General features: G+C 65.1%; 115 protein-coding genes, 5 tRNA genes and 2 pseudogenes (2 of these 122 cut by a window edge). 41 read left to right on the plus strand and 81 right to left on the minus strand.

The annotated features are described in order from the left end of the window. The 3 genes from FHT09_RS08570 to FHT09_RS08580 all read left to right on the plus strand — a co-directional run. Positions 1–338: the 3' end of an NADPH-dependent 2,4-dienoyl-CoA reductase gene (locus tag FHT09_RS08570; protein WP_104604308.1), read on the plus strand. Its footprint begins 1702 nt before the window's first position; the window shows 338 of its 2040 coding nt (coding positions 1703–2040); the start codon falls outside the window, past its left edge; its stop codon occupies positions 336–338. A gap of 1258 nt (positions 339–1596) precedes the next feature. Then, the gene (locus FHT09_RS08575) at positions 1597–2058 is read left to right on the plus strand and encodes a cell wall hydrolase (RefSeq protein ID WP_104538406.1); all 462 of its coding nucleotides are present in this window, start codon (positions 1597–1599) and stop codon (positions 2056–2058) included. A 63-nt stretch (positions 2059–2121) separates the two neighbouring features. Further along, the gene (locus FHT09_RS08580) at positions 2122–2736 is read left to right on the plus strand and encodes a glutathione binding-like protein (RefSeq protein ID WP_104604306.1); all 615 of its coding nucleotides are present in this window, start codon (positions 2122–2124) and stop codon (positions 2734–2736) included. Positions 2737–2920: 184 nt separating this feature from the next. Here the strand turns inward: FHT09_RS08580 and FHT09_RS08585 are convergent, their stop codons facing one another. After that, the gene (locus FHT09_RS08585) at positions 2921–3907 is read right to left on the minus strand and encodes a malate dehydrogenase (protein WP_104604304.1); all 987 of its coding nucleotides are present in this window, start codon (positions 3905–3907) and stop codon (positions 2921–2923) included. Between the two features lie 116 nt (positions 3908–4023). Beyond that, positions 4024–4518 (minus strand): peptidylprolyl isomerase, encoded by a 495-nt coding sequence (locus FHT09_RS08590; protein ID WP_104538409.1) that lies wholly within the window; start codon positions 4516–4518, stop codon positions 4024–4026. 218 nt (positions 4519–4736) lie between these two features. Here FHT09_RS08590 and typA point away from each other — a divergent pair, with 218 nt between their 5' ends. The 3 genes from typA (at position 4737) to FHT09_RS08605 (ending at position 8755) form a co-directional block, all read left to right on the plus strand. Further along, positions 4737–6566 (plus strand): translational GTPase TypA, encoded by a 1830-nt coding sequence (typA, locus tag FHT09_RS08595; protein WP_104538410.1) that lies wholly within the window; start codon positions 4737–4739, stop codon positions 6564–6566. 70 nt (positions 6567–6636) lie between these two features. Next, positions 6637–7056, plus strand: a complete 420-nt coding sequence (locus FHT09_RS08600; protein WP_181126412.1) for a DUF2127 domain-containing protein — start codon at positions 6637–6639, stop codon at positions 7054–7056. A 106-nt stretch (positions 7057–7162) separates the two neighbouring features. Further along, on the plus strand, positions 7163–8755 hold the full coding sequence (locus tag FHT09_RS08605; RefSeq protein WP_184416963.1) for an amidase: 1593 nt from the start codon (positions 7163–7165) through the stop codon (positions 8753–8755). Here FHT09_RS08605 and FHT09_RS08610 read toward each other — a convergent pair. The 55 genes from FHT09_RS08610 to FHT09_RS08880 all read right to left on the minus strand — a co-directional run bounded on the left by FHT09_RS08610 (position 8745) and on the right by FHT09_RS08880 (position 52981). Then, a complete protein-coding gene (locus tag FHT09_RS08610; protein WP_166774923.1) occupies positions 8745–9872 on the minus strand; it encodes a mechanosensitive ion channel family protein in 1128 nt (375 codons plus the stop codon). The genes FHT09_RS08605 and FHT09_RS08610 overlap by 11 nt on opposite strands. An 85-nt stretch (positions 9873–9957) precedes the next feature. Further along, a complete protein-coding gene (locus FHT09_RS08615; protein WP_104604302.1) occupies positions 9958–11349 on the minus strand; it encodes a 3-deoxy-7-phosphoheptulonate synthase class II in 1392 nt (463 codons plus the stop codon). A gap of 48 nt (positions 11350–11397) precedes the next feature. Continuing rightward, complete coding sequence (locus FHT09_RS08620) at positions 11398–11916, minus strand: disulfide bond formation protein B (protein ID WP_039523787.1); 519 nt, start codon at positions 11914–11916, stop codon at positions 11398–11400. 324 nt (positions 11917–12240) lie between these two features. Next, the gene (gene rplQ / locus FHT09_RS08625; protein WP_003486665.1) at positions 12241–12624 is read right to left on the minus strand and encodes a 50S ribosomal protein L17; all 384 of its coding nucleotides are present in this window, start codon (positions 12622–12624) and stop codon (positions 12241–12243) included. 180 nt (positions 12625–12804) lie between these two features. Then, a complete protein-coding gene (rpoA, locus tag FHT09_RS08630) occupies positions 12805–13803 on the minus strand; it encodes a DNA-directed RNA polymerase subunit alpha (protein ID WP_002811635.1) in 999 nt (332 codons plus the stop codon). A 53-nt stretch (positions 13804–13856) separates the two neighbouring features. Next, positions 13857–14483 carry a 30S ribosomal protein S4 gene (gene rpsD / locus FHT09_RS08635; RefSeq protein WP_002811641.1) on the minus strand — a complete coding sequence of 209 codons (627 nt, stop codon included), beginning with the start codon at positions 14481–14483 and terminating at the stop codon, positions 13857–13859. Positions 14484–14498: 15 nt separating this feature from the next. Further along, positions 14499–14891 carry a 30S ribosomal protein S11 gene (rpsK, locus tag FHT09_RS08640; protein WP_003486671.1) on the minus strand — a complete coding sequence of 131 codons (393 nt, stop codon included), beginning with the start codon at positions 14889–14891 and terminating at the stop codon, positions 14499–14501. 10 nt (positions 14892–14901) lie between these two features. Further along, a complete protein-coding gene (gene rpsM, locus FHT09_RS08645; RefSeq protein WP_003486672.1) occupies positions 14902–15258 on the minus strand; it encodes a 30S ribosomal protein S13 in 357 nt (118 codons plus the stop codon). A 332-nt stretch (positions 15259–15590) separates the two neighbouring features. Next, complete coding sequence (secY, locus tag FHT09_RS08650; RefSeq protein ID WP_016900648.1) at positions 15591–16958, minus strand: preprotein translocase subunit SecY; 1368 nt, start codon at positions 16956–16958, stop codon at positions 15591–15593. A gap of 7 nt (positions 16959–16965) precedes the next feature. Beyond that, positions 16966–17409: a 50S ribosomal protein L15 gene (rplO, locus tag FHT09_RS08655; protein WP_016900650.1), complete on the minus strand. Its 444-nt coding sequence runs from the start codon at positions 17407–17409 to the stop codon at positions 16966–16968. A 4-nt stretch (positions 17410–17413) separates the two neighbouring features. Continuing rightward, positions 17414–17605 (minus strand): 50S ribosomal protein L30, encoded by a 192-nt coding sequence (gene rpmD, locus FHT09_RS08660; protein WP_024938563.1) that lies wholly within the window; start codon positions 17603–17605, stop codon positions 17414–17416. Next, entirely contained in the window at positions 17598–18140 is a 543-nt protein-coding gene (gene rpsE / locus FHT09_RS08665) for a 30S ribosomal protein S5 (RefSeq protein ID WP_003486682.1), read from the minus strand. The genes rpmD and rpsE overlap by 8 nt, the downstream gene beginning before the upstream one ends. Before the next feature lie 159 nt (positions 18141–18299). Next, positions 18300–18659, minus strand: coding sequence for a 50S ribosomal protein L18 (rplR, locus tag FHT09_RS08670; protein WP_016900655.1), 360 nt, complete (start codon positions 18657–18659; stop codon positions 18300–18302). Between the two features lie 90 nt (positions 18660–18749). Beyond that, on the minus strand, positions 18750–19277 hold the full coding sequence (gene rplF, locus FHT09_RS08675; protein WP_104532919.1) for a 50S ribosomal protein L6: 528 nt from the start codon (positions 19275–19277) through the stop codon (positions 18750–18752). A 15-nt stretch (positions 19278–19292) separates the two neighbouring features. Continuing rightward, positions 19293–19691 (minus strand): 30S ribosomal protein S8, encoded by a 399-nt coding sequence (gene rpsH, locus FHT09_RS08680; RefSeq protein WP_006450641.1) that lies wholly within the window; start codon positions 19689–19691, stop codon positions 19293–19295. A 205-nt stretch (positions 19692–19896) separates the two neighbouring features. Beyond that, entirely contained in the window at positions 19897–20202 is a 306-nt protein-coding gene (gene rpsN, locus FHT09_RS08685) for a 30S ribosomal protein S14 (protein ID WP_005917137.1), read from the minus strand. 18 nt (positions 20203–20220) lie between these two features. Next, the gene (rplE, locus tag FHT09_RS08690) at positions 20221–20763 is read right to left on the minus strand and encodes a 50S ribosomal protein L5 (RefSeq protein WP_010371090.1); all 543 of its coding nucleotides are present in this window, start codon (positions 20761–20763) and stop codon (positions 20221–20223) included. Between the two features lie 11 nt (positions 20764–20774). Next, positions 20775–21092, minus strand: a complete 318-nt coding sequence (rplX, locus tag FHT09_RS08695; RefSeq protein ID WP_003486696.1) for a 50S ribosomal protein L24 — start codon at positions 21090–21092, stop codon at positions 20775–20777. A 15-nt stretch (positions 21093–21107) separates the two neighbouring features. Further along, the gene (gene rplN / locus FHT09_RS08700) at positions 21108–21476 is read right to left on the minus strand and encodes a 50S ribosomal protein L14 (protein ID WP_003486699.1); all 369 of its coding nucleotides are present in this window, start codon (positions 21474–21476) and stop codon (positions 21108–21110) included. 14 nt (positions 21477–21490) lie between these two features. Next, positions 21491–21760: a 30S ribosomal protein S17 gene (gene rpsQ, locus FHT09_RS08705; protein WP_016900663.1), complete on the minus strand. Its 270-nt coding sequence runs from the start codon at positions 21758–21760 to the stop codon at positions 21491–21493. Between the two features lie 11 nt (positions 21761–21771). Then, positions 21772–21957, minus strand: coding sequence for a 50S ribosomal protein L29 (rpmC, locus tag FHT09_RS08710; protein ID WP_006450638.1), 186 nt, complete (start codon positions 21955–21957; stop codon positions 21772–21774). Then, positions 21957–22370 (minus strand): 50S ribosomal protein L16, encoded by a 414-nt coding sequence (gene rplP, locus FHT09_RS08715; RefSeq protein ID WP_011036127.1) that lies wholly within the window; start codon positions 22368–22370, stop codon positions 21957–21959. The genes rpmC and rplP overlap by 1 nt, the downstream gene beginning before the upstream one ends. 5 nt (positions 22371–22375) lie before the next feature. Then, a complete protein-coding gene (gene rpsC, locus FHT09_RS08720; RefSeq protein WP_024938565.1) occupies positions 22376–23110 on the minus strand; it encodes a 30S ribosomal protein S3 in 735 nt (244 codons plus the stop codon). Positions 23111–23127: 17 nt separating this feature from the next. Continuing rightward, positions 23128–23463, minus strand: coding sequence for a 50S ribosomal protein L22 (gene rplV, locus FHT09_RS08725; protein WP_002811686.1), 336 nt, complete (start codon positions 23461–23463; stop codon positions 23128–23130). A gap of 12 nt (positions 23464–23475) precedes the next feature. Further along, positions 23476–23745 carry a 30S ribosomal protein S19 gene (gene rpsS, locus FHT09_RS08730; protein WP_005993369.1) on the minus strand — a complete coding sequence of 90 codons (270 nt, stop codon included), beginning with the start codon at positions 23743–23745 and terminating at the stop codon, positions 23476–23478. 6 nt (positions 23746–23751) lie between these two features. After that, a complete protein-coding gene (rplB, locus tag FHT09_RS08735) occupies positions 23752–24579 on the minus strand; it encodes a 50S ribosomal protein L2 (RefSeq protein ID WP_003486715.1) in 828 nt (275 codons plus the stop codon). A 10-nt stretch (positions 24580–24589) separates the two neighbouring features. Further along, positions 24590–24889, minus strand: coding sequence for a 50S ribosomal protein L23 (gene rplW / locus FHT09_RS08740; protein ID WP_002811694.1), 300 nt, complete (start codon positions 24887–24889; stop codon positions 24590–24592). Next, positions 24886–25491: a 50S ribosomal protein L4 gene (gene rplD / locus FHT09_RS08745; protein WP_016900669.1), complete on the minus strand. Its 606-nt coding sequence runs from the start codon at positions 25489–25491 to the stop codon at positions 24886–24888. Before rplD ends, rplW begins: the two co-directional genes overlap by 4 nt. A 12-nt stretch (positions 25492–25503) precedes the next feature. Then, positions 25504–26154: a 50S ribosomal protein L3 gene (gene rplC, locus FHT09_RS08750; protein WP_006450633.1), complete on the minus strand. Its 651-nt coding sequence runs from the start codon at positions 26152–26154 to the stop codon at positions 25504–25506. An 11-nt stretch (positions 26155–26165) separates the two neighbouring features. Then, positions 26166–26477, minus strand: coding sequence for a 30S ribosomal protein S10 (gene rpsJ, locus FHT09_RS08755; RefSeq protein ID WP_003486723.1), 312 nt, complete (start codon positions 26475–26477; stop codon positions 26166–26168). A 460-nt stretch (positions 26478–26937) separates the two neighbouring features. Next, entirely contained in the window at positions 26938–28128 is a 1191-nt protein-coding gene (gene tuf / locus FHT09_RS08760) for an elongation factor Tu (RefSeq protein WP_104538414.1), read from the minus strand. Positions 28129–28176: 48 nt separating this feature from the next. Continuing rightward, entirely contained in the window at positions 28177–30294 is a 2118-nt protein-coding gene (gene fusA, locus FHT09_RS08765) for an elongation factor G (RefSeq protein ID WP_053045361.1), read from the minus strand. Positions 30295–30431: 137 nt separating this feature from the next. Beyond that, complete coding sequence (rpsG, locus tag FHT09_RS08770) at positions 30432–30899, minus strand: 30S ribosomal protein S7 (protein ID WP_005993356.1); 468 nt, start codon at positions 30897–30899, stop codon at positions 30432–30434. A gap of 12 nt (positions 30900–30911) precedes the next feature. Then, the gene (gene rpsL / locus FHT09_RS08775; protein ID WP_002811712.1) at positions 30912–31286 is read right to left on the minus strand and encodes a 30S ribosomal protein S12; all 375 of its coding nucleotides are present in this window, start codon (positions 31284–31286) and stop codon (positions 30912–30914) included. Between the two features lie 221 nt (positions 31287–31507). After that, positions 31508–35722, minus strand: a complete 4215-nt coding sequence (gene rpoC, locus FHT09_RS08780; RefSeq protein WP_039524480.1) for a DNA-directed RNA polymerase subunit beta' — start codon at positions 35720–35722, stop codon at positions 31508–31510. Positions 35723–35822: 100 nt separating this feature from the next. After that, positions 35823–39974, minus strand: coding sequence for a DNA-directed RNA polymerase subunit beta (rpoB, locus tag FHT09_RS08785; protein ID WP_016900677.1), 4152 nt, complete (start codon positions 39972–39974; stop codon positions 35823–35825). Between the two features lie 299 nt (positions 39975–40273). Beyond that, on the minus strand, positions 40274–40639 hold the full coding sequence (rplL, locus tag FHT09_RS08790; RefSeq protein ID WP_008574194.1) for a 50S ribosomal protein L7/L12: 366 nt from the start codon (positions 40637–40639) through the stop codon (positions 40274–40276). Positions 40640–40693: 54 nt separating this feature from the next. Next, complete coding sequence (gene rplJ, locus FHT09_RS08795) at positions 40694–41227, minus strand: 50S ribosomal protein L10 (RefSeq protein WP_016900680.1); 534 nt, start codon at positions 41225–41227, stop codon at positions 40694–40696. A gap of 546 nt (positions 41228–41773) precedes the next feature. Continuing rightward, positions 41774–42472, minus strand: coding sequence for a 50S ribosomal protein L1 (gene rplA / locus FHT09_RS08800; protein ID WP_016900681.1), 699 nt, complete (start codon positions 42470–42472; stop codon positions 41774–41776). Positions 42473–42475: 3 nt separating this feature from the next. Then, positions 42476–42904 carry a 50S ribosomal protein L11 gene (gene rplK / locus FHT09_RS08805; protein ID WP_016900682.1) on the minus strand — a complete coding sequence of 143 codons (429 nt, stop codon included), beginning with the start codon at positions 42902–42904 and terminating at the stop codon, positions 42476–42478. A gap of 199 nt (positions 42905–43103) precedes the next feature. After that, the gene (gene nusG, locus FHT09_RS08810) at positions 43104–43661 is read right to left on the minus strand and encodes a transcription termination/antitermination protein NusG (RefSeq protein WP_016900683.1); all 558 of its coding nucleotides are present in this window, start codon (positions 43659–43661) and stop codon (positions 43104–43106) included. A gap of 13 nt (positions 43662–43674) precedes the next feature. Further along, positions 43675–44085, minus strand: a complete 411-nt coding sequence (secE, locus tag FHT09_RS08815; protein WP_104607505.1) for a preprotein translocase subunit SecE — start codon at positions 44083–44085, stop codon at positions 43675–43677. Between the two features lie 49 nt (positions 44086–44134). Continuing rightward, positions 44135–44210 (minus strand) — tRNA-Trp (locus FHT09_RS08820). A gap of 106 nt (positions 44211–44316) precedes the next feature. Continuing rightward, complete coding sequence (gene tuf / locus FHT09_RS08825) at positions 44317–45507, minus strand: elongation factor Tu (RefSeq protein ID WP_104538414.1); 1191 nt, start codon at positions 45505–45507, stop codon at positions 44317–44319. 46 nt (positions 45508–45553) lie between these two features. Next, positions 45554–45629: transfer RNA gene (locus FHT09_RS08830), tRNA-Thr, on the minus strand. 33 nt (positions 45630–45662) lie between these two features. Next, positions 45663–45736: transfer RNA gene (locus tag FHT09_RS08835), tRNA-Gly, on the minus strand. Between the two features lie 29 nt (positions 45737–45765). Continuing rightward, a tRNA-Tyr gene (locus tag FHT09_RS08840) sits at positions 45766–45851 on the minus strand. A gap of 154 nt (positions 45852–46005) precedes the next feature. After that, positions 46006–47097, minus strand: coding sequence for a redox-regulated ATPase YchF (ychF, locus tag FHT09_RS08845; RefSeq protein WP_104538415.1), 1092 nt, complete (start codon positions 47095–47097; stop codon positions 46006–46008). Between the two features lie 77 nt (positions 47098–47174). Next, entirely contained in the window at positions 47175–47753 is a 579-nt protein-coding gene (gene pth / locus FHT09_RS08850; protein ID WP_104604300.1) for an aminoacyl-tRNA hydrolase, read from the minus strand. Between the two features lie 49 nt (positions 47754–47802). Continuing rightward, positions 47803–48438, minus strand: coding sequence for a 50S ribosomal protein L25/general stress protein Ctc (locus tag FHT09_RS08855; RefSeq protein ID WP_016900688.1), 636 nt, complete (start codon positions 48436–48438; stop codon positions 47803–47805). A 109-nt stretch (positions 48439–48547) separates the two neighbouring features. Further along, positions 48548–49507 carry a ribose-phosphate diphosphokinase gene (locus tag FHT09_RS08860; RefSeq protein WP_002811729.1) on the minus strand — a complete coding sequence of 320 codons (960 nt, stop codon included), beginning with the start codon at positions 49505–49507 and terminating at the stop codon, positions 48548–48550. A 186-nt stretch (positions 49508–49693) separates the two neighbouring features. Further along, positions 49694–49770, minus strand: a tRNA-Gln gene (locus FHT09_RS08865). A gap of 3 nt (positions 49771–49773) precedes the next feature. Next, on the minus strand, positions 49774–50661 hold the full coding sequence (ispE, locus tag FHT09_RS08870) for a 4-(cytidine 5'-diphospho)-2-C-methyl-D-erythritol kinase (RefSeq protein WP_104604298.1): 888 nt from the start codon (positions 50659–50661) through the stop codon (positions 49774–49776). Next, positions 50643–51296 carry a lipoprotein insertase outer membrane protein LolB gene (gene lolB, locus FHT09_RS08875; protein ID WP_104604296.1) on the minus strand — a complete coding sequence of 218 codons (654 nt, stop codon included), beginning with the start codon at positions 51294–51296 and terminating at the stop codon, positions 50643–50645. The genes ispE and lolB overlap by 19 nt, the downstream gene beginning before the upstream one ends. Further along, complete coding sequence (locus FHT09_RS08880; RefSeq protein ID WP_104604294.1) at positions 51293–52981, minus strand: tetratricopeptide repeat protein; 1689 nt, start codon at positions 52979–52981, stop codon at positions 51293–51295. Before FHT09_RS08880 ends, lolB begins: the two co-directional genes overlap by 4 nt. Positions 52982–53046: 65 nt before the next feature. Here FHT09_RS08880 and hemA point away from each other — a divergent pair, with 65 nt between their 5' ends. From hemA to ppk2, 5 genes are all read left to right on the plus strand, one after another. Further along, positions 53047–54345 carry a glutamyl-tRNA reductase gene (hemA, locus tag FHT09_RS08885; protein ID WP_104604292.1) on the plus strand — a complete coding sequence of 433 codons (1299 nt, stop codon included), beginning with the start codon at positions 53047–53049 and terminating at the stop codon, positions 54343–54345. Further along, on the plus strand, positions 54323–55408 hold the full coding sequence (gene prfA / locus FHT09_RS08890) for a peptide chain release factor 1 (RefSeq protein WP_104604290.1): 1086 nt from the start codon (positions 54323–54325) through the stop codon (positions 55406–55408). Before hemA ends, prfA begins: the two co-directional genes overlap by 23 nt. After that, positions 55405–57111 carry a tetratricopeptide repeat protein gene (locus FHT09_RS08895; protein ID WP_104604288.1) on the plus strand — a complete coding sequence of 569 codons (1707 nt, stop codon included), beginning with the start codon at positions 55405–55407 and terminating at the stop codon, positions 57109–57111. The genes prfA and FHT09_RS08895 overlap by 4 nt, the downstream gene beginning before the upstream one ends. Positions 57112–57272: 161 nt before the next feature. Beyond that, positions 57273–57791, plus strand: a complete 519-nt coding sequence (gene moaB, locus FHT09_RS08900) for a molybdenum cofactor biosynthesis protein B (protein WP_104538423.1) — start codon at positions 57273–57275, stop codon at positions 57789–57791. Between the two features lie 32 nt (positions 57792–57823). Then, positions 57824–58606, plus strand: coding sequence for a polyphosphate kinase 2 (ppk2, locus tag FHT09_RS08905; protein WP_104538424.1), 783 nt, complete (start codon positions 57824–57826; stop codon positions 58604–58606). Here the strand turns inward: ppk2 and FHT09_RS08910 are convergent. The 4 genes from FHT09_RS08910 to FHT09_RS08925 all read right to left on the minus strand — a co-directional run bounded on the left by FHT09_RS08910 (position 58588) and on the right by FHT09_RS08925 (position 62047). Continuing rightward, positions 58588–59814 (minus strand): hypothetical protein, encoded by a 1227-nt coding sequence (locus tag FHT09_RS08910; RefSeq protein WP_104604286.1) that lies wholly within the window; start codon positions 59812–59814, stop codon positions 58588–58590. The two genes, ppk2 and FHT09_RS08910, sit on opposite strands and share 19 nt — an antisense overlap. 84 nt (positions 59815–59898) lie before the next feature. Then, positions 59899–60165 carry an acylphosphatase gene (locus FHT09_RS08915; protein WP_104604284.1) on the minus strand — a complete coding sequence of 89 codons (267 nt, stop codon included), beginning with the start codon at positions 60163–60165 and terminating at the stop codon, positions 59899–59901. Further along, positions 60165–60773, minus strand: coding sequence for a TlpA disulfide reductase family protein (locus FHT09_RS08920; protein WP_104604281.1), 609 nt, complete (start codon positions 60771–60773; stop codon positions 60165–60167). Before FHT09_RS08920 ends, FHT09_RS08915 begins: the two co-directional genes overlap by 1 nt. Further along, positions 60770–62047, minus strand: coding sequence for a YihY family inner membrane protein (locus FHT09_RS08925; RefSeq protein ID WP_104604279.1), 1278 nt, complete (start codon positions 62045–62047; stop codon positions 60770–60772). Before FHT09_RS08925 ends, FHT09_RS08920 begins: the two co-directional genes overlap by 4 nt. A gap of 16 nt (positions 62048–62063) precedes the next feature. Between FHT09_RS08925 and wrbA the strand changes: the two genes are divergently transcribed. The 4 genes from wrbA to ybaK all read left to right on the plus strand — a co-directional run bounded on the left by wrbA (position 62064) and on the right by ybaK (position 64146). Next, positions 62064–62756 (plus strand): NAD(P)H:quinone oxidoreductase, encoded by a 693-nt coding sequence (gene wrbA, locus FHT09_RS08930; RefSeq protein ID WP_181141193.1) that lies wholly within the window; start codon positions 62064–62066, stop codon positions 62754–62756. Then, a complete protein-coding gene (locus FHT09_RS08935) occupies positions 62753–63097 on the plus strand; it encodes a DUF2069 domain-containing protein (protein ID WP_104604277.1) in 345 nt (114 codons plus the stop codon). The genes wrbA and FHT09_RS08935 overlap by 4 nt, the downstream gene beginning before the upstream one ends. A gap of 85 nt (positions 63098–63182) precedes the next feature. After that, positions 63183–63668 carry an asparaginase domain-containing protein gene (locus FHT09_RS08940; RefSeq protein ID WP_104538430.1) on the plus strand — a complete coding sequence of 162 codons (486 nt, stop codon included), beginning with the start codon at positions 63183–63185 and terminating at the stop codon, positions 63666–63668. Positions 63669–63672: 4 nt separating this feature from the next. Beyond that, complete coding sequence (ybaK, locus tag FHT09_RS08945; RefSeq protein ID WP_104604275.1) at positions 63673–64146, plus strand: Cys-tRNA(Pro) deacylase; 474 nt, start codon at positions 63673–63675, stop codon at positions 64144–64146. Here ybaK and FHT09_RS08950 read toward each other — a convergent pair. The 5 genes from FHT09_RS08950 to sufT all read right to left on the minus strand — a co-directional run bounded on the left by FHT09_RS08950 (position 64143) and on the right by sufT (position 70312). Then, on the minus strand, positions 64143–64790 hold the full coding sequence (locus tag FHT09_RS08950; protein WP_166774937.1) for a S8 family serine peptidase: 648 nt from the start codon (positions 64788–64790) through the stop codon (positions 64143–64145). The genes ybaK and FHT09_RS08950 overlap by 4 nt on opposite strands. Positions 64791–64877: 87 nt before the next feature. Continuing rightward, entirely contained in the window at positions 64878–66287 is a 1410-nt protein-coding gene (locus FHT09_RS08955; RefSeq protein WP_104604271.1) for a S8 family peptidase, read from the minus strand. Between the two features lie 260 nt (positions 66288–66547). Then, complete coding sequence (locus FHT09_RS08960; RefSeq protein WP_104604269.1) at positions 66548–68293, minus strand: S8 family peptidase; 1746 nt, start codon at positions 68291–68293, stop codon at positions 66548–66550. Between the two features lie 314 nt (positions 68294–68607). After that, positions 68608–69693, minus strand: a complete 1086-nt coding sequence (locus FHT09_RS08965; RefSeq protein WP_104604267.1) for a branched-chain amino acid aminotransferase — start codon at positions 69691–69693, stop codon at positions 68608–68610. A 64-nt stretch (positions 69694–69757) separates the two neighbouring features. After that, a complete protein-coding gene (sufT, locus tag FHT09_RS08970) occupies positions 69758–70312 on the minus strand; it encodes a putative Fe-S cluster assembly protein SufT (protein ID WP_017156958.1) in 555 nt (184 codons plus the stop codon). A 171-nt stretch (positions 70313–70483) separates the two neighbouring features. On the opposite strand from sufT, the gene FHT09_RS08975 reads away from it, so the two are divergent. Further along, positions 70484–70903, plus strand: a complete 420-nt coding sequence (locus FHT09_RS08975) for a hypothetical protein (protein ID WP_024940819.1) — start codon at positions 70484–70486, stop codon at positions 70901–70903. A gap of 472 nt (positions 70904–71375) precedes the next feature. On the opposite strand, the gene FHT09_RS08980 is transcribed toward FHT09_RS08975, so the two are convergent. Continuing rightward, the gene (locus FHT09_RS08980; protein WP_104604265.1) at positions 71376–72833 is read right to left on the minus strand and encodes an NAD(P)(+) transhydrogenase (Re/Si-specific) subunit beta; all 1458 of its coding nucleotides are present in this window, start codon (positions 72831–72833) and stop codon (positions 71376–71378) included. Continuing rightward, positions 72830–73135: an NAD(P) transhydrogenase subunit alpha gene (locus FHT09_RS08985; protein WP_104604584.1), complete on the minus strand. Its 306-nt coding sequence runs from the start codon at positions 73133–73135 to the stop codon at positions 72830–72832. Before FHT09_RS08985 ends, FHT09_RS08980 begins: the two co-directional genes overlap by 4 nt. A 123-nt stretch (positions 73136–73258) precedes the next feature. Between FHT09_RS08985 and FHT09_RS08990 the strand changes: the two genes are divergently transcribed. From FHT09_RS08990 to FHT09_RS09000, 3 genes are read left to right on the plus strand one after another with little or no spacing between them, the layout of a single operon-like run. Continuing rightward, the gene (locus tag FHT09_RS08990; RefSeq protein WP_104604263.1) at positions 73259–73822 is read left to right on the plus strand and encodes an RNA polymerase sigma factor; all 564 of its coding nucleotides are present in this window, start codon (positions 73259–73261) and stop codon (positions 73820–73822) included. Then, positions 73819–74163, plus strand: coding sequence for a hypothetical protein (locus tag FHT09_RS08995; RefSeq protein WP_104604261.1), 345 nt, complete (start codon positions 73819–73821; stop codon positions 74161–74163). The genes FHT09_RS08990 and FHT09_RS08995 overlap by 4 nt, the downstream gene beginning before the upstream one ends. A gap of 5 nt (positions 74164–74168) precedes the next feature. Beyond that, a complete protein-coding gene (locus tag FHT09_RS09000) occupies positions 74169–74657 on the plus strand; it encodes a DUF3106 domain-containing protein (protein WP_104604259.1) in 489 nt (162 codons plus the stop codon). A gap of 175 nt (positions 74658–74832) precedes the next feature. Here the strand turns inward: FHT09_RS09000 and FHT09_RS09005 are convergent, their stop codons facing one another. The 3 genes from FHT09_RS09005 to FHT09_RS09015 form a co-directional block, all read right to left on the minus strand. After that, entirely contained in the window at positions 74833–75924 is a 1092-nt protein-coding gene (locus FHT09_RS09005) for an NAD(P) transhydrogenase subunit alpha (RefSeq protein WP_104604257.1), read from the minus strand. A gap of 346 nt (positions 75925–76270) precedes the next feature. Continuing rightward, positions 76271–78625 carry a DUF1631 domain-containing protein gene (locus FHT09_RS09010; protein ID WP_104604255.1) on the minus strand — a complete coding sequence of 785 codons (2355 nt, stop codon included), beginning with the start codon at positions 78623–78625 and terminating at the stop codon, positions 76271–76273. Between the two features lie 220 nt (positions 78626–78845). Further along, a complete protein-coding gene (locus FHT09_RS09015; RefSeq protein WP_104604253.1) occupies positions 78846–81092 on the minus strand; it encodes a DUF1631 domain-containing protein in 2247 nt (748 codons plus the stop codon). Between the two features lie 130 nt (positions 81093–81222). On the opposite strand from FHT09_RS09015, the gene FHT09_RS09020 reads away from it, so the two are divergent. The 4 genes from FHT09_RS09020 to FHT09_RS09035 are packed head-to-tail and all read left to right on the plus strand — an operon-like array spanning position 81223 to position 84107. Then, the gene (locus tag FHT09_RS09020; protein WP_104604251.1) at positions 81223–81798 is read left to right on the plus strand and encodes a nitroreductase; all 576 of its coding nucleotides are present in this window, start codon (positions 81223–81225) and stop codon (positions 81796–81798) included. Beyond that, on the plus strand, positions 81795–82781 hold the full coding sequence (locus FHT09_RS09025; protein WP_104604249.1) for a 5'-3' exonuclease H3TH domain-containing protein: 987 nt from the start codon (positions 81795–81797) through the stop codon (positions 82779–82781). Before FHT09_RS09020 ends, FHT09_RS09025 begins: the two co-directional genes overlap by 4 nt. Beyond that, positions 82778–83329 (plus strand): NUDIX hydrolase, encoded by a 552-nt coding sequence (locus FHT09_RS09030; protein ID WP_181141192.1) that lies wholly within the window; start codon positions 82778–82780, stop codon positions 83327–83329. The genes FHT09_RS09025 and FHT09_RS09030 overlap by 4 nt, the downstream gene beginning before the upstream one ends. Then, entirely contained in the window at positions 83322–84107 is a 786-nt protein-coding gene (locus FHT09_RS09035; protein ID WP_104538444.1) for an N-formylglutamate amidohydrolase, read from the plus strand. Before FHT09_RS09030 ends, FHT09_RS09035 begins: the two co-directional genes overlap by 8 nt. A gap of 127 nt (positions 84108–84234) precedes the next feature. Here FHT09_RS09035 and pip read toward each other — a convergent pair whose 3' ends face one another. Both pip and prmC read right to left on the minus strand, forming a co-directional pair. Next, positions 84235–85176, minus strand: a complete 942-nt coding sequence (gene pip, locus FHT09_RS09040) for a prolyl aminopeptidase (protein WP_104604245.1) — start codon at positions 85174–85176, stop codon at positions 84235–84237. Between the two features lie 235 nt (positions 85177–85411). Beyond that, positions 85412–86263, minus strand: coding sequence for a peptide chain release factor N(5)-glutamine methyltransferase (prmC, locus tag FHT09_RS09045; protein WP_104604243.1), 852 nt, complete (start codon positions 86261–86263; stop codon positions 85412–85414). A gap of 200 nt (positions 86264–86463) precedes the next feature. Here prmC and ahpC point away from each other — a divergent pair, with 200 nt between their 5' ends. From ahpC to FHT09_RS09075, 6 genes are all read left to right on the plus strand, one after another. Further along, positions 86464–87027: an alkyl hydroperoxide reductase subunit C gene (gene ahpC / locus FHT09_RS09050; protein ID WP_016900725.1), complete on the plus strand. Its 564-nt coding sequence runs from the start codon at positions 86464–86466 to the stop codon at positions 87025–87027. 215 nt (positions 87028–87242) lie between these two features. Next, the gene (gene ahpF / locus FHT09_RS09055; protein WP_104604241.1) at positions 87243–88835 is read left to right on the plus strand and encodes an alkyl hydroperoxide reductase subunit F; all 1593 of its coding nucleotides are present in this window, start codon (positions 87243–87245) and stop codon (positions 88833–88835) included. 80 nt (positions 88836–88915) lie between these two features. Beyond that, the gene (locus tag FHT09_RS09060; RefSeq protein ID WP_104604239.1) at positions 88916–89857 is read left to right on the plus strand and encodes a LysR substrate-binding domain-containing protein; all 942 of its coding nucleotides are present in this window, start codon (positions 88916–88918) and stop codon (positions 89855–89857) included. 432 nt (positions 89858–90289) lie between these two features. Next, positions 90290–90712 (plus strand): nucleoside diphosphate kinase regulator, encoded by a 423-nt coding sequence (gene rnk / locus FHT09_RS09065; protein WP_104538449.1) that lies wholly within the window; start codon positions 90290–90292, stop codon positions 90710–90712. Positions 90713–90787: 75 nt separating this feature from the next. Continuing rightward, on the plus strand, positions 90788–91756 hold the full coding sequence (gene tal / locus FHT09_RS09070) for a transaldolase (RefSeq protein WP_104604237.1): 969 nt from the start codon (positions 90788–90790) through the stop codon (positions 91754–91756). 341 nt (positions 91757–92097) lie between these two features. Further along, complete coding sequence (locus FHT09_RS09075) at positions 92098–92667, plus strand: type 1 glutamine amidotransferase family protein (RefSeq protein ID WP_016900730.1); 570 nt, start codon at positions 92098–92100, stop codon at positions 92665–92667. A 329-nt stretch (positions 92668–92996) separates the two neighbouring features. On the opposite strand, the gene msrA is transcribed toward FHT09_RS09075, so the two are convergent. Beyond that, positions 92997–93647 carry a peptide-methionine (S)-S-oxide reductase MsrA gene (gene msrA / locus FHT09_RS09080; RefSeq protein ID WP_104604235.1) on the minus strand — a complete coding sequence of 217 codons (651 nt, stop codon included), beginning with the start codon at positions 93645–93647 and terminating at the stop codon, positions 92997–92999. Positions 93648–93827: 180 nt separating this feature from the next. Between msrA and FHT09_RS09085 the strand changes: the two genes are divergently transcribed. After that, on the plus strand, positions 93828–94535 hold the full coding sequence (locus FHT09_RS09085; RefSeq protein WP_104604233.1) for a response regulator transcription factor: 708 nt from the start codon (positions 93828–93830) through the stop codon (positions 94533–94535). A 290-nt stretch (positions 94536–94825) separates the two neighbouring features. Here the strand turns inward: FHT09_RS09085 and FHT09_RS09090 are convergent, their stop codons facing one another. Together FHT09_RS09090 and FHT09_RS09095 are read right to left on the minus strand one after the other, a co-directional pair. Further along, on the minus strand, positions 94826–95056 hold the full coding sequence (locus FHT09_RS09090) for a DUF2007 domain-containing protein (RefSeq protein ID WP_039409981.1): 231 nt from the start codon (positions 95054–95056) through the stop codon (positions 94826–94828). A gap of 1 nt (position 95057) precedes the next feature. Further along, on the minus strand, positions 95058–95699 hold the full coding sequence (locus FHT09_RS09095) for a glutathione S-transferase family protein (RefSeq protein WP_104604231.1): 642 nt from the start codon (positions 95697–95699) through the stop codon (positions 95058–95060). A 243-nt stretch (positions 95700–95942) separates the two neighbouring features. On the opposite strand from FHT09_RS09095, the gene FHT09_RS09100 reads away from it, so the two are divergent. From FHT09_RS09100 to rlmM, 5 genes are all read left to right on the plus strand, one after another. After that, a complete protein-coding gene (locus tag FHT09_RS09100; RefSeq protein ID WP_104604229.1) occupies positions 95943–97682 on the plus strand; it encodes a glutamine--tRNA ligase/YqeY domain fusion protein in 1740 nt (579 codons plus the stop codon). Positions 97683–97906: 224 nt separating this feature from the next. Further along, positions 97907–98836, plus strand: coding sequence for a DMT family transporter (locus tag FHT09_RS09105; protein WP_104604227.1), 930 nt, complete (start codon positions 97907–97909; stop codon positions 98834–98836). 232 nt (positions 98837–99068) lie between these two features. After that, positions 99069–99485 carry a hypothetical protein gene (locus FHT09_RS09110; RefSeq protein WP_104538455.1) on the plus strand — a complete coding sequence of 139 codons (417 nt, stop codon included), beginning with the start codon at positions 99069–99071 and terminating at the stop codon, positions 99483–99485. Beyond that, complete coding sequence (locus tag FHT09_RS09115; RefSeq protein WP_104604225.1) at positions 99485–100045, plus strand: nucleoside deaminase; 561 nt, start codon at positions 99485–99487, stop codon at positions 100043–100045. Before FHT09_RS09110 ends, FHT09_RS09115 begins: the two co-directional genes overlap by 1 nt. Before the next feature lie 36 nt (positions 100046–100081). After that, entirely contained in the window at positions 100082–101125 is a 1044-nt protein-coding gene (gene rlmM, locus FHT09_RS09120; RefSeq protein ID WP_104604222.1) for a 23S rRNA (cytidine(2498)-2'-O)-methyltransferase RlmM, read from the plus strand. A gap of 333 nt (positions 101126–101458) precedes the next feature. On the opposite strand, the gene FHT09_RS09125 is transcribed toward rlmM, so the two are convergent. Continuing rightward, complete coding sequence (locus FHT09_RS09125; protein ID WP_104604220.1) at positions 101459–102568, minus strand: Gfo/Idh/MocA family oxidoreductase; 1110 nt, start codon at positions 102566–102568, stop codon at positions 101459–101461. Between the two features lie 265 nt (positions 102569–102833). On the opposite strand from FHT09_RS09125, the gene FHT09_RS09130 reads away from it, so the two are divergent. The 6 genes from FHT09_RS09130 to FHT09_RS09155 all read left to right on the plus strand — a co-directional run bounded on the left by FHT09_RS09130 (position 102834) and on the right by FHT09_RS09155 (position 108540). Beyond that, positions 102834–103736, plus strand: a complete 903-nt coding sequence (locus FHT09_RS09130) for an SMP-30/gluconolactonase/LRE family protein (protein ID WP_104604218.1) — start codon at positions 102834–102836, stop codon at positions 103734–103736. Positions 103737–103817: 81 nt separating this feature from the next. Further along, the gene (locus tag FHT09_RS09135; RefSeq protein WP_104538459.1) at positions 103818–104540 is read left to right on the plus strand and encodes a hypothetical protein; all 723 of its coding nucleotides are present in this window, start codon (positions 103818–103820) and stop codon (positions 104538–104540) included. Between the two features lie 212 nt (positions 104541–104752). Further along, on the plus strand, positions 104753–105148 hold the full coding sequence (locus FHT09_RS09140; RefSeq protein WP_104604216.1) for a hypothetical protein: 396 nt from the start codon (positions 104753–104755) through the stop codon (positions 105146–105148). A gap of 142 nt (positions 105149–105290) precedes the next feature. After that, positions 105291–105764, plus strand: a complete 474-nt coding sequence (locus tag FHT09_RS09145; protein WP_104538840.1) for a MarR family winged helix-turn-helix transcriptional regulator — start codon at positions 105291–105293, stop codon at positions 105762–105764. Positions 105765–105798: 34 nt separating this feature from the next. Next, the gene (locus FHT09_RS09150; RefSeq protein WP_104604214.1) at positions 105799–106626 is read left to right on the plus strand and encodes a p-hydroxycinnamoyl CoA hydratase/lyase; all 828 of its coding nucleotides are present in this window, start codon (positions 105799–105801) and stop codon (positions 106624–106626) included. A 435-nt stretch (positions 106627–107061) separates the two neighbouring features. Continuing rightward, positions 107062–108540, plus strand: coding sequence for an AMP-binding protein (locus FHT09_RS09155; protein ID WP_104604212.1), 1479 nt, complete (start codon positions 107062–107064; stop codon positions 108538–108540). 191 nt (positions 108541–108731) lie between these two features. Here FHT09_RS09155 and FHT09_RS09160 read toward each other — a convergent pair whose 3' ends face one another. The 4 genes and pseudogenes from FHT09_RS09160 to FHT09_RS09175 all read right to left on the minus strand — a co-directional run. Beyond that, positions 108732–109733 carry a LysR substrate-binding domain-containing protein gene (locus tag FHT09_RS09160; RefSeq protein ID WP_104538463.1) on the minus strand — a complete coding sequence of 334 codons (1002 nt, stop codon included), beginning with the start codon at positions 109731–109733 and terminating at the stop codon, positions 108732–108734. A 65-nt stretch (positions 109734–109798) separates the two neighbouring features. Continuing rightward, positions 109799–110136 (minus strand): annotated as a pseudogene (locus FHT09_RS09165) (protocatechuate 3,4-dioxygenase). A 61-nt stretch (positions 110137–110197) separates the two neighbouring features. Next, positions 110198–110710 (minus strand): annotated as a pseudogene (locus tag FHT09_RS09170) (protocatechuate 3,4-dioxygenase); the annotation flags it as partial. A gap of 539 nt (positions 110711–111249) precedes the next feature. Further along, positions 111250–111336, minus strand: the final stretch of a protein-coding gene (locus FHT09_RS09175) for a UbiH/UbiF family hydroxylase (RefSeq protein ID WP_104604210.1). It continues 1095 nt past the right edge of the window; only the last 87 of its 1182 coding nucleotides appear in the window; the start codon falls outside the window, past its right edge — the gene reads right to left on this strand; its stop codon occupies positions 111250–111252.

Consider the following 111336-nt stretch of genomic DNA (forward strand, 5'->3'; position numbering starts at 1 on the left):
TGCAGCGCAGCCCCGGCAAACCCGGCGCGCGCCTGGGCAAGACCACCGGCTGGATCCACCGCGCCACGCTCAAGGCCAAGGGCGTCAAGATGCTTGGCGGTGTGGAATATCTGGGCGTGGACGACGCCGGGCTGCGGATCCGCGTGGAAGGTACGGAACAGCTGCTCGATGTCGGCACGGTGGTGATCTGCGCCGGCCAGGAACCGCGCCGCGACTTGCTTGCCGCGCTGCAGGCGGCCGGCCAACAACCGCATCTGATCGGCGGTGCGGATGTCGCTGCCGAACTGGATGCCAAGCGTGCGATCAATCAGGCGTGCCGATTGGCGGCTAGGTTGTGACGCGCGTTGCCGCGAAGCGCTGAAAGCCACAGCAGCCTGCTCGCGATACCGGCACGAACCCGTGTGCGAGTGTCGTGGCGCCTGACTCACTCAACGTCAACGCTGGTAATGGCGTTAGTGAGCGATGACCGATCCGTCCATCCGATGCCAGCGCGAGTTTGTAGGCCGAGATCCGAGTGGCCAGATCGGTGCGAATCCCGACGCTGCCATCGATCGCGCCGGTGACAATGCGAATGCCGCTGGCCTGCATGTCTGCATGTCTGCATGTCTGCATGTCTGCATGTCTGCATGTCTGCATGTCTGCATGAAATCATCTCGCACCGTGTCGAACTTGATGCGTGTGATTCAACACGCCTGATACGTTCGAACATGCACAGCGTAAATGAGCAAAAGTGCAGCAAGCGTGCGATGCAGTCGCCACTCGGTCAACGCAGATGCGCCACTGATACCGTCGAAAAAATCGTGCCGATAGTTCTGGCGACTTCGGCTGCATATCTTCGTGCGGACATTACAGCCCATCTGAAACGCCATTGAGTCATTGCTGCGGGGTGTGCACGCAGGCGTTGGCGAGCGACTTGATGATGCAGTGCGAGAGCAAACAACCTTGTGGCGCTTTTTGCCTACCTCCATCAATTTTGCGTCGGGCAATTCGGCGGCCTCCTTTAGTGCGTGCAACCCCGGATTCTGCGATGCGCAAGCAAGCGCGCAATGCGCGATCCTATCAGCAGCAGACATCGGGCACTGACAGTGCCTTCATGCACCTGCGTGTGCATCTCGATGTGTAGCCACTACTGCAAGACACCATCGCACAAGCACATTCATCGGTGACGATGACGTGTAATGTAGACTTGAGATGGTGCCGCATCTGTAGCCCAGCGCAACGCATGACGTCTCGCTGACAACTACGCAAACGCATACCGTTGCATGCACCCTGCGCCAAGATGTCTTGCGACATCCGCTGTCGCCACCGCGATGCGACGCATTCAACGAAGGGGCGCGTTGTGTAAGCGAGCAAAGCCGTAGATGCCCCAAGCGATCACACACGTCAACCTGCCTATTCAGCCGCGATTCTGTGATCGACGCCTACCTTGCGCCAACTTTTTGACCCGCCGCATCTGGTGGGCACCTCCGGTAGATCTTCTTTCGCCGGAGACCGGGCGACCCGTGGCAGGTCGCCTCCCCATGACGCCAAGCCCTCTGCACTGGTGCATCCACATTGGATGCCCTGCGGATCGGCCCATACGGAGCAAGGAGTTATATGAAACTGGTTTGGATACTTTGGCTGTCGCAGTTGTTGCCGCAGCCGGCTGCAGATTCGTTGTGCTTGAGCACCACCGTGTACCTGGAAGCGCGTGATCAGACCTTGCGCGGCCAGCAAGCCGTCGCCGAAGTTGCGTTGCGTCGGCTGGATAGCGGTTTGTGGGGCGATTCGATGTGCCAGGTAGTCACCGCGCGCAAGCAGTTCGCGCCCACCATCGTGGCTCCGGGAACGCAACTGAAAAACGACGATGCCTGGAACAAGGCGCTGGATGTGGCGATGGCTGCAGAGCGCAACTGGGCGCTGCCGGTGGGTCAACGCAAGGAAATCGTGCCGGGCGCCAGTCACTTTGCCGCAAGCGCGATCGCAAGCCCAAGCTGGCGCAACGCGTACCAGGTGGCCACCATCGGCGACCACACGTTCTATCGCGTACAGAAGCTGCGCCCGCGCACCGCATCCTGACGCTGCCCACGCACTCACGCGTTGCCGCTAAGCTTGCGTCTTCGTTCCTGTGCGGAAATTCTCATGAAGCTGTACACCAAGCCGGGCGCGTGTTCGCTGGCGGATCACATCGTGCTGCGCTGGTCGGGGCTGCCCTTCGATCTGCAGGTGGTCGACGCCGCCACGATGAAGTCCCCCGAGTATCTGCGCCTCAACCCGGCCGGCGCCGTGCCGCTGCTGGTTGTCGACGACTGGGCACTGACCCAGAACGCCGCCATCCTCAACTACATCGCCGACATCGCACCGCTCACCGGCCTGTCCGGCGATGGCACCGCGCGCAGCCGCGCGGAGATCAATCGCTGGATCGCCTTCGCCAACGCCGATGTGCATCCGGCCTTCAAGCCGATCTTCGGCAGCACCGCCTATCTGCAGGACGACGCACTGATCGCGCGCAGCCATGACGACGCACGCAGCAAGTTGCGCACCTTTTACGAACGTGTCGACACGCATCTGCAGGGGCGCAACTGGCTGGCAAGCGATACCCACACCGGCGCCGATGCGTATCTGTTCGTGACGCTGCGATGGGCGCAGAAGGTGGGCGTGGACCTGAGCGGCCTGAGCGCGGTGGATGCGTTCGTGCAGCGCATGCTGGACGATGCGGATGTGCAGGCCGCATTGAAGGCCGAAGGTCTGGCCTGAGTGCATCGCACCAGCCAATCGGTGCGGCGGCCATACGTCTCGCACCGGTTTTGCAACACCGATGGACATGCTTGTGTCCTTTCCGCGCCGCAGCCACCGCGTCTCGCGCACTGCATCGCATAAGCGCACATAAAAAACGCCGGGCACTGCCCGGCGTTTTTGCTACAGCAGCAAGGCAAAAAACTCAGCCCAGCAGATGCGATACGCCGCTGCGCTCTTCTTCCAGCTCGGCCAGGGTCTTGTCGATGTACTTCTGGCTGAAGTCGTCGATCGGCAGATCCTTGACCAGGGTGTACTCGCCGTTGGCGGTGGTCACCGGGAAGCCGAAGATCACGCCTTCCGGAATGCCGTAGGAGCCGTCGGACGGCACGCCCATCGTCACCCACCTGCCGTTGCTGCCCAGCACCCAGTCACGCACGTGATCGATGGCGGCATTGGCGGCCGACGCAGCCGAGGACAGGCCGCGCGCTTCGATGATCGCCGCGCCGCGCTTGCCCACGGTCGGGATGAAGGTGGACGCGTTCCATTCCTGGTCATTGATCGCATCGCCGATGGACGCACCATCGGCGGTGGCGAAACGGTAGTCCGGGTACATGGTCGGGCTGTGGTTGCCCCACACCACCAGCTTCTCGATGCCGCCGACCGGCTTGCCGAGCTTCTGCGACAGCTGGCTGAGCGCGCGGTTGTGGTCCAGACGCAGCATGGCGGTGAAGTTCTTCGGGCTCAGATCCGGCGCCGACTTCATCGCAATGTAGGCATTGGTGTTGGCCGGGTTGCCGACCACCAGCACCTTGACGTCACGCTTGGCGACCTTGTTCAGCGCCGCGCCCTGCGCGGTGAAGATCTTGGCGTTCTCCAGCAGCAGGTCCTTGCGCTCCATGCCCGGGCCGCGCGGACGCGCACCGACCAGCAGGGCGACGTCGATGTCCTTGAACGCCACTTCGGCGTCGTCGGTGCCGACCACGCCGGCCAACAACGGGAATGCGCAGTCTTCCAGCTCCATGATCACGCCCTTGAGCGCGGCCTGGGCCTTTTCATTGGACAGTTCCAGCAATTGCAGGATCACCGGCTGATCCTTGCCCAGCATTTCGCCGGAGGCGATGCGGAACAGCAGGGCATAGCCGATCTGGCCGGCAGCGCCGGTCACGGCAACACGAACAGGTGCTTTCATGGGGAGTTTCCTCTGCTAAAAAACGTGGGTGGAGGTGAACGCTGGCGTGGCGCAGGGCCTGGCGGCGCGCAGTGACAGACGAACGGCCGCACAGGGCGGCCGTTCGGGGAACGACATCAGGCGGCGAGGATCTTGTTCCACTCCGCGACGCGGTCGGCCTTGGCGGCCAGCACGGCGTCGGTATCGCCTTCGATCGTCACCTTGTTGATCACATCGCCCTGGGCGACGGCGTCGACCACGTCCAGGCCCTGGGTGACCTTGCCGAACACGGTGTGCTTGCCGTCCAGCCACGGGGTGGCGGTGTGGGTGATGAAGAACTGGCTGCCGTTGGTGTTGGGGCCGGCATTGGCCATGGACAGCACGCCGCGGTCGTGACCGACGCCGTTGTTGGCTTCATCCTCGAAACGGTAGCCGGGGCCGCCGCGGCCGGAGCCTTCCGGGCAACCGCCCTGGATCATGAAGTCGGCGATGACGCGGTGGAAGCTCAGGCCATCGTAGAAGCCGCGCTGGACCAGGTTGACGAAGTTGGCGACGGTCAGCGGGGCCTTGTCGGCGAACAGCTCGACCGCGATCGGGCCGCGGGTGGTGTCGAAATGGGCAATCAGGGACATGGAAATCCTTGCAGGTTTCAGGGTGTATGACAGCCCATTAGGATACACCCGGCCGTGCAGGCGACCGTGCAGGCTGGACCATCGTCGGGGGTGCCGGATCAAGCTGAATGGGCGTTTTGGACCGCCCGGCGGCCGAACGCAACGGCACGGCAACGAAACCGCTATAATGTCGGGCTTACCTCATCTCAAGACTGGCGCCAGACAGGGGCCCTTTCCGCATGTCTATCGAAAAACTCCGCAATATCGCCATCGTCGCGCACGTCGACCATGGCAAGACCACCCTCGTCGACTGCCTGCTGAAGCAGTCCGGCACCCTGTCCGAGCGCACCGTGCTGGCTGAGCGCGTGATGGACAGCAACGACCAGGAAAAGGAGCGTGGCATCACGATCCTGGCCAAGAACACGGCCATCACCTGGAACGGCAACCGCATCAACATCGTCGACACCCCCGGACACGCCGACTTCGGTGGCGAAGTCGAGCGCGTGCTGTCGATGGTGGACTCGGTGCTGATCCTGGTCGACGCGATGGACGGCCCGATGCCGCAGACCCGCTTCGTGACCCAGAAGGCGTTCGCGATGGGCTTCAAGCCGATCGTGGTGGTCAACAAGATCGACCGTCCCGGCGCACGCCCGGACTGGGTCATCGACCAGGTGTTCGACCTGTTCGACAAGCTCGGCGCCACCGACGAGCAGCTGGACTTCCCGATCGTCTACACCTCCGCCCTGAACGGCTACGCCAGCCTGGATTCGAGCGTGCGCGACGGCGACATGACCGCGCTGTACGAAGCGATCATGCAGCACGTGTCGGCACCGGACGTGGATCCGGACGGCCCGTTCCAGATGCGCATCAGCCAGCTGGACTACAACAACTTCGTCGGCGTGATCGGCATCGGCCGCATCCAGCGCGGCGTGCTGAAGAAGAACATGCCGGTCAGCGTGATCGACCGCGAAGGCAAGAAGCGCCAGGGCAAGGTGCTGCAGGTGCTGGGCTTTTTGGGCCTGGAGCGCATCGAGCAGGACACCGCCGAGGCCGGCGACATCGTGGCCATCTCCGGCGTGGCCGAGCTGACCATTTCCGACACCGTGTGCGCGCTCGACGCCCCGGAAGCGCTGCCGGCGCTCACCGTGGACGAGCCCACCATCTCGATGACCTTCCAGGTCAACAACTCGCCGTTCGCCGGCAACAAGGACCTGTCCGGCGGCAAGTTCCTGACCAGCCGCCAGCTGCGCGACCGTCTGGACCGCGAGAAGGTGCACAACGTGGCACTGAAGGTCGAGGAAGGCTCCGATGCCGACAAGTTCCTGGTCTCCGGCCGTGGCGAACTGCATCTGTCGGTGCTGATCGAGAACATGCGTCGTGAAGGCTACGAGCTGGCCGTGTCGCGTCCGGAAGTGATCATCAAGGAGATCGACGGCAAGCAGATGGAGCCGATCGAACAGCTTGTGGTGGACATCGAAGAACAGCACCAGGGCGGCGTGATGGAAAAGCTGGGCACCCGCAAGGGCCAGCTGAAGAACATGGAGCCGGACGGCAAGGGCCGCGTGCGCCTTGACTACATGATCCCGGCGCGTGGCCTGATTGGCTTCCAGAACGAGTTCCGCACCCTGACCCAGGGATCGGGTCTGCTGTTCCACGTGTTCGACCATTACGGCCCGAAGGAACAGGGCGCCATCGCCAAGCGCCAGAACGGCGTGATGATCGCCAATGCGCCAGGCGCCACCCCGGCCTATGCGCTGGGGCCGCTGGAAGAGCGTGGCCGCCTGTTCGCTGCCGAAGGCGACAACGTGTACGAAGGTCAGCTGGTCGGCATCCACTCCAAGGACAACGACCTGACCGTCAATGCGATCAAGACCAAGCCGCTGACCAATATGCGCGCCTCGGGCAAGGACGATGCGATCAAGCTGACGCCGGCGATCAAGTACACCCTGGAGCAGGCACTGGACTTCATCGAAGACGACGAGCTGGTGGAAGTCACCCCGAAGGAAATCCGCCTGCGCAAGAAGTTCCTCACCGAAAGCGACCGCAAACGCGCTGGCCGTTCCGGCTAAGCACGGGCAGTTCATCTCCGTGAGCAACACGCCCTACAGCCCGGATCCGCGTGCGCATCCGGGTCTGCATGTGATCGCATTGCTAGAGGCGGTCAAGGGGACGCTTGCGCTGTTGGCGGCAACGGGCCTGGAAATTCTGGGCCCGCTCCCGCTGCAGAACGCGGTCAGCACGCTGATCCGCCGCTTCAATCTGGACCCCGAGCACGGCGCCCTGCCGTCGTTGCTCAAGACTATCAGTCCCGACGCCGTCCATCTGGCCGCTGCCGCAATGCTGGCGTATGGCCTGTTGCACGTGGTGGAAGCCTGGGGTCTGTGGCGTGCCAAGGCCTGGGCGTCGCTGTTGGGCTGCCTGTCGGCGGCCATCTACCTGCCTTTCGATATCTACGCCATCGTCCGCCATCCCGGCTGGACCGCCTGGGGCGTGCTGGCGATCAATCTGATCGTGGTCGGCGTGCTGGCACGCGATCTGATCAGGCGCCGGCATCGCTGACGCATCCTGCCCGCCTGCGGGCAGCTCATACACGTTGTCACCCCGACGCAGCGCCGTTAGCCTGCCAACAGTCCTCCGGGGAACACCGCCAATGCGATCCACCACCTTGTCCTTCGCGCTGCTGCTTGCGCTGTGCGGCTGTGCGCATGCCGATAGCCTGACCCCGGCCAGTGCCACCGCAGCCACTGCCAGGCAAGACGATCTGATCGATGCCGACATCATCGGCCTGCAGGCACGCATGGCTGCCGGCAAGACCAGTAGTTTGGATCTGACCCGCGCGTACCTGCAGCGCGTCGCGATCATCGATCGCGCCGGCCCCACCCTCAATTCAGTGATCGAACTCAACCCGCAAGCCGAAGCCGACGCGCGTGCATTGGACGCCGAACGCCTCGCCGGCCACGTGCGCGGGCCCCTGCATGGCATTCCGGTGTTGCTCAAGGACAATATCGATGCGCTGCCGATGGCCAACAGCGCCGGCTCGCTGGCCCTGGCCGATTTCAGGCCCGGCCGCGACGCGTTCTTGGTGCAGCGCTTGCGCGCCGCCGGCGCGGTGATCCTGGGCAAGACCAACCTGAGCGAATGGGCCAACTTCCGTTCCACCAAATCCAGCTCCGGCTGGAGCGCACGCGGCGGGCTGACCCGCAATCCGTACGCGCTGGATCGCAATCCCTGCGGCTCCAGTGCCGGCACTGGCGCGGCGATCGCCGCCAGCCTGGCCACGGTCGGCATCGGCACCGAAACCGACGGCAGCATCACCTGCCCGGCCTCGGTGAACGGTCTGGTCGGGCTCAAGCCGACCGTGGGCCTGGTCAGCCGCGACGGCATCATTCCAATCTCTGCCAGCCAGGACACCGCCGGCCCGATGACGCGCAGCGTCGCCGATGCGGCCGCCGTGCTGCAGGCGATTGCCGCGCCCGACCCGCAGGATCCGGCTGCGCGCACTGCGCCAGCGTCCCCACCAAACTACTTGCCCGACGGCCTGCGTAGGGCGCGCCTGGGCCTGCTGCGCAATCCCTTGCGCGAAGATCCAGCCATCGCCGCCACGCTGGAGCGCGCCGTGCAGACCCTGCGCGCCGCCGGCGCCACCGTCATCGAAACCAGCCTGACAACCGATGGCAAGTGGGATGCCGCCGAGCAAACGGTCTTGTTGGTCGAGTTCAAGGCCGGCCTGAACGCGTATCTGCGCAGCCACACCGCTCCGGTGTCGAGTCTGGAGCAGTTGATCGCCTTCAATCGCAGCCACGCGCAACGCGAGATGCCCTACTTCGGGCAGGAGCTGTTCGAGCAGGCGCAGGCCGCGCCGGGACTGGACGACGTCGCGTATCTCACGGCCCGGGCCACTGCCAAACGGCTGGCGGGGCCGGAAGGCATCGACGCCGCGCTGCAGGCCAATCGCCTGGACGCGCTGATCGTGCCGACCACAGGCGCTGCCTGGGTCACCGACCTGGTCAGGGGCGATACCTTTCCCGGAGCCGGCTACGGTGCGGCTGCGGTGGCCGGTTATCCCAGCCTGAGCGTGCCGATGGGACAGACCCAGGGCCTGCCGCTGGGCTTGTTGTTCATGGGCAGCGCCTGGAGCGAGCCGCGCCTGATCGAGCTGGCCTACGCCTACGAACAACGCAGCAAGGCGCGTGTTGCGCCCGGCTATGCGCCGACTGCGCCAGGCGCGTCGGCGGCCATGCCGGCGCTTACACCGTAGTCGCAGGCTCGCCGTCTTCGGCACCGGGCGAGCGCACGCTCTCCTGGGCGATCGGCGCGGCGGCGCGCAGGGGTGGCTTTTCCTGCGCGGCGATTTCGGCGCGGATCCTGGGCAATGCGTAAGGGTGCTCTCGGGTCAGGAAGTCGATCATGCGCTCGCGGCTGATGCAACGCAGATCGAACGCATCGCCGGAATTGCGCGCACTCACCAGCAGGCGCACCTGGATCGTACTCTCGCTGGTCTCTGTCACCTGGGTCACGCATACCCGTCCGTCCCAGAGCGGCTCGCTCTTGCAGATGCGCTCCAGCTCGGCGCGCACCGCCGCGATCGGGGTACGGTAATCCAGCCACAAAAACGCGGTACCGAGCAGATCGGCGCTGCTGCGTGTCCAGTTCTGGAACGGGTGCTCGATCCACCAGGTCAACGGCACCACCATGCGCCGCTCGTCCCAGATCCGCACCACCACATACGAGCTGCCGATCTCCTCGATGCGGCCCCATTCGCCCTCCACGATCACCACATCATCCAGCCGGATCGGCTGGGTCAGGGCAATCTGCAGACCGGCAATCAGGTTGCCGAACACCGGCTTGGCCGCGATACCGGCCACCAGGCCGATGATGCCGGCCGATGCCAGCAGCGTCTTGCCGATCTGGCGCACCTGCGGGAAGGTCAGCAGCACCACCGAGATGCCGAGCAGGATCACCGCGCCCATCACCACCCGGCTCAGCACGCGTGTCTGGGTCTGGATGCGCCTTGCGGTGAGGTTGTCGGAGACTTCGATGGGGTTGCTGCGCAGGATCGCCATCTCGCCGGCGGACACTGCACGTACCAACAGCCAGGTCACGCAGCCGACGATGCCGACGTGCAGCAGATGCTGCACCGCTACCAGCCCGTTGCCGGAGAGCGGGGTCGCCTCGGTGGCGATGCCCAGAAACAGCAGCGGCAGGATGAAGGCGGCCGGCAGCGTGACCACGCGGATGATGCGAGCACGGCGATAGTCGCGGCCCTGCATGCGGCGAAACAGCCACAGCATCAACGACCAGGTGACGATGCCCGCCAGCAGCGCGGCACCAAGCGGGATTGCGTATTCGCGGATGACGTTCCAATCGGCAGTCAAACCGTTCCTCCTGTGGGGGGAAAGAGGGATGGCTGCAGCATCATGCCGCACGCGGCATGAGCATCACGTCATGCGCACGGTGACATCACGCGCCCAGCGGCTGCGACGCCACCTGCTGTTGCTTGCGCACGATCGCCATTGCGATTTCCAGCGACTGCTCGTAGTTCAAACGCGGATCCACGCTGGAACGGTAGGCTCGCTCCAGATCGCGCTCGGTCAGCTCGCGCGCACCACCGGTACATTCGGTGACGTCTTCGCCGGTCAGTTCCAGATGTACCCCGCCCAGCCGCGTCCCGGCTGCGGCATGCAGATCGAACGACAACTCGACCTCGCTGCGGATATTGTCGAAACGCCGTGTTTTATAGCCATTTCCTGTGCTTTCGGTATTGCCGTGCATCGCATCGCATACCCATAACACCCGACGCCCATCGCGCTTGACCGCCTCCAGCAGCGGCGGCAACCTCTCGGCGATCTGCGCCGCACCCATGCGATGGATGAAGCTCAGGCGGCCGGGTTCGTCTTCCGGGTTGAGCACGTCGATCAGACGCAACAGCTGATCCGGCTGCACCGATGGCCCCACCTTGATCGCGATCGGGTTACGCACGCCACGCAGGTATTCCACATGCGCGCCATCCAGCGCGGCAGTACGCATGCCGATCCACGGGTAATGCGTGCTCAGGTTGAACCAACCCCACTGGCGCGGCACCTGCCGGGTCAGGCCTTCCTCGTACGGCAGCAACAGCGCCTCGTGCGAAGTGTAGAAGTCGATGCGGTTGAGGTTGTAGACCTCCGCGCCGGACAGGGTCTCCATGAAGCGCACCGCATCGCCGATCGATGCCACCATCTTCTGGTAGTCCGCCGCCAGCGGCGAATACCCTACCCAGTCCAGATTCCAGTATTCGGGATGGTGCAGGTCGGCAAAGCCGCCGTCGATCAGGGCGCGTACGAAATTCATCGTCATCGCCGAGCGCGAGTGCGCGGTGATCATGCGCTGCGGATCCGGCACGCGCGCCGCTTCGGTGAAGGCCGGCGCGTTGATCACATCGCCGCGGTAGCTCGGCAAGGTCACCCCGTCGCGGGTTTCGGTGTCGGCCGAACGTGGCTTGGCGTACTGCCCGGCAAAGCGCCCTACCCGCACTACCGGCAGGTGCAGGCCGTGCACCAGCACCAGGCTCATTTGCAGCAGCACTTTCAGGCGATTGGAGATCGTGCCCGATTCGCAATCGCTGAAATTCTCGGCGCAGTCGCCGCCCTGCAGCAGGAAGCGCTTGCCTTCCTGCGCCTCTGCCAGCTGGCGCTTGAGCGCGAAGATTTCCCAGGAGGTCACCAGCGGTGGCAACTGCCGCAACTCGCCCAGCGTGTGTTCCAGCGCAACGGCGTCCGGGTAGACCGGCATCTGCAACGCCGGACGCTGCCGCCAGCTCTGCGGCGACCAGTGGTCTGCCTGGTTGACGGACGAATGAGGGGAAGCGGACATCGTGAACTCCAGAAATCTCGGGCGCCGGCCAGCGCCGGAACGAAACGATCAGAACAATTTACGCGGACCACGCTGCTTGAAGCCGGCATACAGCGCCCATAGCGCCAGGCCCACGAACCACAGCATGCTCCACATCGGCATGCTCAGGCCCAGAAAGCGCCAATCGATATTGCCGCAGTCGCCGGTGCCGGTCAGCACGGTGCGGAACACTTCGAACGGCCCCATCGTCTCGCTCAAAAAGCTCAACGGCGGTCCGCACGAAGACATCATGTCCTTGGGCCGGATCTGCACCCAGACATGCCGCGCCGCGATGCCCATGCCGACGCCGGCAGCAATGAAGCTCAGCACGCCATAGAGCTTGCGCGTGCCCGCTGCGCGCGGCCCATGCAACGCGCCCAGCAGAAACAACACCGCCAGTGCCGCAAAGGCGATCCGCTGGAAGATGCATAGCGGGCAAGGCTCAAGCCCAAGATGCAGCTGCACGTAGATCGCATAGGCAAGCAGTCCTGCGCATGCAAGAAAGCCCAGCAGAAACTGCGCCCGGAAACCCCAACGAAATGGATTCATCGCTACCGCTTGCCTAGGATCGAATGCCCGATTATCAGCCATCGCTGCCGTGGTGACCACGGAGGCCTGCATCGGGCAGGTCGCACGTCACCACGTCCTGTACAGCCATGCATGCCGAAAGTCACGCGTCACCTTGTAAATGGGCGGACGCCGCCCGGTCGCGACCATCCTTGCGGCGACTTTTCGACCTTCCTCGGTTCCTGCACGTCCGTGCACTGTACTTCTGCAAGCGCGAGCCGAGATCGACCGGCACTGTTCCGGACCGCAATGAAAAAGCCCGGCGCTAGCCGGGCTTTTTGAGAATCTTTGCGAAGAGCGAACCGATTACTCGGCCACTTCCTCGGCGACGACCGGACGGTCGACCAGCTCGACATACGCCATCGGCGCATTGTCACCGGCACGGAAGCCGGCCTTCAGGATGCGCAGGTAGCCGCCGGGACGGGTCGCGTAACGCGGGCCCAGCTCGACGAACAGCTTGCCCACTGCTTCCTTGTCGCGCAGACGCGCGAACGCCAGACGACGATTGGCAACGCCATCGACCTTGCCGATGGTGATCAGCGGCTCGGCGACGCGACGCAGTTCCTTGGCCTTCGGCAAGGTGGTCTTGATCAGCTCGTGCTTGAACAGCGACGCGGCCATATTGCGGAACATGGCTTCGCGGTGCGCGCTGGTGCGGTTGAATTTACGACCGGATTTCTGGTGACGCATGAGTGTGATTTCCTAAGGAATGTTGAGACTGCTTCAGAGACGTTGTCGCCATCCTGGCGCTGTTGAATGGACTGCGGTTGGTCCGAGCCGGCCGTCCTTTGACCGGATGTCACCGCGGGCTTTGGCCCGTCGATGTAAAAAAGCAGCATGGGCGCCCGAAGACGCCCATGCGGTGATGCATCAACCAAGCATGCCGTGCTGGGCGACACCGGCCGGCGGCCAGTTCTCCAGCTTCATGCCCAGTGCAAGGCCGCGCTGTGCCAGCACTTCCTTGATTTCGGTCAGCGACTTCTTGCCAAGATTCGGGGTCTTGAGCAGCTCCACTTCGGTCTTCTGGATCAGATCGCCGATGTAGTAGATGCTCTCGGCCTTCAGGCAGTTGGCCGAACGCACGGTCAGCTCAAGGTCGTCGATCGGGCGCAGCAGCACCGGATCCACGCCGCTGGCAGCCGGCTTGGCTGCACCGCGATCGCGGTGGGTGAAATCGCCGAACACCGACAGCTGATCGCTGAGGATGTCGGCGGCGGTGCGCACGGCTTCCTCGGCATCGATCGTGCCGTTGGTTTCGATATCGATCACCAGCTTGTCGAGGTCGGTGCGCTGTTCAACGCGCGCAGCTTCCACGGCATAGGCAACGCGACGCACCGGCGAGAACGACGCATCCAGCATCAGACGACCGATGGTGCGGGTCTCTTCGTCCGGACGACGACGCGCGGCAGCCGGCTGATAGCCGAAACCACGCTCGATCTTCAGGCGCATGTTCAGCGCCGTGTCCTTGGTCAGGTGGCAGATCACGTGGTCGCCGTTGATGATCTCGACGTTGTGATCGGTCCTGATGTCGGCCGCAGTGACCGTGCCCGGACCCTGCTTGGACAACGACAGCGTCGCGCTGTCGCCACTATGCATACGAATCGCCACGTCTTTCAGGTTGAGCAGGACGTCAAGCACGTCTTCCTGCAGCCCTTCGACCGTGGTGTACTCGTGCAGCACGCCGTCGATCTCGACCTCGGTGATCGCAAAACCCGGGATCGACGACAACAGCACACGACGCAGGGCATTGCCCAGCGTGTGCCCGTAACCGCGCTCCAAGGGCTCGATCACGACCTTTGCGCGATTGTCGGTAAGACGTTCGATCTGCGGACCACGGGGGCGCAGAACCTGGTTGGCGGTAACCGTCATGTTGCGGGGTCTCCTGCGAACCTCCGGCGGTGCCGGAGGCTCTCCAATGTGAATTACTTCGAATACAACTCGACGATCAGCGCTTCGTTGATATCCGAAGGCAGGTCAGCGCGATCCGGCACGGCCTTGAACACGCCGCTGAACTTCTTCGAATCGACTTCGACCCACGACGGCGTCATGTCGTGCTGCTCAGCCACGGTCAGGGCTTCCTGCACGCGGAGCTGCTTCTGTGCCTTTTCCGACAGCGTGATCGCATCGCCAGCCTTGATCTGGTACGAAGCCAGATTCACCGACTTGCCATTGACCAACACGCCACGGTGCGACACCAGCTGGCGCGCGGCCGGACGGGTGACGGCAAAGCCCATGCGGTAGCAAACGTTGTCCAGACGGGTTTCCAGCAACTGCAGCAGGTTCTCGCCGGTGTTGCCCTTCTTGGTCGAGGCCTTCTTGTAGTAGTTGCGGAACTGGCGTTCCAGCAGACCGTAGATGCGCTTGACCTTCTGCTTTTCACGCAGCTGGGTAGCGTAGTCGGAGAGCTTGCCTTTGCGAGCCGCGCCGTGTTGGCCGGGCTTCTGCTCAAGCTTGCACTTGGAGTCCAGCGCGCGCGCCGGGCTCTTGAGGGAAAGGTCGGCGCCTTCGCGGCGGGCGAGCTTACAGGTAGGACCGATATAACGAGCCATTTCTTATCGCTCCCTTTAGACGCGACGCTTCTTCGGCGGACGGCACCCGTTGTGCGGGATTGGCGTCACGTCGATGATGTTGGTGATCTTGTAGCCCACGTTGTTCAACGAACGCACGGCCGACTCACGGCCCGGACCCGGACCCTTGATACGCACTTCCAGCGACTTCACGCCGTAGTCGAGCGCAGCGCGGCCAGCCTTTTCGGCGGCAACCTGAGCAGCGAACGGGGTCGACTTGCGCGAACCACGGAAACCGGCGCCGCCGGACGTGGCCCACGACAGCGCATTGCCCTGGCGATCGGTGATGGTGACGATGGTGTTGTTGAACGAAGCGTGGACGTGAGCGACGCCGTCAGTGATGACGCGCTTGATCTTCTTCTTCGTTTTCTTTTCTGCTGGCTTTGCCATGATCTATCCCTTACTTCCTGATCGCCTTGCGCGGACCCTTACGGGTGCGGGCGTTGGTACGGGTGCGCTGACCACGCAGCGGGAGACCACGGCGATGACGCAGACCGCGATAGCAGCCCAGGTCCATCAGTCGCTTGATCGCGATACCGATTTCGCGGCGCAGGTCGCCTTCGACGACATACTTGCCGACCTCGGCGCGCAGGCGCTCGATTTCGGGTTCGGACAGATCACGAATCTTCGTGGTCGAGGTAACGCCTGCGGATTCGCAGAGCTTCTTCGAACGGGTACGGCCGATGCCGTAGATGCTTTGCAACCCGACCCAGACGTGCTTCTGGGCTGGCAGGTTGACGCCTGCAATACGCGCCATGACGCGATTCTCCAACTGAGTGATGGCCCGACAGCGCGCAGGCGCCATCCGGCAGGATGGATCAAAAGTGAACTCGGAATTGTAGCAAGGCCTCGGATTGCTTTGAAGCCCGTGGAACCGAAAGTTCCATGGACCCGGCGTGGGGAGTGTGCCCTCGCTCCGGCGCCGGACGATGTTGACCCAGAAAACCTCTCCGAATCGCCTGTACTACTCCCGCACAGGACCACCTCGTCACACCCGCGCGCGAGACGTCGCGCGAGCCGCCCTTCTGATCGGAAGATCTTGGCCCGGGAACCAGGCCGTCTTCACGCAATGAAGATCTAGTGTACCACTTAACTGCGCGCCAGACCGCCGCGCGAGCCGCCCTTGAGGTTGGCTTTCTTCAGCAGGCTCTCATACTGATGCGACATCAGATGGGCCTGGATCTGCGCGATGAAGTCCATCACCACCACCACGGCGATCAGCAACGACGTACCACCGAAGTGGAACGAGGTGCCCAGCTGCGTGCGCATGATTTCCGGCAGCAGGCAGACGATCACCAGATACAACGAACCCGCTGCGGTCAGACGTGTCAGCACGCCGTCCACGTAATCGGCCGTCGCCTTGCCCGGACGGATACCCGGAATCAACGCACCCGACTTCTTGAGGTTGTCCGCGGTTTCCTGCGAGTTGAACACCAGCGCGGTATAGAAGAACGCAAAGCCGATGATCAGTGCGGCGAACACCAGCATGTGCACCGGCTCGCCGGGCCCGAGTGCATTGGCGATCTTCTGCAGCCACGAACCCACGCCGCTGCCGGAAGCCGCCTGACCGGACCACATCGACAGCGTCGCCGGGAAAGCCAGGATGCTGGACGCGAAGATCGGCGGAATCACGCCTGCCATGTTGAGCTTCAGCGGCAGGAACGAGGTCTGGTTCATGTACGCATTGCGACCGCCCTGGCGGCGCGCGTAATTGACCGTGATACGTCGCTGCCCGCGTTCGACAAACACCACAAACAGCGTAAACGCCAGAATGGTGATGACGATCAGCAGCAGCGAGATGAAGCTCAGATTGCCTTCGCGGAAGGCCTCGACAGTCTGGATCGCCGCGGACGGAAGGCCTGCAACGATGCCGGCAAAGATGATCAGCGACACACCATTACCGATGCCACGCTCGGTGACCTGCTCGCCCACCCACATCAAAAAGATGGTGCCGGCGGTCAGTGCAATCACTGCGGTGAGCACAAAGCCCATGCCCGGCGCGTATACCACCGGAGCGCCACCAGGCGCGGTCTGGTTCTGCAGTGCCAGCGCGATACTGCCGCCCTGCACCACCGCCAGCAACACCGCACCGATGCGCGAATACTGGGTGATCTTGCGTCGGCCGGATTCGCCTTCCTTCTGCATCGCCTTGAGGGCGGGAAAGATGTGCGTGGCCAACTGGATCACGATCGATGCCGAGATGTACGGCATCACGTTCAACGCAAAAATACTGAACCGGTGCAGGGCGCCGCCCGAGAACATGTTGAACATGTCCACGATGCCGCCGCCCTGCGCCTGCATCAACGAAAGCATGGCATCGGGATTCACGCCCGGCACCGGCACATAGCAGCCGATGCGATAGACGATCAATGCCCCGAGGACGAACAGTAGCCGCTGGCGAAGTTCCGTGAACTTGCCGAGCCCGCCACCGAGGTTACCAATGCCAGCCTGCGCCATCTGCCGATTACTCCTCTACGCTGCCGCCGGCAGCTTCGATTGCCGCCTTGGCGCCCGCACTTGCGGCGACACCCTTCAGCACGAACTTCTTGCTCAGCTCGCCCTTCAGCACGATCTTCGCCTTCTTGGCGCGGCTTGGGACCAGATTGGCCGCACGCAGCGCTGCAAAGTCGATCTCACCTGCTTCCAGCTTGTCCAGCTGGTAGGACAACACTTCGGCACTGTCACGCGCCATCTTGGAGCGGAAGCCGATCTTCGGCAGACGGCGCTGCATCGGCGTCTGGCCGCCTTCGAAGCCGGCCTTGATCTTGCCGCCGCCCTTACGCGCGAACGAACCCTTGTGGCCGCGGCCGCAGGTCTTGCCAAGGCCGGAGCCGATGCCACGACCGACGCGGGTGCGCTCGGTACGGGCGCCGTCGGCGGGCTTGAGGTCATTGAGATGCAAAGTCATGGGATTAGTCCTCAACCTTGACGAGGTAGTGAACGGTATTGATCAGACCGCGAACCTGCGGGCTGTCCTTCAGTTCACGCACATCGTTGAGCTTATTCAGGCCCAACGCACGCACCGACAGGCGGTGACGCGACTGGGTTCCACGCAGGCCACGCACCAGGCGCACCTTCACGGTCTTGTTGGTGTCCTTAGCCATGGTTGAGCTCCTCCACCTTCTTGCCGCGCTTGGCCGCAACACGGGCCGGCGACTGCACTTCCGACAGACCCTTCAGGGTTGCACGGACCAGGTTGATCGGATTACGCGACCCAACCGCCTTGGCCAGCACGTTCTTGACGCCGACCGCTTCCAGCACGGCGCGCATCGCGCCGCCGGCGATGACGCCCGTACCTTCCGAAGCCGGCTGCATGTAGACGCGCGCTGCGCCATGGCCGGACTTGACGGCATGCCACAAGGTACCGTTGTTCAGATCGACAGTGGCCAGGTTCTTGCGCGCCTGCTCCATCGACTTCTGAATGGCGACCGGCACTTCGCGCGCCTTGCCATACCCGAAACCGACCTTGCCCAGACCATCGCCAACCACCGTCAGCGCGGTGAAGGTGAACTGGCGACCGCCCTTGACCGTCTTGCTGACGCGATTGACCGCGACCAGCTTTTCGATCATGCCATCGTCGACTTTCTCTTCGCGGTTACGGTCGCGATCACGACCCCGCGGTGCACGTTCTTCTGCCATCTTGATTCCTTGATTGATTGAGTATGTACGGCTCGGGGCCGCTTATGGTTGTGGAGTCACGCTGTGTTCCCGGCTCCGTTGCAAAAGAACGGGACGGTCCGGCATCTCCCCTGCCGGCGGTAACGCGGATGTGGCCGATGGCCACATCCGCAGCAGTGCTTAGAACTGCAGGCCGCCTTCGCGAGCTGCGTCGGCCAGCGCCTTGATACGGCCATGGTAGCGGTAGCCCGAGCGGTCGAATGCGACCTTCTCGATGCCGGCAGCCTTGGCGCGCTCGGCGATCAGCTTGCCGACCTTGACGGCCGCATCGCTGTTCTTGCCGTTCTTCAGGCCTTCCTTGACGTCGGCCTGCAGGGTGTTCGCCGCAGCGATCACCTTGGAGCCGTCGGCGGTGAAGACCTGCGCATACAGATGCTGGCCGGTGCGCAGCACCGACAGGCGAGCGACGCCCAGTTCACGGATGTGCGAACGGGTGGACTTGGCGCGACGCAGACGGGCGATGTTCTTGTTGATGCTCATGATATTTATCCTACGGAAGCTGAAGGAAGCAGGCTTTTGCATCGAAACGTCCGGCCATGGATGGACGGGCTCCTAGCAGAGGGACCTGCGTTACGCCTTCTTGGCTTCCTTGCGAATGATGACTTCACCGGCGTACTTCACACCCTTGCCCTTATAGGGCTCCGGCGGACGGAAACCGCGAATCTTGGCGGCGACTTCGCCGACGCGCTGCTTGTCGGCGCCCTGGACCAAGATTTCGGTCTGGGTCGGGGTCGACAGCGTGATGCCTTCCGGCGCCACGAACACCAGCGGATGCGAGAAGCCGAGCGCCAGGCTCAGATCCTTGCCCTGCATGGCGGCACGGTAACCGACGCCGACCAGCTCGAGCTTGCGCTCGAAGCCTTCGGACACGCCCTTGACCATGTTGGCCAGGATGGCGCGCACGGTGCCAGTAATGGCGATCTGCGACGGGTCGTTGGCCGACAGCGTGGCGACGTCGCCGTCGATGGCGATTTCCACGCCAACCGGCTTCGGCAGGGTCAGGGTGCCCTTCGGGCCCTTGACGCTGACCAGCTCGGGCTGGACGTTGAGTTCAACACCCTTCGGAAGGGAAACAGGCTTCTTGGCTACACGGGACATGATCGATTCCTTCCCTTAGGCCACGAAGCACAGGACTTCACCACCAACGCCGGCTTCGCGAGCCTGCGCATCGGTCATGATGCCCTTCGACGTGGAGATGATGGCGACACCCAGGCCACCCAGGACCTTGGGCAGCTCGGTCTTGCCGCGGTACTGGCGCAGACCCGAGCGCGAAAAACGCTTCAGGGTCTCGATGACCGGGCGGCCTTCGAAATACTTCAGCACGATTTCCAGCTCCGACTTGTTGTTCTCGGTCGCTGTCACGCGCAGGTCCGTGATGTAACCCTCGTCCTTCAGGACCTGGGCGATCGCGACCTTGATCTTGGACGACGGCAATTTCACCGTCTGCTTACCAACCGCGGCCGCATTCTTGATGCGTACCAGCAGGTCGGCGATGGGATCAGTCATGCTCATATGAGTACCTTTGAGTGCACCGATATCCGCTTTCGCGAAAATCTTGTGTTTTCCTGGGGATGGGCCAGGACCCTTTACGCCATGCCAGGCCCATGCGGGCAAGACAGAAGCGGAAGTATACGACAAAAGAGCCCGACTTGCGTCGGACTCCCTTGTTGAACAGAACCATCCTGTTCAAGCCGGCCGCGAACGGCCGGCAATGCTGTTACCAGCTTGCCTTGCGCAGGCCCGGAACGTCGCCGTTCATCGTGGCCTTGCGCAGCATGTTGCGACCCAGACCGAACTTGCGGTAGACACCGCGCGGACGGCCGGACAACTCGCAACGGTTGCGGTGGCGGCTCGGCGACGAATCGCGCGGCAGCTTCTGCAACTTGGTCGACGCATCGATCTTCTCTTCGTAGGACGCATCCTGACTGGAGAGGATCTTCTTCAGCGCATCACGCTTGCCGGCGAATTTCTTCGCCAGCTTTGCACGCTTGATATCGCGGTGGATCATGGAGGTCTTTGCCATTTCGGATGTCCTCGACGGTCAGTTACGGAACGGGAACTTGAACGCTGCCAGCAGCGCCTTCGCTTCCGCATCCGTCTTGGCGGTGGTGGTGATGGCGATATCCATACCGCGGATCGCGTCGACGGCGTCGAAGTCGATTTCCGGGAAGATGATCTGTTCCTTCACACCCATGTTGAAGTTGCCACGACCGTCAAAGGAACGACCGGAAACACCACGAAAGTCGCGCACGCGCGGCAGCGAGATGTTGATCAGACGATCCAGAAACTCGTACATCTTGGCGCGACGCAACGTGGTCTTGCAGCCGATCGGCCAACCGTCACGAATCTTGAACGATGCGACCGAAACGCGCGACTTGGTGACCACCGGCTTCTGACCGGAGATCTTGGACATGTCGGCGACCGCATTTTCCAGAATCTTCTTGTTGGTAGCCGCCTCGCCCACGCCCATGTTGAGCGTGACCTTGACCAGCTTCGGCACTTCCATCGGATTGGTGTAGCCGAATTCCTTCATCAGGGCCGGCACCACGTTTTCCTTGTAAAACTTTTCGAGACGAGTGTTCATGATCGCATTCCTCAGGCGTCGAGCGCCTCACCGCTGGAGCGGAACACACGCAATTTGCGTCCATCCTCCAGCACCTTGAAGCCAACGCGCTCGCCCTTGCCCGTCGCCGGGTTGACGATATTGACGTTGGAGATATGGATCGACGCTTCACGCTCGACCACGCCGCCGGCGACACCCGCCTGCGGGTTCGGCTTGGTGTGGCGCTTGATGACGTTGGCATTGGAGACGATCACGCGATCGCCGTCCACACGCACAACTTCACCCTGCTTACCCTTGTCCTTGCCGGTGTTGATGACGACCTGGTCGCCCTTCTTGATACGGTTAGCCATGTATATGTCCTCCGCTCACAGCACTTCGGGAGCGAGCGAGACGATCTTCATGAACTTCTCGGAACGCAGCTCGCGCGTCACCGGCCCGAAGATGCGGGTCCCGATCGGCTCCTGCTTATTGTTCAACAGCACAGCGGCGTTGCCATCGAAGCGGATCAGCGAACCGTCGGGACGGCGCACACCCTTGCGGGTACGCACCACGACGGCGTCGTAGACTTCGCCCTTCTTGACCTTGCCACGCGGAATGGCGTCCTTGACGGTCACCTTGATGATGTCGCCAATGTGTGCATAGCGGCGCTTGGAGCCGCCCAGCACCTTGATGCACATCACTTCCTTGGCACCCGAATTGTCGGCGACATCGAGGTAGCTCTGCATCTGGATCATGATTCAGATCTCCCTTATTCGGCCGAACGGGTGACGATTTCGACCACCCGCCAGTTCTTGGTCTTGGACATTGGAGCAATCTCGGTCACACGCACGACGTCGCCTTCGTTGCAGGCATTGTCGGCGTCGTGTGCGTGAAGCTTGGACGAGCGCTTGATGTACTTACCGTACAACGGGTGCTTGACCTGGCGCTCCACCAACACGGTGACCGTCTTGTCCATCTTGTTGCTGACGACACGGCCTTCGACCGTGCGCAGCGCTTGCTTTTCGTTGTTGTCGCTCATCGCGGCCGTCCTTACTTGGTGCTGCCGAGCAGGTACTTGACGCGAGCAATCTCGCGGCGCACCCGGCGGGTATCGTGGGTCTTCGGCAGCTGGCCGGTGACCTGCTGCATACGGAGCGAGAACTGCTCCTTACGCAGATCGGTCAGGTGGGCCTTCAGTTCGTCAGCCGACTTCTCGCGGAGTTGTTTGATATCCATCAGCGCACCGTCCGGGTCACGAAAGTGGTGGTCACCGACAATTTCGCGGCGGCAAGGCGGAACGCCTCACGTGCGATATCTTCGGGAATACCCTCGATTTCATAGATCATGCGGCCCGGTTGAATCTGCGCGACCCAGTACTCCACGTTGCCCTTACCGGAGCCCATGCGGACTTCGATCGGCTTCTTGGTGATCGGCTTGTCGGGGAACACACGGATCCACATCTTGCCGCCCTTCTTGACGTGGCGGCTGATCGTACGACGTGCTGCTTCAATCTGACGCGCGGTCAGCTGACCGTGCGCGGTTGCCTTGAGGCCGTACTCGCCGAAGCTGACGGCGTTTCCGCTCCATGCCAGGCCGTCGTTACGGCCCTTGTGCATCTTGCGATATTTGGTTCGCTTGGGTTGCAACATTGCCGTTACCTCGCTTCACGAGCCGGGCGCGAAGGACGGTCACCACGGTCGCCGCGATCGTTACGATCGTTGCGCGGGCTGTCGTCCTGCTTCTCCTGGCCAACCTGGGAGAAGTCGAAGACCTCACCCTTATAGATCCAGACCTTGATGCCGATGATGCCGTACGTCGTGGACGCCTCGGCAAAACCGTAATCGATGTCGGCACGTAGCGTGTGCAGCGGCACGCGGCCTTCGCGGTACCACTCCGAACGGGCGATTTCTGCACCGTTGAGGCGGCCAGCCACATTGACCTTGATGCCCAGGGCACCCAAGCGCATCGCGTTGCCGACCGAGCGCTTCATTGCGCGGCGGAACATGATGCGACGCTCAAGCTGCTGCGCGATCGACTCGGCGACCAGCTGCGCATCCAGCTCCGGCTTGCGCACTTCGGTGACGTTGATGTGGGCAGGAACACCCATCATCGCGCTCACTTCCTTACGCAGCTTTTCGATGTCCTCGCCACGCTTGCCGATCACCACACCCGGACGGGCGGTATGAATCGTCACGCGGGCGGTTTTGGCAGGGCGCTCGATCAAGATCTTGCTGATACCTGCCTGCGCGAGCTTCTTGCGCAGCATTTCACGCACTTTCAGGTCGGCTGCCAGGTAGGCGGCGAAGTCGGCCTTGCTTGCGTACCACTTGGAATTCCAATCCTTGGCGATGCCAAGGCGAATTCCAGTCGGATGAACTTTATGACCCATGGTCTTTTCCTTTCCGCTTACTTGGCGGCGCCGACAATCACAGTGATGTGACTGGTGCGCTTGAGGATGCGGGTACCGCGGCCTTTCGCCCGCGCCATGAAACGCTTCAGGGAGGGACCTTCATCAACCATGATGGTCTTGACCTTCAGCTCGTCGACATCCGCGCCCTGATTGTTCTCGGCATTGGCAATAGCCGACTCCACAACCTTCTTGATCAGGTGCGCAGCCTTCTTGTCCGAGAACTTCAGCAGATTGACCGCACGTTCGGCGGACAGTCCACGCACCTGGTCAGCGACCAGGCGGGCCTTCTGCGGGGAGATGCGCGCGGTGCGCAGGATTGCTTTCGCTTCCATCGTCATCTCTCCTTACCTGCTCGACTTCTTGTCGCCACCGTGACCCTTGAAGGTCCGGGTGACGGCAAATTCGCCGAGCTTGTGGCCGACCATATTCTCGTTGACGAGCACCGGAATGTGGTTCTTGCCGTTATGCACGGCGATGGTGATGCCTACCATTTCCGGCAGGATCATCGAACGGCGCGACCAGGTCTTGATCGGCTTCTTGCTACCCGCAGCGGACTCCACCTTCTTTGCAAGGTGGTGATCGACGAACGGGCCCTTCTTGAGTGAACGTGCCATGGTCGATTAGCCCCTACGATCGCGGACGATGAATTGCTGGGTGCGCTTGTTCTTGCGCGTCTTGTAACCCTTGGTCGGAACACCCCACGGGGTGACCGGATGCGGATTACCCTGGCCAGCCTTGGCCTCACCACCACCGTGCGGGTGATCGACCGGGTTCATGGCCGCACCGCGAACGGTCGGGCGAACACCGCGCCAGCGCTTGGCGCCAGCCTTGCCCAGCTTCTCGAGGTTGTGCTCGTCGTTACCGACTTCGCCGATGGTGGCGCGGCACTCGACCGGCACCTTGCGCATTTCGCCCGAGCGCAGACGCAGCGTGGCATAGATGCCTTCGCGAGCGACCAGCTGGACGGCTGCACCGGCAGCACGTGCGATCTGAGCGCCCTTACCCGGCTTCAGCTCGATACCGTGGACCGTCGTACCGACCGGGATGTTGCGCAGCGGCAGCGTGTTGCCGGTCTTGATCGGTGCGTTGGCACCGGCAATGACCTGATCGCCAGCCTTCAAGCCCTTGGGGGCGATGATGTAGCGACGCTCGCCGTCGACATAGCACAGCAGGGCGATATGAGCGGTACGGTTCGGATCGTATTCGATCCGCTCCACACGCGCCGGAATGCCTTCCTTGTTGCGCTTGAAGTCGATGATGCGGTAGTGCTGCTTATGACCACCACCGACGTGACGCACGGTGATGCGGCCATGGTGGTTACGACCACCGGACTTGCTCTGCGAGTCGAGCAGCGCCGCGTGCGGTGCGCCCTTGTGCAGATCGGGAGTAACCACGCGCACGGCGGAACGACGGCCGGGAGAGGTGGGTTTGAACTTCATCAATGGCATGGGATGGACCTCAGGCCTTGGCCGTTACGTCGATGGACTGACCATCAACCAGGCGGACGTACGCCTTGCGCCAATTGCCACGGCTGCCAGCACGGTTACGGAAGGACTTGCTCTTGCCCTTGACGTTGACCACGTTGACCGCTTTGACCTTGACGTCGAACAGCTGCTCAACCGCGGCCTTTACATCGGCCTTGGTGGCTTCGTTCGAAACTTCGAAGACATACTGGTTGGAAATTTCCTGCAGGCGCGCGGTCTTTTCGGAGACTCGCGGAGCACGCAGCACGCTGAAGATTTTTTCGTTGCTGCTCATGCCAGCCACTCCTCGACCTTCTTGACCGCATCGGCGGTGATCACGACCGTATCGGCCCCGACCAGAGCGACCGGATCCAGACCCTGCACATCACGCACCTGCACATACGGCAGATTGCGGGCGGACAGATACAGGTGCTCGGAGGCTTCCTCGGTGACGATCAGCGGGCGCTTGCCCACATCCAGCCCCTTCAGCTTCTCGATCAGACCCTGGGTCTTGGTGGTTTCGACGTCGAACGCATCGACGATCATCAGGCGACCCTGGCGATTAAGCTCAGAGAAGATCGCGCAGATGGCCGCACGGTACATCTTGCGGTTGACTTTCTGTTCGAAGCTGCGCGGCTTGGCCGCAAAGGTCACGCCGCCGCCGACGAAGATCGGAGCCGTCAATGCGCCATGACGCGCACCGCCGCCCTTCTGCTTCTTCGACTTCTTGGTCGTGCCCGCAACTTCCGAACGCGTCTTCTGTGCCTTGGTACCAGCGCGACCGGCATTGCGATAAGCGACGACGACCTGATGAACCAGATCTTCGCTGAATTCGCGACCGAACACGGCATCGGAGACCGAGACCTTGTTGTTGCTACCCGTGATAACGAGTTCCATCGTCATCTCTCCTTATGCCTTGCTCGCCGGACGGACGATCACGTCGCCACCAGCTGCGCCAGGCACGGCGCCGCGGATAGCAATCAGACCACGCTCGACGTCGACCTTGACCACTTCCAGGTTCTGCGTGCTTTGCTGCACGGCGCCCATGTGGCCCGACATCTTCTTGCCCGGGAAAACGCGACCCGGGGTCTGGCGCTGACCCAACGAACCCGGCGCGCGATGCGACAGCGAGTTACCGTGAGTTGCATCGCCCATACGGAAGTTGTAGCGCTTGATGGTGCCCTGGAAACCCTTACCCTTGGTGACGCCCTGGACGTCGACCTTCTGGCCGACCTCGAAGATGTCCGCCTTGATTTCGCCGCCGACGGCGAAATCGCCGAGCTGCGCATCTTCAACGCGGAATTCCCACAGGCCGCGACCCGCTTCCACCTTCGCCTTGGCGAAGTGACCAGCAGCCGGCTTGTTGACCAGCGCGGCACGACGGGCACCGACGGTAATCTGCACGGCGCTGTAGCCGTCAGCTTCGACGGTCTTGATCTGCGCGATGCGGTTTGGAGTTGCTTCGATCAGCGTGACCGGTACCGAGCGACCGTCTTCAGTGAAGACGCGGCTCATACCAGCCTTGCGGCCTACGAAGCCCAACGAATATTTCTTCGTCATGGTCGTAGTCCTCAGGTCAACTTGATCTGTACGTCGACGCCAGCCGCGAGTTCGAGCTTCATCAGCGCGTCCACGGTCTTGTCGTTCGGGTCGACGATATCGAGCACACGCTTGTGCGTGCGGGTTTCGTACTGGTCACGCGCATCCTTGTCGGCATGCGGGGATACGAGGATGGTGTAACGTTCGATCTTGGTCGGCAACGGGATCGGGCCACGCACTTGCGCACCGGTCCGCTTAGCCGTTTCGACGATCTCGCTGGCCGAACGGTCGATCAAACGATGATCGAACGCCTTCAACCGAATCCGGATCTTTTGTTCCGACATGACGGAAGCTTCCTTCGTTAAAAGAGCGACGGGCAAGGCCTCTGGGATACCTGCCCCAATATTCCTGACGTAGATGAATTCGCCGCGCATCCTGCTGGCGAGGGCATTTCCTCCGCCCAAAAACTGAGGCAGACCGGTAAACCGGCCTGCCCAGACGGAAAAGTATAGTGCGCAACAAGAGCACGGTCAACAACATGTGAGTTGTTGAGTGCTCCATGCGACGCGACCTTCCCGGTCTGGCGAACACGAGCGGCATCCTGCCGTTCTTTTCGCTGTAACTTGGCGCCCTACCCAGGGACACCGAGCCGCGCATTATAGCGGCGCAATTGTACTGGCGCAAGCGTCCTTCCCCATAAGGACGTCGGCGTGCCCACCCGACATGGCCCACAAAAAAAGGGCCGGCTTGCGCCGACCCTCTCTTTTGCAGATCCAGCGACCAAAGCCACCGGGCTGCAGGGACTTACTTGACGATCTTGGCAACCACGCCGGCGCCGACGGTACGACCGCCTTCACGGATGGCGAAGCGCAGACCTTCGTCCATCGCGACCGGGTTGATCAGGGTCACGACCATCTTCACGTTGTCGCCCGGCATCACCATCTCCACGCCTTCCGGCAGCTGGCAAGCGCCAGTGATGTCGGTGGTGCGGAAGTAGAACTGCGGACGGTAGCCCTTGAAGAACGGGGTATGACGGCCACCCTCATCCTTGGACAGCACGTACACTTCGGCCTCGAACTCGGTATGCGGCTTGATCGAACCCGGCTTGCACAGCACTTGGCCGCGCTCGACGTCGTCACGCTTGGTGCCGCGCAGCAGCAGACCGGCGTTGTCGCCTGCCTGACCCTGGTCCAGCAGCTTGCGGAACATTTCCACGCCGGTGACGGTGGTCTTCTGGGTGTCACGGATACCGACGATTTCGATTTCGTCGCCGACCTTGATGATGCCGCGCTCGATACGACCGGTCACCACGGTGCCGCGGCCGGAGATCGAGAACACGTCTTCGACCGGCATCAGGAACGGACGATCGACGTCACGGGTCGGCTCCGGAATAAACGAATCCAGCGCCTCGACCAGCTTCAGGATCGCCGGCACGCCGATCTCGCTCTGGTCGCCGTCCAGCGCCAGACGCGCCGAACCGTGGATGATCGGGGTGTCATCGCCCGGGAAGTCGTACTTGCTCAGCAGCTCGCGCACTTCCATCTCGACCAGCTCGAGCAGCTCGGCATCGTCGACCATGTCGGCCTTGTTCAGGAACACGACGATGTGCGGCACACCGACCTGACGCGAGAGCAGGATGTGCTCGCGGGTCTGCGGCATCGGGCCGTCGGCAGCCGAACACACCAGGATCGCGCCGTCCATCTGCGCCGCACCGGTGATCATGTTCTTGACATAGTCGGCGTGGCCGGGGCAATCGACGTGCGCGTAGTGACGGCTCGGGGATTCGTATTCGACGTGGGCGGTCGAAATCGTGATGCCGCGCGCCTTCTCTTCCGGCGCCGCATCGATCGCGTCATACGCCTTGAACTCGCCACCGAAACGCTCAGCACCGATCTTGGTCAGCGCGGCTGTCAACGTGGTCTTGCCATGGTCGACGTGACCGATGGTGCCGACGTTCACGTGCGGCTTGGTGCGCTCAAATTTAGCTTTTGCCATGACTAACTACCTCTAATTGAAAAATTTGTGAGAAGTGGCTGAGCGAACTCAGCCCTTCTTGGTGACGGCGTCGGCGATGTTGGCCGGTGCCTCTTCGTAGTGGTCGAATTCCATCGAGAACGTCGCACGGCCCTGGCTCATCGAGCGCAGCGAGGTCGCGTAGCCGAACATCTCACCCAGCGGAATCATCGCGTTGATGATCTTGCCCGACGGGCTGTCGTCCTGACCCTGCAACACGCCACGACGGCGGCTCACGTCGCCCATCACGTCACCCAGGTAATCCTCCGGGCTGACGATTTCGACCTTCATGATCGGCTCCAGCAACACCGGGCTGGCTTTCGCAAAGCCCTGCTTGAACGCCATCGACGCGGCCAGCTTGAACGCCATTTCCGAAGAGTCGACGTCATGGTACGAGCCGAATACCAGCTTGACCTTCACGCCCACCACCGGGAAGCCGGCGATCGGACCACTGGTGATCGTCTCGCGCAGACCCTTCTCAACCGAGGGGATGAATTCCTTCGGGATGATGCCGCCGGTGATGTCGTTGATGAAGAGGAAATCGTCCTTGACGTTGTCGCTCTTGCGGTCATCCTCGGTCATCGGCGACAGCTCGATCACCACGTGACCGTACTGACCCTTACCACCGGACTGCTTGGCATGCTTGTAGTCGGACTTGACGTCGGACTTGCGGATCGTTTCGCGGTAGGCCACCTGCGGCTTGCCGACGTTGGCCTCGACATTGAACTCGCGACGCATACGGTCGACGATGATGTCCAGGTGCAACTCGCCCATGCCCGAGATGATGGTCTGGCCGGATTCTTCGTCGGTCTTGACGCGGAACGAGGGATCTTCCTGTGCCAGACGGCCCAGGGCCATGCCCATCTTTTCCTGATCCGACTTGGTCTTGGGCTCCACCGCCATCGAGATCACCGGCTCCGGGAACACCATGCGCTCCAGGGTGATGACCTTGTCCTGCGCACACAGCGTGTCGCCGGTGGTGACGTCCTTCAGACCCACGGCAGCGGCGATGTCACCAGCGCGCACTTCCTTGATCTCTTCGCGATTGTTGGAGTGCATCTGCAGGATGCGGCCCACACGCTCTTTCTTCGACTTGACCGGGTTGTAGACCTGGTCGCCCGAGTTCAACGTGCCCGAGTAGACACGGAAGAACGTCAGCGAGCCCACGAACGGGTCGGTCATGATCTTGAACGCCAACGCCGAGAACGGCGCGGTATCGGTGGCAGGACGGGTGTCTTCCTTCTCGTCCTCGTCGATACCCGCAACCGGCGGACGGTCGGCCGGCGACGGCAACAGGTGCACGACGCCGTCGAGCATGGCCTGCACGCCCTTGTTCTTGAACGCCGAGCCGCAGAACACCGGCACGATTTCGACCTTCAGGGTGCGCTCGCGCAGACCCACCAGGATCTCTTCTTCGCTCAGGTCGCCCTCGTTGAGGTACTTGTCCATCAGGTCTTCGCTGGCTTCTGCAGCCGCCTCGACCATGAACGAACGCGCCTCGGTCGCGATCTCGACCAGATCGGCCGGGATGTCGCGGTATTCGAAGGTGGTGCCCTGCGATGCGGTATCCCAATGGATCGCCTTCATCTTGAGCAGGTCGACCACGCCCTCGAAGCCGTCTTCGGCACCGATCGGCACCTGCATCGGCACGGCATAGGCGCCCAGACGGGCCTTCAGCTGCTCGACGACCTTGTCGAAGTTGGCACCGGTACGGTCCATCTTGTTGACGAAGGCCATGCGCGGCACGGCGTACTTGTTGGCCTGGCGCCACACGGTCTCGGACTGCGGCTGCACGCCACCGACGGCGCACAGCACGAACACCGCGCCATCGAGCACGCGCAAGGAGCGCTCCACTTCGATGGTGAAGTCGACGTGCCCGGGGGTGTCGATGATGTTGAAGCGGTGCTGCGGCATGGACTTGTCCATACCCGACCAGAACGCAGTGGTCGCAGCGGAGGTGATGGTGATACCACGCTCCTGCTCCTGCTCCATCCAGTCCATCACTGCAGCGCCGTCATGGACTTCGCCGATCTTGTGACTGACACCGGTGTAGAACAGGATGCGCTCGGAAGTGGTGGTCTTGCCGGCATCGATGTGGGCCATGATGCCGAAGTTGCGGTAACGCTCGATAGGGGTGGTGCGGGCCACGGGGAGCCTCTCAATTTCTTGGATTTCGGATGGCCGAACGCCGCCTTTCGGCGGCCTTCGGATTGGATGCGACGCAAAACGCGTCGCAAACAGCACTCAGATGGTGCTGAAGGGCCCCGTTACCAAGGCCCACGAGGTCACCAGCGGTAATGTGCGAACGCCTTGTTCGCCTCCGCCATACGGTGCGTCTCTTCGCGCTTCTTGATCGCGCCGCCACGGCTTTCCGAGGCGTCCAACAGTTCTGCAGCCAGCTTGCGCGGCATGGTGTTCTCGCCACGCTTGCGCGCGGAATCGATCAACCAGCGCATTGCCAGCGCCATGCGACGGGAGGAACGCACTTCGACGGGCACTTGATAGGTAGCACCACCGACGCGACGCGATTTAACTTCGACAGCCGGGGCCACGTTGTCCAGTGCTTTTTGCACCAGCTCGACGGCATTCGGATTCTTTTCGCCAATGACGTCCATCGCGCCATAGACAATTTTCTCAGCAACCGACTTCTTGCCACTTTGCATCACCATATTGATGAAGCGGGCAATGGTTTCGCTGCCATGCTTTGGATCAGGCAGGACGGTGCGCTGCGGAGTAGAACCTTTACGGGACATTGGAGTGTTTCCTTAGCTCTTCGGGCGCTTGGCGCCGTACTTGGAACGACCTTGACGGCGCTTTGCGACGCCGGCGGCGTCCAGCGAACCACGGACGGTGTGATAACGCACACCGGGAAGATCCTTGACGCGGCCACCACGGATCAGGACCACGGAGTGCTCCTGCAGGTTGTGGCCTTCACCACCGATGTAGCTGATGACCTCTTCCTGGTTCGTCAGGCGCACTTTGGCAACCTTACGCAGGGCCGAGTTCGGCTTCTTCGGGGTAGTGGTATAGACGCGTGTGCAGACGCCACGGCGCTGCGGACACTTGTCCAGTGCCGGGGAGGCACTCTTGTAGGTGGTCGCTTGCCGAGGCTTGCGGACCAGCTGATTGATCGTCGTCATCAGTTGATTCTTCTGATTGAGAGGCCGAGACGGCCTTGCACGAAAACAAAGGCAGGCCGAAAAACGGCCCGCCGAGACAGGGAAGTATAGCTGGCAGGACGAAACTCCGTCAACTTCACGGAATTCTAACCCTGCTGGCCCATCCAAGGCCGGAAAACGGAGGGCCTCCTGCCCTCCTTTTCGCTTGGCTTACGGCGGTCTTGCGACCGCCGTCGGAGCGCTTACTCCTCGTCCGCGCCAGCGTCGGCCACGGCTGCGACCGGTTCGGCCACCGTCGGCTTGCCCGACAGCGTTTCCATTTCCGAGTCGGTCAGACCCGACGACTTGCGACGTCCGGCGTGATACGCCAGGCCGGTACCGGCCGGGATCAGACGACCCACGATCACGTTTTCCTTCAGACCGCGCAGGTTGTCGCGGGTGCCGCGCACGGCAGCCTCGGTCAGCACGCGGGTGGTCTCCTGGAACGAGGCCGCCGAGATGAACGACTCGGTGGCCAGCGAAGCCTTGGTGATACCCAGCAGCACCGGATCGTACTTGGCCGGCAGTTCGTTGCGCTTGACCAGGCGGGCATTTTCCTCGATGACGCGCTGGCGCTCGACCTGCTCGCCGTTGAGGAACTTGCTGGTGCCCTGGTCGGTGATCTCGACCTTACGCAGCATCTGGCGAGTGATCACCTCGATGTGCTTGTCGTTGATCTTCACGCCCTGCAGGCGGTACACGTCCTGGATTTCCTTGACCAGATACGCGGCCAGCGGCTCGACACCCAGCAGACGCAGGATGTCCTGCGGGCTCGGCTCGCCGTCCACCACGGTTTCGCCCTTGGTCACATGCTCGCCTTCGAACACGATGATCTGGCGGTACTTCGGGATCAGCTCTTCGTGTTCCGACCCATCGGTGTCCTTGATGATCAGGCGCTGCTTGCCCTTGGTGTCCTTACCGAAGCTGATGATGCCCGAACGCTCGGCCAGGATCGCAGGATCCTTCGGCTTGCGTGCTTCGAACAGGTCGGCAACGCGTGGCAGACCACCGGTGATGTCGCGGGTCTTGGACGCTTCCTGCGGGATCTTGGCAACCACGTCGCCCACGCCGACGGCGGCGCCGTCCTGCAGGTTGACAATGGAGCGCGGCGGCAACAGGTACTGGGCCGGCAGATCCGTATTCGGGATCGTCAGGTCGTTGCCCTTGCCATCGACGATGCGCACGATCGGGCGCAGTTCCTTGGCATGTGCACCGCGACGCTTCGGGTCGGTGATCTCGCGCGAGGCCAGACCGGTCAGTTCGTCGGTCTTCTCGATGACGGTGACGCCGTCGACGAAGTCGATGAAGCGGATGAAACCGGCCACTTCCGACACGATCGGGTGGTTATGCGGATCCCAGTTCGCCACGCCCTGCCCGGCCTTGACCGCATCCCCGTCCTTGGCGGTGATGGTGGCGCCGTAGGGCAGCTTGTAACGCTCGCGCTCGCGGCCATGGCCGTCGAGCACGGACAGTTCGCCCGAACGCGAGACCGCAACCAGCGCGCCGCTGGCGTGCGCCACCGACTTGAGGTTGTTGAACTTCACCGAACCGGTGGTCTTGACGGTGATGTTGTCCACCGCCGCCGCACGCGATGCCGCACCACCGATGTGGAACGTACGCATGGTCAGCTGGGTACCCGGCTCACCGATCGACTGGGCGGCGATGACACCGACCGCTTCACCGATGTTGACCTGGTGACCGCGTGCGAGGTCGCGGCCGTAGCAACGTGCGCACACGCCGAACGAGGACTCGCAGCTGATGGTCGAACGCACCTTCACCGACTGCACGCTGGCGTCTTCCAGCTTGGCAACCCAGGCTTCGTCCAGCAGCGTGTTGCGGGTGACGATCGGCTCTTCGTCGTTGCCCGGCAGGTAGACGTCCTCGGCCACCACACGGCCCAGCACGCGCTCCTTCAACGGCTCCACCACGTCGCCGCCTTCCACGATCGGGGTCATGATCAACCCTTCGGTGGTGCCGCAATCGACTTCGGTGATCACCACGTCCTGCGCCACGTCGACCAGGCGACGGGTCAGATAACCCGAGTTCGCGGTCTTGAGCGCGGTATCGGCCAGACCCTTACGGGCACCGTGGGTGGAGTTGAAGTACTCCTGCACGTTCAGGCCTTCGCGGAAGTTCGCCTTGATCGGCGTCTCGATGATCGAGCCATCCGGACGCGCCATCAGGCCGCGCATGCCGGCCAGCTGACGGATCTGCGCCTGCGAACCACGCGCACCGGAGTCGGCCATGATGTACAGCGAGTTCATCGACTTCTGGTCGATGGTCTCGCCCTTGGCATTTTCGACCTTTTCGGTACCGATGGTGTCCATCATCGCCTTGGCGATGCGCTCACTGGTACGCGACCAGATGTCCACGACCTTGTTGTAGCGCTCGCCGGCGGTGACCAGACCGGACTGGTACTGCTCCTGGATTTCCAGCACTTCGGCTTCGGCCTCGGTGAGGATGCCCTTCTTCTCGTCCGGGATCAGCATGTCGTCGATGCCGATCGACACGCCTGCGCGGGTCGCGTAGGCATAGCCGGTGTACATCAGCTTGTCGGCGAACACGACGGTGTCCTTCAAGCCCAGCAGACGGTAGCTGGAGTTGATCAGACGCGAGATGTTCTTCTTGGTCATCTCGGTGTTGGCCAACTGGAACGGCAGGCCTTCGGGCAGGATCTCGCTCAACAGCGCACGACCGACCGTGGTGTCCACGATCGAGGTGCCGCTGCTGCGCTTGCCGTCGGCTTCCACGTCCACCTGGGTGATGCGGACCTTGACCTTGGCGTGCAGTTCCACCACGCGGTTGTCGTAGGCGCGCTTCACTTCGCTGGTGTTGGCGAACACCATGCCTTCGCCCTTCTTGTTCTCCAGGGCGCGGCTCATGTAGTACAGGCCCAACACCACGTCCTGCGACGGCACGATGATCGGCTCGCCGTTGGCCGGCGACAGGATGTTGTTGGTGGACATCATCAACGCACGCGCTTCCAGCTGGGCTTCCAGCGAGAGCGGCACGTGGACGGCCATCTGGTCACCGTCGAAGTCGGCGTTGAACGCAGTACACACCAGCGGATGCAGCTGGATGGCCTTGCCTTCGATCAACACCGGCTCGAACGCCTGGATGCCCAGACGGTGCAGGGTCGGCGCACGGTTCAGCAGCACCGGATGCTCGCGGATCACTTCTTCCAGGATGTCCCAGACTTCGGCTTCTTCGCGCTCGACCAGCTTCTTGGCCGCCTTGATGGTGGTGGCCAGGCCGCGACGCTGCAGCTTGGCGAACACGAACGGCTTGAACAGCTCCAGCGCCATCTTCTTCGGCAGGCCGCACTGGTGCAGCTTGAGGTACGGACCGACGGTGATGACCGAACGACCGGAGTAGTCCACGCGCTTGCCGAGCAGGTTCTGGCGGAACCGGCCCTGCTTGCCCTTGATCATGTCGGCCAGCGACTTCAGCGGACGCTTGTTGGTGCCGGTGATGGCACGGCCGCGACGGCCATTGTCCAGCAGCGCATCGACCGACTCCTGCAGCATGCGCTTCTCGTTGCGCACGATGATGTCCGGCGCATTGAGCTCGAGCAGACGACGCAGACGATTGTTGCGGTTGATCACGCGGCGGTACAGATCGTTCAGATCCGAAGTCGCGAAGCGGCCGCCATCCAGCGGCACCAGCGGACGCAGATCCGGCGGCAGCACCGGCAGCACGGTCATGACCATCCACTCCGGACGGTTGCCCGATTCCAGGAAGGCTTCGATCAGCTTGATGCGCTTGGTGAGGCGCTTGAGCTTGGTTTCCGAACCGGTGCTGGCGATCTCCTCGCGCAGGCGGGTCATTTCCGACTGCAGGTCGATCGTGCGCAGCAGCTCGTACACGGCCTCGGCGCCCATGGCGGCGTCGAAGTCGTCGTTGTACTCCTGGCGTGCAGTCAGGTACTGCTCTTCGGTCAGCAGCTGGCGGCGCTCGAGCGGGGTCAGGCCCGGCTCGGTGACCACATAGGCTTCGAAGTACAGCACGCGCTCGATGTCACGCAGGGTCATGTCCAGCATCAGGCCGATGCGCGAGGGCAGCGACTTGAGGAACCAGATGTGCGCGACCGGCGAGGCCAGGTCGATGTGACCCATGCGCTCGCGACGGACCTTGGCCAGGGTGACTTCAGTGCCGCACTTTTCGCAGACAACGCCGCGGTGCTTCATGCGCTTGTACTTGCCGCACAGGCACTCGTAATCCTTGATCGGTCCGAAGATGGCGGCGCAGAACAGGCCGTCACGCTCGGGCTTGAAGGTACGGTAGTTGATGGTTTCGGGCTTCTTCACTTCGCCGTAGGACCACGAACGGATCAGGTCCGGCGATGCCAGCGCGATCTTGATCGCGTCGAAATCCAGCGTCTGGCGCTGTTGATTGAAGAGGTTGAGCAGGTCTTTCATTTGATATCTCCGGGTCGGAGGAATTTCGTAGCTGAGATGAAACCGAGGGCCTTACGTTCCGGATCCCGGCACCGCAGCGCGGCGCAGGGATCCGTCTCGATCACTCTTCCAGTTCCATGTTGATCGCCAGCGAGCGGATTTCCTTCACCAACACGTTGAAGGATTCCGGCATGCCCGCGACCATCTCGTGCTCACCATCGACGATGTTCTTGTACATCTGGTTGCGGCCCTGCACGTCGTCGGACTTCACCGTCAGCATTTCCTGCAGGGTGTAGGCCGCACCGTAGGCTTCCAGCGCCCAGACTTCCATCTCACCGAAGCGCTGACCACCGAACTGCGCCTTGCCGCCCAGCGGCTGCTGGGTGACGAGCGAGTACGGACCGGTCGAGCGCGCATGCATCTTGTCGTCGACCAGGTGGTTCAACTTCAGGTAGTGCATGTAGCCGACCGTGGTCTTGCGATCGAACGCTTCGCCGGTACGACCGTCGTACAACTGGGTCTGGCCGCTCTGCGGCAATTCAGCCAGTTCCAGCATGCGCTTGATTTCCGCTTCGCTGGCGCCGTCGAACACCGGGGTGGCCATCGGCACGCCATCGATCAGGTTCTTGCCCAGGTTGAGCAATTCCTCATCGCTGAACTGCGACAGGTCCACGCGCTGTGCATTGATCGCGCTGTCGTGGTTGTAGATGTCGTCCAGGAACTTGCGCAGCTCGCTGACCGCCGCCTGGGCTTCCAGCATGCGCTGGATCTTGCGACCCAGGCCCTTGGCAGCCCAGCCCAGGTGCACTTCCAGAATCTGGCCGATGTTCATACGCGACGGCACGCCGAGCGGGTTCAGCACGATGTCGACCGGCTCGCCGGTGGCCATGTACGGCATGTCCTCGACCGGCACGACGTTGGAGACCACACCCTTGTTGCCGTGGCGGCCTGCCATCTTGTCGCCCGGCTGGATGCGGCGCTTCACTGCCAGGAACACCTTGACCATCTTCAGCACGCCCGGTGCGAGGTCGTCGCCCTGGGTGATCTTGCCGCGCTTGTCGGCGAAGCGTGCTTCGAATTCCTTCTCGTGCGCCTGGATCTGCTTCTGCGCGCGCTCGATGGCGTCGGCTGCGTCTTCGTCCTTCATGCGCAGCTGGAACCAATCGGACTTCTTCAGCCCGTCCAGATACGCGTCGGTGACGTTGTCGCCCTTCTTCAGGTTCGGACCACCGTTGGCGACCTTGCCCACGATCTGCGAGCGCAGACGTGCGTAGATGGCCGCTTCCAGGATGCGGAACTGGTCGTCGAAGTCCTTCTTGACGCGCTTGATCTCGGACTCTTCGATCTGACGCGCACGCTTGTCCTTCTCGATGCCGTCGCGGGTGAAGACCTGCACGTCGATGACGGTGCCGTCCATGCCCGGGGGCACGCGCAGCGAGCTGTCCTTCACGTCGGACGCCTTCTCACCGAAGATCGCACGCAGCAGCTTTTCTTCCGGAGTCAGCTGGCTCTCGCCCTTCGGCGTGACCTTGCCCACCATGATGTCGCCGGCACGCACTTCCGCACCGATGTACACCACGCCGCTCTCGTCCAGGCGGTTCAGCGCCTGCTCGGACACGTTCGGGATGTCGGCGGAAATTTCCTCCGGCCCCAGCTTGGTGTCGCGCGCAACGCAGGTCAGTTCTTCGATGTGGATCGTGGTGTAACGATCTTCTTCCACCACGCGCTCGGAGAGCAGGATGGAGTCTTCGAAGTTGTAGCCGTTCCACGGCATGAACGCGATCAGCATGTTCTGACCCAGCGCCAGCTCACCGATGTCGGTGGACGGGCCGTCGGCCAGCACGTCGCCGCGCGCGATCACGTCGCCCACGTTCACCAGCGGACGCTGGTTGATGCAGGTGTTCTGGTTGGAGCGGGTGTACTTGATCAGGTTGTAGATATCCACGCCGGCATCGGTGCCGCCGCCGATTTCTGCCTCGTTGACCTTGACCACGATGCGGGCCGCGTCGATCTGCTCGATCACGCCGCCACGCAAGGCGTTCACGGTCACGCCCGAGTCGCGCGCAACCGCGCGCTCGATGCCGGTTCCGACCAGCGGCTTCTGCGAACGCAGCGTCGGCACGGCCTGGCGCTGCATGTTGGCGCCCATCAGTGCGCGGTTGGCGTCGTCGTGCTCCAGGAACGGCACCAGCGCCGCGGCGACCGACACGGTCTGCATCGGCGAGACGTCCATGAAGTGCACTTCGGCCGGCGGCTTGAGCAGCGACTCGCCCTGGAACCGGCACGGCACGAACTGCTCGGTGAGCATGTTCTTGGCATCGGTCAGCGCGTTCGCCTGGGCGATCACGTACTCGTTTTCCTCGATCGCCGACAGGTACTCGACGTCGTCGGAGACCTTGCCGTCCAGCACCTTGCGGTACGGCGTCTCGAGGAAGCCGTACTGGTTGGTGCGGGCGAACACGGCCAGCGAGTTAATCAGGCCGATGTTCGGGCCTTCCGGCGTTTCGATGGTGCAGACGCGGCCGTAATGGGTCGGATGCACGTCGCGCACTTCGAAGCCGGCGCGCTCGCGGGTCAGACCGCCCGGGCCCAGTGCGGAGACGCGACGCTTGTGCGTCACTTCCGACAGCGGGTTGTTCTGATCCATGAACTGCGACAGCTGCGAGGAGCCGAAGAACTCCTTGATCGCCGCAGCCACCGGCTTGGCGTTGATCAGTTCCTGCGGGGTCAGACCCTCGGACTCGGCCATCGACAGGCGCTCCTTGACCGCGCGCTCGACGCGGACCAGGCCCACGCGGAACACGTTCTCGGCCATTTCGCCGACCGAACGCACGCGACGGTTGCCCAGGTGATCGATGTCATCGACCACGCCGCGACCGTTGCGGATCTCGGTGAGCACCTTGATCACTTCCAGGATGTCGGAGGTGTCGGTGTGCTCGGCGACCAGGCGCTTGGATTCCTCGTCGTTGCGCTCGGCAAAGTACTTCTTGTCGTACAGCACCGACTCGCCCAGCACGTCCTTGCGGCCGACGCGACGGTTGAACTTCATGCGGCCGACCGTGGACAGGTCGTAGCGCTCGAAGGTGAAGAACAGGTTGTGGAACAGGTTCTGCGCGGCTTCCTTGGTCGGCGGCTCGCCCGGACGCATCATCCGGTAGATCTCGACCAGCGCTTCGAGCTGGGTCTTGGTCGGATCGATCCGCAGGGTGTTGGACAAATACGGACCGCGATCCAGATCGTTCACCCACAGGGTGCCGACCGCATCGACGCCGGCCTTGCGGAACGCCGCCAGCTGGTCTTCGGTGATCTCGTCGTTGGCATTGGCCAGCAATTCGCCGGTCGAGCCATCGACCACGTCGTGCGACAGGATGCGGGTGAGCAGGTAGTCGTCCGGCACGGCCAGCGCGGCGACGCCGGCAGCTTCGAGCTGCTTGACGTGACGGGCGGTAATGCGCTTGCCCGCCTCCACGATGACCTTGTCGCCATCGGCCAGGTCGAAGTTCAGCGTTTCGCCACGCAGACGCTCCGGCACCAGCTCCAGCTGCACGCCTTCGTCCGGGTTGATGTGGAAGGTGTTGATCTCGAAGAACTCGGCCAGCATCTCTTCGTTGCTGTAACCGAGCGCGCGCAGCAGGATCGACACCGGCAGCTTGCGGCGGCGGTCGATACGGGTGAACAGCGCGTCCTTCGGGTCGAACTCGAAGTCCAGCCAGGAACCGCGATACGGAATGATGCGGGCGCTGTACAGCAGCTTGCCCGAGCTGTGGGTCTTGCCACGGTCGTGGTCGAAGAACACACCCGGCGAACGGTGCAGCTGCGAGACGATGACGCGCTCGGTGCCGTTGACGATGAAGGTGCCGTTGTCGGTCATCAGCGGAATTTCGCCGAGATAGACCTCCTGCTCCTTCACGTACTTGATGGCCTTGGTCGACGACTCGCGGTCGTAGATCACCAGGCGCACGGTCACGCGCAGCGGCGCGCCATAGCTCATGCCGCGCTGACGGCATTCACGCTCGTCAAACACCGGCTGACCCAACTTGTAGCCCACGTATTCCAGCGCGGCATTGCCGCTGTAGCTGGAAATCGGGAACACCGACTTCAGGGCCGCGTGCAGACCGAGGTCCTTACGCTTGTTCGGCTCCACGTCTTCCTGCAGGAATTCGCGATAGGAATCGACCTGGATGGCAAGCAGGAACGGCACTTCGAGAATCGAGCGCTGCTTGCCGAAGTCCTTGCGGATACGCTTTTTTTCGGTGAACGAATAAGACGTCATGAGTCTTCACCCTAGGCTGCGGGGGCCGCGTCGCGGCGGCCCTGAAATAACAAAATTGTCAGTTGGAAGTCGCTGGTATTGCCGGCACCAGCACGCCTTCTCCCGCTACTTCCAACTACCAACTCGGTGAGGCCGGGAATCGGGAATGGAAAAATGGGAATCGGATGAGCACGCGATGTTGCATTTGCGATTCCCCAATCCCGATTCCCGATTTCCGCCCGAAACGGCCAAAGGCCGGGAGCTTTACGCTCCCAGCCTTCAGTGCATCACCATGAAACGCTGGCGATGCAAGGTATTGCTTACTTGATTTCGACCGTCGCGCCGGCTTCGGTCAGTTCCTTCTTGATCTTCTCGGCTTCGTCCTTCGAAGCGCCTTCCTTCAGCATGCCACCGGCTTCGGTCAGATCCTTGGCTTCCTTCAGGCCCAGGCCGGTCACGGCGCGGACAGCCTTGATGACGCCGACCTTGTTGGCGCCGCAGTTGGTCAGCACCACGTTGAACTCGGTCTGCTCTTCAACCACAGCAGCCGGGCCAGCTGCAGCAGCAGCGACCGGAGCGGCAGCGGAGACGCCGAACTTTTCTTCGATGGCCTTGACCAGCTCCATCACTTCCATCAGGGACTTCTCGGCGATGGCGTCGACGATCTGTTCGTTGGTAAGGGACATTGTGATTACCTTTAAATGATTTTCTGGATTGGGGTTCTAGCGAACGCTAGGACATCAAGCTTCGGCAGTCTCGGCGACCGGCGCGGCGGCTTCGTCGCCACCACCCTGCTTGTCGCCCACGGCCTTGACGGCACGGGCAAACATGGCAGCCGGCTCGGACAGCACGCGGGCCAGCATGGCCAGGGCCTGGTCGCGGGTCGGCAGCGAAGCCAACACGTCGACGTGGCCGGCCGGGAACAGTTCCCCGCCGATGGACACGACCTTGGCCTGCAACTTGTCGTTGCCCTTGGCGAATTCCTTGATCAGGCGACCGGCAGCGCCGGGCTCCTCCATCGAAAACGCATACAGCAAAGGACCGACCAGCTTGTCAGCGACGACAGCGAAATCAGTACCTTCAACGGCGCGCGCAGCCAGGGTGTTCTTGACAACTTTCAAGAACACGCCGGTTTCGCGTGCCTGCTTGCGCATCGCGGTCATCTGGGAGACCGTGATGCCAGCGTATTCGGCGGCGATCAAGGAGTGAGCCTTGGCGGCGATGTCTGCCAGCTCGGCGACTACTTCTTGCTTCTGAGACAGATTGAGAGCCATTGCACTCCTCCGTTAAAGCTGGGATTCGGAATTGGTGATTGGGGATTCGCCAGAGCCGTGAAGCAGCTTGCAAATCCTCAATGCCGAATCCCTCATCCCCGCTTCAAACTACTCCGCTCGCGGCTCCTGCCGGTTGCGGTCCAGGGCAGCCTCCTTCCTGGAAGCCGGGAACATCGACCGATGTTCCTTTGGTGGCCGTTCTAGACCTGGAGTGGGCTCGATCCGGGATGTCCCAGACGCGCGTAAACCAGAAAGCTCCAGAAGGGCGACACCATCTACGCCGGCCGGCTCTTGCGAACCTGATTAAGCGATCCCGCTGCATCGACGGCGACTCCCTGCCAGTGCGAGCATCCATGCCCGTCGTCGATCTGCGCTGACCGCGCCTGCGGTCTTTGACGGCTACCGCCGGACATGCCGGCGATCGCCTTCAAAATGTCCGTTACCCCAAAGGAGGGAACGGACTCCCAGCACACGGTGACCCGGGCCGGAAAAACAATGCTGTACTACATCGACGGGTCAGGCCCATGACAGGCCCGACCCCTCAACTCACTTCAGCGCAAGGCTGGACTGGTCGACGGTCACACCAGGACCCATCGTCGAGCTGACCGACACCTTCTGCAGGTAGGTCCCCTTCGAGGTGGCCGGCTTGGCCTTGATCAGGTCCAGCAGCAGCGCCTGCAGGTTCGACTTCAGCGCTTCGTCATCGAAGCTGGCCTTGCCGATGGTGCAGTGGATGATACCGGCCTTGTCGGTGCGGTAACGCACCTGACCCGACTTGGCATTCTTGACCGCTTCGCCCGGGTTGGCCGACACGGTGCCGACCTTCGGGTTCGGCATCAGGCCGCGCGGGCCCAGCAGCGTGCCGAGCTTACCGACGACGCGCATCGCGTCCGGGGTGGCGATGACCACGTCGTAGCTCAGATCGCCAGCCTGCATCTTCTCGGCCAGGTCATCCATGCCCACCGCCTCGGCACCAGCGGCCAGGGCTTCGTCGGCCTTGGCACCGGCCGGTGCGAACACGGCAACGCGAACGCTCTTGCCGGTACCGGCCGGCAGCACGGTCGAACCGCGCACCTGCTGGTCGGACTTCTTGGCGTCCACACCCAGGCGCACGGCAACGTCGATCGACTCGACGAACTTGGCCTTGGTCACGGTCTTCAGGATCTTGATTGCGTCTTCGAAGGCATAGGTCTTGCCCGGAACGACAGCGGCCGCAATGGCCTTAACGCGCTTGCTCTGTGCCATGTCTTAGCCCTCCACCGTCAAACCCATGCTGCGGGCAGAACCCGCAATCGTGCGCACTGCCGCTTCCAGCTCGGCCGCCGTCAAATCGGCTTCCTTGACCTTGGCGATCTCTTCCAGTTGCTTGCGCGTCACCTTGCCCACCTTGTCGGTGTTGGGGCGCTTGGAACCGGACGTCACGCCTGCAGCCTTCTTGAGCAGCACGCTGGCCGGGGTGCTCTTGGTGATGAAAGTGAAGGTACGGTCGGAATACGCAGTGATGACCACCGGCGTCGGCAGACCCGGCTCCAGCTTGGACGTGGCCGCGTTGAACGCCTTGCAGAATTCCATGATGTTCAGACCGCGCTGACCCAGTGCAGGGCCGACCGGCGGCGCAGGATTGGCCTGACCGGCCTTGACCTGCAACTTGATGTAAGCAGTTATCTTCTTTGCCATTTCGATACTCTCCGGGTGCTAGCGCCTAATCTGCAGGCTCCCCATCGGACCGGGAAATCACGTGTCCCGGCTTCACGCTTTTGACCACACGCAGATGGCTGCCATGCGGCAGCCATTGGTTCCCGGCGATTCGCCAAGTCAGCGAGCCGCGCACTATAGCAGCATTCAAGGCGGGCGCCTAGACAGCGCCCGGCCGGCGTCAGCCCTTCTCGACCTGACCGAACTCGAGCTCGACCGGCGTGGAGCGACCGAAGATGAGCACGGCAACCCGCAACCTGCTCTTCTCGTAATTGACTTCTTCCACCACGCCATTGAAGTCGTTGAACGGACCATCGGTGACGCGCACCATCTGACCCGGCTCAAACAATACCTTCGGACGCGGCTTCTCGACGCCGTCCTGCACACGCTGCAGGATCGCATCGGCTTCTTCGTCGCGAATCGGCAACGGACGGTCGGCGGTGCCACCAATGAAACCCATCACCTTGGAAGTCTCCTTCACCAGGTGCCAGCTTTCATTGTCGATGCGCGGAATACCGGCTTCTTCGTGGGTCTCGATCTGCACCAGCACATAGCCGGGGAAGAACTTGCGCTCGGACCGGCGCTTTTGGCCGGCACGCATTTCGATGACCTCTTCGGTCGGCACCAGCACGTCGCCGAAACGGTCTTCCATTTCGGTACGGGCGATACGGTCGCGCAATGCCTGCGCAACGGATTTTTCGAAGCCTGAATAGGCGTGAACGACATACCAACGCTTCACTGCTTGATTCTCCTCAACGAGCCAGGAACCACTGCGTGAGCTTCTGGATGACAAAGTCGAAGCCGCCCAACAGCAAACTCAGAATGATCACAACAACAATTACGACCCAGGTCGTACGAATGGCTTCCTGGCGCGTCGGCCAGACTACCTTGCGCAACTCGAACCTGGATTCGGACATGAATTCGCGGGTGTCCCGGCCTTTGCCGGTTCCCAAAAACACAAACGCACCCGCCACCAGACCCACGATCACGGCCAGCGCACGCAATTGCGGCGTCCAGGCTCCAAACTGCGTGGCACGCTCGGGCGCAGAAAACCAGAACCACACAAACAACCCCGCGATCACCAGGAGCGCGGAGATGACGTATTTCACGATATCAGCGCTGGCAGCAGACGCGCTTTTGGAAGGCTCGATTTTGCTATTCATCCGGCTCTAGTTACCGATCTGACCCGAGTCGCTGGGCCGGAAAGAGGAGTGGCACGCCAGGAGGGACTCGAACCCCCAACCTGCGGTTTTGGAGACCGCTGCTCTGCCAATTGAGCTACTGGCGTATGTACTCGTTTACCGCCAACCCTAAGACAACGAAGGCGGACCGCGGTTCAGCCGGCCCGCCATTCGTTTGAATCCAGCCGCCACAAGGCGGCTGGACGCAGGCACTTACTTGACGATCTTGGCAACCACGCCGGCGCCGACGGTACGACCGCCTTCACGGATGGCGAAGCGCAGACCTTCGTCCATCGCGACCGGGTTGATCAGGGTCACGACCATCTTCACGTTGTCGCCCGGCATCACCATCTCCACGCCTTCCGGCAGCTGGCAAGCGCCAGTGATGTCGGTGGTGCGGAAGTAGAACTGCGGACGGTAGCCCTTGAAGAACGGGGTATGACGGCCACCCTCATCCTTGGACAGCACGTACACTTCGGCCTCGAACTCGGTATGCGGCTTGATCGAACCCGGCTTGCACAGCACTTGGCCGCGCTCGACGTCGTCACGCTTGGTGCCGCGCAGCAGCAGACCGGCGTTGTCGCCTGCCTGACCCTGGTCCAGCAGCTTGCGGAACATTTCCACGCCGGTGACGGTGGTCTTCTGGGTGTCACGGATACCGACGATTTCGATTTCGTCGCCGACCTTGATGATGCCGCGCTCGATACGACCGGTCACCACGGTGCCGCGGCCGGAGATCGAGAACACGTCTTCGACCGGCATCAGGAACGGACGATCGACGTCACGGGTCGGCTCCGGAATAAACGAATCCAGCGCCTCGACCAGCTTCAGGATCGCCGGCACGCCGATCTCGCTCTGGTCGCCGTCCAGCGCCAGACGCGCCGAACCGTGGATGATCGGGGTGTCATCGCCCGGGAAGTCGTACTTGCTCAGCAGCTCGCGCACTTCCATCTCGACCAGCTCGAGCAGCTCGGCATCGTCGACCATGTCGGCCTTGTTCAGGAACACGACGATGTGCGGCACACCGACCTGACGCGAGAGCAGGATGTGCTCGCGGGTCTGCGGCATCGGGCCGTCGGCAGCCGAACACACCAGGATCGCGCCGTCCATCTGCGCCGCACCGGTGATCATGTTCTTGACATAGTCGGCGTGGCCGGGGCAATCGACGTGCGCGTAGTGACGGCTCGGGGATTCGTATTCGACGTGGGCGGTCGAAATCGTGATGCCGCGCGCCTTCTCTTCCGGCGCCGCATCGATCGCGTCATACGCCTTGAACTCGCCACCGAAACGCTCAGCACCGATCTTGGTCAGCGCGGCTGTCAACGTGGTCTTGCCATGGTCGACGTGACCGATGGTGCCGACGTTCACGTGCGGCTTGGTGCGCTCAAATTTAGCTTTTGCCATGGGTGCGTGTCTCGGTAATCGTTTGGAGTTGAAGACGATTGAGTAGTGGTGCTCACGAAAGGAATCGAACCTTCGACCTCCTCCTTACCAAGGAGGTGCTCTACCGACTGAGCTACGTGAGCGAGTTTTGCATTATGCCATGCATTTGCGTTCAATGGAGCGGGAGACGGGAATCGAACCCGCACCATCAGCTTGGAAGGCTGAGGTTCTACCGTTGAACTACTCCCGCGCCGGGAACTGCATGCCACAACGTGAAACTGGTGGAGGGAGGTGGATTCGAACCACCGAAGGCGTAAGCCAGCAGATTTACAGTCTGCCCCCGTTGGCCGCTTGGGTATCCCTCCAGCTTTTACGACCGGACCGATGCGCGATGAGGCGAATTCGGTTCGGGGTGAAGCAGCCCGTTATTTTGTTGTGGGACGCATGCAGTGTCAACAAAAATTTTGAGCAAATCGTCAGTGCCGAATCTGCGCGACCATCGGGGTCGCGCGCAACCGGTCAGACGTTGAAGCGGAAGTGCAGCACGTCGCCTTCCTGCACGCGGTATTCCTTGCCTTCCAGACGCAGACGCCCCGCATCGCGCGCACCGGCTTCGCCGCGGTGCTTGATGAAGTCGTCGAAGCCGATCGTCTCGGCGCGGATGAAGCCCTTCTCGAAGTCGGTATGGATCACCGCTGCCGCCTGCGGCGCGGTCGAGCCAGCCCTGACCGTCCACGCACGCACTTCCTTGACGCCGGCAGTGAAGTAGGTCTGCAGGCCAAGCAGCTTGTAGGCGGCGCGGATGACGCGATTCAGACCCGGCTCGTCCAGGCCCAGATCGGCCAGGAAGGTGTCGCGATCGGCGTCGTCGAGCTGCGACAGCTCTTCTTCGATCGCTGCCGAGACCGGCACCACTTCCGCGCCTTCGGCCAACGCATGCTCACGCACCGCGTCCAGGTGCGGATTGTTCTCGAAGCCGTCCTCAAGCACGTTGGCGATGTACATCACCGGCTTGAGCGTCAACAGGAACAGGTCGCGCACCAGCGCCTTTTCATCGTCGTCCAGACCGGCTGCGCGCCCTGCCTTGCCGTCGGCCAGCGCAGCCTGCAGCTTGGCCAGCACCGGCTTGCGCGCCGCTGCGTCCTTGTCGCCGCCCTTGGCACTGCGCTCGGCCCGGTTGAGCGCCTTTTCCACGCTGTCCAGATCGGCCAATGCCAGCTCGGTGTCGATGGTCGCGATATCGCTGATCGGGTCGACCTTGTTGTTCACATGGATGACGTCGTCGTTTTCGAAGCAACGCACCACGTGGGTGATCGCATCGACCTCGCGGATATGCGCCAGGAACTTGTTGCCCAGCCCTTCGCCGCTTGCCGCACCCGCTACCAGGCCGGCGATATCGACGAACTCGACCGCCGTCGGAATCAGCTTCTGCGGCTTGACGATCTCAGCCAGCTGATTGAGACGCGGATCCGGCACCGGCACGATGCCGACATTCGGCTCGATGGTGCAGAACGGAAAATTGGCCGCAGCGATGCCCGCCTTGGTCAGCGCATTGAACAGGGTCGACTTGCCGACGTTGGGCAGGCCGACGATGCCGCATTTGATACCCATGGGTTTTCCAGTGAATGGAGAATCGGGAATCGAGAATGGCAAGAGCAACGCTCCTCCCATTCCCGATTCCCCATTCTCTATTTTTCCGTATGCAGGCGCTTCATCGCCTCGTTGAAATTATCTTCCATTGCCAGCGGCAGCACATCGATGGCTGCGTCCACCGCATTACCGATTGCCGCGTCGTCGTCGCGCCCTGCCCGTCCCAGCACCCATGGCACCACGCGGTCCTTGTGGCCGGGATGGCCGATACCGATCCGCAGGCGATGAAATTTGCCGTGCCCCAGCAGGCCGATGGTATCGCGCAGGCCGTTCTGGCCGCCGTGGCCGCCATCGAACTTGAGCCGCGCGGTACCCGGCGCCAGATCCAGTTCGTCGTGTGCAACGAGCAACTGCTCCGGCTCGATCTTCCAGAACCGCAGCGCGGCGGTGATCGATTTGCCACTGAGATTCATGAAGGTGGCCGGCTTGAGCAGCCAGACCGGCTGCCCGGCGATCTCGACCTTGGCGGTCTCGCCGAACAACTTGGCATCCAGCCCCCAACGCGCGCCATGGCGTTCAACGAGGGCATCGACGAAACGAAACCCGGCGTTGTGCCGGGTTTGCGCGTGTTCCGGACCGGGATTCCCGAGTCCGACAATCAGGCGGAGTGCAGACATGCCAGTGACCGCAGCCGATCCCGCGCAGCGCGAGGGATCGGCCGACGGCTTACTTGGTCTCGGCGCCTTCGCTGCCTTCTTCACCGGCAGCGTCTTCTTCCTCGATCCGCACGTGCTTGGCAGCAACCACCGCCACGTCGTGCTCCTTGCCCAGCTTCAGCTCCGGAATTTCCACACCGGCCGGCAGCTTGATCTCGGACAAGTGGATCACGTTGCCCACTTCCAGGGCGCCCAGATCCACTTCGATGAACTCCGGCAGATCCTTCGGCAGGCAGACCACCTGAACTTCGTTGAGTTCATGGGTGACGACCACTTCGCTGGACTTACCGGCCGGCGAGGCCGCTTCGTTGATGAAGTGCAGCGGCACGGCGGCGCTGAGCTTCTCGTTGGCGCTGACGCGCTGGAAGTCGATATGGATGATCAGCTGCTTGAACGGATGGCGCTGCATGTCGCGCAGCAGCACCTGCTGCACGTCGCCATTGAGGTTCAGGTCGAGGATCGACGAGTAGAACCACTCGTTCTGCTGGGCGAGCCAGATCTGCTCGTGGTTGAGCTGGATGCTGACCGGCTCGAGTTCGCCGCCGTAAACGATGGCCGGAATGACGCCAGCGTGACGTAGGCGGCGGCTCGCACCCTTCCCCTCGTTCGCGCGGCGCTCGACCTTGATTTCATGTGTCTTTGCCATTGGATTTCACTACCTGGTTTGGAATATCGCCTCGCGGCGATGAAGCGTCTCACCCGCGACCAGGCGAGACGGATTGCGGCGCCCGGAACCCCGGGCGCCGAATGCGGAATCAGTCGACGTAGAGCGAACTCACCGACTCGCCGAAGGCGATGCGGCGGATGGTCTCGGCCAGTAGCTCGGCCACGCTGAGCTGACGAATCTTGGCGCAGGTGCGCGCAGCTTCGTTCAACGGAATCGTGTCGGTGACCACCAGCTCGTCGAGCTGCGAATTGTTGATGTTGTCCACCGCCGGGCCGGACAGCACCGGGTGGGTGATATAGGCCACCACCTTGAGCGCGCCGCGCTGCTTCAGCGCTGCGGCCGCCGCGCACAGGGTACCGGCGGTATCGACCAGATCGTCGACCAGCACGCAGGTCTTGCCCTGCACGTCGCCGATGATGTTCATCACCGTGGCGACATTGGCGCGCGGGCGGCGCTTGTCGATGATGGCCAGATCCGCATCGTCCAGACGCTTGGCGACGGCGCGCGCGCGCACCACGCCGCCCACGTCCGGCGATACCACGATCAGGTTGTCGGTGCCGTAGGCGCGCCAGATGTCGGCCAGCAGCAGCGGCGAGGCATAGACGTTGTCGACCGGCACGTCGAAGAAGCCCTGGATCTGGTCGGCATGCAGATCGACCGTCAACACGCGGTCGGCCTCCATGGCGCAGATCATCTTGGCGGCGACCTTGGCGGTGATCGGCACGCGCGAGGAGCGCATCCGGCGGTCCTGGCGCGAGTAGCCGAAATAAGGGATCACCGCGGTCACCGACGCGGCGCTGGCGCGCTTGAGCGCGTCGATCAGCACCAGCAGCTCCATCAGGTTCTCTGCGCTTGGCGCGCAGGTTGGCTGGATCACGAACACTTCCTGCCGGCGCACGCTTTCTTCGATCTCGACCTGCACCTCGCCATCGGAAAAGCGCGTGACCAGCGCCTTGCCCATGCGAACGCCGAGCTCCTTGCAGATGCTCAGGGCAAGCGGCTTGTTGGCATTGCCGGAGAACACCAGCAGATTACGTTGGTCTTGCATGAGATCTCTCGGGCGGCGGCAAAGAGCGTGCGGGCGATGGTGGAGCTGGACAAAGCCGACCAAGTGCCGGGCTTTTATGTGAATCCCCGCACATGGATGTGCGGGCTGTTGCAGGGGACCTGCATATGCGGCTGTTGCAGAGGGACCTGCATGTACGACTGGTGCAGGGGGACCTGCATCAACAACTGGCAGGGGCGGTAGGATTCGAACCTACGAATGCCAGGATCAAAACCTGGTGCCTTGGGCCTCTTGGCGACGCCCCTGCATCAAACCTGTCTCGCGTCCAGCGCGTCGAGCAGTGGCGAGTGCGGCGCACCTTCCACGACCCACGCCCTCAGATGGCCCGGCAACTGCGCCACGGCCTGCTCTGCAGCAGCGCGCGTGGCGAATTCGACGAAACACCCGCCCCCTGACCCGGTCAAACGCGGCGTCCCGATCCTGGACAGCGCCTGGAACACTGCCTCGATGGCGGGTTCACGGCGCCGCAGGACCGGCTCGAACGCATTGTCGAGCAGAGAACCCGAAGCGAAGTCCGCTATTTTCACGGGCGCAGCATCCCGCGTCAATTCCTGTGATTGAAATAAGACCGGGGTGGGCACGTGAATTCCGGGATCGACCAGCACGTAGGATGCTGCCGGGAGACCGATCGGGGCCAGTTGCTCGCCCACGCCTTCGGCCCAGGCGTTGCGCCCGCGCACGAACACCGGCACGTCGGCACCCAGCCGCAGCCCCAGCTCGGCCAGGGTGTCGACCGGCAATCCCAGGCCCCACAAGGTATTCAGCGCGACCAGCACGGTGGCGGCATCCGACGAGCCGCCGCCGAAGCCGCCGCCAGCGGGGATGCGCTTGTCGACCCGGATGTCGACGCCGGCCTGTGTGCCCGCGCTGGATTGCAGCAGGCGTGCGGCCTGGATCACCAGGTCTTGGGCTTCCGTCACGCCGGGCAGGCTGTCGCCGATACGCCGGATCAGGCCGTCGTTGCGCAGACGAAGATGAATGGTGTCCCCCCAGTCCAGCAGGCGGAACACGGTCTGCAGCAGGTGGTAGCCATCGGCGCGGCGCCCGACGATCTGCAGGAACAGGTTGAGCTTGGCCGGCGCAGGCCACGCCGACCAGCCCGTCTCCACCGCGGACATCAGGGCGATACCGTCCATTGATCGACCAAAAGGCGCACCTTGGCCTCGCCGTTGCGGGCTTCGATGCGCTGCGGCAGCTCGGGTTGGCCGGCGTCGGCCGGCGCCCAGGCGAGAAAGTCGATCGTCCAGCCATCCTGCTGCACGGTACGCGGCCGCCCGGCCGCATCCAGAGCCACGCGCTCGGCGCCCGCGTCGGCGATGCGCAACGCGCGGACCCAGTCCGGCATCTGGTTGACCGGAATGGTCCAGCCGGTCGCTTCCAGCAGCACCTGCTCGGCATCCGGACCGCTGCGCGGACCGCCTTCCAGCCCTTCCAGGCGTCCGGCGCCGCTGGCGGTGTCGCCGGTGAGCACCCAGCTCTGCCGGGTCACCGGCGCGCTGAGCTGCACGCGGTACCGCGCACCGTCCTGCTGCCAGTCGATGCGGCCGCTACCGCCGTTGCTGCCCTTGCTGATCGCCACCCGACCCTGGAACGACCAGGTCGGATGCGCCTGCAGCCAGGCCTGACGTGCGGCTTCGGCCTGACGCGCACCCTCGGAGACCTGCTCGACCACCGCGGCGCCACTGCCCTGCCCGCGCGGCACGCTGACGCAGGCCGACAGCCCGACCAGCACCAGCCCGCTCAGGGCCAGTGTTCGGATCGCCCTGCTCATAGCCCGAATTTTTCCACCGCGCGTTGCAGCGCACGGTTGTCCGGATCCAGACGCCGCGCCTCATCGAAGTAGCGCCGCGCTTCATCCTGCTTGCCGCTGACCCATAGCACTTCGCCCACATGCGCTGCGATTTCCGGATCCTTGACCAGCGCCCAGGCGCGGCGCAGCTGTACCAGGGCTTCCTTGGTGCGGCCCATGCGATACAGCACCCAGCCGTAACTGTCGACGATGGCCGGGTTGTCCGGGTCGGCGGTGCGGGCGCGGTCGATCAGCGCCAGCGCTTCCTTGTAGCGGGTGGTGCGGTCGGCCAGGGTATAGCCCAGTGCATTCAGCGCCGCCACGTTTTCCGGTTCGGCCACCAGGATCTTGCGCAGATCGGCCTCGGCACGCGCGACATCGTCGCGGCGCTCCCAGGCCAGACCACGGGCGTACAACAGCGCGCCGTCGTCCGGATAGGCGGCCAGGCCGCGCTCGAAGGCATCCAGTTCGCCCGCTGCGTCGTCGGCGCGCTGGTGCAACTCGGCTTCGAGCACGTAGGCGTCGCGACGCGCGTCGTCGTCGGCGCTGGCATCGCTCTGCAATGCGCGCGCTTCGGCGAGCGCCTCGGGCTTGCGGCCCAGCTCGTACAGGGCGCTGGCGGCGCGCAGGCGCGCTTCGCTCAGCTGCGGCCCCCCGGGCACGCCGCGATACCACTCCACCGCCTCGTCGTAGCGCTTGAGGAATTCGGCGATCTTGCCGAGCAGCAGGCGGCGGTCCGGGTCGGGCTTGGCGGCATTGCTCCTGAGCTCGCCGTACAGCGCCTCCAGCGCGGTGCGATCCTTTTCCTTGGCCAGCATGGAGGCACGCAGCCCGTAGGTCTGGGTGTCCTGCGGTCCGGTCGACAACACCCGTGCGGCGGCCTCGGTCTGCCCCATGGCGTCGTAGGCAAAGGCCAGCGCGCCTCGCAGTTCGGAATCCTTGACCGCCTGTGGCTCGACGTTCTTCAGCAGTGCCAGCGCTTCGTCGTTCTTGCCTTCCTGTTGCAGCTGGGTGGCGTGCAACAAGGCCACGCGCGGCTCTTCGGGGAAGCGGCGCACCACCTCGTCGACGATGCGCTTGGCCAGCGCCGGGCGCTCCATGCGCAGGGCGAGCCGGCCGAATTCCTGCCAGGCTTCGATCTGATTGGGAATGGCGCCGGCTTTGACCAGATCTTCGAGTACGTCGGCCGAGGCTTCCGGCTCGCGCCCGCCATTGGCCAGGGCGATCAGGGCAAAGCGCCAGCCGCGCGGGTCGGGTTCCTTGAGCAGGCCGAGCAGATCACGGCGGGCGGTACGCAAGTCGTTGCGGCGCAAGGCCAGCGAGGCTTCGGTACTGCGCATGGACATCGACGAGGGTGCGCGGGCGCGCCACAGCGCCAGGGCCTCGATCGCGCGCGGGTCGTCATTGGCCAGCATGGCGATGCGGGCGGCGCGTTCGGCCAGCCCGGCGTCGCCGGCCTCGGCCTTGGCGGCGTCCAGGTAGGCGCGGGCGGCATCGTCCAACTGCCCGGCCTGCAAGGCGAATTCGCCGGCGAGCACCGGCTCCAGCGAGGTGGTGCCGGCGCGAGCGGACGGCGGCGCGGGCGGTGCCTTCTTGGGTGCTGCGGTGGCACTGGCGGAGACTGCGACCAGCAAAAGAACACACAGGATGCGAATCGGTACAGGCATCGGGGGCAACCGGGCCGTAAAATGGGGCCCTGAATGGCCGCCAGCTTATCGCAAGCAACTGAACAATGACGTTGTGGGTGCTCGGACTGAATCACCAGACCGCACCTGTGGACCTGCGCGAACGCGCGGCGTTCGCAGGTGACGCGCTGCCGCGCGCGCTCGAGTCCCTGTGCGCGCTGCCGCAGGTGCGCGAAGCCGCGCTGCTGTCCACCTGCAACCGCACCGAGCTGTATGCGATGTCCGACGACCCGCACAGCCTGGTGACCTGGCTGGAGACCCACGCGCCAGGCTTGAGCAGCTATCTGTACCAGCATCAGGAAGAAGCGGCGGTGCGCCACCTGTTCCGCGTCGCCACCGGGCTGGACTCGATGGTGCTGGGCGAGCCGCAGATCCTGGGCCAGGTGAAGGACGCCTGGGCAGTGGCGCGTGCCCACGGCGCATTGGGCAGTGGGCTGGACCGCCTGTTCCAGCAGACCTTCTCGGTGGCCAAGCGCGCGCGTACCGATACCCGCGTTGGTGCCAATCCGGTGTCGGTGGCCTCCACCGCGGTGCGGCTGGCGCAGGAATCCTTCGCGCGGCTCAACGAATCCACCGTGCTGCTGATCGGCGCGGGCGAAACCATCGAGCTGGCCGCCAAGCACCTGAGCGAAGGCCGCGTGCGCCGCTTGTTGATCGCCAATCGCACGCTTGCGCATGCGCAGACGCTGGCCAGCCAGCACGGCGGTTACGCCCTGCCCCTGACCGATCTGGACCGTCACCTGGCCGAGGCCGACGTGGTGTTCTCGGCCACCGCCGCGCGCGAGCCGATCGTGACGCGCGCGCAGGTGGAGCTGGCGCTGCGCGCACGCAAACGCAAGCCCATGCTGCTGTTCGACCTGGCGGTGCCGCGCGATATCGAAGCCTCGGTGGCCGAGCTCGGCGACGCCTACCTGTACACCGTGGACGATCTGGAACGCGCGGTGGAAGACAACCGCCGCGGCCGCCGTGAAGCTGCCGACCAGGCCGAAGCCATCATCGACCTGCAGGTGGCACGCTATGTCGAGGCCTTGCAGGCCAATGCGCGCCAGGCGCCGCTCAAGCGCTTGCGCGCGTTCGGCGACAGCACCCGCGACGAACTGCTGGCCAAGGCACGCCAGCAGTTGCACCACGGCAGGCCGGCCGACGAAGTGCTGGAACAGCTGGCGCACGCGCTGACCAATCGCCTGCTGCATCCGCCCACCGCCGCGCTGCGCGAGGCCGCGCTCAACAACGACCTGGAATTGACCAGCGCGGCCGACCGGCTGTTCCCGGAAAAGCCGGGTTACCAACATCCCCCTGTAGCCACCCCGATCGTGAGGACCGATGACGCCGACCCTGCGCCGTAAGCTCGAAGCGCTGGCCGAGCGCCGCGAAGAACTGCAGCACCTGCTCTCCGACCCCGAGGTGGTCAGCAACAACGACAGGTTCCGCACGCTGTCGCGCGAACTGTCGCAGCTGGAGCCGGTGGCCGTGGCCCTGGAAGACGAAGCGCGCGCCAAGGCCGACCTGAGCGCAGCCGAAGCGATGCGCAACGATCCGGAAATGCGCGAGCTGGCCGAAGAGGAGATCGCCGCCGCACAGGCGCGCCTGGAAGAACTGGATGCGCAACTGGCGTTGCTGCTGGTGCCGCGCGACCCGCGCGACGACGGCAACCTGTTCCTGGAGGTGCGCGCCGGCACCGGCGGCGACGAGGCGGCGATCTTTGCCGGCGACCTGTTCCGCATGTACGCGCGCTATGCCGAGCGCCAGGGCTGGAAGGTGGAAATCGAATCCGACAGTCCCGGCGAGCACGGTGGCTACAAGGAGGTGGTGGCGCGGGTGGTCGGACGCGGCGCGTATTCGCGGTTGAAGTTCGAATCCGGCACCCATCGGGTACAGCGCGTGCCGGCGACCGAATCACAGGGCCGCGTCCACACCTCGGCGGCGACGGTGGCGATCATTCCCGAAGCCGACGATGTGGAAGAGATCGTGATCAACCCGGCCGACCTGAAGGTGGACACGTTCCGCTCGTCCGGTGCCGGCGGCCAGCACGTCAACAAGACCGAATCAGCGATCCGCATCACCCATGTGCCCAGTGGCGTGGTGGTGGAATGCCAGACCGAGCGCAGCCAGCACGCCAACCGCGACAAGGCGATGAAGCGGCTGAAGGCGCAATTGGTGGAAGCCGAACGCAGCAAGGCGGCCGCCGCCGAAGCGCAGACGCGCAAGTTGCAGGTCGGCAGCGGCGACCGCAGCCAGCGCATCCGCACCTATAGTTTTCCGCAGGGCCGCATCACCGATCATCGCGTGGAAGGCCTGACGTTGTACGACCTGCCCAACATCATCGAAGGCGATCTGGATGCACTGATCGCACGACTGCTGCACGAGCATCAGGCCGACGAACTGGCACGGTTGAGCGACAGCCCGTGAGTGCGCAGGTCCCGCGCGAGCTGCTGCAGCTGCGCGAGGCGGTGCGACGCCAGCCGGGCGATTTCATCGCCTGGTTGATGCTGGCCGACGCCGAACTCGGCATGGGCGCCATCGCTGCAGGCGAGGCCGCGGTGCAACGCGCGCTCGCACTGCAGCCGGGCCACCCGGAAGCGCTGGCGCGGCTTGGCCGGGTGCGCTGGACGCAGCAACGGCATGCCGACGCGGCAGCGTTGCTGCAGCAGGCATCGGACCTGGTGCCGCAGCATCCGGGCATCGCGTTGTGGCTTGGGCATGCATTGGAAGATGCAGGCCAGGCCGAAGCTGCCGCGGCCGCGTATACGCGTGCGCACCAGTTGCTGCCCGACGAGCCGTACATCACTGCGCAACTGCTCAACTGGCGACGCCGCCTGTGCGATTGGCGCGAGCTGGATGCGCTCGCTGCGCAGGTGCGCAGCGCCGTGGCGCAGGGCGCTGCTGCGGTGGAACCGTTCGCCTTTCTCAGCGAGGACGCCAGCGCTGCCGAACAGCTGGCGTGTGCACGGACGCGCGCGCAGGCAGTGGCCGCGATGTTGCGCCCGCTACCGCCAACTGCCGTGCGCAGCCAGGGCGCGTTACGGCTCGGCTTCGTTTCCAACGGGTTTGGTGCGCATCCCACCGGCGTGCTGACAGTCGCGTTGTTCGAAGCGCTAAAGCGCCGGCAGCCTGCGCTGCAACTGCATCTGTTCGCCACCAGCCACGACGACCGCAGCGAAATTCGCGCGCGCCTGACGCAAGCCACCACGCTGCACGATGTCACCGAGTTCGGGCACCTGGCCAGCGCGCAGCACATCCGCGACCAGGGCATCGATCTGCTGTTCGACCTGCGCGGCTGGGGCGGCGGCGGGCGCCCGGAAGTGTTCGCACTGCGACCGGCGCCGCTGCAGCTCAACTGGCTGGCCTATCCGGGAACGTCGGGCGCGCCGTGGATGGACTATGTGCTGGGCGATGCGTTTGCGCTGCCGCCGTCGCTGGAGCCGTTCTACCGCGAGCGCGTGCTGCGCTTGAACGGTGCGTTTCAGCCGTCGGACACCTCGCGCGTGGTCGCCGAACCGCCGTCGCGGACGCAGTGCGGCTTGCCCGAACACGGCGTGGTGCTGTGTTGCTTCAACAACAGCTACAAGCTCAATCCACGCAGCATGGCGCGCATGTTGGCGGTGTTGCGTGCGGTGCCGGGCAGCGTGCTGTGGCTGTTGTCCGGGCCGGGCGAGGCCGACGCGCGTCTGCGTGCGGTGGCGCAGGCACAAGGCGTGGATGCACAGCGCCTGGTCTTCATGCCGAAGCTGCCGCACGCGCAGTATCTGGCGCACTACCGGCATGCGGACCTGTTCCTGGATACGCATCCGTACAACGCGCATACCACCGCATCGGATGCGTTATGGGCGGGTTGCCCGGTGCTGACGACGCCCGGCGAGACATTTGCCGCGCGCGTGGCCGGCAGCCTGAACCATCATCTGGGGCTGGATGAGATGAATGTGGCCGACGACGCTGCGTTCGTGGCCAAGGCGGTGGCGTTGGCGGGTGATCCAGCGGTGTTGCGTGCGCTGCGGGAGCGGGCGGCGGAGCGTCGGCGCGAGTCGGGCGTGTTCGACATGGATGGGTTTGCCGACGGGTTCGCGGAACTGATGCACGCACTCGCGCGCCAACATGGTTGGTCAGGTAACTAGCGGGCTGCTTGCCTTTTTCAAGGTAAATGGCTGTCCGTCTTCCGCTGTACCCTCACCCCAACCTCTTTCCCAGGGGTGAGGAGCTCGAGAGCGACTCGTCCGTTGTGCGGCTTCACGCCGTGGTGCTGTACCCGGTCGTCCCGGCTCGCTAGGCTTGGGGCATGCCTTCCACTCCCGACTTCATTCCCTTGCACCTGTGCGTGCTGACGGTGTCCGACAGCCGCACACTGGCCGACGATCGCTCCGGCGACTATCTGGCCGATGCCCTCACCCACGACGGTCACGTGCTGCACGAGCGCGCCTTGTGTCCGGACGATCGCTACCGCATGCGCGCGATCGTCTCTGCGTGGATCGCCGATGCGCAGGTCGACGGCATCCTGATCACTGGCGGCACCGGCTTCACCGGCCGTGACAGCACGCCGGAGGCGATCACGCCGTTGCTGGACAAGACCATGCCCGGTTTCGGCGAGTTGTTCCGCGCGGTCAGTGTCGACGAAATCGGCACCTCGTCGCTGCAGTCGCGCGCATTTGCGGGGCTGGCCAATCACAGCTTCGTGTTCTGCCTGCCCGGCTCCACCTCGGCCTGCCGCACCGCCTGGGAAAAGATCGTGCGTGCGCAACTGGATGCGCGTACCACACCGTGCAATCTGGCGACATTGCGTCCACGTCTGGGCGAATAGCCTGCGCGCTCTCCACACGTGTCGGAACGCGCATGTCGCACCTGAAACGCAAGGCCTACAAGAAGCTGCTGGCACCGCTGCAGCTGGAACTGGTCACCATGGCGCGCTGGCTGCGCCATACCAACCAGCGCGCGCTGGTGCTGGTGGAAGGCCGCGACACCGCCGGCAAGGGCGGTGTGATCCAGGCCATCGCCAGCCATCTCAACCCGCGCCAGTGCCGGGTGGTGGCGTTGCCGACACCCAACGACCGCGAAAGCACGCAATGGTATTTCCAGCGCTATGTGGCGCATCTGCCGGCGGCCGGCGAGCTGGTGCTGATGGATCGCAGCTGGTACAACCGCGCCGGCGTGGAACGGGTGATGGGCTATTGCACCGACGCACAGTACGACGCGTTTCTGGAACAGGCGCCGCGCTTCGAGCAACTGCTGGTCGACGACGGCATCCTGCTGTTCAAGTACTGGTTGTGCGTGGATCAGGCCGAGCAGGAACGGCGCTTTGCCGAACGCCAGGAAGATCCGCTCAAGGGCTGGAAGCTGTCGCCGGTGGATCTGCAGTCACGCAGCAAGTACGAGGACTACACCGCCGCGCGCGAGCGCATGCTCGCGGTGACGCATACGCCGGACGCGCCATGGACGCTGGTGGATTTCCACGACCAGAAGCGCGGCCGGTTGAGCCTGATCCGCAATCTGCTGGATCGGCTCCCCGACACCGCGGTGCCCGATGACACGCTGCAGTTGCCGCCGTTGCACGGCAAACCGCACAAGGAACGTTATGGCGTGCTGGAACCGATCGACGGTTACGCCGGCCAGTCCTGAGAGATCTCGTCGCTGGCGGCGGTGGCGCGTAGCAAGGGATACAGGCCGGCCTGACGCTCGGCCTGCTCGGCCTGCAGCACCAGCTGACTCAGGCGCTGACTGAACAACTGGATGAAACCGCGGTGCAGCGGGCGCATCGCTTCGATGTAATCCACATCGTCGGCCTGCGGGCGGAGCGGGCTGCAGGACGACAGCAGCACTTCGTCCAGGCGTAGCGTGCTGTCGGGCAGATGCACCAGCGCGGCGCGGCGCAGCCAGTCGCGCAGACCCTGGCGGTACTCGGCGGCCAGGATGTAGGCCACCTCGACCTGATCCAGGTCCACATCCGGATTCCACGCCAGCACCTGGATGACCTGCGAGCGCTCGTCCAGCATGCGGCTTTCGGCCACCAGGCCCTGCAATTGCTGCAGCAGGCGCCACTGGACGTCGGCGGCCTCGCGCTGCGGGGCCGGCATGGCCTCGATCGCCAGCGCCAGGCGGCGTGCGAACAGCGCCGGCACCTCGGCCAGGACGATCGGGCCGGCATCGGCGCCGAGCAGGAAACGCTCGGTACGCAGCGTGGCGGTGTCGGGCAGGTAGCCGTCCTGCAGCGGGCGCATCACGCCGTGGTCGAGCAGCGACAGCACCACATCCAGCCAGTAGCGACGCTCCTGTTGCAGCGCGCGGTTGGCGGTGGCGTTCTGCCAGGCCGGACGGACATCGTCCAGGCGCGCGATGCAGGCCTGGGCGTCCAGGTGATCCCAGGGCGCGCGGGTGGCGTCGTCGGGATCGAAATTCTCCACGCTGAGCATGCCGCCGCCGAAGCGATGCCAGGCGGCACCGCGCTGGGTGCCGGCAGGATCGGGCCTGGCCGATAGCGGCACAGCGGTGGCCGGACGCAACAGCGCAGCGTAGGCGTCGGCCCAGCAATCGGGCAGACGCGCCGACAACGGATATCTGGCTGCGGACGACCCCAGGCCGTGATGTGCGAGCTTCAGGCTCCACAGCACCGCACCGATCACGATGCCGCCGAAAATCCAGGCCAGCAGCCAGCTGGTGGACGCCTGTCCAGGCTGCAGCACACGGGTCTGCGGCTGCAAAAACAGCAACCAGCCGCTGCCCGCCACGATGCCCAGATACAACCATGGCACGAGCCGGGCCAGGTGACGGTTGCGGTGGTGGGCAGGCAGTTCGTGCCCGTCGGTGTGATCTTGAGATGGAGCAGCCATACATTCCCCCTGCACGCCTGATCGCGCTGACAAGGTTATCGGCGACGCATCGCAAGTCTGTTGCCCTGCTCCGGTGGCAGCGACTCAGCCAGTTACAAATTCTTCAGTCGGCGGCGGCGCGCACGGCGTGCGTGTCACCGCCGCGACCCTGGCCGCCGGCGGGCCTTGCCATAACCAGGTCTCCAGCGCGCCCAGCGCGGCGTCGGGCCCGGCAGCGACCACTTCCACGCTGCCGTCGGGCTGGTTGCGCGCATGCCCACGCAGGCCCAGCGCAACCGCGCGCTCGCGGGTGGAGGCGCGGAACCACACTCCCTGCACCACGCCGGTGACGATAAAGCGCGCCGCCTGCATCAGCCGGTCTTGCCGGTGATGCCCACAGCCGTTTCGATGTCGCGTGCGGTCACCGGGCCGAGGAACTGCTTGGCCACCTTGCCGTCCGGCCCGATCAGATACGTCATCGGCAACCCGCGCGGCGTGGCGAAGTCCTGCGGCGGCTGGTAGGGGTCGAGGATGGCGATCGGGTACGACACCGGGTGGTCCTTCAGGAACGCCTGCATGTCGGCGCTGCTGATGTCTTCATAGGACAGGCCCACCACTTCGATGGTGTCGCGCATGGTGTGCAGCGCCGACAGCTCGGGCATTTCCTTCAGGCATGGCGCGCACCATGTGGCCCAGAAATTGACCACCACCCACTTGCCGCGATGCGCGGCCAGGTCATAGGCCTCGCCGGTCACGGTCGGCAGCGACAGCTTGGGCATCTCGGCGGTCTGCTGCACCACCGAGGTGTCGGTTGGGCTGGCCGGGTCGGCGGGGGCGGCCGGCGTTTGCGGTGTCTGTGCGGTGGTCGCCGGCGCTGCACCGCCGGCGGCGGGCGTGCCCTCGCCGGTGGGTTTGCAGGCGGTCAGCAACACCAGCGGCAACAGCAGCGCACAGGCGCCGCGCACAAGGCGCACGGTCATGGAAGGTCTCCGGGAAGGTGGGTGTAAAGGTCGCCGACCGGTTGCGCCAGCACACTGCGCAAGGGTTGGCGCAGTTGTTCCAGCGCAGCGGACGCGGCCTGGCCATAGGCATCGTCGCGGCACGGCAGGGGGCGGTCTTCGATCGGCACGCGCAGCTGGCAGCTTTCGTAGAGTTCGGCCAGCGGCACCACATCCAGATCGCGTGCCAGCAGCCATTGACCGCGCTCGTCGCGCCGCAGCAGGCGGATGCGCTTGAGTTCGCACAGCAACTCCTGCATCAACGTGTCGGTGAGCATCGGCTCCAGTGCCAGGATGCGGTCTTCGTCCAGGCCGTTGCCGTGGATGCGCGCCTGGCGGAAACGGCCGAGCAGGCGCAGCAAGCCATAGATCTCAAAGCCTGGCGGCAGCCGCATCGCTTCGGGCTGGTAGCGGAATGCCGCCATCGAGGACGCCAGCGAGGCGCCCAGCAGCACCGAGACCCAGCTCAGGTAGATCCACAGCAGCAGGATCGGCAGCGCCGACAGCGCACCGTAAATGCGCTGATAGGTCTGGAAATTGCCCAGATAGAAACCGAAGCCCCACTTGACGATTTCCATCAGGATCACCGCCAGCAATGCGCCCGGCAGCGCATGCCGCAGGCGCACCGCATGCTGCGGCACCACGCGGTAGATCAGCACGATGCAGACGAATTCCACCGCCATCGGCGCCAGCCGCCAGGCGAATTCGGCCAGCCACTGGCCTTCGGTGGTGCGGAACAGCGGCAACGCGAACACGTAGGCGGCCATCGCCATCGAGGCAGCGGCCAGCATCGTGCCCAGGGTGAGCACCGTCCAATAGATCAAAAAGCGCGTCACCTTCGGGCGTGCGGCGGCCACCCGCCAGATGCTGTTGAAGGTCTGCTCGATGCTGTGCAGGGTGATCAACAGCGAGGCCACCAGCGCGACCATACCGGCCACGGTGAACTTGCCCAGATCCTCCAGCGAACGATTGAGGTAGTTCTGCACCGAGCGCGCCGCGCCGGGCACGAAGTTGTTGAAGATGAAGTCGGTCAGCGCGTCCTTCCATTCGTTGAAGGCCGGGAATGCCGACAGCACCCCGAACACCACGATCGCCAGCGGCACCAGCGCGAATACCGTGGTGTAGGCGAGCGAGGCGGCCGCCTGTAACAGGCGGTCATCGAGAAAGCGGCGCCACAGGAAGCGCCCGAAGCTGACCGTGCGCGCGCGGTCGCGCAGCCGTTCTTTCCATTGGTGGATTTTGTTCACACGCGACATCGCGCAAGGGTACCCGATGCGCCGTCGTCGCGGCCTTGCCGCAACTGCGGCGTGCAGGCGGGCGGTGGCTTGGCCGATACTGCGTCGAACTCACACAGGCGGTGGATGCGCGATGGCGGAGATTCTGGTGCTGTATTACAGCCGTGGCGGTTCGGTGGCGCGGCTGGCGCGGCAGATCGCGCGCGGCATCGGCGAAGTGCCCGGCATGGGCGCGCGGCTGCGCACGGTACCGCCGGTGGCGGCGGTCACCCAGACCAGCGCCCCGCCGGTACCTGACGAGGGCGCGCCGTATGTGGACAAGGCCGATCTGGCCGAATGCAGCGGTTTGCTGCTGGGCAGCCCGACCCGCTTCGGCAACATGGCCGCGCCGATGAAGCATTTCCTCGACGGCCTGGGCGCCGAGTGGGCCAGCGGCACCCTGGCCGGCAAGCCGGCAGGCGTGTTCACTTCCACCGCCTCGATGCACGGCGGCCAGGAATCCACCTTGCTGTCGATGCACCTGCCGCTGCTGCACCACGGCTGCCTGATCGTCGGCATCCCGTTCACCGAGCCGGCGCTCAGCCATACCACCAGCGGCGGCACGCCCTACGGCGCCAGCCATGTCTCCGGCGCCGGCGGCGACCCGCAACCGAGCGAGGACGAAGCGCTGCTGGCGCGTGCGCTGGGCCGCCGGGTGGCCGATATCGCCCGGCGCCTGGCCAGCCCATGAGCTTGCGCGCCACGCATTGGCTGCTGACTGCCGCGCTGATCGCGCTGACGGTGCTGTTCGTGAGCTGGTTTCACGACGACCGCCACCGCACCGCGGCGCTGCTGGTGTTCGCGCTGCCGCCGGCGCTGCTGGCCGCGCTGGTGTTGCGCAGCGCACGTGCGCGTTTCTGGGCCGGCGTGTTCGCGCTGGGCTGGTTCAGTCACGGCGTGATGGCCGCCTGGAGTCAGCCGCAGGCGCGTGGGCTGGCCTGGCTGGAAGTACTGCTGGCGCTTGCGGTTGTGGCATTGGTGGGTGGCCCCGGCATGGCGGCACGCTTGGGCCGCCCGCGCCCTCCACGTTGACCCGCTTGGGCAGCACCCGCGCCGGGGTCGTATCATGACGGCCCTCGCGCGGCCTGCACCGCGCCCGTTTGAAGGACCCGCAGCAATGGAAGACCTCCTGATCGTCACCACCGGTGGCACGATCGACAAGATCTACTTCGACGACAAATCGGACTACCAGATCGGCGACCCGCAGATCGGCCAGATCCTCAAGGAGCTGGGTGTGACCTTCCGCTTCTCGGTGATTCCGATCATCCGCAAGGATTCGCTGCATATCACCGCTGCCGACCGCGAACTGGTGCGCGCCACCATCGCCGCCCAGCCGACGCGCCACGTGCTGATCACCCACGGCACCGACTCGATGGTGGAAACCGGCAAGGTGCTGCAGTCGATCGCCGACAAGACCATCGTGATGACCGGCGCGCTCAATCCGGCGCGCTTTCGCGGCTCCGATGCCGAGTTCAACATCGGCTGCGCGGTCGGCGCGGTGCAGTCGCTGCCGGCTGGCGTGTACATCGCCATGAACGGGCGCATCTGGAATCCGGACAAGGTGCGCAAGAACGTCGCCGCCAACCGCTTCGAATCGCTCTGATGCCATGAGCAAGGCCACCCGCGCGACCAGGGCATTGGACGCCGCCGGCGTGGCCTATGTATTGCACCCCTACGCTTATCAGGCCGATGCGGACGCGAAGGGCGTGCAGGCGGCAAACGCCTTGGGACTGGCGCCGCACACGGTGCTGAAAACACTGATGGCCTGGGTCGACGACCAGGCGGTGTGCGTGGTGATCCCGTGCGATCGCCGGGTGTCGCTGAAGAAGCTGGCCAGTGCCTGCAACGGCAAGTCGGCGCGCATGATGGAGGTGGCCGATGCCGAGCGCCGCACCGGCTACAAGGTCGGCGGCATCAGCCCGCTCGGGCAACAACGCCAGGCGCCGGTCCTGATCGAAGCCAGCGCACTGGATGTCCCGTCGCTGTGGATCAACGCCGGGCAACGCGGCCTGCTGCTGGAGTTGCCGGGCGATGGCATCGTTGCCGCATTGCAGGCGCGGCCCTGCGGTGTCTGCGACTAGACGCGGCGGTACATCGCGCCGCGTGCGTGTGCGCTGGCGCCAGCCGGCACTCGGAAATCCGCAAAGTACCTAGTGCTTGCGGCTGCGATCACCCGCAGGCTGCGCGTGCCCGAGGGCACAGTGACCTGGTAATACAGCGAGCCACCGGTCGCTGTGGCCAGGCCGTTGCGCGCCGCATTGCTGGTCAGGGTGGTCGAGGCAATCACTGCAGCCACTGCACCATCGGCGTTGACCAGCCCTGCCCCGCAGCCCTGCGGACAGGCTACCGGCAATGCACGCGCAGTGCTCTTGAGCATCGCGTCGACGCCGGCCGCACTGAGCGGATCGAGCGCCACCGACTGCATCAGCGCCACCACGCCGGCCACGTGCGGCGCCGCCATCGAGGTGCCGCTGTAGACCGCATAACCGGGGCTACCCGCCGCCGTGCTGCCGCTGTTGAGCGTGGACAGAATGGCCTGCCCGGGCGCGGCGATATCCACGCCCGGGCCGAAGTTGGAAAAGCCGGCCCTGGCCCCGACCGAGGTGGTCGCCGCCACCGCGATCACGTTCGGGCAATTGGCCGGCACGCTCTGGGCGACGTCGACATCGCTGTTGCCGGCGGCCGCCTGCCTCCAGAACGCCGTTGCCCCGCGTGGGCGGGGCAACGGGGGTGTCGAGCGTGCGCTGCAGCCGCACTGCATCACGCACGCCGACGCGGTGCCAACGGCTCGGCCACTGGCACCGTGCGGTCCTTACGGGGTCTGACTGACCGCACCGGCCGCGTTGACGATGCCGGCGCCGCAGCCGCCCGAGCAGGCGCCGGGTAGCGGACGCGCGGTGTTCTTCAACAGTGTTTCCACCGCCGCCGGGGTCAGCGGACGGCTGGCGGCCGACTGCACCAGCGCCACCACGCCGGCCACGTGCGGGGCTGCCATCGACGTACCGTTATAGGAGGCGTAGCTGGCGCTGCCCGGGGTGGTGGTACCGCTGTTGAGCGTGGACAGGATCGCAGAGCCCGGCCCGGAGATGTCGATGGTGCTGCCGAAATTGGAGAAGCTCGAACGCGCACCGGCCGAGGTGATCGACGCCACCGAGATCACGTTGGCGCAGCTGGCCGGGGTGAAGTTGGCCACGTTGGCATTGCTGTTGCCGGCCGCCACCACCACCGTGGTGCCGCGCGACACCGCGCCGTTGATGGCGTTCTGGTAAGTGCTCGAGCAGGTGCCGCTGCCGCCCAGCGACATGTTGATCACTTCGGCCGGATTGGCGTTGGCCGGCACGCCGGAGACGGTGCCGCCCGATGCCCAGACGATCGCGTCGGCAATGTCGGAGGTGGTGCCGCCGCACAGACCCAGCGCACGCACCGGTACGATGCGCGCGTTGAACGCGGTGCCGGCCACGCCGATGCTGTTGTTGGTGACCGCAGCGATGGTGCCGGCCACATGGGTGCCGTGCCAGCTGGAGTTGGCCGCTGGCACACCGGAGCCGCATTGGTCGGCAGCGCGCCAGTCGCCCTGGTCGGCCGGATTGTTGTCGCGACCATTGTTGTCACGCGCCCGCGCCGCGTCGCTGATGAAGTCGTAACCCGGCAGCACATTGGCGTTGAGATCCGGGTGGCTGGTAATGCCGGTGTCGATCACCGCCACCACTACGCCAGTACCGGTGGCGGTGTCCCAGGCCGGACGCACGTTGATGCTCGAGGCGGTGGTGCCGAAGCCCCACTGCTCGGACAGACGGGGGTCGTTGGGGGTCAGCGTCGGGTACATGATCTGATCGACTTCCACGTACTCCACGCTCGGGTCGGCGGCGAGCCGGCGCATCAGCGTCTCGGCCTCGGCACGGTCCAGGCCACGGTCGGTCTTGAGCACTTCCGAACCCAGCGCGGTGCGACGCACGTGATTCAGGCCCAGCGCACGGCCGGCGCGTGCCGGCACGGCGGTAGCGATCGAATTGAGCGACGCGCGCATCGAGGTCGGGCTCACTGCGGCGCTGGAACCGTCCCGGTACTTGACGATGAAGCGGTCCAGGGTGGGCTGCGAATCCAACCCGGAAAGATTGACCTGACCGGCAAACGCCGGCACCGCCAGCAGCGAGGTCAGCGCGGACACACCCAGGACCACCAGCGCGCGCGTGGGCGCACGTCGTTGCGACACATTGGACATCGATCGTTCCTTATTTGAGAGGTACCGCAATTGCGGCGAGATGGCCGAACCGGCTCCACGTGCTGCGGATCGGGTCGGGCAGTGCGCGGGCGCGGGCGCCCGGCGAGACGACTGACCGATGTCCGTTCCGGTCGAGCGGCAACACATCGCCGGCGCCCGCCAATGCGGCAGACGTGAGCGATACGTCGCTGATGGGGTGAAGCGGATCTGCTGCAGCGGATCGGCACCGCCCGGCCATGGCCAGGCAGTGCCGATGTGCCTCAGTAGCTGGCGCGCAAGGTCACGCCGGAGAACGTGCTGTATGCCTTGACCCGCACATAGTAGGTGCCCGACGGCGCGCTGATGCTGCAGGTCTCGGCATTGCCGCTGCGGTACGGACGGCAGGTGTAGGTGGTGTCGGTCGGCGCACTGCCGGCACGCACATACAGGTCTGCATCGCCGCTGCCGCCGCTGATCGCCACGGTCAGCGTGCCGCTACCGGCCGGCACTGCGATGGTGTAGTTCAGTTCCGCACCCGTGGCCGCGCCCAGTCCGGTGACCGGCGTGCCGTTGGTCAGGGTGTTGCCGGTGCCGCCACCGCCGCCGCCATTGCTGCCACTGATGGCGGCTGTCACCGCCGCATCGGCATTGACGATGCCGGCGCCGCAGCCGCCCGAGCAGGCGCCCGGCAGCGCACGCGCGGTGTTCTTCAACAGGGTTTCCACGGCTGCCGGCGTGAGTGCGCTCGGCGCGACCGACTGCACCAGCGCGACCACGCCGGCCACATGCGGCGCCGCCATCGAGGTGCCGTTGTAGGACGCGTAGCTGGCACTGCCCGGGGTGGTGGTGCCACTGTTGAGGGTGGACAGGATCCCCGAACCCGGTGCCGACACATCGATTCCGGTGCCGAAGTTGGAATAGCTGGCCTTGGCGCCGGCCGAGGTGGTGGCTGCCACTGCGATCACGTTGGCGCAGTTGGCCGGCAGCGAACCGGACACGTTGGCAGAATCGTTGCCGGCCGCCACCACCACCGTGGTGCCGCGCGAGACCGCACCGCTGATCGCGTTCTGCATGGTGGTCGAGCAGGTACCGCCGCCGCCGAGCGACATGTTGATCACCTCGGCCGGATTGGCGTTGGCCGGCACGCCGCTGACACTGCCGCCGGAAGACCAGACGATAGCGTCGGCAATATCCGACAGCGAACCGCCGCACTTGCCGAGCACGCGCACCGGCACGACCTTGGCGTTGTAGGCAGTTCCCGCCACGCCGGTGGTGTTGTTGGTCACCGCGGCCACCGTGCCGGCCACATGGGTGCCGTGCCAGCTGGAATCGGAGGCGGGAATGCCGGTGCCGCATTCATTGGCGGCGTACCAGTCGCCTTCGTCGGCAGGATTGCTGTCGCGCCCGTTGCCATCGCGCGCCGTGGTGGCATCGCTGATGAAGTCGTAACCCGGCAGGATGTTGGCGTTGAGATCGGCATGGGTGGTGATGCCGGTGTCGATCACCGCCACCACCACATTGGCGCCGGTGGCCTTGTCCCAGGCCGGGCGGATATTGAGGCCGGCGTTGGTGGTGCCGAAGGCCCATTGCTCGGACAGGCGGGTATCGTTCGGGGTCAGTGTGGCATGCAGGATCTGGTCGACTTCCACGCTCTGTACGTTGGGGTCGGAGGCCAGCTGGCGCATCAGGGTTTCGGCGTCGGCACGGTCGAGTGCACGGTCGGTCTTGACCAGCTCCGGTCCCAGCGCCAGGCGGCGCACCGAGTTCAGGCCCAGCGCCTTGCCGGCCTTGGCCGGAACAGCGCGCGCGGCGGTGCGCAGCGAGGTGTTCAACGCGGTTGGACTGGCCAGCGCGGTGCTGCCGTCCTTGTAGGTCACGATGAACTTCTGGTGGGTTTGAGCGGTCGCCAGGCCATCCAGGTACACCTCGCCGGCAAAGGCCGGGGTTGCCAACAACAACGACGTCAGCGCAGCTGCGCTCAGGATGGTCAGTGCACCGGGGCACTTGCGGAAAGACTCGTTCGACATCGAATTCCCTTCTAGATCAAAGAGCACCGCCGGAGCGGTGGTAACCGGTGCCGCCTTCCATAGGTCAGCACCAGCGTCCCGGATCGACCCCCTGTTATCGATCCGTTCAGCGAACCTACCGCACTACAACCAGGCTGGACAATAACAAGTTCGCACTTTTGCTCAATGAAATATCATTTTTGTGACACCGTACGGCACCGTTCAGTCAGTTGACGACACTATCGGACATGAATTGGCACACACCTGCTGCGCTGCGGCCAAAAAAAAGCCTCTGCGCGATTGCGCAGAGGCCTGTTTTGACGCGACGGGTCGGCTCAGGACAGACGCACCAGCCAACCGTGGCGGTCCGGGACACGCCCGTACTGGATGTCGGTCAGCTCCTGGCGCAGCGACATGGTCACCTCGCCGGCCGGGGCGGAGAGATCGCCGACCGCAAAGCCATCGCCCTTCAGCTCGCCGATCGGGGTGACCACGGCAGCGGTGCCGCAGGCGAACACCTCGCTGATCTCGCCCGACGCCACGCCCTGCTTCCACTCGTCGATGGCGACCTTGCGCTCGACTACCCGCATGCCGCGGTCGCGGGCCAGTTGCAGGATGCTGTCGCGGGTGATGCCTTCCAGGATGCTGCCGGACAGTTCCGGCGTCACCAGCGTGCCGTCCTTGTAGACCAGGAACACGTTCATGCCGCCCAGTTCTTCGATGTACTTGCCTTCCACCGGGTCCAGGAACAGCACCTGCGAGCAGCCCTGCGCATAGGCCTTCTGCTGCGGCAGCAGCGAGGCGGCGTAGTTGCCGCCGCACTTGGCCGCACCGGTGCCGCCCTTGGCCGCACGTGCGTATTCGGTGGACAACCAGATCGACACCGGCGCCACGCCCTTGGCGAAATACGGGCCGGCGGGACTTGCGATGACGTAGTACGAGGCCTTGTGCGCCGCACGCACGCCCAGGAACGCCTCGTCGGCGATCATGAACGGGCGGAAATACAGGCTGGTTTCCGGCGCCGACGGCACCCAGCTCGCGTCCACTGCCACCAGCTGGCGCAGCGATTCGACGAACAGGTCCACCGGCAGTTCAGGCAACGCCAGCCGGCGCGCCGAGCGCTGCAGCCGCTCGCCATTGGCTTGCGGGCGAAAGGTCCAGATCGAGCCGTCGGCATGCCGGTAGGCCTTGATGCCCTCGAAGATTTCCTGGCCGTAATGCAGCACCGAGGCGGCCGGATCCAGCTGCAGCGGGCCGTACGCACGTACCTGCGCGTCGTGCCAACCGAGCTCGTTGGTCCAGGAAATGGCGACCATATGGTCGGTGAAATGCAGCCCGAAGCCGGGTGCGGCCAGGATCACGGACAGCTCGTCGGCACTGCGCGGCGACGGGGAACGGGTGGAAGCGAAGGACACGGACACCGGAAGATTCCTGTATGGCGGGCGGAAGGACGCGGCGCCACCTGTTGGACATGGCGCCTGACGATCAGAGCATGCCGGTCTCGAGACGGGCCGCTTCGGACATCATATGCCGGCCCCACGGCGGGTCGAAAACCAGCTCGACGTCGGCTTCGGCAATGGTCGGGATCATCTCCACCTTGCTGCGCACGTCGTCGACCAGGATCTCGCCCATGCCGCAACCGGGCGCGGTGAGGGTCATCTTGACGTCCACCCGGCGCTGGTCGTCTTCCTCGCGATGGCTGACCACCGCCTCGTAGACCAGGCCCAGATCGACGATGTTGAACGGGATCTCCGGGTCGAAGCAGGTGCGCAGTTGCTGCCACACCAGTGCCTCCACCTCTTCGTCGCTGGCATTGGCGGGCAGTTCCAGCCCCGGCGGTGCCTCCTTGCCGATCGCATCGCCATCCTTGCCGGCAATGCGGAACAGGTTGCCCTCGACAAAGACGGTATAGCTGCCACCCAGCGCCTGGGTGATATAGCCATAACTGCCTGCGGGCAGGGTCACCGAATCGCCCTGCGGCACCATGACGGCATCGCAATCGCGTTCGAACTGGACGGGTTCGCTGCTACGGGAGTACATGGGCTGGATATGGGGCCGCGGCGGATGCGCGCAAGTCCGCCATTCTAGCCGACCACGGCAATGTCACTGCCGTTGCGGATGGAGCCAGCGACGACGCTGCATTCCATCGGCGCGTCCATCACCACGCAAAACACGGCGCGCCTTATCATGTGCGCACTGTCAGGAGCTCCAATGCCGCCCACCACCGCGTCCGCCAGAACCGCGCACTGGCTCTGGCCCCCGCTCCTGCTGCTGGGATGCGTCACCGCCCTGATCGCCTGGATGCTCATCGCGCTTGCCCTGGGCAACCAGGCCGGCTGGATGGCGGTGCTGGTGGCCCTGGAAATCGTCTGGATGCTGCGCCTGGGCACGCTGGGCGCCGGCCCGTTGCGCATCGGTATCGCGGTCGTGGCGACCGCGCTGATCATCGTCGGCGCCAACTGGGGCATCGCCTCGGCGCAGCTGGGTGGCGCACTGGGCCTGGACCCGTGGACCTCGGCGCAGAAGATGGGCACCGGGCTGGCCTGGACCCTGCTGCAACTGGCCAACAACGGCTTCGACCTGCTGTGCTATGCCGCCGCACTGGTCCTGGCGTGGTGGGCGGCACGCTGAGTCGGACGTGTTCGCAACGGCTATCAGTAGGCATTGTGTTGAAGCTGATGCTTCGTCTGCACAGCTCAAGTCACGCGGCTCCCTACCTAGCGCTAGCGCTTTATTTTCCTGACGCAGCGATATCCGGGGAACTCCGCGACTTGGCTGCCTGGTGCGGTGTCCTCACCGGTTGCGGGACCCTTGGCGGCATGGATGCCGCCACCGAGCTTCCACGGACGGATGCACGGCGTGTCCCGCGAGCGGTGAGGGCACCGCGCACTCGACTCACCGCGTTTTGACTGTCACTAAGCACCGCTGCGACTCGAAAGCTCGTTGGCTTGTCTCGGGCTGGCTGCTAAGACTGGCCGGATAGTGCGGATAGAACACTCGTGAAGCAGCCGATCTGCGGCTCAGCTGTGGAACTGGCAGCGAGCACACCGCCCTCGATCAAGTGGCTTCACAAGTTAATCTGCTAACTCGCTCGCACGACGCCTCAATGCCCGCCCCCGTCCAGCGCCTTCAGCTCGCTGACCAGCGCGCCGGCCGCTTCTGCGCCATCGCCGTACAGCATGCGGGTGTTGTCGGCGTAGAACAGCGCATTCTCGATGCCGGCAAAGCCGGTGCCCTTGCCGCGCTTGATCACTACCGTGTTCTTCGAATTGACCACGTCCAGGATCGGCATGCCGTAGATCGGGCTGGCCGGGTCGGTCCTGGCCACCGGGTTGACCACGTCGTTGGCGCCGATCACCAGCGACACGTCGGTGCTGGCGAACTCGGGATTGATGTCGTCCATGTCGGCGATCAGGTCGTAGGGCACGCCGGCCTCGGCCAGCAGCACGTTCATGTGCCCGGGCATGCGCCCGGCAACCGGGTGGATCGCGAACTTCACCTTGACCCCGCGCGCGATCAGCCGCTGCGCCAGCTCCCAGATCTTGTGCTGCGCCTGTGCCACCGCCATGCCGTAGCCGGGCACGATCACCACCCGCTCGGCGAACGCCATCATCGCCGCCACGTCGCCGGCCTCGATCGGCTTCTGCGCCCCGGCGATCTGCTGTGCCTGCCCGCCGCCGCCGAAGTTGGAAAACAGCACCCCGCTGATCGGCCGGTTCATCGCCTTGGCCATCAGGCGCGTCAGCAGGATGCCGGCGGCGCCGACCATCATGCCGGCGATGATCAGCGCCTCGTTGCCCAGTACATAGCCTTCGAAAGCCACCGCCAGGCCGGTGAATGCGTTGTACAGCGAGATCACCACCGGCATGTCGGCGCCGCCGATCGGCAGCGTCATCAACACGCCCAGCGCCAGCGCCACCACGAAGAAGGCGATGATCGCCAGCGGCTGAAGGCTGCTGGCCGCCCAGATACCGAGCGCCAGCACCGCCAGTGCCACCAGCAGATTGAAGGCTTGCTGGCCCGCAAAGGTCACCCGACGGTCGAGCCGGCCATCCAGCTTGGCCCAGGCCACGATCGACCCGGACAACGACACTGCGCCGATCGCCGAACCGACCACCGCCAGCACCACCGTGGTGGTGTCCGGCTGCCGCGCCGCCAGTTCGGCGATCGCCTGGGCGCTCCAGTGGGTGGTGTCGCGGTTGGCGAAGAAGGCAAAGCGCAGCAACTCCACCGCCCCGATCGCCGCCGCCGAGCCGCCGCCCATGCCGTTGTACAAGGCCACCATCTGCGGCATGTCGGTGATGGCGACCTTCCTGGCCGACCACCACGCCACCCCGGTGCCGATCGCCAGCGCGGCCAGGATCAGCGGCACGTTATGCAGCTCGGGCAGGAAGAATGTCGCCACCGTGGCGATCAGCATGCCCAGCCCGGCCCAACGGATGCCGCTGCGCGCGGTCAACGGCGACGCCATGCGTTGCAACCCGAGCAGGAACAGGGTCGCCGCGACCAGATAGCTGGACTTGACCAGCCACGCCAGCAATGCGGCGGTGGACACGTTCATGGCGCGTCTCCGCCCGGTGGCTTCTTGCTGGACTTGAACATGTCCAGCATCCGCTCGGTCACCACGTAACCCCCGGCCGCATTGCCCGCACCCAGCATCACCGCAACGAATCCCAGCGCTTTTTCCAGCGTGGTATCGGCGTGCCCCAGCACCACCATTGCGCCGATCAGCACGATGCCGTGGATGAAGTTGGAACCGGACATCAGCGGGGTATGCAGGATCGCCGGCACCCGCGAAATGATCACGTGGCCGGCGATGGCCGCCAGCATGAAGATGTACAGCGCTACGAACCCGTCGCTCATGGTCTTTCGCTCCACTGGCCGGTGCGGCCCGCCGATCATACCCACGCCGTGCGTGCCCGGACGCGTGTCAACCGAATCGGCACTCGGCCGTTGACGTCGTATCGTCTCTGCGGAAGCTACGCTGTGCTGGTGGGAACCCCTTTCGATCCGCAACCTGCCGCACCCGCCGCCACCGCGCCGGTTTCGCTGGACGCCTTCCTGGCCGGCATCGGCCCGCGTGCGTTCCGGTTTGCCGAGGCCGGCCTGCGTCACCGCGAAGATGCGCTGGACGCCGTGCAGGACGCCATGGTGAAGCTGCTCGGCTACCGCGAGCGCCCGGCCGCCGAATGGACGCCGCTGTTCTGGAGCATCCTGCGCAGCCGCATCATCGACCTGCAGCGCCGGCGCAGCTTCCGCCTGAAGTTCTGGGCGCCGGCCGAACGCGCCGACGATGAAGGCACCATCGACTGGGCCGACCCCGGCACGGGCCCGGTGGACGAACAACAGCATCAACAGGCCTACCAACGACTGGTCCAGGCCCTGCGCGGACTGCCGGCGCGCCAGCGCGAAGCGTTCACGCTGCGGGTGCTGGAAGACCTGGACGTGGCCACCACCGCCAAGGCGATGGGCTGCTCGGAAGGCTCGGTCAAAACCCACCTGTCGCGTGCACGCGACGCGTTGCAGAAACAGTTCGAGGATTTGCTGTGAACCGCTCCCACGACCCGGCCCAGCTGGACGCGCATCTGCGCCACCTGCATGCCACCGCACTCACCAGCCTGCCGCCGCAGACCTTGGCGCGCCTGCGCCAGGCCCGTCACGCGACCGCTCCCACACGCGCCCGACGCGGCTACTGGCTGCTGGCGACCGCGTGTTCCGGGCTGCTGGCGATCGGCATCGGCCTGCAACTGCGGCCGGGCGAGCGCACCGCGCCCGGCCCCGCCCCGACCCAAGCGGTCGCCGGCACCACCACCGATACCGACGACATGCTGACCCAGAATCCGGACCTGTACGTCTGGCTGGGGTCCGACACCGCCCTGGCCATGGAATAAGCACGATGACCCGCACCACCCGCCTGTTGTTGACTCTGCTGCTGTGCGCTGCACCCTGCGCCTCCTTGCTGGCCCAGGCCCATCCCCCGGAACCGCCGGGACCGCCGCCGGATGGCCCCGGTCCGCGAGGTCCCGGCCCGCGCGAGGCAGACACGCCGATGCCCGAGTGGGACAAGCTCACCCAGCAGCAACAGCAGGTGCTGATCGATGCGCTGCACCAGCGCTGGAACGATGTGCCGGAAGAACGCCCGCGCACGTATCGCCACGCGCGCCGCTGGCTGGACATGACCCCGGAGCAACGCAAACAGGCCAAGGCCGGCATGGACCGCTTCCGCAACATGAATCCGGCGCAACGCCGCGAGGCGAAGGCCTTGTTCGAACGCATGCGCACGCTCAACCAGCAACAACGCAATGAGCTGCAGCAACGCTGGCAGAAGATGAGCCCGGCCGAGCGCAACACCTGGTTGCGCGAGCATCCGTCAACCGACGATTGACGGCAGCGCCACCGCGGCGGGTGCGGCACGCCATCGCACGGGTGCATCCCGGTCGCGCGCGGCCACCGTAGGAGCGCGCTGGCGCGCGACGGAGCATTACCGATAAAGCGCCATCGCGCGCCAATGTGCTCCTATCCGGAAACGCAAACGCGCAAGGCGCATGGGCTCGGCGGGGCTACGCAGTCGCTGGCGCCGACCAGCGCGTCTTGGCCAGCAGTTCGTCGTCCCAGTCGAACGCCAGCGCGCCATCCTTGATCAACAACGCGGCGAACGCGTAGACATTGCGCGCGAACATTTCGCTGGCGTGTATCGCGCCCTGGCTGGCCAGATTGAGCGGTCCGGCAATCACCACGCCGTCGCGCTCGTAGGTGTCGCCTGGCCGGGTGGCGGCGCAATTGCCGCCGGTTTCGGCGGCCAGATCGACGATCACGCTGCCGGCGCGCATGCCGTGCAGCATCTCCGTGCTCAGGATCTTGGGCGCCGGCCGGCCGGGCACGGCGGCGGTGCAGACCACCACGTCAACGCTTTTGAGATGCTCGGCCAGCCGGTGTTGCTGTTCGGCGCGTTCGTCGTCGCTGAGCTGGCGCGCATAACCGCCCTCGCCGGCCGCGCTCACGCCCAGATCCAGAAAACGCGCACCCAGCGAGGCGATCTGCTCGCGCGTTTCCGGGCGTACGTCGAAGCCTTCGACCTGCGCGCCCAGCCGCTTGGCGGTGGCGATCGCCTGCAGCCCGGCCACGCCCGCACCGATCACCAGCACCTTGCACGGGCGCATGGTGCCGGCGGCGGTGGTCAGCATCGGAAAAAAGCGCGGCGTCAGTTGCGCGGCGATCAGCACGGCCTTGTAGCCGGCCATGCCGGCCTGCGAACTCAATACGTCCATCGATTGCGCACGCGTAGTGCGTGGCAGGCGCTCCAGCGGGAACGCGACCAGCTCCCCGGTGGCAATCGCCTGCGCACGTGCCGGGTCGGCGTCCGGCGCCAGCATGCCGATCAGCACCGCGCGGGGCTTACACTGCTGCAGCACCTCGGTGGGCGGTGCCTGCACGCTCAGCAGCACCTCGGCCTGGCCCAGGGTGTCTGCCGTGGCGAGCCGCGCCCCGGCCTGAAGATACGCTGCGTCGGCCATGCTGCTGGCGCAGCCGGCGCCAGGCTCGATCCACACGCTGGCGCCGAGCGCGACCAGTTTCTTGACCGTTTCCGGCGTGGCGGCGACACGGCGCTCGCCTGCCGCGTGTTCTTTCAGCACCAGCACCTGCACAGCCATGCATTGCTCCGCTCGCGCGCCTTTGGTCGGGGCGATGCTAGCAGAGCGTGCGGCAGTCACGCTCCGGCCGGCAGCATCGGGAGCGAGCAACTGCTAGGGGCGGCATCAGCGCCACCGCTTCGGTGCGGTGGTCGATGGCAAGGCGACACTGCTGGCCGAGACAGCCCAAGCATCGATGGCATCGATACTGCGGTGCATGCCTGGGGCGATGCGGTGGCGGCCTTCGACCAGCCCGGGCCAGGGCTGAGCAGGGGCTGGCTCGGTCATCGCGGCAGCGCTGGGTTCTTATCGGCCAGGTGCGCGCCTGACCGTAAGGCGATGCGTCGAGCGCATCGCGCGTCACCCGCTAGTGCACGGTGCTGTTGTGCAGCGGGTCCAGGCGGTCGATGACGCCCTGCATGGCGCTGTCGAAGGCGCCGTCGTTGATGTGCTCGCGCAGCCGGCCCAGACGCACCATCACCGCCAGTTCCTCCGGCGAGGCGACGCAGAAGCGCACGCCGCGGCGATTGACGAATAGCAACCGCTGCGAGATCGGGCTCACCCAGGACAGCTTACCCGCCTGCACCTTGCCGTCCTTGTCGACAAAATCCAGCCAGGTGCCGATACCCATCGCGCGGAAACGCTCGGCATCGGCGCTGTCGATGCTCTGCGCCACCGCCTCGGCACCCAGCACCACGCTGACGCTTTCGGCAGCCGGTGGCGGCAGGTTGACCTGGGGCAGTTCCGGCAAGGCCTTTTCCAGCTCGGGACGCGCCTCGGCGATCGCCTGCAGGGTGTCGTGCAGCGCACCGATCGCCACCACCACCGCATCGCCATGCAGGCCGACACTGGCGAACACGCGGTGCAAGGCCGGCTGCCAGACCTGCAGCCACGGCTTGCCGACGATATGGCGGCGCGCCTCGGCCAGTTCCTCGAGCACGCCATCGGCCAGGGCCAATGCCTCGACGGTGCCGGGACCTTCGTCGCCGTCGCGCAGGATCGCCATGGTCAGATGGTGCAGCCACGGCTGACGCAGGAAATCCTCCACGGCCTTGGGCAGCGGCGCCCCCGCTTGCGTGCGCTGTTCCAGCTCCGACAGCGCGCGGCTGCGTGCCAGTTCGAGCTTCTCCTGACCGCGTTGGGTTTCGGTGGCGCGCCGCTCGGCGATTTCCACCCGACGCCGGTGCTGCGACAGGAAATCGCGGAATTCCTCTTCCAGGGTCAGGAAGATCGCCAGGTTCTCGTTGAATTCGGCCACCAGGCGGTCGACGATTTCCTCGACCTTGCCCATCAGCACGCGCTCGGCAGCGGTGTCGCCGTTGTTGCCCTCGCAGGCCTCGGCCAGCGAATTGAGCAGGCGCCGCGCGGGATGGGTCTTCTGCACGAACATCTTGCGATCCAGCAGCGCGACCTTGACGAAGGGCACCACCAGCCGGCCGATCATTTCGCGCGACCGGTTTTCCAGATCGCGTTCGTCCAGCATCACGTCGAACAGCATGCCGACCAGATCGATCGCATCCTCGTCCATCGGGTCCAGACGCGCGGTCGCCGGGTCCACGCCCAGCCGTGTGGCGCTGGACAGCACCTCGTTCTTCAGCCGCTGGGCAAGCGATTCGGTGTCGTCGCCGATGGCCGCCTGCAGCGTCGCGCTCGGCGTGGCCTGCAGCAGCGACAGCACCGACATCATCTCGCGCTGGCTCAGCGGGCGTTGCTGGCCCACTGCCACCGATGCGGCAGAGGCAGTGTTGTCGCGCACACTGCGGGTCTGCTGCAGCAGTTCGTGCAGTGCTTCCAACAACATGCCCTGGCTGCCGCCGGGATGACCGCCCTCATCCCCGTCCATGCCACCGGCAGCGCCGCCGGCATGGTCACGTTGGGCTGCGGCCTGCATGCGGCCACGGCTATGCGCCCAGCGGTCCAGAAAGCGATTGGCCCAGGCCGGTGCGTACTGGTCGTTCTGGTCGTCGCCGCCGATCTCGGCAACCGCGCCCTGCGCCTCGGCCTGCGCGCGCTCTTCGGCGGTGTCGCCACGTGGCTGCACGCGCGGCGGCGGGCGCTTGGGCTGGGAGATTTCGGGCATGACGCCGGCCTTGGCCAGCGTCTCGTCCAGACGCGCATACAACTTGCCGATCGGCTCGGCCAGGTCGCGCTCGCACAGCTTGATCAGCACCAGGCGCACTTCCGGCGCCAGGTCGCAGGTGGCGAAGGCTTCGTGGATCGCCACGCCCAGATGTTCCGGACCGAGCGGATTGGTGTCGGCCACCAACTCCAGGCCGCCGGCGATCCAGCCCAGGCGGCGATCCACCCGCGCCAGCACCTGCTTGAAGTCACGCAGCAGCACGGTGGCCAGATTGCGCACCGCCAGCCGCGATTCGAGCACGTGTTCGGGCACCAGACTCAGCGGGCCGGTGCCAATGTCGCCTGCCAGGACCACTTCGGCCGACAAAGGCTCGCCCAGCAGCAGCGCCTGCCAGCCGTCGTCCAGCTGCTGGCGGAACCGCGTGGACACTTCGTCGCGCTTGCGGCGCAACTCGCGCATACCATCGAGAAACAGCAATTGGGATGCGCCCGCGGATTCGGCGCGATCGAACAGCACATCGTCGAAGTGTGCGACTGCAGCTGCAAAAACCTGCGCGAGCGCGGGCACGAACACGGCGTATGCCTGTTCGAGCAAGCGTTGGTCACGGCCCGGATGTCCCGACGGACTGGGCTGAAAAGTCATGCGCAAAGGCTCCCCGCCCCTGCAGGCGTGAAAATATCCAAACGAAAAGAAACAGACGCGGCCCCACATTCCGCCAGCGCATGGTAGGCGTTTCGCTTGTTCGTTAAATGTGACGCAATTTGCACTTTAGTCGTGACCGCCAAGGTTTGCGTGTCAGCCGACATCCTAGCTTGCATCGCTGCGCTGGCGCTTGCCAAAGCGCGTTCACCGCCTGCGGGGGTTAAGCCTTCAGCTTAGGCGGCCGGTCCAGCGCATCGACCACGTCCTGCATCGCGCTGTAGAACGCGTCGTCGTCGCGATGCAGGCGCAGGCGGTCCAGCCACACCATCATTGCCAGTTCCTCCGGCGAGGACACGCACAGCCGCCCACCACGCCGGTTGACGAACATCAACCGCCCGGAAATGGGGCTGATCCAGGACAGCTTGCCGGCCTGCACGCGGCCGTGCCGGTCGATGAACTCCAGGCAGGTGCCGATCGCCATGCCACGGAAGAAATCGGCGGTGACGCGATCAAATTCCACCTGCGCGGTGGCATCCAGCATCGGGGTCAGCGGCTCGCCGACCGGATCGGCCGGACCGGGGCTCAGGCGCAGCGCGGCCAAGGTCGGCGCAAGCGGAGCTGGATCGGGCGGTCCCGCCGCAGGTAGCGATGGCATGGGCACCAGCGCGCGCTGCAGTTCCTTCAGAGCCAGCTCGGCGTCGCGTTGCGCCAGCCCGGCCAGCGTAAAGGCCTGCAACAGCTGCGCACGTTGCGCCTCCAGCGCAGCGTCGCCAGGCGCAGCAGCCAGTTGCGCCAGCACCACATCGCCCATTGCCACGGCCGCCTCCAACGCCGGGCCGGCGCCGTCGCTACGCAATGCCGCCTGTTGCACATACGGCTGCCAGACACGAACGAGAAAATGCTCGACCAACGGCGGCAGCGGCCCGCGCGCCAGGCGTTCGGCCAGCGCCTGCGCGGCGGTGCTGCGCGCGCGTTCGCGGCGTTCTTCTGCGCGCTGCAATTCGTTGGCGCGGCGCTCGGCGATTTCCACCCGGCGCTGATAGTGCTCGTAGCTGGCGCCAAATTCGGCTTCCAGCGCCAGAAACAGCCCCGGATGCTCGTCGAAATCGCGCACGACCGTGTCGATCACCGCCTGCACCTGGCCGAGCAAGGCCTGCTCTGCCGCGGTTTCGCCACCATTGCCATCGCAGGCGTCGACCAACAGGTTGAGCAGGCGGCGCGCCGGATGGCTTTCGCGCACGAACAGGTGGCCGTCCAGCATCGCCAGCTTAGCCATCGGCACCAGCAACTGGCCGACAAGGCTGCGCTGCGCATCGGACAGATGGCTCTGCATCAGGATCGCGGCGAACAACAAGGCCACCAGATCCAGCGCGTCTTCGTCGTCGGGATTGAGGCAGGTGGTGGCCGGATCCACGCCAAGCGCGGCGGCGGCGCGCCTGACCTGCTGACGCAAGCCACGCGCCAGGCCCCGATCGGTGCCGTCGATGGCATCGAAACCGGCTGCAGGCATGGTCTGCAGCAGCGACAGCGCCGAGACCACCTCACGCGGCGATAGCAAGCGTTGCTCTGCAGAGACGGGCGTATCGGCTTCGGGTTCGCGCTGGCGACGTGCATGCTGCAGCAGGTGGTGAAGGCCAGGCGGCAACAGCTCGCGGCCGCTGCGCACATGCACGTCGATCGCCTCGACGCCGACCAACGCACCCTGCCCACCCGACCAATCGGCGAAGAAGCGCGCAATCCAGTCCGGCGTCTCGGCGGCCTGCTCACCTGCGCCTTCGTCCTGCCGAGGAATGCCGTGCCGCCGGCTGCGCGGCTGCGGCAAATCACGCAATCGCGCCACCTGCACCAGCGCCTGCTCCAGCGCGCCGTAGCGTTGACCGACGCGTTCCATCAGGTGCTGCTCGCAGACCTTGATCACCGCCAGATGCACCTTTGGCGCCAGCGTCACGCCCTGAAAGGCGTCGTACAAGGCCACGCCCAGATGGTCCGGCCCAAACGGATTGCTGTCGCCGTCGATACGCAGCCCGCCGGCAATGAAGCCGAGATAGCGATTGAGCCGCATCAGCTCCGGTCGCCACTGGTGCTGCAGCGCGCCAGCCAGATTGCGCACCGCCAGGCGCACCTCCAGATCCTGCTCGGGCAGCAGGGTCAGCCCGGCCGCGCCGCGTCCCAGGCTGCGATCGGCCGACAACGGCCGCCCGGATTCCAGCCCCTGCCAGGCCTTGGCCAGGTGCCCGCGAAAACGTGCGGTGATCGGCTCGCGCTGCTGCCGCACCGCCTGGATGGCCTCCAGGAAGTCGTTCTGGGCTGCGCCGGCATCGGCCGCCAGCCGGAACAGCGCCTCGGCCAGTGCATCCTGGAATTCGACAAATGCATCGGCCAGCGGCACCAGCACGATCTCGCGCACCTGATCGAGCAGGTGCGGATTGTGGCTGGGAAGCATAGGGGTGGAAACGAACTGGGTCATCGGGGAGCACGCAGGACGAACACGGAAGGGATTTCACGGCCGGGCCGGCATCGGCCCACTGGCCATGATGCGGCGGGCGTTGGGAAGGGCCTGTCTATAATTGCCCGCATCCTCGCCTTGACCCGGAATTATGCACACACCGTATTCGCTCCAGGCGCTGGACGCGCGCCGCTCGGTCCCCTCCAAACAGCTGGGCGAGCCCGGCCCGGATGAAGACACCCTGCTGCGCATGCTCGCTTCGGCCGTGCGCGTGCCGGACCACGGCAAGCTGGTGCCGTTCCGCTTCCTGCGCATCAACGGCGATGCACGCCAGGCACTGGGCGATTTCCTGGCCGAGCGCAGCCTGGCCGCCGACCCGCTGGCGCCGCCCGCAGCGGTCGAAAAAGACCGCAACCGTTTCAACGATGCGCCACTGGTGATCGTGGTGATCGCCGCGCTGCGCCCCGGGCACAAGGTGCCCGAGCAGGAACAGCTGCTCACCGCCGGCTGCGTGTGCTTTGCGCTGCTGCAGGCCGCGCAGGCGCATGGCTTCGGCGCGCAGTGGCTGACCGCATGGATGGCCTACGACCCGGCGGTGACCGGCTATCTGGGCCTGGAGCAGAACGAGCGCATCGCCGGTTTCATCCATATCGGCACCCCGCGCCTGCAGGTGCCCGAGCGCGAGCGCCCGGATCCGCGTGCGCTGCTGCGCGACTGGACACCGTGACCACGCATACCCCTCCGCTTGCAGGCGCACCACCGGCGATCAATCGCCCGATCCCGCTCTATCTGGTCGATGCCAGCCTGTACGTGTTCCGCGCCTGGCATTCGATCCCGGACGAATTCCAGGATGCGCAAGGCTGGCCGACCAATGCGGTGCACGGCTTTGCGCGCTTCCTGCTCGACCTGCTCGAACGCGAGGATCCCCAGCACATCACCATTGCCTTCGACGAGGCGCTGGACAGTTGTTTTCGGCATGCGATCTACCCGGCCTACAAGGGCAATCGCACCCCGGCACCGGATGCGTTGCGGCGCCAGTTCGCGCATTGCAAGGCACTGTGCGCAGCGTTGGGCCTGAGCGTGCTGGCGCACCGCGATTACGAGGCCGACGATCTGATCGGCAGCGCCTTGCACAGCGTGCGTGCGCACGGCCTGCGCGGGGTGATCGTGTCGGCCGACAAGGATCTGTCGCAGCTGCTGCTCGAGCACGACGAGCAGTGGGATTACGCGCGCAACCTGCGCTGGGGCATGGACGGGGTCAAGGCGCGCCACGGCGTGCATGCCCATCAGATCGCCGACTACCTGGCGCTGTGCGGCGATGCGATCGACAACATCCCCGGCGTCACCGGCATCGGCGCCAAATCGGCGGCAGTCCTGCTGGCGCATTTCGGCAGCCTGGATGCCTTGCTGGAACGCATCGACGAAATCCCGTTCCTGCGCCTGCGCGGCGCGGCGCAGATGGCCGCGCGCCTGCGCGAGCAACGCGAACACGCACTGTTGTGGCGTCAGCTCACCACCATCGCACTAGACGCGCCGCTGGCGCTGACCGCTGCCGGTTTCACGCGCGCGCAAGCCGATGCGGACATGCTGGCAGGATTATGCGAGAGCCTGCGCTTCGGCCCGCTCACCCGGCGCCGGCTACTGGCCGCGTGCAGCGGCGCGCAGGTACCGCGCACTCCCGTTTCCCTGGAACAAGGTCTGCATCCATGAACCGACACGACACCCCGCCCACCGTGGTTTACGAAGGCAAGTACCAGCGCATGGTCGTGCGTGGCACCTGGGAGTATTCCGAACGTGTGCATGCCGGCGGCCTGGCCGCGATCATCGTGGCGGTGACCCCGGACGATGCGATGCTGTTCGTCGAACAGTTCCGCGTGCCGCTGCAGGCACGCACCATCGAGATGCCGGCCGGCCTGGTCGGCGACGTGCACGCCGACGAGTCGATCGAGCTGTCGGCCATTCGCGAGCTGGAAGAAGAAACCGGCTGGAGCGCCGAACATGCCGAAGTGCTGATGATCGGCCCCACCTCGGCCGGCGCCAGCAGCGAGAAGATCGCCTTCGTGCGCGCCACCGGCCTGCGCAAGGTCGGCGCAGGCGGCGGCGATGCCAGCGAAGACATCACCGTGCACGAAATCCCGCGCGCACAGGTCGGCGCCTGGCTGGTGCAGAAGATGGCCGAGGGTTATCAGATGGACCCCAAGCTGTGGGCCGGGCTGTATCTGGTCGATCACGCGCTGGACGGCACCGCGCGTGGGTGAAGCGACCGCTGCCCGCCTGCTGGGCACCGACGATCCCGCACCGTTCAGCGTGCACAGCCCACAGGCCGCCTCGCCATGGCTGTTGATCGCCGACCACGCCGGTCAACGCGTGCCAGCGCGGCTGGCCAATCTCGGCCTGCCGCAGCAGGAGCTGGACCGCCACATCGGCTGGGATATCGGCATTGCCGAGGTCACCCGCTTGCTGGCCGATGCGCTGGATGCGGTCGCCATCGCGCAGACCTATTCGCGCCTGGTGATCGACTGCAATCGTCCGCATGGTTCGGCCACGCTGATGCCCGAGGTCAGCGACGGCACCTCGATTCCCGGCAACCAGCAGCTATCGGCGGCCGATCGGCAGCAGCGCATCGATGCGATCTTCGCGCCGTACCACGCGCGCATTGCGGCAGAACTGGATGCACGCGCACAGCGCAGGCAACCGACCGTGCTGGTGTCGATGCACAGCTTCACGCCGATCATGGCCGGCAACGCGCGGCCCTGGCATGCCGGCGTGCTGTACAACCGCGACACGCGGCTGGCGCACCGCCTGCTGCAGGCCTTGCGCAACGAGCCGGATCTGGTGGTCGGCGACAACCAGCCCTATGCGGTCAGCGACACCAGCGACTATGCGATTCCGGTCTACGGCGAAGGCCGCGGGCTGCTGCATGTGGAGCTGGAACTGCGCCAGGACCTGATTGCCGATGCGGCCGGGCAACAGGCGTGGGCGCAGCGCCTGGCACGCATCCTGCCGCCGCTGGCAGACGCGCTGCTGCCGCGTTAAAACACCTGAAGCCAGCGTCGGAGCGTGCCTGCGCGCGATGAGGCGTCATCGGTAACGCCTCATCGCGCGCAGGCATGCTCCGACAGGTCATGCCTGCGCATGACCCGGCTGCGCCGGACGTCGTCGCTCAGGCAAACCCGTCGGTCGCGCGCACCAGCGCATCGACATTTTCCGGCTCGAATCCGGAATGGCCGGACGCCGCGCTGATCTGCAACTGCGCCTTCGGCCAAACCTTGTGCAGGTCCCAGGCGCTTTGCAACGGGCACACCACGTCGTAGCGACCGTGCACGATCACGCCGGGGATGTCGGCGATGCGGTGCGCGTCGCGCAGCAGCTGGTCTTCGACTTCGAAGAAACCGCCGTTGACGAAGTAATGATTCTCGATGCGCGCAAACGCCAGCGCGAAGTGCGCGTCTTCATGCCCGGTGACGAAATCGGCGTCCACATGCAGGAAGCTGGTGGCACCTTCCCACACGCTCCATGCCTTGGCTGCGGCCAGACGGGTGGCTTCGTCGTCGCTGGTAAGGCGACGGTGGAAGGCGGAGATCAGATCGGCGCGTTCCACCACCGGAATCGCGTTGACGTAATGCTCCCAGGCGTCAGGAAACAGCCGGCTGGCGCCTTGCTGATAGAACCACTCCAGTTCGAAACGGCGCAGCAGGAAGATGCCGCGCAGCACCAGCTCGGTGACCTGCTGCGGATGGGTCTGCGCGTAGGCCAGCGCCAATGTCGAACCCCAGCTGCCGCCGAACACCTGCCAGCGCGCGATGCCCAGGTGTTCGCGCAGGCGCTCGATATCGGCGACCAGATCCCAGGTGGTGTTGTTCACCAGATCGGCATGCGGGGTGGAACGGCCTGCGCCGCGCTGATCGACCAGCACGATGCAGTACTTGGCCGGGTCGTGGAAACGCCGCATCTTGTCGTTGCAACCGCCACCGGGGCCGCCGTGCAGCATCACCACCGGCTTGCCCTGCGGATTGCCGCACTGCTCGAAATACAGGGTGTGGCGGTCGTCGACCTGGAGGGTGCCGTGGTCGTACGGCGTGATCTCGGGATAGAGCGTGCGCATGCGTCGGTCCTGCGGGAAACCGCTAGTGTATCGGCACCCGGTCTGCACACGCGGGCGCCCCATGCGATCGAGCCAGGGCGGGGGCACGGCGAAGCGCGAGGGAGTGGAGCGACGGAGCCAGGCTCCTGCACGCAGCGCCGGACGGGCGCGGTCGGTGCCCGGAAGCGGCATGTCCTGTTTCAGCTCCGAGCGCGCCGTCCCCCTCCACCTGGCGACCGCTCCGTGGCCCGCCGCGCTAGCTCGCAGCGGGCGACCAGCGCCCCGACGTCACCCGGTCACGCTGCTCCAGGTCCTGATGCGTGGCTACCGCATCGAAGCCACGCGCCTGCAGCAGCCCGGCCACCGCCGCGCCCTGGTCCCAGCCGTGTTCGAGCAGCAGCCAGCCGCCCGGCAGCAGATGCGCAGGCGCATCGGCGACGATCAGACGGATGTCGTCCAGGCCATCGGGGCCGGAAGCCAGCGCACTGGCCGGCTCGTAGCGCAGGTCGCCTTCGCCCAGGTGCGGATCCTGCGCGGCGATATACGGCGGGTTGCTGGCGATCAGGTCGAAGCGTTCGCCGGCCAGCGGCGCGAACCAGTTGCCCTGCCGGCATTCGACATTGCGCAAGCGGTGGCTGTCGGCATTGCGCCGGGCAACCGCCAGCGCCGCCGCGCTGGCATCGGTGGCGATCACCTGTGCCTGCGGCCGTTCGCTGGCGATGGCCAGCGCGATCGCGCCGCTGCCGGTACCCAGATCGGCAACGCGGCGGCCTGGCCGGGCATCCAGTCGCTCAAGTGCCAGCTCGACCAGCACCTCGGTGTCGGCGCGCGGGATCAGCGTGGCGGTGGAGACCGCCAGATCCAGCGTCCAGAACCCCCGCGTACCGGTCAGGTAGGCCACCGGTTCGCCGGCCTGGCGCCGCTGCACCAATGCCGCGAATGCCTGCGCGACAGACGGCTCGACCGGATCGCGGCCATGCGCGAACAGCCAGGCGCGGTCGCGGCCCAGCGCGTGCAGCAGCAGCGGCTCGGCATCACTGCGCACGATCCGCTCGACCGCACGCCGCAGCAGCTGCTCGGCGGCAAGACCGGCTGGGTCCTCACTCATACGGATCATTCACTCATGCGCAACATCGGCTGACCATTATCGGAGATGGAATCGGCCCCTGCAGCGGCAGACGCCGTCTGCAAATTCGATAGCCACAGCCTATCTATACAATTCCATCAATCGATTTGAGAAATCTATCGATCCTACCTACCATGGCGACTGTTCCATCCCCCGCCCCCTTCATCGCACGAGGAAACTCAATGTCTCTTATCAACACTCAGGTCCAGCCGTTCAAGGCGAATGCGTACCACAACGGCAACTTCATCGAAGTCACCGAGGCCAGCCTGAAGGGCAAGTGGTCGGTGCTGATCTTCATGCCGGCCGCCTTCACCTTCAACTGCCCGACCGAAGTGGAAGACGCCGCCGACAACTATGCCGCGTTCCAGAAGGCAGGCGCCGAGGTCTACATCGTCACCACCGATACGCACTTCTCGCACAAGGTGTGGCACGAAACCTCGCCGGCCGTGGGCAAGGCGCAGTTCCCGCTGATCGGCGACCCGACCCATAAGCTGACCCGCGCATTCGGCGTGCACATCGAAGAAGAAGGCCTGGCCCTGCGCGGCACCTTCATCATCAATCCGGACGGCGTGATCAAGACCCTCGAGATCCACGACAACGCGATCGCCCGCGACGTCACCGAGACGCTGCGCAAGCTGACCGCTGCCCAGTTCGTCGCCAACAACCCTGGCCAGGTGTGCCCGGCCAAGTGGAAGGAAGGCGCCAAGACCCTGGCTCCGTCGCTGGACCTGGTCGGCAAGATCTAAACCGACTGACACCTCCGGCCTGTGGTTGAGGCCGGAGCATCTCCGGCCCAGCACTGGGCCGGGGGTGAACCGGAGCCGGTGCCGGGCTGCCCGCCAGCCATCGCCAGCACGCATTCCCGACATCGCGCCGGCTGCGGTTCATCCCCTCCTCCCCGGCGACCTGCCTCAGCGCAGCGACGCCACGCCCTCCCCTTGCCCATTCCCAGGAGTTCTCCATGTTGGATGCCAACCTCAAGACCCAGCTGACCGCCTACCTGGAACGGGTTACCCGTCCGATCCAGATCAATGCCTCGATCGACGAAAGCGCCGGCTCGCGCGAAATGCTCGACCTGCTCGAGGATCTGGTGCTGCTGTCGGACAAGATCAGCCTGGACATCCACCGCGACGACAACCAGCGCAAGCCCTCGTTCGCGCTGACCACGCCGGGCCAGGACATCTCGCTGCGCTTTGCCGGCCTGCCGATGGGCCACGAGTTCACCTCGCTGGTGCTGGCGCTGCTGCAGGTGGGCGGCCACCCGTCCAAGGCCGCCGCCGAGCTGATCGAGCAGGTGCAGCACCTGGATGGCGACTACCAGTTCGAAACCTATTTCTCGCTGTCGTGCCAGAACTGCCCGGACGTGGTGCAGGCGCTGAATCTTGCCGCTGTGCTCAACCCGCGCATCAAGCACGTGGCCATCGACGGCGCGTGGTTCCAGGACGAGGTCGAAGCCCGCCAGATCATGTCGGTGCCTACCGTCTACTTGAACGGCGAGCTGTTCGACCAGGGCCGCATGACGCTGGAGCAGATCGTCGCCAAGCTCGACACCAATGCCGCAAAGCGCGACGCCGCCAAGATCGCGGCCAAGGACGCCTTCGATGTGCTGGTGGTCGGCGGTGGCCCGGCCGGCTCGGCAGCGGCCGTCTACGCCGCACGCAAGGGCATCCGCACCGGCGTGGCCGCCGAGCGCTTCGGTGGCCAGGTGCTGGACACCATGTCGATCGAAAACTTCATCTCGGTGCCGGAAACCGAAGGCCCGAAGATGGCCGCCGCGCTCGAGCAGCATGTGCGCCAGTACGACGTGGACATCATGAACCTGCAGCGCGCCGAGCAGCTGGTTCCGGCCGGTGCCGATGGCCTGATCGAGATCAAGCTGGCCAACGGCGCCTCGCTCAAGAGCAAGACCGTGATCCTGTCCACCGGCGCGCGCTGGAGGCAGATGAACGTGCCGGGCGAAGACCAGTACAAGAACAAGGGCGTGGCCTACTGCCCGCATTGCGACGGCCCGCTGTTCAAGGGCAAGCGCGTGGCGGTGATCGGCGGCGGCAATTCGGGCGTCGAGGCCGCGATCGATCTGGCCGGTATCGTGGCGCATGTCACGCTGGTGGAATTCGACGACAAGCTGCGCGCCGACGAAGTGCTGCAACGCAAGCTGCGCAGCCTGCACAACGTGCGCATCATCACCAGCGCGCAGACCACCGAAGTGCTTGGCGATGGCCAGAAGGTCACCGGCCTGGTCTACAGGGACCGCACCGGCGGCGACATCCAGCACGTGGATCTGGAAGGCGTGTTCGTGCAGATCGGCCTGCTGCCCAACACCGAATTCCTCAAGGGCTCGGTTGCGTTGTCGCCGCGCGGCGAGATCATCGTCGACGACCGCGGCCAGACCAATGTTCCGGGCGTGTTCGCTGCCGGCGACGCCACCACGGTGCCGTACAAGCAGATCGTGATCGCGATGGGCGAAGGTTCCAAGGCTGCGTTGAGCGCGTTCGATTACCTGATCCGCTCCAGTGCACCGGTCAGCGCCGACAACGTCGCCCAGGCAGCATAAGCGCACGCAAGCCAGCGCCCGGCCAGCCCGGGCGCTAAGCTCCAGTCGTACCCCCGTCATTGCAATGAGGGCTGCTGCACATGAACCTGCGTGACCTGAAATACCTGGTCGCCCTGGCCGACCACAAGCATTTCGGCCGTGCTGCGACGGCGTGCTTCGTCAGTCAACCGACGCTGTCCACCCAGATCAAGAAACTCGAAGACGAGCTCGGCGTGCCGCTGGTGGAACGTGCGCCGCGCAAGGTGATGCTGACCCCGGCCGGCCGCGAGGCAGCGATGCGCGCACGCGGCATCGTGGCCGAAGTGGAACAGATGAAGGAAGCGGCGCGGCGCAGCCAGGATCCGGAAGCGGGCACCGTGCGGCTGGGCATCTTTCCCACCCTGGCGCCGTATCTGTTGCCGCATGTGGTGCCGCGGATCCGCGAGCGATTTCCGCGTCTGGAACTGCTGCTGATCGAGGAAAAAAGCGATCAGCTGGTGCACCAGCTGCGCGAAGGCCGCCTGGATGCGGCGCTGCTCGCGCTGCCGTTGCAGGATGAGCAGCTGCATGCCGAATTCCTGTTCGAAGAACCCTTCGTGCTGGCCGTTCCGGAAGGCCATCCGCTGTCGCGCTATGACAGCATGACGCTGGACGATCTGTCCGAGCAGCGGCTGTTGCTGCTGGAAGATGGCCACTGCCTGCGCGAACAGGCGCTGGATGTCTGCCATCTTGCCGGTGCGCTGGAAAAATCCGAATTCCAGGCCACCAGCCTGGAGACGCTGCGCCAGATGGTGGCTGCCAACGTCGGCGTGACCTTGCTGCCGCTGCTGGCGGTAAAGCCGCCGGTCGCCCGCTCGGAAAACATTCGCCTGATCCGCTTCCGCGAAGACAAGCAGCCCAGCCGCCGTATCGCCATGGCCTGGCGCCGCAGCTCGGCCATGACCGCGTTCCTGGAGCAACTGGCGCAGTTATTCAAGGAGTTGCCGGCTAGTCTGTTCACGCTGGACCAGCCGGCGACCGGCCCCAAGGCGGTTGCGGCCTGAGGAATCGGGAATCGGGAATCGGGAATCGGGAATCGGGAATCGGGAATCGCAAGATCGTTGCATGGCTGCGGTTGCTTGGCGGGATGTTTTTTCACCTGTTCTCGGATATAAGCGACGCGCAAGCGTCGTTTTTTGTTTGGTGGGTGGTTATGACGCGATGTATCCGGAAGCACATGGCCGTTGCGGCGTCACTGGCGTGCGGCAGGCTCCCCCCGTCGCGTGCAGTTGGTCGCTGACGCGCGCGGCGACGTGCTGCGGTGTCGCGCTTGCCTCCCTTGCCAACGGCTCGCAGCTTGCAGTGCCGCGCCGGCCTTGCCCGGCCCAGGCCGTGCGCTGCGCCATCTCGCCACGCATTGCGATCAGGCAATGGCGCCCTCATCTGGTGAGTGACGCTTGCCATGTTGGCGAGCCGTAGTCGTCAAGGAGATTGTCATGACTTCGCAGCACCACAGCGGCTTGCCGCCGTCCATCCTGGTTTCCAGCCACGACCTCGCCCGGCTTGAGGCCTTGCTCGATTCCCCCGCATTCAACAAGCACCCGGCTGCCACCGCGCTGAGTGACGAACTGGGCCGTGCACGCGTCGTGCCGCCCGACCAGATTCCCGGCGATGTCGTCACCATGCACTCCCGCATCGATTGCGAAGATGCGCTGCATGGCGAACGACATACGCTCACCCTTGTGTATCCGCACGAGGCCGATGTGCAGCAGGGCCGCATCTCCGTGCTGGCGCCGGTCGGCAGCGCGCTGCTCGGGCTGTCGGTCGGTCAGAGCATCGACTGGCGCACCCCCGATGGGCGCGACCTGCGTCTGCGCGTGAGCGCCGTGCATGATCAACATGCACTGGGCGACGCCTGACTTCCCACGCCAGGCGCGCTACCGTAGCGCGCTGTGTCCTATCCACGACCCGCCCCACGATTCGAGAGAACCCGCATGACTGCATCTGCCTCCAAGCTTGCCCAGTTGCGTGACCTGTCCGTCGTCGTTGCCGACACCGGCGACTACGACGCCATCAAACGTCTGAAGCCGGTCGACTGCACCACCAATCCCACGCTGGTCAAGAAAGCATTGGACCTGCCGGTGTATGCCGATCTGATCGAGCGCGAACTGGCCTGGGGCCGCGAGCACGGCGGCGAAGACCGCACCAGCACCGTCAACGAAGTGGCCGACCGCCTCACCGTCGGCTTGGGCGTCAAGCTGGCCGAATTGGTGCCCGGCCGCGTCTCCACCGAGGTCGATGCCGACCTGGCACACGACACCGAGGCGACCGTCGCCAAGGCGCGCAAGTTCATCGCGATGTACGCCGAGCGTGGCGTGTCCAAGAACAAGATCCTGATCAAGATCGCGGCCACCTGGGAAGGCATTGAAGCCGCGCGTCAGCTGCAGCGCGAAGGCATCGACTGCAATCTGACCCTGATCTTCAACCGCTCGCAGGCGCTGGCCTGTGCGGAAGCCGGCGTGTTCCTGATCTCGCCGTTCGTCGGCCGGATCCTGGATTACTACGTCGCCCAGGGGCAGACCCCGGCCAGCATCGAGGAGGACCCGGGTGTGGTGTTCGTGCGCACGGTCTACAACGCGTTCAAACAGCGTGGCTCGTCCACCGTGGTGATGGGCGCCTCGTTCCGCTCCACCGCGCAGATCGAAGCCCTGGCCGGTTGCGACCGCCTGACCATCTCGCCGGAGCTGCTGGAAAAGCTTGACGCCGAATACGGCGAGCTGCCGCGCAAGCTCTCGCCTGCGCAGCCCGACAATGCGCAGATCGTCCCGATCGACAGCGAAGGCTTCGCCACCGATCTGGCAGCCGACCCGATGGCCACCGAGAAGCTGGCCGGCGGCATCGACGCCTTCGCCAAGGATCTGCAGGCACTGCGCAAGACCATCACCGACAAGCTCGCCGGCTGATTGCAACGCCGCGGGTCGCAATACCAACGCCTGCAGCCTGATGGCTGTGGGCGTTGTGGTTTCTGCAGTCTGGCTGCACAGCACGCTGCAGCCACGACACGTAAGGCAACACTGGCCTGCGACGCTGGCGTTGGAAACTGCGGCTGCCGGCCTGGGCTGCCGTACTTTCTGGGCACCGCTGAGCTGGCGGGCGCGTTGACGCCTGCGCAGCCGTCACTGAGCTGGCATGCGCGCGTCTTGGCCTGATCAGTGCGCGGATCGATGTGGCTCTGCACACGTCGCTTACACCCGCGCACCCCGCACTGCCTAGAATCCGGGTTCCTCAACTGGCGTAGCGGACAATGGCAAACATTGCAGTGGTGATGGTCGACGGCGTGGCCGATTGGGAAATTGGCGTTGTCCTGCCGGCGGCGCGCGAATGGTTCGGCGACCAGGTCGCCATCGCCAGCATCGATGGTCAGCCGGTGCAGTCGATCGGCGGGCTGCGCATCACTCCGGACTTCGCCCTCTCCGATCTGGCGCCGCTGGACGCCGATCTATGGATCCTGCCTGGCAGCGAGCGTTGGCAGGCCGGCGAAATCCCCGGCCTGAGCGGCCTGCTGGTCGAGCGCGTGCAGCACCAGCGTCCGGTCGCGGCGATCTGCGGTGCCACCATCGCCCTGGCCTATGCCGGCCTGCTCGACCAGCGCGCGCATACCAGCAACGCGCTGGCCTTCCTGCAGGAACACGTGGTGCCGTACGCCGGTGCCGCGCAATACCGGCACGAAAAGGTGGTGACCGCCGATGGCGTGATCACCGCACCCGGCACCAGCCCGGTCGGCTTCGCGCTTGCCTGCATGCGACTGCTGCATCCCGAACGCACCGACATGCTGGCCCAGCTGCGCGGCATGTTCGCCGGCGAGTTCGTCTGACCCAGCGGTTCAGGCACGCCTGGCGCACTGGCTGCACTGACTGGACGCACTGAGTCGCTGCACCGATCCATTGCACCGACTGGCTATAGGGATTGACCGCAATGATCCGCTGGGCCAGTTCGCCTCTCAGCTACACGCGGCGGTGCCGGCGCGTCTTGCGCACGCGGCAAAAAAAGATGGCTACGTCGTTTCCGACGTTGCCCTTCACCTTGCCCGGCATGCACTCCCATGCGCTGCCCGATCGTGATGACGCTACCGGCCACTGTCAGCCACCGGCGCGCCGCCACGATCACGTGGATGGCAGCGCTTCAATCCGGCCTGCCTTTCCGTCAGGCATCCAGCCCGATCGGGCAGCTCACTCCCGTTCCGCCAAGCCCGCAGTAGCCATTGGGATGCTTGGCCAGATATTGCTGGTGGTCGTCTTCGGCGTAATAGAACGTGGGCGCCGGGAAACGGATCTCCGTGGTGATCGCGCCGTACCCGGCTGCGTCCAGTTGCTGCTGGTACGCATCGCGGCTGGCAAGCGCAGCGTCGTACTGCGCCTGCGTGGTGCAATAGATCGCCGAGCGGTATTGGGTGCCGACGTCGTTGCCCTGCTGCATGCCCTGGGTGGGGTCGTGGCTTTCCCAGAACGTGCGCAGCAACTGTGCGAACGACACCGACGCTTCGTCGTACACCACCAACACCGCTTCGGTGTGGCCGGTCTGCCCGGAACACACTTCGCCGTAAGTCGCATTGGGTGTTTCGCCGCCGGCGTAACCCACCGCCGTGGTGTACACCCCTGGCAGGTTCCAGAACTTGCGTTCTGCGCCCCAGAAACAGCCGAGCCCGAACTGTGCCTGGGCCAGGCCGGAGAACTCCCCGCGTAACGGATGGCCGTTGATCAGGTGGGTGTTATGGAGCGGCAGTGCTTGCTCGCGTCCGGGTAAGGCCTCGCCCGGACGTGGCATGCGTTGTTTGAAAGCGCCGATTCCCAGCATGGTGCAACTCCGCAGGTGTGAGGGTTGCCTGCTGGATGGCGCCGGCCGTAGCGGCTTTCAAGCCACCTCGGCCAATACGGCATTACTTCCTGGTCCAAGCTCAACATCGAAACCAAGCGACCCCAACAATGTTGCCGGCTGGCATATACTCGAATATGCTGATCGGCCTAGAGCTAGCCCATGCAAACCCTCACCGATACTGGCGATTGGCGTCCGGCGTCACCACACCAGGCATCCGACAGCGCGCACTGGCAGGCGCTGTGCGAAGCCGCGGTGGCGCTGCGCCAGGCACGGACGCCGGAGCAGGCCTGCGACGCGGTGCTGGGCCGGGTGCTGCTCCTGCTGGGCCTGGAACATGGCGCGGTGTTGGCACAACGCGGGCCACGCGCGCAGGTGCTGGCCAGCCGCGGCCACGCATTGCCCTCCGGAGCAAGCGCAGCCGGCGACAGCCATGAAGCGGCCTGGCTGATGCCAACGCGCCCGGCCGATATCTGCGAGGCCAAGGTGCCGATCCATGCGCTGGGCAGCACTCTCGGCATGCTGTGCGTGGCCTGGAACGACAACCGTCCCGTCCCAGGTAACGATGATGTCCAGGCGTTGCAGGCCTTCGCCCTGCTGCTGCCGGCGATGGTGGCCGAACCGGCAAAACCGCCTGCCACGCGTCGGCGCAAGCCGATCCAGGACGACCGCCTTGGCGCGCTCAGCAAACGCGAGAAACAGGTGTTGTCACTGCTGCCGCGTGGCCTGACCAATGCCACGCTCGCAGCTGAACTGGGGATTTCTCCCGGCACGGTCAAGGTGCATGTGGAACGCATCCTGCAGAAGCTTGAGGTGAAAGATCGCACCCAGGCCGCGGTCTACGCAGTCCAGGCCGGACTGGCGCCATGAAGGCATTGGCGGTGCGCCGCAACGATTGGCCGACCATCGGCAGGACCCTGGCGGCGCTGCCCCTGACCTGCTGCCGCTGGCGGCCGGGTTGATCGCGATCTGCAGCGTGGAGCGGCGGAATATCGCCGCCGACAGCTGCAGCACCGCCAGGGTGGCGCCAGTGGCGATGATGCGTGCCGTCTCGAGCGATTCCCTCATAGGAGCGCGCCTGGGCACGACGGGCATTTCCAGGAGCGCCTCGTCGCGTCCAGGTGCGTTCCTACGACAGGCACTGCCCTGGCGTCTGGCCGCTACAGCGCGCGGGTGACCTCGCCGCACAGGCCGATGTCCGCCAACACCGCCTGCGCCTGGCTCAGGTGCAGGTCGGCCACGCAGACCTGCAGCACGCCGAAGGCAGGCAGTTCGCCCGCACCACCCAATAGCGACTCGCCGAACACGAATGCAGTGATGCCGGCATCTTCCAGTGCGTGCTTGGCCAGGTGTGCGTCGATGATGTGGCTGGCGCGGTATGCGATCTGCATGTCAGCCACGCTCCAGGCGTTCGCGCTCGGCGTCCTGCTTCCACTCGCGCAGTGCCGGCAGCGCATCCAGTGCGGCCAGGTAATCGCCGGCAGCCTCGAACAACGGCACGCCGTAGCTGGCAAAACGCAGCGCGACCGGGGCGAACATCGCATCGACGATGCCGAAGTCGCCGCACAGGAACTGCCCGCCATGGCCGTGCTCGGCGCGCAGGCTGGCCCATAGCGCCTGGATGCGGGCGATGTCGCGCTCGGCAGCCGCATCCCAACGCGCCGGGCCAGGCATGCGGCCCAGATTCATCGGCAGCTGGGTGCGCAAGTCAACGAAGCCCGAATGCATTTCCGCCGCCGCCGCGCGTGCCTGCGCGCGCACGGACGGCCCGGCCGGCCAACCGCGGCCATCCAGCCAGCGTTCGTTGGCGTATTCGCAGATGGCCAGCGAGTCCCAGACATGCAAGGCATCGTCCCACAGCACCGGCACCTGCAGGGTCGGCGAATAACCGGCGATGCGGGCCTGGAATTGCGGCGTATCCAGCGGCAGCGCGATCTCTTCGAACGGCACATGGAAATGTCGCAGCAGCAGCCACGGGCGCAGCGACCAGGAAGATCGGGTCTTGTCGCCGATCACCAGGCGGGGCAAAGGCATGCGTGGGGAACTCCGAAGGATCGCTGCAGCGTACGCGCCGTCGGCGGTGCCGGCCAGCCCGGCATGCCGCCTGCCAATGGCGCCCGTCCCGCGTGCAGTCAGCAGATGCAGGCCCCGGTAGTGCGGCGCTTGCACGCGGGACCAGCGCGCACGGGCGACGCTCGCTGTCCGCACCCGACACGCCGCCTACCCCTAACCCGTGCCACCGCCTAAACTTGCGGTTTACCTATTGCTGATGCACGCATGTCCCAGACCCTAGCCACCGACGCCACCGCCCCGGCGGAGAAGAAAGACTTCATCCGCCAGATCGTCCGCGAGGATCTGGCCAGCGGCAAGCACACGGTCATCCGCACCCGCTTCCCGCCCGAGCCCAACGGCTATCTGCATATCGGCCACGCCAAGGCGATCTGCCTGGATTTCGGCCTGGCCTCCGAGTTCGGCGGGCTGTGCAATCTGCGCCTGGACGACACCAACCCGGCCAAGGAAGACCCCGAGTTCGTGGTCGCCATCCAGGACGACGTGCGCTGGCTGGGGTTCGAGTGGGCGCAGCTGCGCCACGCATCGGATTATTTCCAGGTGTATTACCTGGCCGCGGAAAAACTGATCCGCGACGGCCATGCCTTCGTCTGCGACCTGTCCGCCGAGCAGGTGCGCGAGTACCGCGGCACGCTGACCGAGCCCGGCCGCAATTCGCCGTTCCGCGAGCGCAGCGTCGCCGAAAACCTGGACCTGTTCCGGCGCATGCGTGCCGGCGAGTTCCCCGATGGCGCGCGCACGCTGCGCGCCAGGATCGACATGGCCAGCGGCAACATCAACCTGCGCGACCCGGCGCTGTACCGCATCAAGCATGTCGAGCACCAGAATACCGGCAACGCGTGGCCGATCTACCCGATGTACGACTTCGCGCATTCGCTGGGCGATGCGGTGGAAGGCATCACCCATTCGCTGTGCACGCTGGAATTCGAAGATCACCGCCCGCTCTACGACTGGTGCGTGGACAAGGTGGACCTGGCCGCGCATCCGGAGCTGCTGCAGCCGCTGCTGGACCAGGGCCTGCCGCGCGAGGCCGCCAAGCCGCGCCAGATCGAGTTCTCGCGCCTGAACATCAACTACACGGTGATGAGCAAGCGCAAGCTCACCGCGCTGGTGGAAGAACGGCTGGTGGATGGCTGGGACGACCCGCGCATGTACACGCTGCAGGGCCTGCGCCGGCGCGGCTATACGCCGGCGGCGATGCGCCTGTTCGTGGATCGGGTGGGGATCAGCAAGCAGAACTCGCTGATCGATTTCTCGGTGCTGGAAGGCTGCCTGCGCGAGGATCTGGATGCGGCTGCGGCGCGCCGCATGGCGGTGGTCGACCCGCTCAAGCTGGTGCTGACCAATCTGCCCGAAGGCCACAGCGAGACGCTGAGCTTCTCCAACCATCCCAAGGACGAATCCTTCGGCACGCGCGAGGTGCCGTTCGCGCGCGAGCTGTGGATCGAGCGCGAGGATTTTGCCGAAGTCCCGCCCAAGGGCTGGAAGCGTCTGGTGCCCGGTGGCGAGATCCGCCTGCGCGGCGCCGGCATTGCGCGCGTGGACGAGGTGATCAAGAACGACGCCGGCGAGATCGTCGAGCTGCGTGGCTGGCTGGATCCGGAATCGCGTCCGGGCATGGAAGGCGCCAACCGCAAGGTCAAGGGCACCATCCATTGGGTCAGCGCCGCGCACGCGGTGGAAGCGGAAATCCGCCTGTACGACCGCCTGTTCTCGGTGGAGAAGCCCGATGACGAATCCGAGGGCAAGACCTACCACGATCATCTCAACCCCGAGTCCAAGCGCAGCGTGCGCGGCTATGTGGAGCCGAGCGCGGCACAGGCCGCGCCCGAGCAGTCGTTCCAGTTCGAGCGCACCGGCTACTTCGTTGCCGATCGCCGCGACCATAGCGCCGCCACGCCGGTGTTCAACCGCAGCGTGACCCTGCGCGACACCTGGGCCAAGTGAACCGGGCCTGCGCCGGATGCCAGCCCTCCGGTGCGGATACGACGGCAGGCAGCCGTAGCGAGGCCCGGCCTGCGACGATCGGCGCGCTGATGGATGCTTGTCACTGCGGGATGCAGCAAGAGTGACGCCGCTTCAGAGCGGTGTCTTCTGAGTTAATGAACAAGCGCAATGGAGCTGCGTGCCGCACTTCATTGCATGCTGCGTGGCAGGTAAGGAGCAGCACGATGCGTGAGCGCTTGATGGTGGGTGTTGCCTGCGGCATCGGTGCAGGCGCGTTATGGGGACTGGTGTTTCTGGCGCCGCAATTGCTGGCGGCGTTTACGCCGTTGCAACTGGCCGTTGCCCGTTATCTATCGTATGGGGCGGTCGCGGCGCTGGTGCTGGCACCGCGCGCGCGCCAGACCGCTGCACGGCTCGGACGCGCCGAATGGTGGGCGCTGCTGCGTCTGAGCCTGCTGGGCAACCTGATCTATTACGTGCTGCTCGGCAGCGCGGTGCAGTGGGCGGGCAGCGCGGCAACCGCGCTGATCATCGGCCTGTTGCCGGTGGTGGTCACCGTGATCGGCACGCGTGCCGCAGGCGCGGTGCAACTGCGACGCCTGGCTGCGCCATGCGTCGTGTGCGTCATCGGCGTGGCGCTGGTCGCCGTGGACACCGTGCAACACGATGCCGGTCACCACGCCAGCGATCGCGCCACCCGCATCGCCGGCCTGCTCTGTGCATTCGGTGCGCTGGCGTCGTGGTCGGCCTATTCCATCGGCAATGCGCGCTGGCTGCGGCGGCGGCCGGACCTGTCCGGTGGCGATTGGTCGCTGCTGACCGGCGTGGTCACCGGCGCATTGTCGCTGTTGCTGGCGCCGGCCGCACTGATCGGCAGCGCGCCACATGCGCCGATCGACTGGGCCAGTTTCTGGGGCATTTCGCTGCTGCTGGGCATCCTGGCCTCGGTGATCGGCAACGCGTTGTGGAACCGGGCCAGCCGCGTGCTGCCGCTGACCCTGGTTGGCCAGATGATCGTGTTCGAAACGATCTTTGCGTTGCTGTACGGCTTTGCCTGGGAAATGCGCCTGCCCACGCCGTTGGAGCTGGCCGCCATCGCCTGCCTGCTGGTCGGCGTGCTGTGGTGCGCAGCACTGCATGCAAAAGCGGAATGACGCCGGCACCTGATGCACGCACCAGCCTGGATTGCAGGCTGTGGCCGTCAGGAGCGCCGCCATATGCGCTGCAGGCGTATTTCAGTCACATGCCGCGCCCTGGCCAGCGCCATCCGCCGCAACGCGCGCGGGATCCAGCCCCCCCCGTTTGCGCAGTTGATCCAGCGCTCGCCGCATTGCGCACATCCGGGGCTTACCATGGCCGCTTACCTGTCCCGATCGGAGCGGCCGCATGTCCCGTCTTTTGTCCCGGTGTCTGAGCACGCTGTTGCTGCTGGCCTGTGGTGTGTCGATCGGCTGCGTGGCCGCACCACCGGCCGATACGGCCACGCCGACTCCGGCGACCAACGCGGCCAGCGGCCCGGCAACCGGCAAACCGGTCACCGTGACGACCACTTGCCGCACCGACGCCGATTGCACGGTGAAGAACGTCGGCAACTGCTGCGGCGCATTCCCGGCCTGCGTCAACGTCGACAGTGCCACCGACCCCAAGGGCGTGATGGCGCAGTGCCAGGCCAGCGGCATGATGAGCGTGTGCGGCTTCCGCGAGATCAGCGCCTGCCAGTGCGTGGCCGGGCAATGTGCCGCAAAGGACGCCCAGGCCGATACACTGCGCCCCGCTCCCCCCTCTACGGAAATGGTCCACTGATGCTTTACGCGCAAGTCCACCTCACGCTGCCCGACTGGATCCACGCGCATGTCGACGACAGCCGCGCCTATCCCAGCGACGAGGACAAGGTGGCGCTGGCAATCGAACTGTCGCGGATGAATGTGCAAGAGCGCAGCGGCGGCCCGTTCGGTGCGGTCGTGTTCGGCCCGGACCACCGCATCATCGCCGCGGCGGTGAACCGCGTGGTGCCGCAGACCACCTCGCTGGCGCATGCCGAAAACATGGCCTACATGCTCGCGCAGCAGCGCCTGCAGACGCCGCGTCTGAACGATGTGCTGTCGCCGGTGACGCTGGCCACCTCGGCGCAGCCGTGCTGCCAGTGCTACGGCGCCACGGTGTGGGCCGGCATCGACCGCCTGCTGATCGGCGCACGCGCCGACGACGTGATGGCGCTGACCGAATTCGACGAAGGCCCGCTGCCTGCCGACTGGGTGGGCGAGCTCACCCGCCGCGGCATCGAGGTGGTGCGCGACGTGCATCGCGACCAGGCCTGCGCGGTGCTGCGCAACTATGGCGAGGGCGGCGGTGACCATTATTGAGCTGCCCCGCAGCGGTCGCGCACGCCGGGCACCGCGATGAGCGGCCTGCTGTGTTACTGCCGCCAGGGCTTCGAGCCGGAGCTGGCCGCCGAGTTGAGCGCGCGCGCCGCATTCGTCGGCATCGCCGGCTATGCGCGTACCCAGCGCAACGACGGCTATGTGCTGTTCGTCTGCGATGAGGCCGCACAACTGGCCACCAAGCTGCACTGGCGCGAGCTGATCTTCGCGCGGCAGAAGCTGGTGGTGGTCGCCGAACTCAAGGGCATCGACCCGAAGGACCGCATCACGCCGATCCTGGCCGCACTGGAAGGCCAGCCGCGTTTCGGCGATCTGTGGGTGGAGCACCCGGATTCGGACGCAGGCAAGCCGCTGGCAGGGCTGGCGCGCAGCTTCGGCAATGCCTTACGCCCGGCCTTGCGCAAGGCCGGCCTGCTCACCGACAAGCCGCAGCCGCGCCTGGCACGGCTGCATATCTGTTTTCTCGATGGCGACCACGCCTTGCTGGCGGTGGCCGACAGTGCCGACAGCGCGCCCTGGCCTCTGGGCATTCCACGTTTGAAGCTGTTGCCGGAGGCGCCATCGCGCTCGGCGCTGAAGCTCGACGAAGCCCTGCTCACCCTGCTCGCACCGGAGGAACGCGAAGCGCTGGTCAAACCCGGCATGCGCGCCGCCGACCTGGGCGCGGCTCCCGGCGGCTGGACCTGGGTGCTCACCCGCCAGCACCTGCATGTCACCAGCGTCGACAACGGCCCGCTACGCGAGCATGTGCTGGAGACCGGCCTGGTCGAGCATCTGCGCGCCGACGGCTTTCATTGGAAGCCTGCGCAGGCGCTGGACTGGATGGTCTGCGACATGGTAGAGCAACCGCGCCGCGTGGCCGAACGCATGGCCACCTGGATCCGCGAAGGCTGGTGCCGCAACACCATCTTCAACCTCAAGCTGCCGATGAAAAAGCGCTGGGACGAGACCCGCCTGTGCCTGGACCTGTTCGAGCAGCAGGCCGAGAAATCGCTGATCGTGCGTGCCAAGCAGCTGTATCACGATCGTGAGGAGATCACGGTGCTGGCGATGCGGGATTGAGAGCGGGGAATCGGGATTCGGGATTCGGGAATCGGGAATGGGGAATGGGGAATGGGGAATCGGGAATCGGGAATCGGGAATCGGGAATCGGGAATCGTAAAAGCGGGGGTTGGTGGCGTTGTTGCTGTGGGTGCTGGCGGGTATCGCGTGAGTTGGTGTGGTGATTCACCTGCGCCAGTCGCGCTGATGGCAGTCCGGTGTGATTGCTGGGCAACCGCTTTCGGTGCTGGACTGCAGGGCCTGTGGGGACTTCATCGTGGCAGGCTGGTGCGTGCCAGCCTGCTCGCCTGGCTCAGGCGGGCCTGCTCCATCGATTGACGGAGCGAGGCGCGATCACAGCACGATCCGCTTGCTGCCCTCGCGGGCCGAGCGATAGATCGCATCGACGATGCGGATGTCGCGCAGGCCTTCTTCGCCGGGCGCACGCAGCGGAGTGCCGTTGATGATCGCCAGCGCGTCCTCGTCCATCTGCAATGCCTGCTGGTGCGGCACCTTGGCGTCGAACACGCGCCCGTCGCTGGCCTTGCCGGTCACGCCCTGGTAGCTCTGGAACGGCGACAACTCGTACCAGCCGCGCTCGCATTCGGCGCGCAGCACATTCATGTTGTTCCCGAAGCTGGTCTTGCACTGCGCACGCACCGCGTTCGGGAATTCCAGGGTGAAGTCCATATGCTCGTCGACTTCGTCGAACAATTCGGGACGATCGGTCCAGCGCTTGGCGGTCACGGCCAGCGGCTCGCTGCCCACCGTGTAGCGCGCGGCATTGAGCGGATACACGCCCATGTCGTACATCGCCCCGCCCCCGAACTGGGAGCGCAAGCGCCACGGACGATCGACCTTGGTCGCATCGTGATAGCCGTTGTAGCCGGCCTCGGCGCGCACACGCTGCATCGCGCCGAACGGCTTCTCGCTGGCCATCGCGATCAGGCGACGCGTGTTGGGTTCGTGCTGCATGCGGTAACCGATCGTCAGCGCCACCTTGTTGCGCCTGCACGCCGCGATCATCGCATCGCATTCGCCGGCATGCATCGCCATCGGCTTCTCGCACCAGACGTGCTTGCCGGCCGCCGCCGCGCGCAGGGTCAGCGGCGCATGCAGATGGGTCGGCGTGACGATGTACACCACGTCGATGTCGTCGTTGTCGGCGATCCGGTCGAAGTTCTCGTAGTTGTAGACGTTGCGATCGGCGATGCCGTACTTGGCCTGCCACTGCGGAATCTTCGCGGGCGTGCCGGTGACGATGCCGGCCAGCCGGCAATGCTTGGTCAATGCCAGGCCCGGCGCGAGCTGTTCGCTGGCATAGCTGCCCAGGCCGGCCAATGCCACGTTGAGCGGTTTGCCCGGCTTTTTCTTCGGCAATGCCCAGCCGGGTGCAGCAAGCAGGACGCCTGCACCGCCGAATGCGGCGAGCAAACGACGACGTGTGATCGATTCCACGGACATGCAAACCTCCTTGGCAAGATTGAGAGCGGCTGACACCATCGCGTGCGATCGTCAGCGATGACGACGACAGCACTCGCACCGGAGTGTCAGTGGACACGTGCCGCACCGCGGCCCATTCGCACTGCCCGCAGGTGGGCGCAGTGCTGCTGTTGGTCGCTCGTCGGCCAATGCTGCCCGGGCACCTTACTTGATCGTGCGTGATCACCGCCATGGCCGCTGCGCACGTTCTGGCACACTGGCAACGATCCCATCCGGAGCACGCCGCATGACCGCCATCGCCCGCCGCCGTTTCCTGCCATTGGCGCTACTGTTGTCCAGCTCGCTTGTGGTCGCTGCCGATGCGCCGTTCGTTGCGCGCGACCTGATCGGCGATGGCGCCTTCACCCACAATGCCGAGGGTCCTGCGGCCGGACCGGATGGCGCGCTTTACGCGGTGAATCTGGGCAAGGACGGCACCATCGCGCGCATTGCCCTGCACGCCGATGGCAGCGCCAAGGCAGAGGTCTTCGTGACCTTGCCCGACGGCAGCACCGGCAATGGCATCCGCTTCCGCGACGGGACGATGTACGTGGCCGATTACACCGGCCACAAGATCCTGCAGGTGAACCTGCAGACGCGCGCGGTCAGCACCTTCGCCTCGCTGCCCGACGCCGACGGCCCCAACGATCTGGCGATTGCGCCCGATGGCAGCGTCTATGCAAGCGACCCGAACTGGAAAGACAACAGCGGCCGCCTGTGGCACATCGGCCGCGAGGGCGTCGTCGCATTGATGGAATCGGGCATGACCACGCCCAACGGGCTGGACGTCAGCCCCGACGGCAAGCATCTCTACGTCAACGAAAGCATGTCGCGCAAGGTGTGGGTCTACGACCGCGTCGATGGCGGCCTGCGCAACAAGCGCCTGCTGATCAGCTTCCCGAACTTCGGCATGGATGGCATGCGTTGCGATGCCGACGGCAATCTCTATATCGCCCGCTACGATGCCGGGCAGATCGCGGTGGTCTCGCCGCAGGGCAAGTTGCTGCGCACGGTCGTGTTGAAGGGTCGCAAGGCCAGCAACGTCGCCTTCGGCGGCACCGATGGCAAACAGGTGTTCGTGACCTTGCAGGATCGTGGCGCAGTTGAAACGTTCAGGTCCGATCGCCCGGGCCGCGAAACCGGACACTGAAACTGCTGCGCGCGTCGCAACGGTTCTCAGGTCGCGCAACAGCGCCCTGGCATCCTGCAGGTCACCCGTGGAGGACTCCCCATGCAACCGATCGAACTCAAGGACGCGGCGGCCTTCGGCAACGAATTCCTGCGCCTGACCCTGCTGCAGGGATTCCAATCGCTGACCAAGCGCGATCTGGAATTGCTGATCTTCGTGCTGCTCGAACGCGACGGCGCCATCTCGCGCAACAGCTCCAACGCGATGGTCGCGCTGCAACTGCGGGTGACCTCGGCCAAGGTCAAGGCGTTGCGTCGCGACGGCTATGCGCGCTGGCGCTCGCTGGTGCCCGAGGAAGGCGACGCGGCGATGCAGCGTATCGTCGCCAACGTGCTCACCGAAGACAATCTGCGCTCCGGTGCCAAGCACGTCAGCGAACGCAGCCGCAAGGAAGGCTTTCTGGCGGTGCGCATCGAACACCCGGACGACGCGCAGCAATTCGAACAGGCCATCCTGGATGTCGGAGCCTTGCCGGTGTACGAGCGCAATCGCGAAGTGGTCGCGGTGCGCTTCGACACGCTGCTGAAAGTCGCCGAACGCTGGGGCTATCTGCAGCCGGACCCGCAGGCCACCGTGCGCCAATTGCAAAAGCTCACGCCTACCGCCGAGGAAGTGGCGGACCTGCTGAAGAAGGACATCGCGCAGGTGCGCTGGGACGATGTACGGCGCGCGCTCAACAGCCTTGGCGCCAAGGCCGTGGCCAGCACTGCCGAGGGCGGTCTGAAGGGCTTGTTGAAGATCGTGTTTCCGTTCATCCCCGGCTGAGCCGCCGTACCGGGTGCAATGTGCGAGGTTGCGGTGCGGCCATGGGTTCCTGCTTCGATCGCGGTTGGCCGATGGCGCATCGCGCACGCCGCACACACCGCCGGCCTGGGCATACGCAGGCACTGTCGCCATACGGCGAGCACGCGGTGCACGCACCTCAAGACGCCCGACAGCCTCTATGCTTGCGGGCTGTTCCACGTCAGGGGGATCTGATGACCACCGTTCGTACCGTTTCGTTTTCCGTATTGCTGCTGCTCGGCGGCCACGCGCTCGCGCAACAGGCGCCGACGCCGGCCAGCAGCATGCCGCTGATCGATGTGCCCAATGTGATTCGCACCCAGCCGCTGTCCAGCGGCGAGGTCACCCATCAGGCCCAGCTGGAGCGTCCGCGCGGCGAGTCCAGCGTGATCGTGCGCTCGATCCAGCCCAACAGCGTGGTCGGCAGCTACCGCATCGACTTCCAGGCCTTGGATACCGACGGCGACGGCAACATCAGTCGCGCCGAGGCACAGGCCAACCCGGCACTGGCAGATGAATTCGATGCGCTCGACACACGGCACAGCGGACACCTGAGCCGCGAACAGCTGAGCGGCTGGTTGATCCGGTAAATCATCCGGCAGCACCGCAGACAGGTCCTGCGCCCGCGCTACACAGGCGCGCAGTGCCCTTTGCTTGCGACCGCCACCACCTCTTGCAGTGCCCGCTTCGGTCGGCTAGATTGTATTTAACGGATACAATTTGGATGGCTCGATGAGCGCTCGCCTGACCCTTGCCGCAGACCTTGGCTATCAATTGCAACTGGCGACCCTGGCCTCCAGCCACGCCGCGCGCCAGGAACTGGCCGAACTGCATCTGACCCCGGCGCGCGTCACCGCCTTGATCCACATTCGCGACCAGCCCGGCTGCGACCAGACCGAACTGGGCAACCGCCTGCTGGTCAATCGCGCTGCCGGCATGAAGATCGCCAACGCACTGGCCGAGCAGGGCCTGATCGAACGCCTGGCCGGCCGCGACCGGCGCAGCAAGGGCCTGTACCTCACCCCGCTTGGCGAGCGCACGCTCGGCACCGCCCAGGGCTGTCTGGCGCGGGCGGTCGCGCGTACCTGCACCGGCCTGCAGGCCAGCGAGCAGCAGACCTTGCTGCGCCTGCTCTGCAAGTTGAACGCCAGCGCCGCGCTGGAACGGGCCGGAGTGCCGGACACCGCGCTCGCCGACGCACTGTGATTTCCACTCTGTACCCACTCGAAGGAGACGCCGCTTGAACGAGCATGACGTGGTATCGGTCCGCATCGAACACCGCATTGCCTGGGTAAAGTTTGCACGCCCCGACAAACGCAACGCGATGAGCCCGGCGCTCAACCGCCGCATGATGGACGTGCTGGACGAGCTGGAATTCGACGACAACGTCGGCGTGCTGGTGCTGGGTGGCGAAGGCACCGCCTGGTCGGCCGGCATGGATCTGAAGGAATATTTCCGCGAAACCGAAGCCCAGGGCCTGCGCGGCGTGCGTCGCTCGCAGCGCGAATCCTACGGCTGGTTCCGCCGCCTGCGCTGGTACCAGAAGCCCACCATCGCGATGGTCAACGGCTGGTGTTTCGGCGGCGGCTTCGGGCCGTTGTTCGCCTGCGATCTGGCCATCGCTGCCGACGAGGCGCAGTTCGGCCTGTCGGAAATCAACTGGGGCATCCTGCCCGGCGGCGGCGTCACCAAGGTCGCGGTGGAGCTGCTGTCGATGCGCGATGCGATGTGGATGACGCTGACCGGCGAAACGGTGGACGGCAAGAAGGCCGCCGAGTGGCGGCTGGTCAACGAAAGCGTGCCGCTGGAACGGCTGGAGGCGCGCACCCGCGAGGTGGCCGAGCTGCTGCTCAAAAAGAACCCGGTTGCGCTGAAGTACGCAAAGGATGCGGTGCGTCGGGTCGGCACCATGACCTACGACGAAGCCGAAGATTATCTGGTGCGCATGCAGGAGGCGGCCAACTCGTTCGACAACAACGCCCGCAAGGAAGGCATCCGCCAGTTCATCGACGAGAAGAGCTACAAGCCCGGCCTGGGCGCATACGATCTGACCAAGACCAGCACCTGAGCGGGTCCTACGGTGCCTGAAACGATGCGTGCACCACGCGCATCGCTGGCGCTGCCCGTGGTTTTCCGCACCGAGGAGGGAGGATGGAAGCCGTGTCCGCAACGCTGCGCGGGATCGCCGCGCGTGGGCCGTCGGGCCTGCTCATCCAGCGGGTTCAAGCACTCCGGGAGCGGCCGCGAAGACGCCATCGAAGAACCGCACGCGTTCCTCGAACCCAAAGCCATCAATCCCACTCAAGCCCTTCAGCACCCGACCGCGCCGCGACCATGGCGCGGTCGTGACGCGATGCGGCAGGCACTGCGTTGTCCATCGCCTCCTGCGCTGTCCGCCGCGTCGGGTGAACGTTCGCTAGGTGTTCTGACGCGCGTCAACCTTCAGCCGCAGCCGCCGTCGTCACGTCAGTCACCCACTCATCTGCATTCGGAAGACAGCGCCATGACCATGCCGACCGACTCGATCTCCCTCCACGCCCGCCTTAGCCCTCATCGGCTTGCTGCGCGCGACCTGCTGCTGGATCAGCAATGGTCGTACGCAGAATTGGACGCATTGATCGGCCGTCTGGCTGCATTGCTGCACACGCGCGGCTGCGTCGATGGCGAACGGCTTGCCACACTGGCACGCAATTCGGTCTGGCAGGTGGCGTTGCATTTCGCCTGCGGACGCGTCGGTGCGATTTACGTCCCGCTCAACTGGCGGCTGAGTGCAGGCGAACTGGATGCATTGCTACAACGCGCCGAGCCGCGCCTGCTGTTGGGCGACGACGTTGCTGCGGGGCGCGCCGATGTCGCGTCGCTGGCCGACTTCATCGACGCGGCGAAATTGCTCGAACCTGCAGACACTGCGTCGATTCCACCCGACCGCATCAGCCTGATCCTGTTCACCTCCGGCACCTCCGGTCAGCCCAAGGGCGTGATGCTGAGCGAGCAGAATCTGCAGCAGGTGGCGCACAACTTTGGCGTCACCACGCGCGTGGATGCGGGCAGCAGTTTCCTGTGCGAAGCGCCCATGTTCCATATCATCGGCCTGGCCACCAATGTGCGCCCGGCGCTGGCGGTAGGCGGCTCGATCCAGGTCTCCAACGGCTTCGAACCCAAGCGCACCCTGGGCTGGCTGGGCAACCGGTCGCTGGGCATCACGCATTACGTCGGCGTGCCGCAGATGATGCAGGCGTTCCGCAGCCAGCCCGGTTTCGATGCGGCCTCGCTGCGGCATCTCACCGCGCTGGTCAGCGGCGGCGCGCCGCACGCCAGCGATGACCTGCTCGGCTGGCTGGAAGACGGCATCCCGATGGTCAGCGGCTTTGGCATGAGCGAGGCCGGCACGGTGTTCGGCATGTCGGTGGACTGCGCGGTGATCCGCGCCAAGCTGGGCGCGGTCGGCATTTCGCCCCCTGCGGTGCAGACACGCGTGGTCGATGGCGATGGCAACGACTGCCCGGTCGGCGTGCCAGGCGAGTTGCTGTTGCGCGGCCCCAACCTCAGCCCCGGTTACTGGCGCGATCCGCAGGCAAGCGCCGCCGCGCTCGACGAGCGCGGCTGGTTCCGCACCGGCGACATCGTGCGGCACGATGCCGACGGGTTTTTCTGGATCGTCGATCGCAAGAAGGACATGTTCATTTCCGGCGGTGAGAACGTGTATCCGGCCGAGATCGAAGCGGCGCTTGCCGACCATCCGCAGGTACGCGAATGCGCGGTGGTGGGTATCGCCGACCCGCAATGGGGAGAGGTGGGCTACCTGGCGATCGTGCCGGCCGACGACGCGCCGGATCTGGAGCAGATCCGCGCCTATCTGATCGAACGACTGGCCAAGTACAAGGTGCCCAAGCATCTGCGCGTGGTCCAGGCGCTGCCGCGCACCGCGACCGGCAAGCTGCAGAAAGCGCGCCTAAAAGACGCCCTGGTCAACGGGGCGTGATGCGTCCGGGATGTGGATCGCGCCGCGCGCAGCTGGCAGCGACCCGCAGCTTCGCTGCCGAGCCACCGCGGCGAACCATGCCCGACAGCGCAACAAGCGGGCCCGAGCTGCCTGCCGTGTGCGTGCATCACGCCAGTGCAGCACCACCCAGACGCGGCAGCGCTTGCGCCGCGCATGCCGCGCTCAATCGATCACGCGGACTCGTCCAGCAACAGGGTGTCCTCGCTGATCTGGTCGTCCACCCACACCGCCCCCTGCTCGGCCATGGCCGCCAATTGGCGTTCCAGTTCGCGCATCAGCAAGCGCACGCCAGGCTTGTGGATGGCACTGCCATCGCGATAGATCACCCCGCCTGCGCGCGCCTGCGACGGCTGTTGCAGCTGAAAGGCGCGCAACTCGCCACGTGCGATATCCCCGGCCACCATCATGCTCGGCATCACGGCGATGCTGTCGGTGCCGAGCAGAATCTCGCGGGTAAAGCTGGCCGAACTGGAACGCAGCTGATCGCGCGTGGCCAGCCCGTGCTCGCGCATCACCTGCCCCACATCGCGCTCGACATGCTGGCTCAGCGTCGGCAGCACCTGGCGATACGCAGCGGCTTCGGCGATACGCACCTGGCCGTTGGCAAACAGCGGGTGGTCGCTGCGCGCCACCAGCGCGATCGGATCCTGGTACAGCACCTTGCGGATCAACCCGTCGTAGCGAGCCAGCGGATACAGCCGGCCCACCACCAGATCGATCTCGTTGCCGGCCAGCTTGGGCAGCAGTTCGTCGGTGCGCCCATGCAGCAGGCGCACCCGCAAGGTGGGTTCGGCGCGATACAACGCGGCCAGCACGGCCGGCAACAGGCCGCTGGCAGCGACCGGCAACGCGCCCACGGTGATGGTGAGCGCATCGTCTTGCAGCAGACCCTCAAAGGTGTCCTGCGCGCGGCGCAACTGGCCGAGCACGACATGCGCGGTCTGTACCAGCACCTCGCCCATCGCGTTGGGGCGCACGCCGCGCGAATGACGCTCGAACAGCGGCGCGCCGACGATCTCTTCGATCTCCTGCAGGGCACGCGTCAATGCGGGCTGGGTGACGTTCAACACGCGTGAGGCGCGGAGCAGGCTTTTCTGCCGATCCAGCGCCTCGATCACACGTAGATGCCGGACCTTGATACGGTGTTCGAAGAACACGGAGGACATGGTCATGGGGATGGACCTTACGTTGGGAAGTCGGGTAATGCGGCGGGACGGCACCTGGCCGGCCCTGCAGATCAGCGTGCATCGGGCACACGCCGGGTCTGCATGGCGTCTTCGAAGGATTCGCCACGCATGATGGCGTCGACCTGCAGATTGGTCATACGCACCAGACGGGCGAATTTTTCGATGACGAAGACGTTGGCGCGGTACCGCACCAGTCCGAGCCGGCCGCGTGCGAGGATCAGCGCCTTTCATGCTCGGTGAGGCCGGCCTCCTGCATCAGTGTTTCGGAATTTTCAAGCAAGCGATCGCGCCACCGGGCGCGAATCATATGCCACAAGAATCGATCGATGCGCAACGCGCGGTTGCCGGTACGCAGATCGAACAGGTACGTGCCGCCGATCTGGTGCATGCCGCGTACTTGCGGAATCGTAGGCCGCCCCCCGTGCCGCGTTTGCGGTATGCGTGGTGTGCGCCAGCAACTGCGCTGAAGACGGCGCGTCAGCGGTTTCGATGCCCGGCTCGTACAGCACCACCGTCATCGCGGTGGCGCTCATCAGGCAGTGGTTCTGATGCAGCGTGCGGATCGGCCAGTCCAGCGCACTGCGCAGCGCCAGCCACATGATCTGCTGCACGCTCCCGTCCCCCCCCTGGCACACGTCATCGCTGTGGGTGAGATCGGTCAGCGCTCCCGGCGCATGCTGGAAACGGTCCAGAAATTCCGAGCCCCACCCGGTGTTGTTGACGCAGGTGCGCTCGCCGATGCCCACTGCGAAGGCCGGATATGAGCCGATGAAGAATGGCGTGCAATGGTCGTTGCAGAACAACACCAGCACAGCGGCCTGCCGCTTGGCCGACCAGCCAGCCACGGGCGTGTCTCCGTCGAACAATGGCTTCCACAATGGATCGTGTTGTCTGCCCTTGTCGTAGGCCACCCCGATGGCGGGAACGTGCGAGGTTCCAATGCCGCCGATGATGCTTGCCATGCTGCACTCCTGCGATGCGCGCTGGCCATTTGCCGATGGCCGATTGCGCGTCGCTGATTGAATCGAAATGCGTCCCGTCATGGGATCTCACCAACGCCGGCCAGCCACTGCGGACCGCCGAAGCGGTCTCCTCGGGATCCAAAGTGCCACCAAGCGATCTCATCTGCAAGATTTTTGTACCGGTACTGCAAGTTGAGCGCATCACCGCGGCCGTGCTGGCAGCGCCACTGGCCATCTCGCGCCGAGCACGCCACTACCCAGCGCCACAGCATGGGCATCTAACCCGCACCCTGGCTGGCGCGAGCCGCCCCACACGGCTTCGGACCTTGGCAGTCTGGCAACCCGGCCTGGCACTGCGTGCAGCGTTGCCTGCATCAGCGTGCCGCATCCGCCTCCGCAGCACGCACGCCGACACAGCAGCATGCATGCCGCGGATCCGGGCGTGTTGCCGCGCTAGTTCGGCGGCAGCCTCGCCGTGCGAGCGCCCGCATGCCTTATGTGGGGGTAAGCCACACCGGTGCCGCGCGCTGCGCGCGCGATCACGCGCTGCCGGAGGCACGCTTCCACAGCACATCGACCAGCGGCGGCAACCTGCCGGCCAGCCCGAGGACCGACCCGCGCAACAG

Origin of the sequence: Xanthomonas sp. CFBP 8152 (assembly GCF_014199025.1) — a bacterium.
Lineage (GTDB): Bacteria > Pseudomonadota > Gammaproteobacteria > Xanthomonadales > Xanthomonadaceae > Xanthomonas > Xanthomonas arboricola_B.

Coding starts and splice junctions, on each gene's coding strand:
- rplD (WP_016900669.1), bottom strand. CDS start 25,491: ATGGAACTCGTTATCACGGGTAGCAACAACAAGGTCTCGGTCTCCGAT.
- rplN (WP_003486699.1), bottom strand. CDS start 21,476: ATGATCCAGATGCAGAGCTACCTCGATGTCGCCGACAATTCGGGTGCC.
- rplR (WP_016900655.1), bottom strand. CDS start 18,659: ATGAGCATCAACAAGAACATCGCCCGTCTGCGTCGCGCCAAGTCCACC.
- FHT09_RS08580 (WP_104604306.1), top strand. CDS start 2,122: ATGAAGCTGTACACCAAGCCGGGCGCGTGTTCGCTGGCGGATCACATC.
- tuf (WP_104538414.1), bottom strand. CDS start 28,128: ATGGCAAAAGCTAAATTTGAGCGCACCAAGCCGCACGTGAACGTCGGC.
- prfA (WP_104604290.1), top strand. CDS start 54,323: ATGACGCCGACCCTGCGCCGTAAGCTCGAAGCGCTGGCCGAGCGCCGC.
- pip (WP_104604245.1), bottom strand. CDS start 85,176: ATGCGCACGCTCTATCCCGAGATCACGCCGTACGACCACGGCACCCTC.
- rplE (WP_010371090.1), bottom strand. CDS start 20,763: ATGAACACTCGTCTCGAAAAGTTTTACAAGGAAAACGTGGTGCCGGCC.
- msrA (WP_104604235.1), bottom strand. CDS start 93,647: ATGCTGGGAATCGGCGCTTTCAAACAACGCATGCCACGTCCGGGCGAG.
- typA (WP_104538410.1), top strand. CDS start 4,737: ATGTCTATCGAAAAACTCCGCAATATCGCCATCGTCGCGCACGTCGAC.
- rpoC (WP_039524480.1), bottom strand. CDS start 35,722: ATGAAAGACCTGCTCAACCTCTTCAATCAACAGCGCCAGACGCTGGAT.
- rpsC (WP_024938565.1), bottom strand. CDS start 23,110: ATGGGTCATAAAGTTCATCCGACTGGAATTCGCCTTGGCATCGCCAAG.
- FHT09_RS08855 (WP_016900688.1), bottom strand. CDS start 48,438: ATGGCAAAGACACATGAAATCAAGGTCGAGCGCCGCGCGAACGAGGGG.
- rnk (WP_104538449.1), top strand. CDS start 90,290: ATGACTTCGCAGCACCACAGCGGCTTGCCGCCGTCCATCCTGGTTTCC.
- FHT09_RS08980 (WP_104604265.1), bottom strand. CDS start 72,833: ATGAACGTGTCCACCGCCGCATTGCTGGCGTGGCTGGTCAAGTCCAGC.
- FHT09_RS09155 (WP_104604212.1), top strand. CDS start 107,062: ATGACCATGCCGACCGACTCGATCTCCCTCCACGCCCGCCTTAGCCCT.
- rpsQ (WP_016900663.1), bottom strand. CDS start 21,760: ATGAGCGACAACAACGAAAAGCAAGCGCTGCGCACGGTCGAAGGCCGT.
- lolB (WP_104604296.1), bottom strand. CDS start 51,296: ATGAGCAGGGCGATCCGAACACTGGCCCTGAGCGGGCTGGTGCTGGTC.
- FHT09_RS09015 (WP_104604253.1), bottom strand. CDS start 81,092: ATGACCCAGTTCGTTTCCACCCCTATGCTTCCCAGCCACAATCCGCAC.
- prmC (WP_104604243.1), bottom strand. CDS start 86,263: ATGAGTGAGGACCCAGCCGGTCTTGCCGCCGAGCAGCTGCTGCGGCGT.
- FHT09_RS08620 (WP_039523787.1), bottom strand. CDS start 11,916: ATGAATCCATTTCGTTGGGGTTTCCGGGCGCAGTTTCTGCTGGGCTTT.
- rplO (WP_016900650.1), bottom strand. CDS start 17,409: ATGACTTTGCATCTCAATGACCTCAAGCCCGCCGACGGCGCCCGTACC.
- rpsL (WP_002811712.1), bottom strand. CDS start 31,286: ATGACGACGATCAATCAGCTGGTCCGCAAGCCTCGGCAAGCGACCACC.
- rpmD (WP_024938563.1), bottom strand. CDS start 17,605: ATGGCTAAGGACACCAACAAGACCGTGAAGGTGCGCCTGGTGCGTGGC.
- FHT09_RS09085 (WP_104604233.1), top strand. CDS start 93,828: ATGCAAACCCTCACCGATACTGGCGATTGGCGTCCGGCGTCACCACAC.
- rplC (WP_006450633.1), bottom strand. CDS start 26,154: ATGACGAAGAAATATTCGTTGGGCTTCGTAGGCCGCAAGGCTGGTATG.
- rplX (WP_003486696.1), bottom strand. CDS start 21,092: ATGGCTAACCGTATCAAGAAGGGCGACCAGGTCGTCATCAACACCGGC.
- moaB (WP_104538423.1), top strand. CDS start 57,273: ATGCCTTCCACTCCCGACTTCATTCCCTTGCACCTGTGCGTGCTGACG.
- FHT09_RS08955 (WP_104604271.1), bottom strand. CDS start 66,287: ATGTCCAATGTGTCGCAACGACGTGCGCCCACGCGCGCGCTGGTGGTC.
- FHT09_RS08590 (WP_104538409.1), bottom strand. CDS start 4,518: ATGTCCCTGATTGCCCATTTCGACACCACCCGCGGCCCGATCGCGGTC.
- ybaK (WP_104604275.1), top strand. CDS start 63,673: ATGAGCAAGGCCACCCGCGCGACCAGGGCATTGGACGCCGCCGGCGTG.
- FHT09_RS08960 (WP_104604269.1), bottom strand. CDS start 68,293: ATGTCGAACGAGTCTTTCCGCAAGTGCCCCGGTGCACTGACCATCCTG.
- rpsD (WP_002811641.1), bottom strand. CDS start 14,483: ATGGCTCGTTATATCGGTCCTACCTGTAAGCTCGCCCGCCGCGAAGGC.
- ahpC (WP_016900725.1), top strand. CDS start 86,464: ATGTCTCTTATCAACACTCAGGTCCAGCCGTTCAAGGCGAATGCGTAC.
- FHT09_RS09130 (WP_104604218.1), top strand. CDS start 102,834: ATGACCGCCATCGCCCGCCGCCGTTTCCTGCCATTGGCGCTACTGTTG.
- FHT09_RS09090 (WP_039409981.1), bottom strand. CDS start 95,056: ATGCAGATCGCATACCGCGCCAGCCACATCATCGACGCACACCTGGCC.
- FHT09_RS08575 (WP_104538406.1), top strand. CDS start 1,597: ATGAAACTGGTTTGGATACTTTGGCTGTCGCAGTTGTTGCCGCAGCCG.
- rplK (WP_016900682.1), bottom strand. CDS start 42,904: ATGGCAAAGAAGATAACTGCTTACATCAAGTTGCAGGTCAAGGCCGGT.
- rplB (WP_003486715.1), bottom strand. CDS start 24,579: ATGCCATTGATGAAGTTCAAACCCACCTCTCCCGGCCGTCGTTCCGCC.
- rplV (WP_002811686.1), bottom strand. CDS start 23,463: ATGGAAGCGAAAGCAATCCTGCGCACCGCGCGCATCTCCCCGCAGAAG.
- FHT09_RS08860 (WP_002811729.1), bottom strand. CDS start 49,507: ATGCAAGACCAACGTAATCTGCTGGTGTTCTCCGGCAATGCCAACAAG.
- FHT09_RS09075 (WP_016900730.1), top strand. CDS start 92,098: ATGGCAAACATTGCAGTGGTGATGGTCGACGGCGTGGCCGATTGGGAA.
- FHT09_RS08985 (WP_104604584.1), bottom strand. CDS start 73,135: ATGAGCGACGGGTTCGTAGCGCTGTACATCTTCATGCTGGCGGCCATC.
- FHT09_RS09115 (WP_104604225.1), top strand. CDS start 99,485: ATGCTTTACGCGCAAGTCCACCTCACGCTGCCCGACTGGATCCACGCG.
- FHT09_RS08585 (WP_104604304.1), bottom strand. CDS start 3,907: ATGAAAGCACCTGTTCGTGTTGCCGTGACCGGCGCTGCCGGCCAGATC.
- FHT09_RS08925 (WP_104604279.1), bottom strand. CDS start 62,047: ATGTCGCGTGTGAACAAAATCCACCAATGGAAAGAACGGCTGCGCGAC.
- FHT09_RS08915 (WP_104604284.1), bottom strand. CDS start 60,165: ATGCAGGCGGCGCGCTTTATCGTCACCGGCGTGGTGCAGGGAGTGTGG.
- FHT09_RS09125 (WP_104604220.1), bottom strand. CDS start 102,568: ATGTCCGTGGAATCGATCACACGTCGTCGTTTGCTCGCCGCATTCGGC.
- FHT09_RS09020 (WP_104604251.1), top strand. CDS start 81,223: ATGCACACACCGTATTCGCTCCAGGCGCTGGACGCGCGCCGCTCGGTC.
- FHT09_RS08935 (WP_104604277.1), top strand. CDS start 62,753: ATGAGCTTGCGCGCCACGCATTGGCTGCTGACTGCCGCGCTGATCGCG.
- rpsK (WP_003486671.1), bottom strand. CDS start 14,891: ATGGCAAAGCCAGCAGAAAAGAAAACGAAGAAGAAGATCAAGCGCGTC.
- FHT09_RS09145 (WP_104538840.1), top strand. CDS start 105,291: ATGAGCGCTCGCCTGACCCTTGCCGCAGACCTTGGCTATCAATTGCAA.
- FHT09_RS08880 (WP_104604294.1), bottom strand. CDS start 52,981: ATGCCTGTACCGATTCGCATCCTGTGTGTTCTTTTGCTGGTCGCAGTC.
- rpsS (WP_005993369.1), bottom strand. CDS start 23,745: ATGGCACGTTCACTCAAGAAGGGCCCGTTCGTCGATCACCACCTTGCA.
- tuf (WP_104538414.1), bottom strand. CDS start 45,507: ATGGCAAAAGCTAAATTTGAGCGCACCAAGCCGCACGTGAACGTCGGC.
- FHT09_RS08940 (WP_104538430.1), top strand. CDS start 63,183: ATGGAAGACCTCCTGATCGTCACCACCGGTGGCACGATCGACAAGATC.
- FHT09_RS09105 (WP_104604227.1), top strand. CDS start 97,907: ATGCGTGAGCGCTTGATGGTGGGTGTTGCCTGCGGCATCGGTGCAGGC.
- rpsH (WP_006450641.1), bottom strand. CDS start 19,691: ATGAGCATGACTGATCCCATCGCCGACCTGCTGGTACGCATCAAGAAT.
- FHT09_RS09135 (WP_104538459.1), top strand. CDS start 103,818: ATGCAACCGATCGAACTCAAGGACGCGGCGGCCTTCGGCAACGAATTC.
- FHT09_RS08920 (WP_104604281.1), bottom strand. CDS start 60,773: ATGACCGTGCGCCTTGTGCGCGGCGCCTGTGCGCTGCTGTTGCCGCTG.
- FHT09_RS09010 (WP_104604255.1), bottom strand. CDS start 78,625: ATGACTTTTCAGCCCAGTCCGTCGGGACATCCGGGCCGTGACCAACGC.
- rpsE (WP_003486682.1), bottom strand. CDS start 18,140: ATGGCAGAAGAACGTGCACCGCGGGGTCGTGATCGCGACCGTAACCGC.
- rplP (WP_011036127.1), bottom strand. CDS start 22,370: ATGTTGCAACCCAAGCGAACCAAATATCGCAAGATGCACAAGGGCCGT.
- ahpF (WP_104604241.1), top strand. CDS start 87,243: ATGTTGGATGCCAACCTCAAGACCCAGCTGACCGCCTACCTGGAACGG.
- FHT09_RS09110 (WP_104538455.1), top strand. CDS start 99,069: ATGTCCCGTCTTTTGTCCCGGTGTCTGAGCACGCTGTTGCTGCTGGCC.
- rplF (WP_104532919.1), bottom strand. CDS start 19,277: ATGTCCCGTGTAGCCAAGAAGCCTGTTTCCCTTCCGAAGGGTGTTGAA.
- rplQ (WP_003486665.1), bottom strand. CDS start 12,624: ATGCGTCACCAGAAATCCGGTCGTAAATTCAACCGCACCAGCGCGCAC.
- rlmM (WP_104604222.1), top strand. CDS start 100,082: ATGAGCGGCCTGCTGTGTTACTGCCGCCAGGGCTTCGAGCCGGAGCTG.
- FHT09_RS08975 (WP_024940819.1), top strand. CDS start 70,484: ATGCCGCCCACCACCGCGTCCGCCAGAACCGCGCACTGGCTCTGGCCC.
- rpsM (WP_003486672.1), bottom strand. CDS start 15,258: ATGGCGCGTATTGCAGGCGTCAACCTGCCAGCCCAGAAGCACGTCTGG.
- rpmC (WP_006450638.1), bottom strand. CDS start 21,957: ATGGATATCAAACAACTCCGCGAGAAGTCGGCTGACGAACTGAAGGCC.
- FHT09_RS08910 (WP_104604286.1), bottom strand. CDS start 59,814: ATGGCTGCTCCATCTCAAGATCACACCGACGGGCACGAACTGCCTGCC.
- ychF (WP_104538415.1), bottom strand. CDS start 47,097: ATGGGTATCAAATGCGGCATCGTCGGCCTGCCCAACGTCGGCAAGTCG.
- FHT09_RS09030 (WP_181141192.1), top strand. CDS start 82,778: ATGAACCGACACGACACCCCGCCCACCGTGGTTTACGAAGGCAAGTAC.
- rplW (WP_002811694.1), bottom strand. CDS start 24,889: ATGAGCAGCAACGAAAAAATCTTCAGCGTGCTGCGTGCTCCGCGAGTC.
- FHT09_RS09160 (WP_104538463.1), bottom strand. CDS start 109,733: ATGACCATGTCCTCCGTGTTCTTCGAACACCGTATCAAGGTCCGGCAT.
- rpoA (WP_002811635.1), bottom strand. CDS start 13,803: ATGACGGTTACCGCCAACCAGGTTCTGCGCCCCCGTGGTCCGCAGATC.
- secY (WP_016900648.1), bottom strand. CDS start 16,958: ATGGCGCAGGCTGGCATTGGTAACCTCGGTGGCGGGCTCGGCAAGTTC.
- hemA (WP_104604292.1), top strand. CDS start 53,047: ATGACGTTGTGGGTGCTCGGACTGAATCACCAGACCGCACCTGTGGAC.
- rpsG (WP_005993356.1), bottom strand. CDS start 30,899: ATGTCCCGTAAAGGTTCTACTCCGCAGCGCACCGTCCTGCCTGATCCA.
- FHT09_RS08615 (WP_104604302.1), bottom strand. CDS start 11,349: ATGTCCGCTTCCCCTCATTCGTCCGTCAACCAGGCAGACCACTGGTCG.
- wrbA (WP_181141193.1), top strand. CDS start 62,064: ATGCGCCGTCGTCGCGGCCTTGCCGCAACTGCGGCGTGCAGGCGGGCG.
- rpsN (WP_005917137.1), bottom strand. CDS start 20,202: ATGGCAAAGACCTCCATGATCCACCGCGATATCAAGCGTGCAAAGCTG.
- FHT09_RS09100 (WP_104604229.1), top strand. CDS start 95,943: ATGTCCCAGACCCTAGCCACCGACGCCACCGCCCCGGCGGAGAAGAAA.
- rpsJ (WP_003486723.1), bottom strand. CDS start 26,477: ATGTCGGAACAAAAGATCCGGATTCGGTTGAAGGCGTTCGATCATCGT.
- tal (WP_104604237.1), top strand. CDS start 90,788: ATGACTGCATCTGCCTCCAAGCTTGCCCAGTTGCGTGACCTGTCCGTC.
- secE (WP_104607505.1), bottom strand. CDS start 44,085: ATGAATAGCAAAATCGAGCCTTCCAAAAGCGCGTCTGCTGCCAGCGCT.
- ispE (WP_104604298.1), bottom strand. CDS start 50,661: ATGGACGGTATCGCCCTGATGTCCGCGGTGGAGACGGGCTGGTCGGCG.
- FHT09_RS09005 (WP_104604257.1), bottom strand. CDS start 75,924: ATGGCTGTGCAGGTGCTGGTGCTGAAAGAACACGCGGCAGGCGAGCGC.
- rpoB (WP_016900677.1), bottom strand. CDS start 39,974: ATGACGTCTTATTCGTTCACCGAAAAAAAGCGTATCCGCAAGGACTTC.
- FHT09_RS09060 (WP_104604239.1), top strand. CDS start 88,916: ATGAACCTGCGTGACCTGAAATACCTGGTCGCCCTGGCCGACCACAAG.
- rplL (WP_008574194.1), bottom strand. CDS start 40,639: ATGTCCCTTACCAACGAACAGATCGTCGACGCCATCGCCGAGAAGTCC.
- FHT09_RS09095 (WP_104604231.1), bottom strand. CDS start 95,699: ATGCCTTTGCCCCGCCTGGTGATCGGCGACAAGACCCGATCTTCCTGG.
- rplA (WP_016900681.1), bottom strand. CDS start 42,472: ATGGCACAGAGCAAGCGCGTTAAGGCCATTGCGGCCGCTGTCGTTCCG.
- sufT (WP_017156958.1), bottom strand. CDS start 70,312: ATGTACTCCCGTAGCAGCGAACCCGTCCAGTTCGAACGCGATTGCGAT.
- FHT09_RS09140 (WP_104604216.1), top strand. CDS start 104,753: ATGACCACCGTTCGTACCGTTTCGTTTTCCGTATTGCTGCTGCTCGGC.
- ppk2 (WP_104538424.1), top strand. CDS start 57,824: ATGTCGCACCTGAAACGCAAGGCCTACAAGAAGCTGCTGGCACCGCTG.
- FHT09_RS09000 (WP_104604259.1), top strand. CDS start 74,169: ATGACCCGCACCACCCGCCTGTTGTTGACTCTGCTGCTGTGCGCTGCA.
- pth (WP_104604300.1), bottom strand. CDS start 47,753: ATGTCTGCACTCCGCCTGATTGTCGGACTCGGGAATCCCGGTCCGGAA.
- rplJ (WP_016900680.1), bottom strand. CDS start 41,227: ATGGCTCTCAATCTGTCTCAGAAGCAAGAAGTAGTCGCCGAGCTGGCA.